The sequence below is a fragment of the Pannonibacter indicus genome, from assembly GCF_001418225.1.
GTDB classification, from domain to species: Bacteria; Pseudomonadota; Alphaproteobacteria; order Rhizobiales; family Stappiaceae; genus Pannonibacter; species Pannonibacter indicus.
In genome coordinates this window covers 113980-229322 of the sequence record NZ_LIPT01000004.1, presented here as the reverse complement: position 1 = coordinate 229322, position 115343 = coordinate 113980, and the positions used below count along the sequence as shown (strand labels likewise).

Sequence of the window (115343 nt, the reverse complement as noted above, 5' to 3'; positions counted from 1 at the left end):
TGGTGCCGACGGCAACCACCTTGTTGCCCCGCGCCCGCACGGCCTTCAGCGCCGCAGCGGTTTCACCGGAAATCTCGCCCCACTCGGCATGCATCTCGTGCTCGTCCGTGTCATCGGCCTTCACCGGCAGAAAGGTGCCTGCGCCCACATGCAGCGTCACCGTGTGGCGCTCGATGCCGCGCGCATCCAGCATCTCGAACAGGCGCGGGGTGAAATGCAGACCGGCGGTCGGCGCGGCAACGGCGCCTTCCTTTTCCGCATAGATGGTCTGATAGTCTTCCCGGTCCTGCGCATCCTCGCCGCGCTTGGCTGCGATATAGGGCGGCAGCGGAATGTGGCCGGTGGCGTGGATGGCAGCGTCCAGATCCGGCCCCGAAAGATCAAAGACGAGGAGCACCTCGCCCGTGTCCTTCTTCTCCGCCACCGCCGCGTCCAGCACACCTGCCATGCAGGCCATGCCTTCGCTTTGCGAGCCAAAGCGCACCCTGTCGCCCGGAACCAGCTTCTTGGCCGGGCGGACGAAGGCCCACCAGCGGTCGGCACCGGCACGCAGATGCAGCGTGGCGCCGATGGTGGCAATTGCATCGCCGCGCTGGCGCGTGCCTTCCAGCTGCGCCGGGATGACCTTGGTGTTGTTGAAGACAAGCGCGTCACCGGGCTGCAGCAGCGCAGGCAGATCGAGCACGCCCCGGTCCTCCAGCACAGGCCCGCCCTGCGGACGCACCAGCAGCATGCGCGCCGCATCACGCGGCCGCGCTGGCCTCAGGGCAATACGCTCGGGCGGCAGATCGAAGTCGAAATCGTCAACACGCATGGGGGCGGTTCTTCAGCAACGGTGTCGGAGCAAGGGCACAAGCAATCGGGCGCGGCAGATCTGATCCGCCACGCCCGCGCAACATGATGCCGGTTGCCCGGCTCATACGAAAATCAGGCGTCTGCCGCAACCTTCAGCGACACGATGCTGTCCGGGTCACGGACCGGCTCGCCGCGCTTGATCTGGTCGACGTTTTCCATGCCGGAGATCACCTCTCCCCAGACGGTGTACTGGCCGTCGAGCCAGGGCGCGTCGGTGAAGCAGATGAAGAACTGGCTGTCGCCGGAATTCGGGTCCATGGCGCGGGCCATGGAGCAGGTGCCGCGCTTGTGCTTCTCTCTGGAGAACTCAGCCTTCAGCTTCTTGCCCGAACCGCCGGTGCCGGAGCCGTGCGGGCAGCCGGTCTGAGCCATGAAGCCCTCGATTACGCGGTGGAAGACGATGCCGTTGTAAAAGCCCTCGCGGACCAGTTCCTTGATGCGGGCCACGTGGTTCGGCGCAAGGTCCGGACGCATTTCAATGACCACGGCTCCCTTGGTCGTTTCCATCAGGAGCGTGTTTTCGCTGTCCTTGTAGTCTGCCACTTGGATCTCCAGTTCGGCTCAAATGTATGGACGGGTTTTAGCCTGCACAGCGGCGCGGTCAACCCGCGTCCGCAGCAACCGTCATCTTGATGATCTTGTCGGGCTTGGCGGGCGGCTCACCCTTGGCGATCTTGTCGACAAACTCCATACCCTCGACAACCTCGCCCCAAACCGTGTACTTGCCGTTCAGCCAGTCGCCATCAGCAAACATGATGAAGAACTGCGAATTGGCGCTGTCGAGCGGTACAGCGCGGGCCATGCCGAGCGTGCCGCGCTTGAACGGGGCATCAGAGAATTCGGCAGCCAGATTCGGCTCTTCCGAACCACCCATGCCCGTGCCGGTGGGGTCGCCAGTCTGGGCCATGAAACCATCGATCACCCGGTGGAAGATCTGGCCATCATAGAAGCCTTCGCGGGTCAGCTTCTTGATTCGCTTCACATGTTCCGGCGCAAGGTCGGGACGCAGGCGGATGACGACGCGGCCATCCTTCAGGTCCAGATAAAGGGTGTTTTCCTTGTCAAGCGTCTGCGCCTGCGGCATCGCGGGGGCGAGGACGAGCGACATGATGACCGCAAGGCATGCAAAAATGCGTTTCACGCGATGCTCCTGATACAACAAAATGATTGAAGGGCTGACAGATCAGCCCTTTTCCGCAGCCCGGGCCGCAAGCGGGCCAGCGACCGGTGCCGGGACAAAGGGAGTGATATCACCGCCCATGCGCGCGATCTGACGCACAAGCGTGGCAGTGATGTGACGCACCCCCGGTGAGGCGGGAAGAAAAACGGTATGAACTTCGGGCACCATGGTACCGTTCATGCCGGCCATCTGCATCTCGTAGTCGAAATCCGTGCCGTCGCGCAGACCGCGAATGAGCAGGGAGGCACCTTCGGCCTTCGCCGTTTCCACCACAAGCCCGCTGAAGGACAGCACGGACACCCGCTCCCCCGCCCCTGCCCCGAGCCGGTCCGCCACACAGGCGCGGATCAGGTCAGCCCGTTCATCGAACGAGAACATCGGCGTCTTGCCGGGGTGGACACCGATGGCAACGATCACCTTGTCCGCAAGGCTGAGCGCCTGGGCAAGCACGTCGAGATGGCCGTTGGTGATGGGATCAAAGGATCCGGCGTAAAGGGCGGTACGTGTCATGGCAAAGTGATAGCGCCCTTGTTGCAGACCGGCAAGCCATCGCGGCACCGGCCCTGCGGCCTGCACAAGGATGGGCGCCTCTGAAACCTGCCCGCCGTTCACTGAACGCAGTTTCAACGTGTTCACATAACGTTGACAATTTGTTTAGCCAGCTTGGCTGGACACGCGGCCCGAACAGGCCCATATCCCGCTCATCATGAACACCACATTCCTCTCCTCCCTGAAAGACGTGCTCTCTTCGCGCGTCTCAACTCCTGTTGCTGTCTGGCTGGCGGCGCTGGCCGGACTTGTCCTCCTCATGGGCGCGGGCATTGCCCGTATCGACACGATCGCAGCCCCTCTGCCCCCTCATGCGCTGACACCCGGCAAGCCGGCCGTGAAGGATCCACATGGCTGCGCCGAACTGAGGTTCCTGAAGGAAGAGCCGGCCTGTTCCTACCGCGCCCGCGACGACAAGCCGCGCAACGGCGGCCCGGCGCTCTGATTCTGATGCTCTGATCCTGGCGCTCTCATCATGGCAGCAGGCCCCGATCCGGATCTGACCCAAGGTAAGTTCCGGCAGAATCGTGGCGGTCTGCAGCTTTTTCGTGACAACTTGTGACACCGGTCACGGAACCAAAGCCGTTTCTGAGGTGTTATGCTCTCACAACCTGACCAGATGGCAGGAGAGAGCCAGATGACGACGCAGCACAGCTTTACACCGCATGTTTCCAACACCGCCAGCTTCAACATTGCCAAGTTGAGCTTTGCAGGAGTTGCCGGACTTTTTGCGCTGGCCATCCTCGGCGTCTTCGCCTCCGTGGCGCTGGCCTTCGCCCAGTTCGAAACCAGCCAGACCGTTCAGGCCACCAAGGGCAACCGGATCGAAGCCAGCCTTCCTGCCGCCTGTGACGGCCAGAGCTGGGGCAACTGGTCCGCCGCCTGCCTCGCCAGCATCAATGGCGAGCGCACGGTGCGCACCATCTCCACCACCACCACGGTGGAACAGCGCCCCGGCGGCCCGGTTTCGGTCCTCGTGCGGACCCCGGCCGAAGGCTGATCCCCACACCTGACCTCTTCCCTCCCCCAAACTTCCACCCGTGACTGAAGAAAGCAAAAGGGCCGCCCACATGGGACGGCCCTTGTCGTTCCTGCGTCAGAACAGCGTGCGGCTTACTCTTCGCCGCCCGTGTCCTCACCGGCGTCTTCGCCAGCTTCCGGGCCAGCTCCCCCACCGGCAGTACCTTCACCGGCAGTACCTTCACCGGCGATACCGTCCACGGCCTCTTCGCTGTCGTCTTCCTCGCTGACGCGTTCCACGGCGACGACCTTTTCGTCCTCGGCCGTGTTGAAGACGATGACGCCCTGGGTGGCGCGGCCGGCAACGCGGATACCGTCCACCGGGCAGCGGATCAGCTGGCCGCCGTCGGTCACCAGCATGATCTGGTCGCGGTCCTCGACGGGGAAGGAGGCAATCAGCGGGCCGTTGCGCTTGTTGACCGCCATGGCCGTAATGCCCTTGCCGCCGCGTCCGGTGACCCGGTACTCGAAGGATGAGGTGCGCTTGCCGTAGCCGTTTTCGGAGACGGTGAGGATCACCTGTTCCGCCGCGCTCATTTCGGCATAGCGCTCCTGCGGCAGATCACCTGCTGCGGTTTCCTCGCCGTCTTCGGCCACAGCCTCGCTGCCCGCATCATCGGCCTCACCGCGCATCAGGCGGCGGAGCTTCAGATAGGCGGCACGCTCTTCCGAGGTGGCGTTGAAGTGGCGCAGGATCGTCATGGAGATCAGGCGGTCATCGCCGGCCAGGGTGATGCCGCGCACGCCGACCGAGTTGCGGCCCGCAAAGACGCGCACATCGGACACGGGGAAGCGGATGCACTGGCCGGCCGCCGTCGTCAGCATCACATCGTCATGCTCGGTGCAGGTGAAGACGCCGACAATGCCGTCGCCCTCTTCCAGCTTCATGGCGATCTTGCCGGAGCGGTTGATCTGGGTGAAGTCGGACAGCTTGTTCCGGCGCACGGTGCCGCGCGTCGTGGCGAACATCACGTCCAGATCGCCCCAGGTGTCCTCGTTCTCCGGCAGCGGCATCATCGAGGATATCTGCTCGCCGGGCTCCAGCGGCAGCATGTTGATCAGCGCCTTGCCACGCGACGCTGGCCCGCCCAGCGGCAGGCGCCAGACCTTCATCTTGTAGACGATGCCGCGTGAGGAGAAGAACAGCACCGGCGTGTGGGTGTTGGCTACGAACAGGCGGGTGACGAAATCCTCGTCCTTCGTCGCCATGCCCGAGCGGCCCTTGCCACCCCGGCGCTGGGCGCGGTAGGTCGCCAGCGGCACGCGCTTGATGTAGCCGCCATGGCTGACGGTGACCACCATGTCCTCGCGCTGGATGAGGTCTTCGTCCTCCAGATCCGCGCCGCCTTCAACCAGCTCCGTCTTGCGGGGCGTAGCGAATTCGTTGCGGATGGCCAGCAGCTCCTCGCGGATGATCTGCTGCACCCGGGCACGGGAGCGCAGGATTTCCAGATAGTCAGAAATCTCGTCGCCGAGCTTGTTCAGCTCATCGCCGATTTCATCACGGCCAAGGGCGGTCAGGCGCTGCAAGCGCAGGTCGAGGATGGCGCGGGCCTGTTCCTCGGAGAGCCGGTAGCTGCCGTCGGCATTGACGGTATGGCGCGGATCATCAATGAGGCGGACCAGCGGCTCCATGTCCTTGGCAGGCCAGTCGCGGCCCATCAGCAGGGCGCGGGCGGCTGCCGGGTCCGGCGCGGTGCGGATGAGGTGGATCACCTCGTCGATGTTGGCAACGGCGATGGCAAGGCCCACCAGCACATGGGCGCGGTCACGCGCCTTGGCCAGCAGGAAGCGGGTGCGCCGGCCGATGACTTCCTCGCGGAAGACAACGAAGGCCTTCAGCATGTCCATCAGCGTCATCAGCTCGGGGCGGCCGCCGTTCAGCGCTACCATATTGCAGCCGAAGCTCTGCTGCAGTGAGGAGAAGCGGTAGAGCTGGTTCAGGATCACATCGGCGACGGCATCCTTCTTCAGCTCGATCACCACGCGCATGCCGAGGCGGTCGCTTTCATCGCGGATGTCGGAGATGCCTTCGATGCGCTTTTCACGCACCAGTTCGGCGATCTTCTCAATCATCGTGGACTTGTTGACCTGATAGGGGATCTCGGTGACGATCAGCGCCTCGCGCCCGGCGCGCAGCTGCTCCACCTCGACCTTGCCGCGCATGACCAGCGAGCCGCGGCCCGTCTCATAGGCCGAACGGATGCCGGAGCGGCCAAGGATCGTGCCGCCGGTCGGGAAGTCCGGGCCGGGGATGATTTCCATCAGCTCGCCGAGGCTGATCGCCGGATTCTCCATCACGGCTATGGCACCATCGATCACTTCGCCGAGGTTGTGCGGCGGAATGTTGGTGGCCATGCCCACGGCGATGCCGCCTGCGCCGTTGACAAGCAGGTTCGGGAATTTCGCCGGAAGGACGACAGGCTCCGTCTCGGAGCTGTCGTAGTTCTCCTGGAAATTGACTGTATCCTTGTCGATGTCGTCCAGAAGCGTATGGGCAACCTTTTCCAGACGGCACTCGGTGTAGCGCATGGCCGCAGCCGGGTCGCCGTCCACCGAACCGAAATTACCCTGCCCGTCGATGAGCGGCAGGCGCAGCGAGAAGCCCTGCGCCATACGCACAAGGGCGTCATAGATCGCGCTGTCACCATGCGGGTGATATTTACCCATCACGTCACCGACCACGCGGGCCGACTTGCGGTAGGGCTTGTTCCATTCGTAGCCGTTCTCGTGCATCGAATAGAGGATGCGCCGGTGAACAGGCTTGAGCCCGTCCCTCACGTCGGGAAGCGCGCGGCTGACAATCACGCTCATGGCGTAATCGAGATAGCTGCGCTTCATCTCATCCGTGATGGAGACGGGGCGAATGTCGGACGGCAGGGATGCGCCCGGCGTACTTGAATCCTGATCGGCCAAGGAGTTGCTCGCCTTCTCTCTTTATGCTGTGCCGTTTATAGCCGATTCCACCCTGCTCTCCAAATCGCCCCGCCTTGGCAGGCTCAGATATTTTCTATGTTTCTCAATGATTTACAGCGACAATTCACAGCCCCCGGAAAAGAATGCGGCAGCATGCGGGCAAAATGGCCCGGTGCGCTGCTATAAAGAAGCACATGATCACCGGAATCCTTGGGGGAATGGTCTTGGTCGAGTTCATCCTGAACGCATTTGCGACACTCTTCGTCACCATCGATCCGGTGGGTCTGGCGCCCATGTTCCTGGCGCTGACCTCTGGCGTCTCAGCCGCCGACCGGCGCCGCGTGGCGGTGCGGGCGACGCTGACGGCAGGGGCCATTCTCTTCGTCTTCTTCTTCAGCGGCCAGACGGTGCTGAACCTTCTGGGCATCTCCATTTCCGCCTTCCGCGTTGCGGGCGGCCTGCTGCTGTTTGCCATCGCCTTTGAAATGGTGTTCGATCACCGCAACAAGCGCAAGTCGGAGACGGCAGAGAAGGCCGTGGAACACAGCCGGCAGGATCTGCATGCTCTGGCCGTTTTCCCGCTCTCCATCCCGCTGATAGCTGGCCCTGCGGCCATTTCCGCCGTCATCCTGCTGTCGAGCCAGGCACCGGATACGGCGACCTACGCCGGAGTCGGCGGCGTCATCCTCAGCATCCTTGCCTGCTGCATGGGCGCGTTCCTGCTGGCCGACAAGATCGAGCGGCTGATGGGCGACACGGTGCAGATGGTCGTCACCCGGCTTCTGGGCGTGCTTCTGGCCGCCCTCTCCATCCAGTTCATCGCCGACGGCGTCATTGCCTTTGCCAATGGCGCCATGGCGCAATGAGGAAAATCACGGCCTGAAAAGATACGGCCTGAGAAAAGAACATCTCCGGCCGTTGCCTCACACCCGGCCATCCTCCCTTAGCACCACATAGATCGCCGGGATCACCAGCACGGTGAGCAGCGTCGAGGATGCAAGACCGAAGAGCAGCGAAATCGCCAGCCCCTGGAAGATCGGATCGGTCAGGATCACCGCCGCGCCGGTCATCGCCGCCACAGCCGTCAGCAGGATCGGCTTGAAGCGGATGGAGCCTGCCTCCAGCAGCACATCGCGCAGGGAGCGTTCCGGCTTGCGGGCATGGCGGATGAAATCCACCAGCAGGATCGAGTTGCGCACGATGATGCCCGCCAGCGCGATGAAACCGATCATCGAGGTGGCGGAGAAAGGCGCCCCGAAGATCCAGTGCCCGAGCAGAATGCCGATGAGTGTCAGCGGCACCGGCGTCAGGATCACCAGCGGCACGGTGAAGGAGCGGAACTGCCCCACCACCAGCACATAGATGCCGATCAGCGCCACGGCAAAGGCCGCGCCCATGTCGCGGAAGGTGATGAAGGTCACCTCCCACTCCCCGTCCCACAGAAGGACGGTTTCGTCATCACTGACGGGCTGGCCGTGATAGCTGATCTTCGGCCTTGGCAGATCCGCCCAGTCTGCCGCATCAATGCCGTCCGCCACCGCCAGCATGCCGTAGATCGGCGCCTCGAACTCCCCGGCGAGTTCCGCCGTCACCAGTTCGGCCGGGCGGCCATTGTGACGGTAGATGAGGTGGGACGCCGGTTCGCGGGTGAGCCGCACCACATCGCCCAGTTCGACGACACCCCGGCTGCCCGGCATGGCATTGGCGGCCACGGGCGTCGAGAGAAGCCTTTGTCCGAGGCTCCGGTCCGCCTTCGGCAGCGCCAGAACAATGGCGAGCGGCGCCCGCCCCTCGCCCCGGTGCGAATAGCCAGCGGGCGTGACGCCAAGAAGCGTGCTGATGGTCTGGTAGACGTCAGCCTCCGAGACGCCATGGAACTCCAGATTCTCGCTGTCGATCTCGATGCGGATGCGCCCGGCAGGAAGCCCCTGGCTGAGATCGATATCGACGATGTAGGGCACGGCCTTGAAGACGTCCGCGACCCTTTGGGCCACGGCCCGGCGTGTGTCGGGGTCCGGCCCATAGATTTCCGCCTGCAACGTCGCCATCACCGGCGGTCCGGGCGGCACTTCCACCACCTTCACCGAAGAGCCGCGCGGCAGATCAAGCCCCGCCAGCCGCTGACGGATTTCAAGCGCAATGGCGTGGCTCTCGCGGGACCTCTCGCCCTTCGGCAGGAGATTGACCTGAAGGTCGCCCAGTTCCGGCCCGCTGCGCAGGAAGTAATGCCGCACAAGGCCGTTGAAGTTGAAAGGCGCAGCCGTCCCCGCGTGGGCCTGCACGGACAGGATCTCCGGCACACCTTCCAGCAGGCGCACTGCGTTGCCCAGCTGGCGGGCGGTCATTTCCAGCGCCGTGCCCTCCGGCATGTCCAGCACCACCTGCACCTCCGACTTGTTGTCGAAGGGCAGCAGCTTCACCGTCACATGCCGGGTGTAGATCAGCACCATACTGGCAAGCGTGGCCATGCCGGCCAGCAGCAGGAAGGCAAGCGCCCTGCCCCGGGTCTTCAGCACAGGCCGTGCAGCGGCGCGGAAGACCCGCCCCAGTTTGCCCCCGTCTGCCGCCTCGTGATGGCCTTCGCCCGCCTTGCGCCCGGCGATCTTCAGCATGGCCCAGGGTGTCAGCACCACGGCGACAAAGAAGGAGAACAGCATCGCCGCCGAGGCCACAGCCGGGATCGGGCTCATGTAGGGACCCATCATGCCGGAGACGAACATCATCGGCAGCAGGGCGGCCACCACCGTCAGCGTGGCGATGATCGTCGGATTGCCGACCTCCGCCACAGCGGCAATCGCTGCGGCGGCCCGGCTGCGGCCATCATTCATGGCCCAGTGGCGGGCGATATTCTCGATCACCACGATGGCATCATCCACCAGAATGCCGATGGCAAAGATCAGCGCAAACAGGCTCACCCGGTTGATGGTGTAGCCCATCATCTGGGCGGCAAAGAGCGTCAGCAGGATGGTCACGGGAATGACGATCGCCACCACCAGCCCCGCCTGCCAGCCGATGGCGACCACCACCAGAATGACGATGGACACGGTGGCGAGCGCCAGATGGAACAGCAGCTCATTGGCCTTTTCATTGGCCGTTTCGCCATAATCACGGGTGATGTGGACGGAGACACCCTCCGGGATCAGCGAGCCTTCAAGGCTCTCAAGATGCTCGCGGACCTCTTCGGCGATCAGCACCGCATTGGCCCCAGCCCGCTTGGCCACGGCAATGGACACGGCCGGCACCGGCGTCAGGCTGCCGGAGGTCGCGTCACGGCCGTAATGCCAGACCTGACGGTCTTCCGTTCCTGCGCCGACCGTGATGGTGGCCACGTCCTTGACATAGACCGGGCGGCCATCCCGGCTGGTGATCAACAGGTTGCCGATGGCCGGAATGGTGCCGAGCGTCTGCCCCGCCACAGCCTGCAGCGCCTCACCGTCCTGCCGCACGGTGCCGGCGAGGAACGAGCGGTTGGCGCTGGTGATCTTGCCCAGAAGCTGATCCAGCGTCACGTTGAGCCGCGACAGCCGTTCCGGGTCCGGTTCCACCCGGATCTCGTCCGGGCCCGTGCCCACCAGATAGGTCAGTCCCACGTCATCCAGCCGCGCCAGCGACGTGCGCACTTCCTGCGCCAGGCCGTAGAGCGCTGACGGGCTCCAGTTTTCTGCCGAGGCCGCATCCGGGGCGAGCGTTGCCACCACGATGGCCACATCATCCACCCCGCGCCCGACGACGAGCGGCTCGGGAATGCCGGACGGAATGCGGTCCATGTTGGCGCGGATTTTTTCATGCACCCGCAGGATGGCGCTGTCGGAGGGCGTACCAACCAGAAACCGGGCCGTCACCATGACCCGGTCATCCTGGGTCTGGCTGTAGACATGCTCCACGCCATTGATGGCCTTGACGATGGTCTCCAGCGGCTCGGTGACGAGCTTGACCGCATCGGGGGCCTTGAGGCCATCGGCGCTGACCAGAATATCCACCATGGGCACGGAAATCTGCGGCTCTTCCTCGCGCGGCAGCGTTGCCAGCGAGATGAACCCGACAATCAGCGAGGCAAGGAGCAGCAGCGGCGTCAGCGGCGAGGCGATGAAAGCGGCGGTCAGGCGGCCCGACAGGCCGAGGCCTGCCTGCGGGGGCATGCTGTTGGGTGTCTGGCTCATGGCAGAACCACCACATCACCGGCGGCAAGACCGCTCAGGATTTCCACCTGCGGGCCGTCCTGTGTTTCGAACAGCTGCCCGCGCTGTACGGTGATGGCCGCAATGCTGCCGTCCTTGCGGCGCAGCTGCACATAATCAAGCCCGTAACGGGTGGTCAGCGCCGCCTCCGGCACGGCCAGAACGCTTCGGGTGCCGGTGGCGATCTCGACCGGAATCCGTTCGCCAACGAAGAAATCGCCCATGTCCGGCGCCGAAGCATCGGCAATCACCCGCCCGCCGCGCAGCTCCGGATAGACCAGCGTGATCTCGCCGCTGCGCCGGGCAGCGCCCGCCTCTTGCAGCAGGTGCAGGGTGTCCCCGGCCTTCATCAGACCCGCATGGCGTTCGGGAAGCTCCAGCCGCAGGATGAAGCCTTCGCGTGCGATTTCGGCAATGGTTTCGCCCGGCATCACCAGCGCCCCAAGTGCAACGGGCACGGACAGGACACGGCCGCTGGCGGCCGCCAGGATTTCGCCTTCCCGCTCCTGCTGGTCCAGCACATCCCGCTCGGCCTCTGCGGCTCTCAGGCTGTTGCGCGCCACCTCCAGCTGGGTTTCCAGCTGATCGACACGGGCCTGCGAGATAGTGCCGCGCGCCAGCAGCTGCCGCGCCCGGCCGGCCTCCGTCTCCAGATTGGCCGCTTCGGACTGCGCCGCCGCAATCTGGGCGCTGAGCGCCTGCCGCCGCAGCGCCAGCTTCTCATCGACGATGCGGCCAATCCTCTGCCCCGCCTGCAGGGCGTCGCCCTCTTTCACGGCCAGTTCCGTCACCGTGCCTTGCGTGCGGGCCCGCACCGGCACCCGGACGGCCGGTTCGACGGTCGCATAGACCGCCTTCCAGTCGGTCACCTCCAGCGGCTGGACCGCCAGATCAGCCGCACCAGCCCCCGCGGGCAGCAGCAAGACGGCAATGACAGCAGCCGCGCAGATCAGGCGCTGAGGAACACAAAGACCGCGCCGCGGCGCGGAAGGAACGGGGCAAGTCGATGCGGGCATTGGGATTCCATATTTTCATTATCTTGAAAATATAAGGACAAACCTCAGCTCTGCCAATGTGTAATTCCCGGTATTCCCGCGCGCGCCTCAACGCCTCTTGGCGGCACATCTGACCCGGCCGCAGTGCTCGAACAGCACGAAGGCATAGGTCAGCTCCGGATTGTCGCCCCCAAACAGGCGCCACATCTGCGGCACCATATAGCTGTAGGCCGCCTCCGCCCCCGCCAGCTGTCCGGCAGCATGCATGGTCTGGGCAAGGCCGTCATAGGCATTGAAGCCCTCCTTGCTCTCCGGCCCTAAGATGCTGAAGAGCTCGTTCATTGCGGGCAGATGCAGCCGCAGCGCCTCATCATACGCCCCCTTATCACGCAGGAAGACGGCATAGTTGAACATAAGGAAGGCGCCCGGCCGGGGCTCGTGGTGCTGGCGAACAGCGGCGAAGTCATGCCACGCTGATAGATTTCGGCTGTCATCTCCGCAGAGGCGGGCGTCATGAGGGCATCACCGCTCTCGGACACGGTGTTGAAGAAGTGGCCATCCCCGCCGGAGGCCTCCAGCGTGGCCAGCGCCGCTGATATGGCGTCGAAGGCCTCGTCGTCCCGGTCCGTGGACAGAAGCGCATAGGCCTTGGTCACGAGCGCCCGGTGGTAACGGCGGGCGTCCTCCGCCTTGTTCTCCTGCGCCTCTTCAACCATCTGCCGCAGCAGGGCATCCTGTTCGGCGGGTTTTCCGGCATTGCCGGCAGCGACAGAGAAATCGAACAGGAAGGCGTCAAGCCCCCCCTCCAGCCGCTCCATCAGCGAGCCGCCTGTGCGGCGATGATGGCATGGGTTTCGGGCCAGCCGCCGGCGGTTGCCGTCCTGTTGACAGGCTTGACCAGCACTCAAGCGGTCAAGCCTGTTGAGTCCTGGTATCAGCCGAGCGCTGCAATCTTCTCACGGAACTGCGCCGTGCCCTGCTCGATCCGGTCGAGGATCACATCCAGCGCCCAGAACTTGTCGAAGATGTCATAGGTGATGGTGCGGCAGTGGTCATGCCGGAAGGTGCCGAGGCGCTGGTGATAGACCTTGGCAAGCTTCGGATAGCCCATCGGCTCGCACATGGCGGCAAGGGCGAGGAACACGGCCAGTTCTTCGGCCAGTTCCGGATGAGAGGTTCCGTGATCCTCCAGCCAGCGGTAGAGATCCGGATGCACGTTGTTCATGACACCGCAGAAGCCCTTGGAGCCTGCCTGCATCGCCGGATAGGCAATGGCCGCATTGGCATTGCTGATGGCAAGCGGCGAGCCCTTGGTCAGGGCGACGCGCCGCTTGACCACGTCCAGATTGCAGGAAACATCCTTCAGCATCAGGAAGCGGCCTGTGTCTGCACAGAATCTGATCTCGTCATCCGTCAGCAGGCGGCGGTACGGCGCAGGGCATTCGTAAAGGCCGAGCGGCACATCCTTCGGCAGAGCTGCCAGAAGATCATCGAGGCGGGCGCGGAACACATCCGTGCCCTCGTCCTTCTGCGCCAGGCGGTTGGTCACCAGCACCAGCCCGTCAACGCCCGTGGCGGCAATGGCGGTCATTTCCGCCTTCTGGTCTTCGGCGCTGTCCGAGATGTGGCCCGAGGCGACGACCGGCACGCGGCCCTTCACCTTGTCCATGGTGAAGCGGGCAAGGTCCACCCGCTCTTCAAGGCTCAGGAACTGCATTTCGGAAGACTGGCAGACGGCAAAGAGCGCCTCGCTGCCATGGGCCAGATACCACTCGATCAGGGCCTCGTAGCCCTCCCAGTCGATCCGGTTATCCGGGGTAAACGGGGTCAGGACAACGGGCACAATTCCGCCAATAGGAGCGAACACGTCAGGTTCCTTTCAGCATTAAGGACAGGTGAGGTCAGCCGGCGTAGCCGAACATGCGGGGCAGCCAGAGGACCAGATCAGGGAAGAGGATGAGCGCCAGCAGCGCCGCCAGAAGCGCCCCAAGGAAGGGCCAGATCTCGCGGATCATCTCGCGCAGGGAAATGCCGGTGACGGCGTTGATGACAAAGAGAACGATGCCATAGGGCGGCGTGATCAGGCCGATCATGCAGTTGACGATGGCCACGACACCGAAATGCACCAGGTCGATGCCAAGCTCGCGGCAGGCCGGCAGGAACAGCGGGATGATGACGAGGATCAGCGTCGAGGCATCCAGAAGACAGCCGAGCAGCAGCAGCAGCACGTTGATCATCAGCAGGAACATCAGCGGCGAAATGTCGAGCGACCCGGCAAAGGCCTGCATGTGTGCCGGAATGTTCTCCGAGGCGACGATGTAGTTGAAGATGAGCGCCCCGCCGATGACGACGCCCACCGAGGCCGACTGGCTAGCGCTGACGCGCATGATGTCCCAGAAGGCACGGAAGGACAGCGCCCGGTAGAACACCACCGACAGGAACAGGGCATAAAGCGCGGCCAGAGCGGCGGCTTCCGTCGGCGTGGTCATGCCGCCGTAAATGCCGGCCAGCAGGATCACCGGCATCATCAGCGCCGGGAAGGCATTGACCGTCAGGCGCGGGATCTGCCGGACCGGAACCGGCTCCTCCAGCTTGAAGCCGCGCCGCGCCGAAATGCGGGCGTTCATCAGCATCAGCACGGCCCCCATGATCAGGCCCGGCACGATGCCGCCGAGGAACAGGTAGCCGATCGACTGGTCCGACACGAGCGCATAAAGCACCATCGGGATCGAGGGGGGAATGATGGGGCCGATGGTCGAGGAGGCCGCCGTGATGGCTGCCGCATAACCGGCCGTATAGCGCCCGCCCTCGCGCATCATGTTGATGATCAGCTTGCCGATCCCGGCCGCATCGGCAACCGCCGAGCCGGACATACCGGCGAAGATGAGGCTTGCCACCACATTGACGTGACCCAACCCGCCCCGGAAGCGCCCGACAATGGCCACGACAAAGCCGAGCAGCCGTTCGGACACGGTTCCCGCATTCATGATGTTGGCGGCCACGATGAACAGCGGCACGGCGAGAATGACATAGCTGTCATAGATGCCCTGGATCAGCTGCTCTGCGGGCAGCGCCATGTCCTGACCGCGCATGGCCACATAGACGATCGAGGACACGATCATGGACAGGGCAATGGGCGCCCCGAGGGCGGCCAGCGCAAGCAGCACGCCCAGGCATATGACGAATGCAAGGGTCACAACCGCCCTCCCCCATTGGCCAGGATTTCAGCCGAGTTGTCCGTATCGTCTTCGCCGGGTGCTTCCCCTCGCACGATCCTGGCGGCCCGCCAGATGTAGCGCCCGATGATGGCCGCAGCGAACAGCGCATAGATGCCGAAGACATAGTCCAGACGCCACTTCAGGATGGCGCTCTTCTTGATCTTGTAGAAGGTGATGTAGTCCCAGGTGGCGGGAAGTGCGGCGGCAAAGGCTGCCGCGATCACCAGCGCGGCCACAAAGGCCATCACGCGGCGCGTGCGCCGGCCTGCTGCCTGATAGAACAGGTCGAAGCGGACATGGGAGGTTTCCGGGAGGCTGAACGCTGCCCCCCAGAGCACCACCCACAGCCACAGTGTCATGCTGAATTCCACCGTCCAGCCAATTTCGATCCCCGGATAAAACCGCAGAAAGACATAGCGGGACAGGACCTGAAAGATGAAAGTGGCGAACAGGGCGGCGAGCAAGCCCGCCGCCACATGATCCGCCCCGGCCTGCAAGCGGCGGGCGATTTCACGCATGAGCTCTATCTCCGGAACTCAGAGGGCGTTGATCTGATCGACCATGCCTTCCGGCCAGGACTTGGAGAAGTCCGATTCCAGATACTGCTTCTGCACATGGGTGCGGAACGCCTCGATATCAGGCGTGTAGACCTTGAGCCCCTGATCCTTGAAGAACTGCTCCAGCTCCGCCTCAAGCGCCAGCTGCCTCTGGCGGCCGCTTTCGGCAGCCTCATCAGCGGCCTTCTGCACCGCGGCCTGCTGTTCTGCGGTCAGGCTGTCCCAGACCTTCTTGGAGAAGGCAATGTAGTTGAGGTCCACCAGATGCGAGGTCAGAACGATCTGCTTGGTGACTTCATAGAACTTCATGTCGCGGTTCGTCGGCAGCGGGTTGTCCTGACCATCGATCGCGCCGGTCTGCAGTCCGGTGTAGACTTCCGTGAAAGCCATCGGCACCGGGCTCGCGCCAAGAGCCTTGCCGAGGAACTGCCAGGCGTCGGAACCGGGCATGCGCAGCTTGATCCCTGCCAGGTCTGCAGGGGTCTTGATTTCCTTGTCCGTGCGCAGGTTCAGCTGACGCCGGCCGAGATACATGACGGAGAGCAGCTTGACGCCAAGCTCGTCCTCAACCTTCTGCTTCAGCGGCTGCATGAATTCGGCGGCAAACACCTTTTTCTGGTGCTCGGCGTCCTTGTGCAGATAACCGGCGGTAAAGATGGAGAACTCGGGGAAAATGGCCGCCAGTTCCTGCGCCGAGGTGATGGCCATTTCGAGGTTGCCGCGGGCGATGGCCTCCAGTTCGGTGCCCTGCTTGAACAACGAAGCATTATAATGCGGCTGATACTCGGCAAATTCTGCAATCGCCGGAGCGAAGATGGTGGACAGCGCCACGGTGCGGCTGTCCGTCTCGGTTGCGGGCGTCGACATGCGCAGGGTGATCTTTTCAGCGGCGAGTGCCGGAATCGTGCACAGAACGGCTGCGCCCGCGGAGAAGGCAGCAACGGTGCTCAGAAACTTGCGGCGGGTCAGGCTCAGATCCATCATATCCTCCCAGATCGGTCTTGTTATGGCCCCGGTCTTGCTCCTCCAAGCCGGCTGGCCGCCCCGTTCCCAAACGGCGTGAATTCACCCCACTGGCAAACGGCGTGACAATGTCGTAACATGTCAGCATGAGGTTAGCAATCTGGGTTAAGCAGGAATGAACACGCAAACGATGTCCCGGAAGAAGGACCGGACGCCGGAGGCAGAAGGTTCGGCGGCAAAGCCGGTCTCCTTGCGTCAGGCTGCCTATGAGGGGATCGAGGAGCTGCTGAATTCCGGCCGCCTGCGGCCAGGCCAGCTCATCAGCCAGCGTGAACTCATGGACATGACCGGCGCAACCCTGGGCGCCGTGCGTGAAGCCATCCCGCGCTTCGAGGCGGAAGGCCTGCTGGTGACCGTGCCCAAACGCGGCCTGATGGTGCCGGGGCTCGACATTCACTTCGTCCGCGACGCCTATCAGATGCGCCGCCTGCTCGAAGTTGCGGCTTTACCGGAAATTGCCGCCAAGCTCGACCCTGCCTTGCTGAAAAGCTGGATTGCCCGGCACTTGGAAGGCCAGGCGCAGCTGTTGCAGGCAGATCCCGCAGGCCATGACGCCGCTGCCCACATGATCCAGCATCTCGACTGGGAAATGCATGAGGGCCTGATTGGGGCGCTGGGCAATGCGGTGATGAGCAACGTCTACCGGGTCAATGCCATCAAGGTGCGCATGGCGGTGCAATCGCAGATCAGGGTGACCCCGGCGAATGCGGTGCGCGTCATCCGCGAGCATCTGGCCTTTCTGGAGCCCATGGCGGAAGGCCGCTACGCAGAAGCGCAGCAGGCGCTGGCCCACCACATCACCAATTCCATGCGCATCGCGCTGGGCGAGCCGATCACCGGCGGCCCTTAACCCTGTCGTCAGACCTGATGTCAGGCGCTGGCCTGCTCCAGTGTGCGCATGGCAAATTCACCGCGCAATTCGCCGTAAACGGCCGTCTGTACCTGAATGTGGGAGCGCATCAGCCGCTCGGCCGCAGCCGTGTCCCCGGCCTCCAGAGCATTGAGGATGTCCCGGTGCTCCTGCATGGAGGCGCGCAGCCGGTCTGCGGCAGAAAGCTTTGCCTGCCGGAAAGGCCTGAGGCGCCGCGGTTGTGGATAAGTTCGACCAGGCCGGAGGCGGCCAGCGCCAGCGCATCGTCATGGCACTGGCCATGGAGCCGCGCCTGCGGATCGCCGACGAGCCGACGACGGCGCTGGACGTGACGACGCAGGCGCAGATCCTCAGCATGTTCAAGCAGCTGAAGGAAACCCACAAGGCTGGCATCCTCTTCGTCACCCACGACTTCGACGTGGTGGCGGCCGAGATTTCCGGCCATATCCTCGTGATGCAGAAGGGTGTTGCGGTGGAATATGGCACGGTGGACGAGGTTTTCGGCAACCCGCAGAACGGCTACACCCGCCAGCTTCTCGCCGCCATGCCCGGCCGCGGCCGGGAAGTGCCGGACATCGCCGCCCTTGGCCCCGCCATTCCGGCGGCGCAACCCATCCCAGCATGAACATCTCAGATATGACCACACGACAGGACCTCATCGCCGCCGCCTCCCGCTATGTCACGGAAGGCGGGCTGGAGACCGATCTCGCCCGGCTTGTGGCGCACAAGTCCGTCAGCCAGTCCGAAGGCACGCCGGAAGACCTGATGGCCTATCTCACCGGCGAAATGGAGCCGATTCTGACCGCCATGGGCTTTGACGTGGCCATCCATGCCAACCCGCGTCCGGGCGGCGCACCGCTGGCGCGAGGGCCTCTCCCCCTTCGTGCTGACCCGCGAGGAGGACAAGCTCTACGGGCGCAGCACCGCCTGCAACAACGTGCAGCATCTGATCAACCTGAAGGCCATGGAGCTGATCCTCAAGGAAAACGGCCGTCTCGGCTTCAATGCCAAGGTCATCATCGAGATGGCCGAAGAGACCGGCTCCTATGGGTTGAGGGATTTCTTCGAGGAAAAGAACGACCTGCTCGCCTCGGACATTCTCATCGCCTCGGACGGCCCGCGCCTTGCCGCTGACACACCGGCCATGTTCATGGGCTCACGCGGCGGCATGGGCATTGATCTCACCGTCGATCTGCGACCCTAGGACCATCACTCCGGCAACTTCGGCGGGCTGCTGGCCGATCCGGCGATCATCCTCGCCCATGCCATTGCCTCGATCACCGACAAGCGCGGCCAGATCCGCATGAAGGAATGGCTGCCCGGCAACCTGACGCCGGAACATCCGCGAAGCGCTGAAGGACCTGCCACCCCGCCGCCATGATGCGGACTGGGGACAGGAAGACCTCAAGCCTTCGGAGCGCGTCTTCGGCTGGAACTCCATGGCCGTGCTTGCCATGGCCAACGGCAACATCGATGCCCCGCAGAATGCCATGTCAGGCAAAGCGCGGGCGACGATCCAGCTGCGTTTTGTGGCCGGCACGGATGTGGCGGACGTCATCCCTGCCCCGCGCCGTCATCTGGACAGGCAAGGTTTCCCGCAGGTCGCCGTGAAGCCCTCACGCGGCGAAGCCTTCCGCGCCACCCGCTTCCCGCCGGATCACCCCTTGGTCAAGTTCGTGGAACAGTCGCTGGCGCAAACCGCCGGAAGGAAGCCGCATGTGCTGCCGAACCTCGCTGGCTCCCTGCCGAACGGCACCTTCACCGAAATCCTCGGCCTGCCCACCATCTGGGTACCCCATTCCCACGCCGAATGCGGCCGCACGGCCCCAACGGGCACGTGCTGCTGCCGGTGATGGAAGAAGGCATGCGCCTGATGACCGGGCCGTTCCTGGACATCGCGGAAAAAGGCCAATCCCTGCCGCGCCGGGGGTGAGAGGGAGCGAGGGGATGCGGAGGCGAAGTCATTATTCCCGATGCCATCCCATCCGCAGTGGCCGCCCCGGGCGGAGCGAAGTGAAAACCCGGGGACTACTCGCTCCCAGAGCAGTCATTGGAACTGCGGAAGGTGCGAGGTCTGAAGCTGATGTTTTCGCCGCACCCACTACCCGCCGCGCCGTCCCGGCCTCCCTGCCGGGACCTGTGATGGATGCACAGGCCAGAGAACCAAACCACCCACTTCCTCGAAGCCTCTCACCTTGTCATCTCCGCGCAGGCGGGGATCCAGTAACCCCGGTATCAGCCATCTCCCTCTCCGGGCGTACTGGATTCCGGTCTTGCCGCTGCGCGTCAAACCGGGATGACACTCCGGGCTCGCGCAGTCACGCTTGCGTGACCCTCCCGCCATTCCCGGCAGCCCCTGTTGGTTCTCACGATCCCCTGCCCCATATGCGGGATACGCTGCGGGCGGCCTTGCCGTCCGCTGGCACGTCTTGTTCAAGCTGCGGAGATCCTTGATGCCCCTGTCACGCCTCTTCCCCCTTGGTCTTGCCGCCCTCATGGCGGGCGCCGCACCTGCTGCCATTGCGCAGGAAACCGTCCGCTCCAAGGCCGCTGATTTCAGGATCGTGGAAGTCGCCACGGATCTGGAGCATCCCTGGGGTCTTGCCTTCCTGCCCGATGGGCGGATGCTCGTCACCGAGCGGCCGGGACGGCTGCGGATCGTGGGCACCGGTGGCAGCCTGAGCGAACCGCTGACCGGCCTGCCGGAGATCTACGACAGCGGCCAGGGCGGGTTGCTGGATGTGATCCTCGATCCGGATTTTGCTTCGAACAGCACCATCTACTTCTCCTATTCCACACCGGTGGAGCGGCGCGGCACCACGCGCATCGCCAAGGCAAAGCTGACGGATACAGGACTGGAGGACGTGACCGTCCTCTTCACCGCGGCGACGCCGGGCTCGAACGGACGCCATTTCGGCTCCCGGCTGGTCTTCGGGCCGGACGGCTATCTTTATGCCAGCATTGGCGACCATGGTGCAGACGATACGGCGCAGGATCTGTCGCTGCACTCGGGCAAGATCATCCGCATCACGACGGATGGCGCGCCAGCGCCGGGTAATCCCTTCCTCGGCACCGCAGGCGCGCTACCGGAGATCTACACCTATGGCAACCGCAATCCGCAGGGCATGACCCTGACGCCGGACGGGGAGATCTGGGCCAACGAGCACGGGCCGCGCGGCGGCGATGAAGTGAATGTCATCAAGGCCGGGCTCAACTTCGGCTGGCCGGAAACCACCCACGGCCGCGCCTATTCAGGTCTTCCCATGGGCGAAGGGCCGGAGAAGGAAGGCGTGACGCCGCCGATCCAGGTCTATGTGCCCTCCATCGCCCCGTCCGGTATGGCCTTCTATCAGGGCGATGCCTTCAAGGGCTGGCAGGGGGACCTGTTCATGGGCGCTCTCGCGCTGACCCATCTCAACCGGCTCGACATGGAAGACGGCAAGATCGTAGGCGAGGAGCGGCTGCTGGAAGACAAGGGCTGGCGCATCCGCGACGTGCGGACAGGCCCGGACGGCTTCCTCTATCTGCTGACGGATGCGCCCGATGGCAAGCTGGTGCGGCTGGAACCGGCAGGCTGAACTCAATAGCCGCCAGCCGAACGGCCATCGATGGTCACCCGGCTGGCGGTGACCCCATCGGGGCCCGTTGAAAGCCCCACGGCGCCGCCACGCACCTGTGTGCCATTTTCCGGGCTGGAGGTGATCACCGCGCCGCCAACGCCGACCGAGGCGCAACCTGCCGGAACAAGCGCGGCGGCCAGCACGGCCGCAAGGGCAAAGGCGCGGGAGGGATCAGGAACAAGGCGCATCATCAGGCTTCCTGCATCTGTAATGGCTCGATCTGCACGCTCACGGGCCGGATGCGGCCGGAGACGCACAGATCCTCTTCATTCCGCAGCATGCAGACGCGCATGGCAAAGATGCGGCAGGATGAAAGGCGTTCCGGGCGGCGGCACGGCGCCAACGCGCAAGGGGCAGGAGTAAACTTCAGAGAGCACCTCAGTCGTCAACGTTTCGGCCGTCGCGCCGCAGGCAATCACCTGCCCCGCTTTCAGGGCGAGTACGCGCGCCGCATACATGGCCGTCAGGTTGAGGTCATGCATCACGGCAACGACGCCACCTCCGGCCTTTGCATAATCTGCGGCCAGATCCATGATCATCAGCTGGTGGTGAATGTCGAGGCTGGCGACGGGCTCGTCCAGAAACAGCCAGCGCGGTCCTTCCAGGCCGACAGGCTCCCAGATCTGGCACAGCACGCGGGCAAGCTGCGCCCGCTGCTGCTCGCCGCCGGACAGCGACTGATACTGCCGCCCGCCGAAACCGTTCAGGCCCACCCGCGCCAGCGCCTCGCGCACGCGGGAATCCGGCGGCGGCATTCCCGCACCGCCGAGCCGCACCAGTTCGGTCACGGTCAGCGGAAAGGCGATGGCCGAGCTTTGCGGCAGAACGGCCCGGAAGCGGGCCAGGACATGGGCCGGGACGCGGCGCAGATCATGACCGTTCAGATGCACGCTGCCGCCGTGCCGGTGTTCACCGCAAATGGCCTTGAGCAGCGTGCTCTTGCCGGAACCGTTCGGCCCGGCAATCGCCGTCACCTCGCCTGCCCGCGCCTCGAAGGAAATCTGCCGAACAATGTCGCGCCCGGAGAGCGAAACGGTGAGGGTCTTCACTTCCAGCTTTGCCATGTCCGTCACCTCAGCGCAAAGCCCCGCCGTTTCAGCAGGATCCAGAGGAAGAAGGGAGCGCCGGCCAGCGCGGTGAGAATGCCGATGGGCAGTTCGGCTGGCGTCACGATGGTGCGTGCCACCGTGTCGGCAAGAAGCAGCAGGCTTGCCCCTAGCAGCGCCGAGGCGGGCAGAAGGTAACGGTGATCCGGGCCGATGGTCAGCCGCAGCAGATGCGGCACGACGATCCCGACAAAGCCGATGCTGCCGCTGACGGCCACACCGGCCCCGGTCGCCGCCGCCACGGCGACGATGCTCAGCCGCTTCAACCGCTGAACGGGAATGCCCAGATGCCCCGCCGCCGCCTCGCCCAGCACCAGCGCATTCAGCCCGCGCGCCATGAACGGCATGGACGCAAGCACAGCGGCGATCACCGGTACGCACATCAGGATCTTGTCCTTTGTCGCGCCCGCAAGCGATCCGAGCAACCAGAAATTGATGTCACGCAACTGCTTGTCATCTGCGGTGAAGATCAGCAGGCCGATGGCAGCCCCCGCCAGCGCTGCCACGGCAATGCCTGCCAGAAGCATGGTTGCCACATCGGTGTAGCCGCCGCGCGTGCCGATCCGGTAGAGCAGTGCCGTTGTGGCAAGACCGCCGAGAAAGGCCGCGAAAGGCAGCGCCAGAATGCCGAGCGAGGCCATCAGGCCTGCCGGCAGCCAGGACCCGGCGACGATCATCAGCGCGGCCCCAAGTCCTGCCCCTGAAGAAACGCCGACGATACCGGGGTCGGCCAGCGGATTGCGGAACAGCCCCTGCATCAGCACGCCGGAGACAGCCAGCCCCGCGCCGATGAAGACGCCCACCACCATGCGCGGAAAGCGGATGTCGGCGAGGATGATCCGGTCGCGCATGGCCATCAGCCCCTCGCTTTCCTGGCCCGTCAGAATGCCGAGAACTGCATCGAAGCTCGCAAGGCCGGTCGGGCCCGTCATCAGTGCCAGCAGGATGGCAAGGATCAGGAGGACGGAGAGCCCGGCAATCACCTGCCGCGCCCGCCCGCTGCGGTCCCCTTCGAGAGGCCCGTGATCTGCGGCCACTGTTTCAGCTGCTGTCATGGCCATCTGCCGGTCCCTCACTGGCTGGCAGCCGCGGCCTTGTCAAAGGCGGCGGAAAGCTCGCGCACGGCATCGGCGGTGCGCGGCCCGAAGCCGATCATGAACAGCCCGTCCATGCGCACGATGTGCCCGGCCTGAACAGCAGGCGTCAGCGACAGCGCCGCATGGCCACGCATTTCCTCCAGCGTTGCATCATGCTGGCCGCCGCGATCCATCATCAGAATGATGTCGGGCTTTGCCTCCGTGATCGCCTCATCGCTCAAGGGCTTGTAACCGTTGAAACCGGACACCGCGTTGACGCCGCCGGCAAGCTGAATGACCGCATCGGCAGCAGAACCTTCACCGGAAGCCATGATGCGCCCGCCCTGCAGGGACAGAATGAAGAGCACGCGCGGCTTGACCTCACGCTTGGCCGCAGCTTCCGCCACAGCCTTGAGATCGGCTTCCAGCTTCGCCGCCAGATCTTCCGCCTTGTCTTCCAGCCCCAGCGCCTTGCCCACCACGCGCACCTTTTCGGCAACGCCTTCTGCGGTGTAGCGGTCCGGCACCATGACGAGCGGCACTCCGGCCTTCTTCAGCACATCCAGCGCTTCCGCAGGGCCGCTGCCCTCAATGACCAGCAGGCCATCGGGAGCGGCCGCCAGCACGCCTTCCGGCGACAGGGCGCGCATGTAACCCGTGTCGGGCAGCGCCAGAGCCTCGGGCGGATAGGAGCTGGTGCTGTCCCGCGCCACCAGACGGTCTTGCGCGCCAAGGGCATAGACCACTTCCGTGACAGCCCCGCCAACGGAGACGATTCGCTGTGCCCCGGCCAGAGAGGCAGGCTCCTGCGCACGGGCTTCAGGTGCCGTGAAGCCCAGTCCAAGGCTCAACAGTGCGGCCGCCATGGGCGTGAGCGCCAGGCCGCACGGAAGGGAAAGAGAGGAAAGCAGACGCATCATCATATCCTTACAAGACGCTGGGCTTATTCGGCCGCAGACGGCAGCACCGCTGTCTGCGGAGCAAGGCGCGGCAGGTGTTCCACCAGTTCGCGCCAGTCGCTGCGCTCATGGTTGCCCTCACCGCGCACGCCGAAGAACTGGATGATCAGATTGCCATCGGCCCCATAGGCTTCCAGCGACGTCACATGCCCCACATCCGCGCCCTTGCGCACGGCCCAGATCTCGCTGATGTGGTCGAGCCGCAGATGCAGATGGAATGTGGGGTCCATGACATTGATCCAAGGCCCCATCTCCTTGATGTTCATCACCGGGCCGGAGTGAATCTGCACGCATCCCCGGTTGGCAACGAAACACATCAGCGGGATCGCATTGCCGGACACCAGCCGCAGCATGACGCGGATGCTGTCGCCATCCACCTGCCAGGCCTTGTCTTCACCCGCCAGCGCCAGTGCATTGATGCGCTCGATGTCGAGTTCGCGCAGGATGTTGAAGAACTGATGCGGATCGTTCATGGCCGACCAGCGGCTGCGCAAGTCGCCGGCCTTGCTGCTATCGAGCGGGCGGCGTGGCTCAGGCCGCGGGCGCTGCGGGACTGTGCCAAGGCCCGGCGTCTGGTCAGAGAGCGCAAGGCGCTCCACCAGCGCCTCGAAGGCTTCCACATTGGAAGCGGCGCGCAGATGCACCTTGAACACGGCTTCGCCATGAGCATCGAACACCTGCAGGCTACGGCGCGGCCCCTGATCAGAAGGCTTTTCCACCGCGAAAGCATGCACCCAATGCACCGGGAACATGCGGGTGTCGATCTGGCTGCCCAGCATCAGGCCGGTGCGGGTGCCATTCACGAACTTTTCAAACGGCCCGATCTTTTCATGGACGGCGCTTTCGTTGCGGGTCAGCGCCATCACCTCCCCCACAGCCTGCATGCCCTCGCAAATGCCGGCCATCGAAGCCTCGACACGGCGCACGCCATGGCCGCAGAACGCGGCCACAAGCTGCGCCTCGCTGATCCCCAGTTCCTGCGCCAGATCGCGCTCGCGGCGGTCCGGATTGGCGCTGACAGCGGCGCGGATCTCCTCCGGCGCCAGATCGCGATAGGCAGTCATGGTCATGTGTCTTCCCCGCTTTGTTGCGTGGCCGGCTCCCGAGGACCGGCAAGGGCCAGCACCTGCCAAAGGCAGAGCTTTGCAGGCGCATCTTTGAATGGCGCGTAACGGGTTCCGGCTGCCGGAAGCTGGGGTTTTGCCTGGCAGGCATGCCGTTTTGTTCAAACCCATCCGGCAGGTCCAACCGCGCAAGGGCCTGCAGAAAATGCTGACCTGCGACAGGATCGTCACCGCCGATAGTTGACTTCAATATTCATCTTTTGTATCGACCGCAATACCTGAATACGTTAATCAGGTTTTAGAGTTTCACAGTTCAGCGAGCGAGCCCTTTGCCAGCCAGCGGGATAGACCAGAAAGAGGCGTATGAAATGACTCGCGGACGGAGCACGGCAGGGTTTTGGCTGAACGGCGTGGCGCTGATTGCGCTCGCCTATGCAGGCAGTGCAAATGCGCAGCAGGCTACGGTAGCAGACAAGGTAACAGACAAAGCAGAAAACAAGCCGCAGGCCGTCACGGCCTTGCAGAAGATCGTTCTCGGCACCGGGCAGGAGAAGGTCGCCATCGATACACCGCAGGCCGTGACGGTGATCGATCAGGAGCAGATCGACAACGCCCAGGCGACGACCATCGGCGATATTTTCAAGCAGACGCCGGGTGTGACAATGACCGGCAGCGACCGTATCGCAGGGCAGTCATTCAACATCCGCGGCATCGGCGATCTGGGGTCGGCGGACGAATCCAAGATCATCATCACCGTGGATGGCGCCAACAAGTTCTTCGAAATGTACCGCATGGGCTCGTTCTTTTCCGACCCTGAACTCTACAAGCGTGTCGAGATTCTGCGCGGACCTGCCTCCTCGACCCTGTATGGCGCGGGCGCATTGGGTGGCGTGATCAATTTCGAGACCAAGGATGCTTCCGACTTTCTTGAAGACGGCGAAACGGTTGCCGTCCGGCTCAAGACCAGTTTCGACAGCAACAAGAGCGGCCTCATGACGTCAGCCATCGCAGCCATGAAGCTCGGGCCCGATACAGAAGCCCTGCTCAATGGCAATTTCCGCCGCTCGGATGACTACGAAACCGGCAATGGCACCCGCATCACCGGATCAGCCTTTGACAGCTTCTCCGGTCTTGCCAAGGTCACGCATTATTTCGGCGACGGCAAGGAGCAGTCCCTGCGCATCTCCTACGAGCGCTGGCAGAGCGACGCGGATAACACCGCTTACTCCCAGACAGGTACGCTGGATACCTTCGGCAGGATCGACCGTGACATCACCGATCAGACGGTGGTGGTGCGTTATGAAAACCCGGCCGCCGGCAATCCGTTCCTGAACATGAAGGTCAACCTCTCGCTCTCGGATACCAAGGTGGCCCAGAAAAATGCCAATGTGGCGGCCTCTATTGCTGCCCGCTCGCCGGATCTGTTCCGCGATGCCGATTATGGCTACCGCACCTGGCAGGCCAAGGCAGAGAACACCTTCGAGTTCAAAGGTGAAAGCTGGGAAAACTATCTGACCGCCGGCACTCAGCTCAGCTATCAGGAACGCATAGCCGGCACCAATGGCGGCTCCGGCTGGGTTGACTTCCACCCTGAGGGCACAGACACGAAGATCGGCGTCTTTGCGCAGAACGAATTCATCTGGAATGACCGGCTGACCATCACGCCGGGCATGCGCCTCGACTATGTGACCGTGCGTCCGGACAGCGTCATCCCGAATGCCTCCACCCAGACGGATTACGCCTTCTCGCCGAAGCTCGCCGCGCTCTACAAGTTCACGGACAGTTTCTCGGTCTTCGGCTCGGTTGCCCGCACCGAACGACTGCCGACACTGGACGAACTGTTCTCGACAGGCGCCCCCAGCTCGACCTATCCCGGCGGGCGCACCGTCAGTCTTGATCTGAAGAAGGAGGAATCCTTCAACTACGAGGCAGGCTTTGCCGTCAGCCGGCAGGACCTGTTCCTCGACAATGACAGCATCGCGCTGAAGACCACCGGCTTCTACAACGATCTGACGAACCTGATCACCACGGGCCCGCAGCGGCAAGCCTCGGCTGTCCCCTATTACGTGAACGCCCACAGCGCGCACATCTACGGCGTGGAACTCGAAGCCGCCTATGACTCACGCTACGTGTTTGCCAGCGCCGCCTACAGCTGGACGCGCGGCAAGAACGATACCACCAATGCGGCCCTGACGACCATTCCGGCAGAAACGGTGGCCGTCACCCTCGGCGGCCGCATCCCGGACTACAATGTCAATTTCGGCTGGCGCGCCGAGTTCACCGGCTCTGCCGATGCCGGCGCCACCACAGGCCCCTTCCCCGGCTATGCGCTGCACGATGCCTTCGTGAACTGGAAGCTCGATGAGGGCCAGTTCAAGGGGCTGGAGCTGCGCGCCGCCGTCGAAAACATCTTTGACAAGCGCTACCGCAACAATCTCTCCGGCGATGATGGCAAGGGGCGCACGTTCAAATTGTCCGTCAACAAGAAATTCGGATGGTGACATGACACTGGCACGCAAATTCGAAGTGATCGCAGCCGCCGCGCTGTTGGTCTCCACCCTTTCCGGCGCAGTTCTGGCCCAGACAAGCCCGGCAGCGGCGGACGGTGTCAAGCTGGAGCTGAACCGTGCGGCGGATGCCGGTAACGGCTGCCTCCTGACTTTCGTTGCCACCAATGGCACCGGGGCAGCGCTGGAGACGGCAGGCTTCGAATTTGTGCTTTTCAACAAGGAAGGACTGGTGGACCGCATGACCGTCTTCGACTTCGGCGCCCTGCCGGAAGGCAAGACCGTGGTCCGCCAGTTCCAGATCCCGAACCAGCCCTGCGCGGGCATCGGTTCCATTCTCGTCAACGGCGCATCCGGCTGCAAGGCTGCCGCTGCCAGCCCGCTGTGCAGCGCGCCGCTGACCACAACAAGCCGCACAGACATCGGCTTCACCCGGTAAGGACACGGATATGCTGGACTCTCCCTATCTCGCCCCGGTCTTCAGCCTGATCGAACTTGGCGGCACGGTCGTGGCCCTCATCGCCGTCATGTCGGTTGTGGCTGGCGCCATCGTCATCGCCAAATTTGTCCAGTTCGCCCGCTTCCGCACGGCCCGGCCGGGCCGGGCCCGGGAAGCAGCAGGCCTGTGGCGGGCCGGCCGGCGCAAGGAGGCACTGGTGCGCCTCGCCCGTCCCGTCAGCGCCGCAGAACATGCGGTCGTCACCGCCATGCGCCTGACGGCAGCCGGCCAGATGGACCGCAGCGCTATTGAAGACGAAATCGCCCGGGTGGCAGCCCAGCAGCTGCATTCGCTTCAGTCCGGCACCCGTGCGCTTGACAACATTGCCCAGCTTGCCCCGCTGCTGGGTCTGTTCGGCACGGTTCTGGGCATGATCGACGCCTTCCAGGCCCTGCAGAACGCGGGAGATGCGGTGGATCCGTCGATCCTTGCCGGCGGCATCTGGGTGGCTCTGCTGACCACCGCTGCGGGCCTTGCCGTCGCCATGCCGGTGGCCGCCCTGCTCGCCATGTTCGAATCCTGGATCGAAGCCGAGCGCATTGCCGTCGAGACCCTGAGCGCCCAGGTTCTGGTGGATGTTGCCCAACATGACCACGAGCGCCACGCCCCGGCCGCACAGGATGGCGCTGTCCTCGGGAAGGTTTCCCATGCGCATTAACATGCCGCAGCGGCGCAGGCGGCCGCTGTCGATGACCTCCCTCATCGACGTGATCTTCCTGCTGCTGCTGTTCTTCATGCTGTCCACCACCTTCACCCGGTTTGCGGGGGTGGATCTGGGCAAGCCCGGTCAGGCTGGCGGCGGCGCCTCCGGCACGCCGGGCATCCTCGTTTTTGTCGAGGCCGACGGCCTGCGCATCAACGGTGTGACCGTAATGCCCGAAGAGATGGCAGACCGGCTGGCAGACCTGCAGGACAAGGGGGCGACCTCTGCGCTCGTCGTTGCCCGCGAAGGGGCAAATGCCCAGGGCCTGATCGACGCCGTTCAGACCGTGCGCCGCCTTGCGCCGGCGCTTACCCTGCACGTCGCCCGCTAACGGGCGCGGAAGGCAAGGAGCTACAGACATGGCCGTGCGGATCCCGCTCGAAAAAACCAGGCGGAAGATGGAAAGCACCATCTCGCTGATCAACATCGTCTTCCTGATGCTGATTTTCTTTCTGGTCGCAGGCCAGCTTGCGCCCCCGGCCGACAAGCAGGTCGATCTGGTGGAGACCACCGATGCAGAAAGCCTGCCGCCGCCTGAGGCGCTTTATGTGCGCGCGGATGGCACGCTGGTGTTCCGCGGTCAGCCCACGGATGCAGCTTCCTATCTCGCCGCCAACCCGCTGCCCGCCGAAGGGCCGGACAGCCTGTTGAAACTCGGTGTGGACCGCAACCTTGATGCGGCACGTCTCGTGGAAATCGTTGACGAGCTCTATGCCGCCGGTGCGCCGGCAATCCGTGTCGTGACACGGAAGGCAGGCACGCAATGAAACTGAGACCATGGCACCTGGGTGCAGCCCTTCTGGCATCGGTGACACTGCATTTCGGCGCAATTGCCCTGACCGTCGACACCTCCGAGGAGCCGGCCCTGCTTCAAGGCGGCGGCGGGGCCGTCTCCATGCTGGGCGAGGCCTATACGGACATGCTGACCTCCGGCGATCCGGACACCGCCAACGCGGTTGCCGCCGAGTCCCCCGACACGCTGGCGCCGGTTGATCCGGACGCCGCCGAGCCGGAGACGCAGGAGCACATCACCGCGCAGGACATCCCGGTGCAGGAAGCCACCGAAACGCCCGTTCAAGAGCCGCTGCAGCAGATGGCGGAAGTCCAGCCGCAGGATATCAAGCCGCAGGAAATCGCGCCGGTGGAAGAGCTGGCCATCCAGCCGCTGACCAGCGCGGAGGCCATCGCGCCGATCAATGAGACGCCGGAAGAGACCGTCACCGCAATCGAGCCTGTTCCCGTGCCGGAAATGCGGCCGAAGGATCTGCCGGTCAAGGTGGCTGAGGCAGCAAAGCCCGTGCAGCCGGTCAAAAGGACCCAGACGAAGAAACCGGAAGCACAGCGCCAGCCAAGCACACAGAAGGGCAATAGCAGGGCCAATGCGGTTCAGGGCGCAGGCGGCGCCGCCGATCAGGTGGCCTCGCAGGGCAGTTCCGAAAATCAGGGCCAGTCAACGATCCTCGGCAATTCGGACCGCACCAACTACAAGGGCCAGGTTCAGCGGGCTCTGCAGCGCGCGATGCGCCGCGTCCGCTCCCGCGAGGCAGGCCTTGCCACCGTCTCCTTCGTCGTCAGCAAGGACGGCAGCGTTTCGGCCATTCGCATCTCCAGCAGCTCCGGCAATCCGGAGGTGGATGAAGTCGCGCTGGAACTCGTCCGCCGCGCCGCGCCCTTCCCGCCCATTCCGGCAGAAGAAGGCCGCTCGACGTGGAATTTCAACGTTCCCGTCGAGATCACGCGCCGCTAAGCTGAGTTGAACCGGCCTGGCAGCCCCATGATGGCTGGCAAGCAAACGGAGAGCGGAGAGCACAAATGCCTGCACCGGAAGATGCCACGATGATGACCGCCCGCGACGGGCTTGATCCGGCCCTGCGCGGCACAAGGTGGCAGCACCGCAAGACAGGCGGCATCTACCGGATCATTGGCAAGTGCCGGATCGAGGCCACGGGCGAAGAGGCCTTCCTCTATCAGGGGGCCGAAGGCACCATCTGGGCCCGCCCTTGCGGCGAATTCATGGACGGGCGGTTCAAGCCTCTGGACGCCAACTGAGCCTCAGGCCACAACGATCCGGTCTTCAAGACGGAAACGGAAGATGCGGGCGATCTGGGCCAGTGCGGTCTCAAATTCGGCCTGCGGGCTGTTGCCAAGCCGTGCCTCGAAAGCATCAAGGATCATGTGCTTCGTTGCGCCCTTCACCGCAAAAATGAACGGGAAGCCGAAGCGGGCGCGGTAGGCATCGTTGAGCCTGGTAAACCGGGAAAATTCCTCTGCCGTCAGCCGGTCAAGGCCAGCGCCCGCCTGTTCCTTCCGCGAATCCTCGGCAATGTCCCCGGCAATTGCGGCCCTGCCCGCCAGATCCGGATGGGCCCGGATCAGCGCCAGCTGCTGCTCGTGCGAAGCCGCGCGCATGGCTGCTTCAAACGCGGCAATCAGATCCTCCCGCCGGACAAAAGGCCCCGCCGCGAAAGCCTCCGCCGCCACCCAGGGGGAATGTTCGGCCACATCCGCGAAGGCGGCCATGAAAGCCTCATGGTCGAGCCCGGCCAACGCCGCTTCAGGAATGGGAAAGGCAATCTGCGTGGCGGACATGGAAGAGTGCTCCAGCTGTCTTGTATCCCGGTCCATTCACTTGTTCCGGGCAATCCAGCGCCCAAGTTCCTCACGCTGTTCCGGCGTCATGCCCGTCTCGTTGCCGAGCGGCATGGCATCGGAGAGCACGGACTGGGCCATCACCTGATCAGCATAACGCCGCAGCTCCGCCAGCGTTTCCAGATGAATGCCCTTGGGCGCATCCGTGAAGCCTTCATGAGTCGGGGTTGCCGCATGACACATGGCGCAATGGCTGCGGATCAGCGTCAGCGCCGTGGCATCGGAAACAGCCTCACCGCCGGAAAAATCACGTGGTGCAGTCATCACCAGCGCTGCGGCAAAGCCAAGCGCGGCGATGGGCAAGCTCCACCAGTAACGGTTCAGCGGGTCGCCCGCCTCATGCCGGTTGAGGAAATGCCGCACCATGCCACCCATCAGCAGCACGAGCCCGACGAGAAGCCAGGCCTGCGGATGGCCGGTGAGCATGGGATAGTGGTTCGACACCATCATCAGCAGCACGGGCAGCGTCAGATAGTTGTTGTGCACCGAGCGCTGCTTGCCCATCTGGCCGAGCCTCGGGTCCGGCGCCTCACCGCGCAGCAGGCTGGTCACGATCTTCTTCTGGTTCGGGATGATCAGGCCAAACACATTGACGGCCATGATCGTGCCGATGAAAGCGCCCACGTGGATCAGCGCCCCGCGCCCGGAGAACACCTGCGTGAACATGTAGGACGCAGCCATGATCAGCGCGAAGACACACAGCGCCAGCAGCGGCGTGCTGCGGCCGATGGGCGAGCGGCACAGCCCGTCATAGATGAACCAGCCGGCGGCAAGGCTCAGGACGGAAATCAGCACCGCCTCTGATGGCAGCATCTGAAGCTTATTCACATCAATGAGATAAGACGATGCATTGAAGTAATACTGCACCACCAGCAGGGCAAATCCGGTCACCCAGGTGAGATAGGCCTCCCACTTGTACCAGATGAGATCCTGCGGCAGGTAGGCAGGGGCAACCGTGAACTTCTCCACATGATAGAACCCGCCGCCATGCACCTCCCAGGCCGTGCCGTAGACGCCCTCGCGCATGCCCTCCCGCTTGCGCAGCGAAAGATCGAGGGCGATGAAGTAGAAGGACGTGCCGATCCAGCCGATGCCTACCACCAGATGGGCCCAGCGGAAAAGCAGATTCAGCCATTCAGCGGCAAAGGTCATGGTCATGGGCAGGCTCTGGATCGGGATTGTTATTATCTGAAAGACATGCGCAGCCACGCCGGAAGGCCCGGCCGCGCACGGTCATGGTGCAGAAGCAAACGGCCCGCAGGTTCGGCACATGCGGACCCAAGCTCCCCTTACTGCGGCAGCTTGTCGTCGATGCCCTTGACGTACCAGTTCATGCCGAGAATGGCGCCATCGTCGAGACGCACGCCGTCAGCGGCCGCTTCCGAACCGTCCTGCTTGGTGATCGGGCCGGTGAAAGGCTCCCAGCCGCCCTTGATCTTCTCTTCGGTTTCCTTCGCCATGGCGACGACATCGTCCGGCAGGTTGGTGTAGGGCGCCATCACCACATGGCCTTCCTTGAGGCCAGCCCAAGTCTGCTCGCTCTTCCAGGTGCCGTCGAGGACAGCCTGAACTCGCTCGATGTAATAGGGTGCCCAGTCATCGATGATGGCGGTCAGCTGCGACTTCGGTGCAAAGTTGATCATGTCGGAAGCCTGACCGAAACCAAGCACGCCGCGCTCCTCAGCCACCTGCAGCGGTGCGGTGGAATCGGTGTGCTGCGAGATGATGTCGGCGCCCTGATCGATCAGCGCCTTGGCCGCATCGGCTTCCTTGGCCGGATCGAACCAGGAATTGGCCCAGACGATCTTGACCTTGAAGTCCGGGTTCACGGACTGGGCGCCGAGCAGGAAGGCGTTGATGCCGGAGACCACTTCCGGGATCGGGAAGGAGCCGATGTAGCCGGCGGTGCCGGTCTTGGACATCTTGGCCGCGATCTGGCCGATGATGTAGCGGCCTTCGTGGAACTTGGAGTTATAGGTCGCAACGTTTTCGGCCGTCTTGTAGCCGGTGGCGTGCTCGAACTTCACATTCGGATACTTCTGCGCCACCTTGATGGTCGGGTTCATGTAGCCGAAGGAGGTGGTGAAGATAATGCCGCAGCCTTCACGGGCGAAGCGCTCGATGGCGCGCTCGCTGTCCGGGCCTTCCGGCACGTTCTCCAGATAGGCGGTTTCGACCTTGCCGCCGAAATGGGCTTCGACAGCCTGGCGGCCCTGGTCGTGCTGGTAGGTCCAGCCGAAGTCACCCACCGGGCCGATGTAGACGAAGCAGGCCTTGAGGTCGGCAGCCTGAGCAGTTGCGAGCGAGCCGGCCAGTGCGGCGGCGGCGACAGTGGCTTTCAGCAGAGTCTTCATGTTCACACTTCCCCTTCGGTTCTCGTTGGGACCGGGTATGCAGCGGGTCCAAAGATGGTGGCCGGGACCGGACCCCATTGAGGTCCCGGCTCGGACCGGACGTCAGCGATCCGGCACGAACGGCTTGCCGAGGCAGGCCGGCGTATTCACGAGCGTCAGGCGCCGGTTGGCGGAAATCAGCACCAGAACGATGATGGTGGCGAGATAGGGCAGGCTCGACAGAAGCTGCGAGGGAATGCCCATGCCCTTCGCCTGTGCATGGAAGGTCAGCACCGTGACCATGCCGAAGAGATAGGCACCGGCCACGACGCGCCAGGGCAGCCAGGAGGCGAAGACCACCAGCGCCAGCGCGATCCAGCCGCGCCCTGCCGTCATGTTCTCCACCCACTGCGGCGTATAGGCGAGCGACATGTAGGCGCCCGCAAGACCGGCGCAGCCGCCGCCGAACAGCACCGCCAGAAAGCGCACCTTCAGCACCGAATAGCCAAGCGCATGGGCCGAGGCATGGTTGTCACCCACAGCGCGCAGGATCAGCCCCATGCGTGTGCGGGTCAGCATGTAAGAGACACCGGCTACCAGGGCGAAGGCGAGATAGACGATGGCATCCTGCCGGAACAGCACGGGCCCCAGGAACGGCAGGTCGCTCAGAACCGGAATGTCGAGCTTCGGCAGCTTGAGGCCCGGAACGCCGATGAAGCGCTCGCCGGCAAGGCCGGACAGTCCGAGGCCAAAGAGCGTGAGCGCCAGTCCGGTGGCCACCTGATTGGTGACAAGGCCCAGCACCAGCGCGCCGAACAGGGCCGACATGGCCATGCCGGCCGCAATCGCCGCGAAAATACCGATCGTGCCGGAGCCGGTGAGGTTGGCGGCGGCAAAGCCGGTCACCGCTCCCATCACCATCATGCCTTCCACGCCCAGATTGAGAACGCCGGAACGCTCGACGACCAGTTCGCCGATGGCCGCCAGCAGCAGCGGCGTTGCGGCGGTGATGACGGTGAGAAGAATGGCTTCAAACATGGGCGCCCTCCCCGGCATTTTCAGAATGCACCTTCCGGTGCAGGCGGACGCGGTAGAAGATCAGGGTGTCGCAGGCCAGCACGAAGAACAGCAGCATGCCCTGCACCACGCTGGCAACCTTGTCGGAGATGCCAAGCGACGCCTGCACACTTTCCCCGCCGATGTAGCTGGAGGCCAGAACAACACCGGCAACGACAATCGCCAGCGGATTGAGGCGGCCAAGGAAGGCGACGATGATGGCGGTGAAACCGTAGCCCGGCGAGATGGTCGGCAGCAGCTGGTTCAGCGAGCCGGAAACCTCCATGATGCCCGCAAGGCCCGCCAGCGCCCCGGAAAGCGCAAAGGCGAAGACCGTCATCCGCTTGGCCGAGAACCCAGCGAATGCGCCGGCCCGGGGGCTCTCGCCCAGCACACGGATCTGATAACCGCGCAGCGAGCGCGACAGCACCACCCACAGGAGAAGCACAACGCCGAGGGCCACGAACACGGATACCGACAGACGGCCCAGGCCAAGGGACGGCAGCGTGGCAGAAGCCGAGAACAGGGCCGTCTCGGGAAAATTGAACCCCTGCGGATCACGCCAGGGGCCGCGCACCAGATAGTCCAGCAGCAGATTGGCCACATAGACCAGCATCAGGCTGGTGAGGATCTCGTTGGTGCTGAATCGGGTCTTCAGGACGGCCGGAATCATGGCATAGGCCGCCCCGCCAAGCGCCCCGCAGAGGAGCATCAAGGGCAGAGTGTAAAAGCCCTGCAGATGCGGGAAAATGACAGGCAGGATGGAACCGGCCAGCGCACCAGCCACAAACTGGCCTTCCGCGCCGATGTTCCAGTTGTTGGAGAGGTAGCAGACGCTGAGACCGCAGGCGATCAGAACCAGCGGCGTCGCCTTCACCAGCACTTCCTGCAGGGACCAGGCTTCCGTCAGCGGCTCGATGAAGAAGCGGAACAGCGCCTCCAGCGGGTCCGCACCGGACATGGCAAACAGGACGGCAGCGCAGATCATGGTCAGCATGACCGCGATCAGCGGGGAAACGGCGGTCATCAACCCGCTGTGTTCGGCGCGCTTGACGAGTTCGATACGCATCACGCGCCCTCCCCGGACAGACTTGAAGACGAAGGCTTTTCCGCACCGCCCGCCATCAACAGGCCGATCCGCTCCAGCGTCATGGACGAAGCAGGCTCTGCCTGCGACAGGTGCCCGCGCGAAATGACCGCGATGCGGTCGGCAATCTCGTAGATTTCATCAAGATCCTGGCTGATGACCAGCACCGCAGATCCCTTGCGGGCGAGATCGAGGAGGCACTGGCGGATGAGCGCTGCAGCTCCTGCATCCACGCCCCAGGTCGGCTGATTGACCACCAGAATGCCGGGATTGCGGCTCAACTCGCGGCCAACGACGAATTTCTGCAGATTGCCGCCCGAGAGCGATCGCGCCTCCGGATCGTCATGGGACATGCGGATGTCATAGGCCCGCGTGATGTGCTTTTCCATCTCACCGGCCCGGCCATAGGCGGCAAAGCCGGAGCGGACCAGATCATCGCCGGTGGAATGGCGCGTGAGGATGATGTTGTGCGACAGGCGCATCCCCGGCACTGCGCCGTGCCCCAGCCGCTCTTCCGGCACGAAGGCCGCCCCGCGCTGGCGGCGGCGGGTGACGCTTTCATGGCCGCAAGGCGTGCCGTCGATCTCCACCATGCCCGGCGCGCAGCGCCGCTCACCGCTGATGGCATCGAACAGCTCGCCCTGCCCGTTTCCGGCAACGCCCGCGATTGCCACGACCTCACCGGCACGCACGTCCAGATTGACCCCCGCCAGCGGCACGGAAAAAGGCGTCAGCGGACTTGTCGCAAGATTGCGCACGGCAAGGCGCACCGGTCCGCTGCCCGTCAGCGCGCCGGAACTGGTCACATGCGAGACCTCTGCCCCGACCATCATGCGGGCAATCGAGGCGGGGGTTTCCAGCGCCGGATCGCATTCGCGCACGAAGCGGCCGTGTCGCAGAATGGTGGCGTGGTGGCAGATGCGCCGCACCTCGTCCAGCCGGTGGCTGATGTAAAGCACCGCGCAGCCTTCGTCCGCCAGCCGCTTCAGCGTCACGAAAAGTTGGTCCGCCTCCTGCGGGGTCAGGACGGAGGTCGGCTCATCCATGATGATCAGCCGTGGCGCCTGCAGCAGGCAGCGGACAATTTCGATGCGCTGGCGGATGCCGACAGGCAGATCGGCCACAAGCGCATGCGGATCCAGCGGCAGGCCATAGTCGCGGGAGACCTTTTCGATCCGCACCGCCAGCTCGCGCATGGAACCGGGCTTCGGCAGCGCCAGCGCGATGTTCTCGACAACGCTCAGGGCCTCGAACAGGGAAAAATGCTGGAACACCATGCCGATGCCCAGCTGGCGGGCGGCGGCGGGGCTGTTGATGCGCACCTTGCGCCCGTCCCATTCGATCGTGCCGGCGTCGGGCTGCAGTGCGCCATAAAGGATTTTTACCAGCGTGGACTTGCCCGCGCCATTTTCGCCGAGGAGTGCGTGGATTTCACCCTTGTTGATGGTGAGATTGACCGCATTGTTGGCCGCGATGGCACCGAAATGCTTGCTGATGCCGCGCGCATTCAGCAGCGGCGCGCCTTGCGCCCGCCGCACCATGCCCCCAGCGGCCTGCTGCCCATCTGCGGTCTGATCGAGACTGCCCACTCCACACTGCCCCTTCTGCCGTCGGGTTCACCCCGCGTTATTGACCGGCTTCTGCCCCTGCGCAAGGGGCTGTTTGTATAGACCTTCCAGCTTTACTGCCTCATTTTTAATCAGGAGTTCAACAGCAACAGAGGCCGCGATGGCCGCCGGCAATTTCGACTTCACCCCACCCGCCCCGATGGGGCACACCAGCCCGCCAACCTGCCGTTCCGCAAGCCCCCGGCGGCGCAGGCGGCTCGTGAACCGCGCGCGCTTGGTCTCGCTGCCGATCACGCCGACATAGGCAAACCGCTCCGCCGCCAGCGCTGCGGCCACAATATCCTCATCCAGCGCATGGGAATGAGTCATGACGAGAATGAAGGCACGGTCCGGCGCTTCCTTGAGCAAGTCCGCCGGCCGGCTGACGCTGACGTAGCGCAGGTTTCCCGGCATCGCCGGTGGAAAAAAGTCCGGGCGGCTGTCTATCCAGGTGACTTCAAAGGGAAGCGGCGCCAGTGCCAGCACAACGGCCCGGCCCACATGCCCGGCCCCGAACAGCCACACGGGCTGAAGCTCCAGACCGAAGCGCTCTGTAATGACGCCGTCCTTCAGCAGGAAATCCGGTCCGGCGGGCAGATCCCCCAGCACCTGCCGCTGCAGGGGCACGCCTTCCTGCACGAAGCCCGCCTGCACAGCCAGCTGTCCGCCGCGCTCCTCCTGCACATGCACCAGCGCCCGCACGGGGTCGATATCCTCTGCCGTGAAATACTCCAGCGCCAGATCGACGCGTCCGCCACAGCACTGTCCGAGATCCGGCCCCAGCGACACACGGCGGAAGGCAAGCCCCCTTCGGCCTTCACGCATGCCGGCAAGCGCCCAGCGGATCGCCTCGAACTCCAGCGTTCCACCGCCGATGGTTCCGGAAATGCTGCCGTCCGCACGCACGGTCATGCGCGCACCCGCCTCACGCGGGACAGATCCGGCCGATGCTGCGACGGTAACAAGGCAACAGGCCCCACCTTCACGCAGCTCATCCAGAATCCGCCGCCAGAGGATCATCGCGCCCCTCCTGCCTGCCGCATGGCCTGCACCGCCTTCAGGATCGCCTCGGGCGTGGCGGGTGCATCCAGCTGCGGCACGATGCCGGGCCGCAGCGAGGCGAGCGCATCGGTGATGGCGCAGAAGACGGAATTGGCCAGCATCAACGGCGGCTCACCCACCGCCTTGGAGCGGTAGATCGTCTCCTCCGGATTGCCGGCGGAAGCATAGAGCGCCACGTTGAACTCGGCCGGTGTGTCCGATATGGCCGGGATCTTGTAGGTGGAGGGTGCATGAGTGCGCAGGCGCCCCTGCTCATCCCACACCAGTTCCTCCGTCGTCAGCCAGCCCATGCCCTGAATGAAGCCGCCCTCGATCTGGCCGATGTCGATGGCCGGGTTGAGCGAGCGGCCCACGTCATGGAGAATATCCACCCGGTCCACGGTCATCTCGCCGGTCATGGTGTCGATGGTGACTTCGGATGCCGCAGCACCATAGGCGAAATAAAGGAACGGACGGCCGCTGGCGCTGTCCCGGTCCCAGGTGATCTTGGGGCTGGCATAGAAGCCCGAATCCGACATGTGGATGCGGCCCATGTGAGCAAGTTTCGCCAGTTCCGCCAGGCTCACCACATCGCTTCCGGCACGCACCTGATTGTCCGCAAAGACAACGGATTCCGGCGAACAATGGAAGTGCCCGGCCGCAAAGGCGATGAGCCTGTCCTTGATGGCGCGTGCCGCATTACGTGCCGCCATTGCGTTGAGATCGGTGCCGGAGGAGGCTGCCGTCGGGCCGGTGTTCGGCACCTTGCCGGTGGAGGTGGCGGTGATGATCACCTTGTCGAGGGTGACGCCGAATTCCTCCGCCACCACCTGCGCCACCTTCTGATAGAGCCCCTGCCCCATCTCGGTGCCGCCATGGTTCAGCTGGATCGAGCCGTCGGTGTAAAGATGCACCAGCGCCCCGGCCTGATTGAGGTGCTTCAGCGTGAAGGAAATGCCGAATTTCACCGGCGTCAGAGCCAGCCCCTTGCGCAGCACATGATTGCGGGCGTTGAAAGCGCGTACCTCTTCCCGGCGCTGCCAGTAGGCGGAAGTGACTTCCAGCTGCTCCACGATTGTATGCAGCGTCTGCCACTCCTCGACCACCATGCCATAAGGCGTCTGGTTGCGGGCCCAGTCATAGAAATTGCGCTTGCGCACTTCCAAAGGATCGAGCCCCAGCGTGATGGCGATGGCATCGATCATCCGCTCTGCCGCCAGCATGCCCTGCGGTCCGCCGAAGCCCCGGAAGGCGGTGTTGGAACAGGTATCTGTGCGCAGGCGGCGGCTGCAGATCTGGGCATCGGGATAGAAATAGCTGCTGTCCGCATGGAACATGGTGCGGTCCACCACGCCCAGCGACAGGTCCGCCGAATAGCCGCAGCGGGCGAAGAAGCTCATGTCCACAGCGCGGATGCGGCCCGTGTTATCATGGCCAACCGTCCAGTCGACACGGAAGTCATGCCGCTTGCCGGTCATGATCATGTCGTCGTCCCGGTCGAGACGCAGCTTGCAGGGCCGGCCCGTGATGCGGGCGGCGAGCGCGGCAAGACAGGCCCACTGGTTCGCCTGCGATTCCTTGCCGCCAAAGCCGCCGCCCATGCGGCGCACATCGACTGTTACCAGCGCATCGGGTACGCCCAGAACCTTGGCCACCACATGCTGAACCTCGGTCGGATGCTGGGTGGAGGAATGGACCTGAACGGCCCGCTCCTCGCCGGGGATCGCCAGCGCAATCTGGCCTTCGAGGTAGAAATGCTCCTGCCCGCCGACATGGAACACACCGGAGAGCTTGTGCTCGGCGCTCGCCAGCCCCGCTTCCGGCGCACCGCGGCGGAACTGGTAGTCCGGCAGCACCGTCACATCGGCGGCAATGGCATCTTCAACGGAGATGACCGGCGTCTGCGGCCCGACATCAATCTGCGCAAGCCGCGCTGCGCGGCGCGCAGCATCCCGGCTGGTGGCAACAACGGCAAAGGCCACCTGACCGTAAAAGAGGATTTCCTTGTCAGCCAGAACGGGATCGCCGCCAAAAGAGGCCGAACAATCGTTGAGGCCCGGCACATCGGCAGCGGTCAGCACCGCCACCACACCCGGCGCATTACGCACGGCGTCGAGATCCATCGCCAGCAGCGGCCCGCGCACCGCATGGCGCGCCCAGCCCGGAACTACATGCAAGGTGCCCTGCGGCTCGGGCATGTCATCGATATAGACCGCAGTGCCGGTTACATGCCGTTCGGCGCTATCATGGGGCAGAGAGCGGTGCACATGGGTCAGCGCCTCAGCGCCTTTCGTCAGAGCGGTGTCATGCGGCGCGTTCATGGTCGCCTCCTTCCGGCTGAAGCACGGGCAGGCGCACGGGCTCGGCAGGCCCGGCAATCTCCATCAAGGCCTTGGCCAGCAGCGAGCGGGCGACTTCCATGCGGTACTCCGCACTCGCGCGCATGTCGCTGATCGGCTTGAAATCCTCCTGCAGCGCACGGATGGCCGCGCCCCAGGTGACGGGATCATCGATGCGCGCCCCCGTCAGCGCCGCCTCTGCGAGAAGCGCCCGGCGCGGGGTTGCCGCCATGCCGCCGAAGGCGATACGCGCAGCGGTGATATCGCCCTCCGAGACCGTCAGATTGAAGGCGGCCATGACGGCGGAAATGTCCTGATCGAAGCGCTTGGACACCTTGTAGCAGCGGAAATGCTGGTTGGCGGCCGGACGTGGCACGAAGATGCCTGCCACGAATTCGCCCGGCAGCCGGTCCTGCTTGCCATAGTCGATGAAGAAGCTTTCGAGCGGCAGATCGCGCAGATTGTCGCCCTGCTGCAGCTCGATGCTGGCGCCAAGGGCAATGAGAGCTGGCGGCATGTCGCCGATGGGCGAGCCATTGGCAATGTTGCCGCCGATGGTGCCGGACGCACGGACCTGCTTGGAGCCGATGCGCCTCAGCAGCACGCCAAGATCCGGAGCCAGAGCGCGCAGCGCCGGTTCCGCCGCCGCATAGGTGGCGGCAGCGCCGAGGATGATGCCCTCTCCCGTCACCTCCACCCGGTCCATGCCGGCCACATGGCCCAGCCAGATAATGCGTGGCAGCGTCTTCAGGCTCTTGGTGATCCACAGGCCCACATCCGTGGCGCCGGCCACAAGCGTGGCATCGGGAAACTGGCTGTAGAGTGCGGCGAGGCCCTCAACCGTCGCCGGAGCGGCAAAGAAGCTATCGGTAGAACCGATGAAGACATCACGGGAATCAGCCAGCCGCCGCAGGGCCTCACGGGTTTCGGCTGCACGCCAGGAGAAGGCATCGTCCGCAGCCTCAAAGCAGCTTGCCAGCGCCGCGTCGATGATCGGCCGGTAGCCGGTGCAGCGGCACAGGTTCCCCGCCAGCCATTCGGTCACCGCCTTGCGGCTCTTTGCCATGCCTTCCGCGTGATAGAGCGTGAAGAGGCTCATGATGAAGCCAGGTGTGCAGAAGCCGCATTGTGAGCCGTGCAGGTCGCGCATGGCCACCTGAACCGGGTGCAGGCGGCCATCGGCAGCGAGGTCCTCAACCGTCACCAGCTCCGCGCCATCGATCATGCCCAGAAGCTGGATGCAGGCATTGACAGGCTGATAGGTCAGCTTGCCGCCAATCACCCGGCCAAGCGCCACCGTGCAGGCGCCGCAGTCTCCCTCACCGCAGCCTTCCTTGGTGCCGGTCGCCCTTTCGGTGAGGCGCAGATAGTCGAGCACCGTATCCATCGGTCCGGTATCCGCCAGCTCGACAACCTTTCCGGCACGCAGAAAACGGATCGTGTCCCGCATGGCTCAGCTCCCCCTGTAGGTCGAATAGCCGTAGGGCGAGAGCAGCAGCGGCACGTGATAATGCTCGCGCGCATTGGAAATGCCGAAACGGATCGGGATCATGTCGAGGAAGGCAGGCTCTGTGACCGGAGCGCCACTGGCCTTGAGGTAATCTCCGGCAAAGAACCGCAGCTCATAGATGCCGGGGCCGAACTCCGATCCTTCCAGGATCGCCCCATCAACCCGGCCATCGGCATTGGTTTCCACCCGGCGCAGGCGCGAAGGCTTTGGCTCCACCGCCCAAAGCTCGATCACAATCCCTGCCGCAGGCCTGCCCAAGGCGGTATCAAGGACATGCGTGGTCAGACGGCCCATTCTGCTCTCCCTCTCGTCCGGTCCCGGGGCTGCCGCGCGTCCGCAAGCCCGGGCAGACTGGCGTCCCGCGCCAGCCGCAATTTCTCAACCCTGAGGTTGCCTTACTTTCCGGGGAAACAATAGAACCGATTAGGGGGCGGAGCGATGCCTAAATGGCATCAATCAACGGCAAGTGTTCTTTGATGACGAGCATGGCATGATCGTAGAACATGCCCGGCGCCAGCCCCAATGCCCTGAGCGAGGATGTGACCACCGCCAGCCTGTCCGCCTGAAGCGGCGCATCGCTCAAGGGCCTGAACACCAGCAGCCCGCCGGCGAGATCTGCCTCAAGCCCGATCTTGGTCTGGAAGCTGACCACCGTCCCTCGCCTTGTCAGCGCCCGCATGAAGCTGAGGGAATTGGCTTCCACATAGGTGCGGATGGTGCCCGGCAGACGCGACAGCGCCGCATCGATGCGGGTGCGCAGCGACAGGCCTTTTGCCGGCAGCGCCAGCGGATAGCGCAGGCAATCGGCAAGCGTCAGCCCCCCGGCATGGCTGGCCAACGGATGATCCGGAGTCATCACGGCACCGATCACCAGTTCATGGGCAAAGGCGGTTGTCAGCGCCGAGGTGCGCGGTGGATCGAAGGTGAAGCCGATGTCCGCCTCCGCGCGCTCCACCATGCCGGTCGCCTGCAGGGCGCTGGTCACGGTCACCGAAACGTGGATGCCCGGATAGGATTTGCGGAAGGAGCCGATGATCTGCGGCAGGATCGAATCGGCAACGCTTTCGACCGTTGCCACCGACACGGTGCCGCGCCGCAGGCCCTTCAGCGCGTCCAGTTCCGCCACCGTGCCTTCAAAGTCGGAATAGGTGCGCCGCACATGGGCAAGCAGCACCTCGCCTGCGGGCGACAGGCGCAGGCCCCGGCCCAGCCGCTCGAACAGCGCCAGATCCAGCGCCTCTTCCAGCCACAGGATCTGCCGGTTCACCGCCGACGAAGCGACATTGAGCTGGCGGGCCGCAGCGCGGATCGACCCGGCTTCGGCCACAGCCGCAAAGTAGCGCATGGCGGGCGCATAGAGACTGCGCGACCGGTCAGGTTCGGCTGTCTTGCGCCCGGTTTCCATGCCCCCTCACCTCTTCAGCCCGAAATGCCGCCAGCCTTAATCGGGCAGCATCACCGATGTGCCGGTGGTCCTGCGCTCCTCCAGATCCCGGTGCGCGGTGGCAGCATCGGACAGCTTGTAGCGCTGGTTGATCTGGATCGAGACGGCGCCCTGCTCCACCACGTCGAACAATTCACCAGCCGTTTCCTCAAGGTCGGAGCGGGCGGCAATGTGGTTGAACAGGGTCTGGCGGGTGGCAAACAGCGAGCCCTTCTGCGCCAGCATGCCGATGTTGAAATCGGTGATCGGGCCGGAGGACTGACCGAAGGACGCAAAGAGGCCCATGAACTTCAGGCAATCGAGCGAGCCGGGGAAGGTGTCGCGGCCAACGGAATCATAGACCACATCGCAGCCCTTGCCGCCGGTGATCTCCTTCACCCGCTCGACGAAATTCTCCTTGCGGTAATTGATGACATGGGTGTAGCCGTTCGCCTTGGCGAGTTCCGCCTTTTCGTCCGAGCCAACCGTGCCGATAACCGTCGCGCCCAGATGCGCGGCCCACTGTCCGGCAATGAGGCCAACGCCGCCTGCCGCCGCATGGAACAGGATGGTGGAACCGGGACCAACCTTGAAGGTGCGGCGCAGCAGGTAGCGCGCCGTCATGCCCTTCAACATCATGGAAGCGGCAACGTCACTGGCAATCGTCTCCGGCAGCTTCACCAGACGGTCTGCCGGAACAAGCCGCTCCTGCGCATAGGAGCCGAGCGGGCCGACATAGGCGACCCGGTCGCCCGGCGCCACATGCGACACGCCATCGCCCACCTCGGTCACCACGCCCGCGCCCTCGTTGCCGGGAATGAAGGGCAGGCCGTCCGGCGCCGGATAAAGCCCCGTGCGGTAATAGACATCGATGAAGTTCAGCCCTATCGCCTCATGGTGCACCCGCGCCTCACCCGGCCCCGGCTTGCCCGGCTCGAAGACTTCCCAGGTCAGAACCTCTGGACCACCGGTCTGATGAATGCGGATGGCGTGAACCATGATATCTCCTCCAGATCATTTGCGCCGTTACGGCAAAATCAGGCCCCGCCTGCGGGCCGCAGAAAGCCACGCCCGCGCAGGGCATTTCCGCGCGCAGGATAAAGGCAATACCGTTCAACGGGAAAGCCGCTTTCTGATGCGAAAGCGGCCCATGTGACGTTCCGGTCAGGCGTAGCGTTCCAGCGCCTGATGCACGGCAGAAACCGTCAGCAGGTAAAGGCTGGAGATGCCGAAGACCCAGGCCATCGGCTCGCTCAGGGTCATTTCGTTCCACAGGCCGATGCCGGCGGCCGCAAGCCAGGCGGCGGTCATGACCAGCGTCAGCGGACGCCAGCGCTTGACGCGCACCGGATGGACGAAGCGCACCGGCATGAAGGTAAAGAGGCAGCAGGCCAGGACAACGGCGATGGTGAAGCCCTGCGAGGGCGACAGCAGCATCAGGCCGAAGACGACCATGTTCCAGCAGGCCGGGAAGCCCTTGAACGCCTTGTCATGGGTCTTCATGCCGTTGTCGGCGAAATAGAGCGCACCGGTGAAGACGACGAGGCCGCCGCAGATCCAGTTCCACGGCCGGTCCAGCATGGGCCCGGCGGCCAGGGCGAAGGCGGGAAGGAAAACGTAAGTGGCATAGTCGATGACGAAATCCAGCGAGGCGCCGGACCACCGCGGCAGCCGTTCGGCGATGTTGTACTTGCGGGCCAAGGGCCCGTCGATGCCATCGACCACCAGCGCAAGGCCGAGCCAGACGAACATTTCCTGCCAGTTGCCGCGTGCGCCAGCCAGGAGCGCAGCAAGGGCAATCGGCGCGCCGGAGGCCGTCAGCACATGGATCAGGAACAGTGCCGGCTCATGAGACCGCTTTTCAGGGGTAATGTCAGTCACGGCGCTTACTTTCCCTTCGCCCGGCCTGCCTTTCCGGCGGGCCGTGTGCCGGTGCCTTCAACGGCACATCTGTCCATGCTTTCACGCTTCTTGCGCGCGGCAGGCATAGATCCTGCCAGAACCGGTTCCTTGAACCGGATGCCGGCACGCCCCTGCCCGCATCCGTGACATAACACACGGCCGGCGCGTTGGTTCCCACCACGCCCGGCTCACAACTGCGCAAGCAAGATCAATGCACCTGTTTGGGCAATATTTCAATATCAAGACAGGCAGCAAAGCAGGATTTTCAGGAAATCCGGCGGATTTCTGCGAATCTGAGCTCAAATTTTCCCGCTGAGAAACAGCGTTGCCCCCATCAGCGAAGCCCCCCACAGCAGCAGGAAAACGCCGACAGCCTTGTAGAACCAGCGGCTCGGCAGGTTCTTCTCCAGCGCCATCACCGCCCCGAGCAGCCCCACCCAGATGATGTTCATGATGCCGACCGCGAACATGACGGTCATCAGCGCCCAGCAGCAGCCAAGGCAGGCCAGCCCCTGGATCAGGCCTTCCCGGTAGAATGCCGCCGCCGCACCGCCCGAAACAGGGCTGGACCAGCGCGGATGCCAGCAGCGCAGGAGACAGGCCTGCTTGGCCGGGGTGAACTGGTACAGCCCGGCGGCAATCAGCGTGGTGGCCGAGAATACCAGTGACACCGGGGCCATCATGGACGACAGCAGGCCGTAATCCGTCAGCAGCCATTGCACCAGCGTCGCGGCGAGCGCATAGGCCGTCCAGATGGTGAGATAGCCGAGCGCCAGCAGGCTGACCGTGACCGCAGCAGAAGGACCGGATACGGCACCGGCACGGCGCTTCGCATGGGCCAGAAACACAGGCATCGCCGTGGGCAGCATCATGGCCAGCGTCATCATCATCCACATGAGGAAGACAAGCCCCGCTCCGCCCATACCCCAGTCCCCGGCCGGCATGCCGAAAGTGGTGGTGCCCGCTGGCAGGCACAGCACCGCCAGCGCAGCGCGCACGTCCTTCGGCAACCCGTCGAAAATATTGAAGGCGTTGAAGAGACCCATGCCCGGCCCGGCCTCGGTCATATCCATGACCGGAACCATCGCCGCGACCACGGCGGCAAGGTAAAGCCATCCGGCCACCGCCAGCAGGCTGCACAGAAGGATGACGAGACGGCGTCCGCCGGATGCATCGCTGCTCCCGGGTTTTTCCCCCGCTTCGTCAGCCTTGACGTTCTCAGGCATTGGCGCACTGCTGCTCATGAGCATCTTTCCTGCCGTCCACAGGTCAAGTGTTCCGGCCCCTGCAGCGAAAGCACTTGCCTGTCAGTGTCATACGCCTTACCCCGGCGCGGGGCACGGCGCTTTGCGCAAGGTCAAGGCCTTGCCTTTCCCTCATGGGGCACCATCCTGTCCTCAACAGGTCAAAAGATCAGGCCACAGATCGGGCAAGAGACATGAACACAGCTTCCGCAGCAGGCACGATGGACAAGGCACAGGGCCAGAACCGCGCCACGGATTTTGACGCTGCCGTCATTGGTGCGGGGCCTTCCGGGATGGCCGCCGCCCTGCTGCTTGCCCGCAGGGGCTTGCGCACCGTTCTCGTCGCGCCGGAGGTCAACACGAAAGACGCCCGCACCACGGCGCTGCTGCAGGCCTCAGTTGCCCTGCTGGACGAAATTGGCGTCTGGGACAAGCTTGCTTCCCGATCCGCTCCCCTTGCGCGCATGCGCCTCATCGACGACACCCGCCGCCTGATCCGCGCCCCCGAAACCACCTTCGATGCCTCGGAACTGGGGCTGGAGGCCTTCGGCTACAATGTGCTGAACCGGGAGCTGAACGCGGAACTGGAAGCCGCCGTCCTGAAGGCTGACGGCCTCACATGGATCAGGACCCGCCTTGCGAAGCTGGAGCCTGCCGAGACAGAGGTGCGTCTGACGCTTGAAGACGGTACCACGCTGACGGCTGCCCTTGCCGTGGGCGCCGATGGCCGCACGTCCATGGTGCGGAAGGCCGCCGGGATTGATATCCGGGAATGGTCCTACCCGCAGATGGCGCTGGTAATGAACCTGGAGCATGACCGGCCGCATGGCTCGGTTTCCACCGAGTTCCACACGCCCACCGGCCCCTTCACGCTGGTGCCGCTGCCGGGGCGCATGTCATCGCTCGTCTGCGTCGTCACGCCGGAAACAGCCACGCATCTCAAGGCTTACGAAGATGGCGCACTGGCGCTGGAACTGGAACGGCGCGCCCATTCGGTGCTTGGCGCCTTCCGCATCGCCAGCCCCCGTCAGGTCTATCCGCTCAGCGGCATGATCGCGAAGAAAGCCGCCGCCAACCGCTGCGCCCTCATCGGCGAGGCGGCGCATGTGTTCCCGCCCATCGGCGCGCAGGGGCTCAATCTGGGCCTGCGCGATGTGGCCGATCTCGCCCGTATCGCAGGCGAGGCCAAGGCCCGTGGCGAGGATGTGGGCAGCGCTCTGACGCTCGCCCGCTATGACAGCGCCCGCAAGCCGGACATCACCAGCCGCACCACGGCCGTGGATCTCCTCAACCGCTCGCTGATGACGGACATGCTCCCCGTCCAGGCCCTGCGCTCCCTCGGCCTCTATGCCGCCGGCCGCTTTCCCCCCTTGCGCAAATTCCTCATGCGCGAGGGGATCACCCCCAAGGCGACGCGGCTGCTGCCGTTCTGAGGGGGGCCTGTTACGGCCACTTTCCCCCTCCCCGTTCGGTCATGCCACGGCATGACGGAGCGGGTGGCGAGACGTTGCCCATTCGTTACGTGCAACGGCCATGGCCGGCTTGCCGCTTGTATACCCAGCCAGACCCCCAAATACAAATCAGGCCCCCGGTTTCCCGGAGGCCTGAGAAGATCTTGCGGTGCAGTCCGGGTCAGGCCGTGAAGGGCCGGATGCCGGAGGCGTCCTTGATTTCGGTCGGCAGGCCGATGCGGTTGAGGATGGTCAGGAAGGGCTTGGGGTCAAGCTCTTCGACATTCTTCATGGTGCCCACGTCCCAGGTGCCATCGGCGATCAGCATGGCGGCTGCGACCGGCGGCACGCCGGCGGTGTAGCTGATGCCCTGCGAGCCGACCTCATTGTAGGCTTCCTTGTGGTCGGCCACGTTGAAGATGAGCACTTCGGCCGGCTTGCCGTCCTTCTTGCCCTTCACCAGCGTGCCGATGCAGGTCTTGCCGGTGTAGTCGGGCGCAAGCGAGGACGGATCCGGCAGCACGGCCTTGACCACCTTCAGCGGAACAACCTCAAGACCTTCCGCCGTCTTGACCGGCTGCTCGGACAGGAGACCGAGGTTCTTCAGCACGGTGAAGACGTTGATATAGTGATCGGAGAAGCCCATCCAGAAGCGCACGTCCGCCTGCGGATAGTTGGCCGAGAGCGAATGCACCTCGTCATGGCCGGTCATGTAGGTCTGCTGTTCGCCAACGACCGGCATGTCCCACACCTTGCCGACCTCGAACATCTTGTTCGACTGCCAGGCGCCCTGCTGCCAGGAATAGACCGTGCCGGTGAACTCGCGGAAATTGATCTCCGGATCGAAGTTCGTGGAGAACCAGCGGCCGTGCGAACCGGCGTTGATGTCGATGATGTCGATCGACTCGGGCTCGGTCACATATTCGTCGATGGCAAGACGCGCATAGGCATTGACGACGCCCGGGTCGAAGCCGACGCCCAGAATGGCGGTGACGCCCTTCTCGGCGCAGCGCTCGCGGCGCTTCCACTCGTAATTGCCGTACCAGGGCGGCGTCTCGCAGATCTTCTTCGGGTCTTCGTGGATGGCCGTGTCCATATAAGCGGCACCGGTCTCGATGCAGGCTTCAAGCACGGTCATGTTGACGAAGGCAGAACCGACGTTGATGACGATCTGCGCGCCGGTCTTGCGGATCAGGTCCGCAACAGCGGCGCTGTCCATCGCATTGAGGGTATGGGCTTGAAGAACACCCTCAACCTTCAGGCTGCCTTTTTCGCGGACGCTGTCCAGAATCCGCTCACACTTCGCAACGGTGCGCGAAGCAATATGAATGTCGCCGAGCAGGTCGTTGTTCTGCGCACATTTATGCGCGACAACCTGCGCTACGCCACCGGCGCCGATGATGAGTACGTTGCGCTTCATTTCGCCCATAGTCCTCCTTGGGTCTCTAAGGGTTGTACAGCCTCAAGCTGAGGCTGAAATCACGACAGGGCCGCCGTGAAATCGTCATAGGTGAAATCGCGGGCAAGGCGCACGGAGCCATCCAGCTCCTTCACGGCAATCGCCGGCATCTTCACGCCATTGAACCAGTTCTTTTTGACCATCGTGTAGCCCGCCGCATCCTGAATGGAGAGCCGGTCACCGGCAGCCAGCGGCTTTTCAAAGCGGAACTCGCCGAAAATATCACCCGCAAGGCAGGACTTGCCGCAGACCATCCACTCGTGATCACCCGCATCCGGCTCAACCTTGGCGCTCTGCCGGTAGATCAGCAGATCCAGCATATGCGCCTCGATGGAGCTGTCGACGATGGCAAGGTTCTTGCCGTTGTGCAACGTGTCCAGCACGGTCACTTCCAGCGTGGCAGACTTGGTGATCGCCGCCTCGCCGGGCTCCAGATAGACCTGCACTTCGTTTTCGCCCGCAAAGCGCTTCAGCCGCTCGGCAAACTTCTCCAGCGGATAGCCCTCGCCGGTGAAATGAATGCCGCCGCCGAGACTGATCCATTCCATCTTGCGGATGAGGAAGCCGAAGCGCTGTTCGATATGGCCAAGCATTCCGTCGAAACGGTCGAAATCGGCGTTCTCACAGTTGTTGTGGAACATGAAGCCGGTGATCTTGTCCGCGACCTTTGCGATCGTCTCCGGGTCATGCTCGCCAAGGCGCGAGAACGGGCGGGCCGGGTCAGCCAGATCAAAGTCCGAGGTGGAGACACCCGGATTGACACGCAGGCCGCGCACATGGTTCGCCGACTGGCTCTCGAAACGCTCCAGCTGGCCGATGGTGTTGAAGATGATCTTGTCGGACGAGGCAATCACCTCGTCGATCTCATCCGGCGCATAGGCCACCGAATAGGCATGCGTCTCGCCGGGGAATTTCTCCCGGCCGAGCTTCACCTCATAGAGCGACGACGAGGTGGTGCCGTCCATGTAGTTCGACATGAAATCGAACACCGACCAGGACGCAAAGCACTTGAGCGCCAGCAGCGACTTTGCGCCGGAGGCCTCACGCAGCCACGCGATCTTCTCCATGTTCGGCAGAAGCTTCGACTTGTCGATCAGATAATAGGGGGTGGAAATCATCTCGTGCCCTTTGCGGATCCGGTCCTGAGGACAGGGACAAAACCTGTTGGGGGGCTGTTACCCCCTTTGGGCGCAACACTCAATGAAAATCGGTACCCGGCGATGAATTAGACGTCTTTTCCGTGCCAAGGGCCAAATAGGAAAAGCCTCGCTGCAAGGCCTCACACCGGATGACCCTGTAAAAAACAGAAAGCCACAGATGCTGCAACGCAAGAAAAATTCAAATCTGATTTTCAACACATGCCGGAGTGTGCCGCTGCTGCAAGAGGTGGCGCAGCAAAACGAAAGGGACGGCAGAGGTTACGAATGCACACAGAGTGTTTTTCTTGAGCCGGCCAATCAAACAGCCGCGAACCTTCCGGTAGAGGAAGATGACAATACGCCGGGATTGCAGGCAGCCTCAGGCCTTGCGCTCCCATCCGCCGCCATCGCGCTGCTGCCAGTAGGTGACCTCGGCCCCCTGCCCCTTGAACAGCTTCCAGTGCTGGCGCGCCTCCGCCAGAGCCTCGTGATCGTTGCCATCGAACAGGACGACGACACGGCCATAGCCCTCAATGGGCGGCGGCACGGCCCGGTCCACCAGAAAGCGGACCTCAGCCCCATTGGGATTGTCCGGCCCTGTAGTCAGGAACACCGGCTGATGCTCGGGGAAGCCGTCGGCGATGGTACCGTGGGGCAGAAACTCATGATCGGAGAAGCTCCACAGATGCGCATCCAGCGCCGCGCAGCGTTCATCCGAGCCGCACTGCACGACCACCTTCCAGTCCCGCTCCAGGCACTTCATCAAAAGGCCCGGCAGCACATCTTCCAGCGGCTGGCGGGTCAGATGGTAAAACAGGACTTCCGTGCTCACTGATGAGTCCTCATGTGTTTCTCGAAGTTCATCCGGGCGGCAGGGTGCCATGCCTTCGCCCCGATTGCATCCGGCACAGCGCTCTATGTCACGGCATCGCCACAATGGTGATGCTGCCGCGCAACATGAAGGGCCAATCCGGCAGAGTGTGACGTAACCGGATAGACAAGCCAACCGGCATACAGCATTAACCGCTCGCAAATGCGCGGCTGGTACGGTGAAAAAACCGGAAAACATTCAGTTCGATTCTGAATGAACCGGCGCAGAGGTTTCAGGGCCTGTCACGGCCGCTTTTCCGGGGGTTTGAATGCTCGTTCGCGTTGCGTTGTTCTTCACGATGGTGATGGGTCTGGCCGGAGCGACCGCCGCACTCGGCCTCGTGGTGACCGAAAACACCACGCAGTGCCAGTCCTACAAGGCTTGCTGAGATCTGCGGCCCTTGCGCCGCACGCCCTGCTGGCATCCTGTAGACAAGCATATGGAAAACCGCTGGATAAACCGGCGGTTTTTTGTTGAAAACTTGTGGATAGACTGAAGCGCCCCGGTCCGGCGCGAAATATGCCAAGTCCAGGGCGGCAGCAGATTGGCCGCCGCCCTGGACCTGTGTCAGCCTTCGTAGTGGTCGCGCACGAGCTGGTCGAGCAGGCGCACGCCGAAGCCCGACGCCCAGCCCTGGCTGATCTCGTCCTTGACGGAGCCCATCGCCGTTCCCGCCACATCCAGATGCGCCCAGGGCACATCATTGACGAAGCGCTGCAGGAACTGCGCTGCCGTGATGGAGCCAGCGGTGCGCCCGCCGGTGTTCTTCACATCGGCATTGGGGGTGTCGATCAGCTTGTCATAGGCCTTGGACAGCGGCAGGCGCCAGACGCTTTCGCCGGTCGTCTCGCCAGCGGCAAACAGGCGCTGCGCCAGTTCGTCGTTGTTTGAGAAGAGGCCTGCATTCTGGTTGCCGAGGGCGATGATGACGGCGCCGGTCAGGGTGGCCAGATCAATCATGAACTTCGGCTTGAAACGCTCCTGCGTGTACCAGAGCGCATCGGCCAGCACGAGACGGCCTTCGGCATCCGTGTTGAGGATCTCGATGGTGGTGCCGGACATGGCACGCACTATGTCACCGGGACGCTGGGCGTTGCCGTCCGGCATGTTCTCGACGAGACCGATGACGCCGATGGCGTTGACCTTGGCCTTGCGGGCCGCAAGAGCATGCATCAGGCCGGTAACCGCAGCCGCGCCGCCCATGTCACCCTTCATGTCTTCCATGCCGGCCGCCGGCTTGATGGAAATGCCGCCTGTGTCGAACACGACGCCCTTGCCGACGAAGGCGGCCGGGGCTTCATCCTTCTTGCCGCCGTTCCAGCGCATGATGACAAGGCGCGGCGGGCGGACGGAGCCCTGGGCCACGCCAAGAAGCGCGGCCATCTTCAGCTTCTTCATTTCCTTTTCGGTGAGGATCTCGATCTCCACACCCAGCTTTTCAAGCTTTGCGGCGCGGTCCGCGAATTCCACTGGGCCGAGCACATTGGCCGGCTCATTGACCAGATCGCGCGCTAGCAGAACACCCTCACCGACAGCTTCCGCATCGGCAAAGGCTTTCTTGGCGGCTCTGGACTCCGGGCCAATGATGTTGAGCGTCAGATCGACCGGCTGGCCATCCTCATCCTTCTTTGTCTTGTAGGCATCGAAGCTGTACGAGCGCAGCTTTGCTCCAAGCGCGAACTGGGCGGCGGCCCTGGCGCTCACCTCGCCGCCGCCGGGCAGCTCCAGATAGACGATGGCATCGGCAGCACGTGCACCGGCCAGCGCCGCCTGCACGGAACCGCCCAGCTTCAGCCAGTCGGTGTCCTGCATGTCTTCCGCCTTGCCAAGGCCGAAGACGAAAAGACGGTCGAGATCAAGCCCGCCGGGCGCCACGAGATCCAGCTTCGAGCCACGCTTGCCCTTGAATCCGCCGGCACTGGCCGCGCGGGCAAGACCACCCGGCAGCGCATCCAGCAGGCCTGCGGCCAGCGGACCGGCGGCCAGAGAATCGTCAGCCAGAACGACAGCGGCAGGGGCCGGCGCAGCGGAGGCCTTGCCGAATTGGATTTTCGTAAGCTTGTTCATTTTTCCATCTTGGGTTCACCCGCCCGTAAAAGACGGGTCAGGATGCTGCAAATTCCAGCAATGTGGCCTGATATGCCTTGTGCAGCAAGCCTTTGCCGAATAAATCTGCAGGCGGGCAGTCTGCTGCAGTCCGGCATCCGGCGGCTTTGAAAGGCCAAGATCGGGTGGAACAGGTCTGCGGTTGAACCGCGTTGCAGTCCGGCAGAGAGCATGAAGACACTCGAACGTTACATCATCCGCCGGTGCATTTTCGTCTTTACGATGACCCTCGCGGCCATGACCGGCGTGGTGTGGGCGACGCAGGCCCTGCGCCAGCTCGATCTGGTCACGTCCAAGGGCCAGACCATTGTCCAGTTCATCTCCATCACGATGCTGGCGATGCCGTTTCTGGTCGTCATCGTTGCGCCTTTCGCGCTGATGATTGCCCTGATCCTCGTTCTCAACGCCCTGTCGAGTGACAGCGAGCTGATCGTCATCAATGCCACTGGAGGCTCCCGTTTTCTGGTGCTCCGGCCAGTCCTGATCTTTGCGCTCGGCATCGCCCTCCTGACGGGCGCCATGTCGCTTTACGTGGCGCCGGAGGGGCTGGCGCGGCTGCGCGATGAAATCACCCGCGTGCGGGTCGATCTTGTGGCGAATATCGTCAAGCCCGGCCGCTTCATTTCCATGGCCGATGGCCTGACATTCCATATCCGCAACCGCTCCGGTGATGGTGCGCTGGATGGGCTGCTGCTGCATGACACACGCGATCCGGCCACGATCTTCACCTATGAGTCCGAGGTCGGGCACATTGTCGAAGTGCAGGGGCTGACGCTGCTGGTGATGCAGAACGGCACGATCCAGCGCCGTCCGAAGACGAGCGGCGACATCTCGATCGTCCGCTTCCAGTCCTATGCCTTCGACCTGTCGAGCCTTGTTCCGGAAGCGGTTGAGCCTGTCTACAAGGCCAGCGAGCGCTCCACATGGGCGCTCATCAGCAATCCGGCTCCTGACGACTTTTCGCAGCGGTATCCGGAGCGGATTGCAGCGGAACTTCACAACCGTTTCAGCCAGCCGCTTTATGCTATTGCCTTTGGCCTGATCGTCTTTGTCTTCCTTGGCCAGGCCCGCACCACGCGTCAGGACCGCGGGCTTGCGCTGCTGGGAGCGCTTGGCTGCTGCATCCTGCTGCGCACGGCAGGCTTCGGCGCGACATCGCTCGCAAGCGGCTCGGCTGCGATCATCGCGGCCTATTACACTGTGCCGGTGCTCGGCATCGTGCTGCCGGCCTGGTTCATTCTCCAGTCCGATACAGGGGCGCCCCCCCGCTGGCTTGCAAAGCTGGTTGAACGCATGACCGACTTCAGCGAGCGCCTGCAGAACCGTCTCAACCGCCGCCTGTCGAAGGGAGCCTGACCGGAATGCTTGGGCCGACCCTCTCCCTTTATTTCTCCCGCCGGTTCCTGAGGTCCATCTTCGGACTGTTCCTGCTGGCTGCGATCCTGATTTTCCTGTTCGATGTGCTGGAACTGCTGCGCCGTGCCGGTGAGCAGGGTAATATTTCCGTGCTGCGTGTCAGCATCATTTCGCTTCTGCGCGTGCCGCTGCTGCTGGAACAGGTCATCCCCTTTGCCGTCCTGTTCGGCTCGATCTCCGCCTTTGTCACCCTGAGCCGCGGCCTGGAGCTGGTCGTCACACGGGCGGCAGGCATTTCGGTCTGGCAGTTCGGCGCACCGGCCGCTCTGGTGGCTCTCGTGCTCGGCGGCCTGTCGGTCGTGCTCTACAATCCGGTCGCCGTATGGATGCAGCAGCAGTCCGACAGGGTTGCCGCGGGTCTTTTCGGCGGTGAGGACAGTTTCCTGCTGCAGACGACCAACGCTGTGTGGATGAGGCAGGATGGTCTTGACGGCGAATCAGTGCTCAATGCGGAGCAGCTGCTGGCGCAGGGCACGACGCTGCGCGGCGTCACCGTCTTCACATTCAACCGGCAGGGGCGCTTCGATGAGCGGATCGAAGCCCGTGAAGCGGAGCTGAATGACGGCTATTGGGTGCTCAAGGACGCGGTTGTCTACCGCACCAATGCCGATCCGCAGCACCACAACACCTATCGGGTAAGCACGTTCCTGACGCCGACGGAAGTGCGCGAGAGCATTGGCTCTCCCGAATCAATTTCATTCTGGAACCTGCCGCGCTTCATTGAACTGGCCAGCCGTGCCGGTCTCCCGGCCTATCGGTATACGCTGCAATATCAAACGCTTCTGGCTCGTCCCCTGCTTTTATTGGCCATGGTTCTCATTGCAGCAGCAGTTTCTTTAAAGGTTTCGCGCTTTGGTGGGCTCGGAAAGATGATTCTGGGTGGAATCGCCGCCGGGTTCGTGCTTTACGTTCTCTCTGAGCTCGCACGCGATCTCGGAGGGGCCGGTATCGTCCCCCCAGTGATCGCTGCTTGGGCCCCGGGAGTGTTTGGAGTTCTCATGGGTTTGACGATCCTGCTCAATCAGGAAGACGGCTAGATGGCGAACAAGATGCGTCTCAAGCCGGGCCTCCTGGATTCGGGTGCCTGTGCCCCGGTTCGCGGACTTTTCATCCGCGGCCTTGGCACCGTTATTGCCTGCTCACTGATCACCGCTCCCTGGGCCGCGCCTGTGGTTCTGGCACAGTCGCCCGCGTCTGCGTCCGTCTCTGCCAACGTGAATCCCAACGCGGAGATGCTGCTGGAAGCGGATGATCTCACCTATGACTACGACCGGGACAAGATCCTGGCGCGCGGCAAGGTGCAGATCTTCTATGACGGCTATACGCTGGAAGCGGACGAAGTCATCTTCGACCGCGGATCCGGGCGTATGTTTGCCAAGGGCAACGTCAAGATGGCGGAGCCGGATGGCAACATCGTCACGACGCAGGAAATGGAACTGACGGACAACTTAGCCGAAGGTTTCGCCCGCTCATTGCAGGTGGATTCGCCCCAGCGCACACGGTTCATCGCGGAAAGCGCGAACCGTGAAGGCGGCAACGTGACCACCTTCAACAACGGGCTCTACACCGTCTACACCCGCCAGCCGGTTGAAAAACCGCCGCTTTGGCGCCTGCGTGCCCAGAAGATCGTCCACAATCAGGAAGAAAAGGTTATCCGGTTCGAGGATACCCAACTGGAGTTCTTCGGCACCCCGATCGCCTATGTTCCCTACCTGTCGATGCCGGATCCTTCGGTCAAGCGGAAGTCCGGCTTTCTGACGCCCTCGGGTTCGGTCTCGTCCAACCTGGGTTACGGCCTGACCGTTCCCTACTACTGGGCGCTTGATCCCCATTACGACCTGACCGTCTCAGCGACCGGCTTCACCAAGCAGGGGGCGCTTGGAACTGCCGTCTGGCGGCAGGAGCTTGAGGCAGGCAAGTACCTTATTTCAGGTGCGCTGATTTCGCAGCAGGATCCTTCGGCCTTTACGACATCCAGCGGCAACCGGCGCTGGCGCGGCGCCTTGCACACCGAGGGCAACTATGTGCTCTTTGACAGCTGGTCGCTGGGGTGGAACCTCACCTACAAGTCCGACCGGGCTTTCCTGTCGGACTATTCGCGTGCAGAGCTTGGCAGCACCAGCGACGTTTCGCAGGTCTCCATCAGCCGGTACAAGGACCGGAACGCTGCCAGCATCTATGCCTACGCCTTCTCGATTTCGCAGGAAGATTACAACACCACGGCAAACGCACCGATTGGTCAGTTTGCGAAGGTGGGGTCGAAGCTGCAGGACAAGCAGCCGTTCGTCTTCCCGGTGGCTGATGTCAATTACGTGTTCGACCAGCCGATTGCGGGCGGCGAACTGTCTTTCGACAGCAACTTCACAAGCCTGACCCGGGCTGAGACTGACGCCTATTCCGTCAACGGCGTGAACCGCTACCGCGGTGTGGACGGCACATTCTCGCGCTGGAGCGTGAACACCCAATGGCGGCGGACCCTGATCGATCCGATCGGTCAGATGTTCACGCCCTTTGCCTATGTGCGCGGCGACCTGTTCTTCCTCGGCTCGCAGGACAAGAACGTGACCTCGCTGACGGATGAAGCCTTTGTGGGCCGCGTCCTGCCTGCCGTCGGCATGGAGTACCGCTATCCGTTCATTGCCAGCTTCAACGGCGGCAACCAGATCTTCGAACCGATCGCGCAGATTATCGTGCGGCCGGATGAGCAGAGAATCGGAGAGCTGCCGAACGAAGATGCCCAGAGCCTTGTCTTCGATACGACCACCCTGTTCGAATATGACAAGTTCTCGGGCTATGACCGTGCGGAAGGCGGCACCCGTGCGAACCTTGGCTTCAGCTACAAGCTGCAACTGGACAGTGGCGAGTATCTGAGCACCCTGTTCGGCCGGTCCTTCCATCTATCGGGCCGGAACTCCTTTGCCAAGGCAGATCTGTTCGGCTCTTCGCTGGATTCCGGTCTTGATACACGCCAGTCGGATTATGTGGCCGGCTTTGCTCTGGACACACGGCGCGGTGTCACGCTTGGATCACAAGCACGCTTTGACAGCGATGATTTGTCCTTGCGGCGCCTTCAGATGCAGGCAACGGGATCCTATGGCCCGGTTGTCAGCACTCTGGCCTATGCCTTCCTCGACAAGCAGCCCAATCTCGGCATCGACAAGAAACGGGAAGAGATCCTGGCCTCCAGCAGTCTGCGGATTGCAGAGAACTGGCGGCTGTTCGGCGGCGTGCGCTATGACCTGAAGAATGAGAACATTGTTCAGGACTCCGGTGGCCTTGGCTATGATGATGAAGGCTTCTCCATGTCGCTTTCCTATCAGCAGGACCGCAGCCGCAACAATGGCGAGACGGTGAACCGGACATTCTTCTTCCGGTTCGGCCTGCGCACGATTGGTGACACGCAGGTCTCCAGCAGCGGCGGCCTGTAAGCCAATCAGGGCAGCAGGTTTCTGCTGCCCTGCAAGCTTGTCCGTAACGTGGCATTTTTCGTCTTGATGCGTTCACGAAATGGTGGCCAGCACTTGCGTAAACGGCTCAATTTGGCCATTGTTTCAGGGCATTGCGTAGATAAAAGCATTGACCGTGACTGACCAGGCCTTGTTACGGGTCAAATTCATGTCCACGACGTCATAAGGGAGACGCCGGGAGCACGTGCCGGCTGGGATGAGATGAAAAAATCACTGATGATCGCCTGCGCCGCCCTTTGCCTTGTGGCGGCAACTCCTGTCGGCGTGTACGCCCAGTCTGCCATCAAGGTGGTTGTGGATGATCAGGCCATCACGTCGTTCCAGATCGGGCAGCGGGCCCGCCTTATTTCCCTTACCGAACGCAAGAGCGGCGCTGCAGCCACCAAGGCGGCTCAGGATGAGCTCATTGACGAGGTGCTGAAACTCAAGGAAGCCAAGCGCTATGGCATCTCGGTTTCCAAGAAGCAGGTCGACGATGCCTTTGCAACGATTGCGTCACGCGTCAAGCTGACCCCTGCCAACTTGTCCGCAGCCTTGCGCCAGAGCGGTGTTGATCCTCAGACGCTGCGCGATCGCCTGCGCGCGGAAATCGCCTGGTCACAGATACTTCGTCAGCGCTTCCAGGGCCGGGTCTCGGTCAGCGAATCCGATATCGCAGCCCAGTTGCAGAAGCTGAGGAACGAGAAGGACCAGCCTCTCAAGAGCATCGAATACAGGCTTGAGCAGGTGATCTTTGTCGTGCCCGAAAAGGCTTCGGGCAACTTCAAGGCGCAGCGCAAGAGAGAGGCCGACCAGTTCCGCCAGAGCTTCACCAGCTGCGAACAGGCCGCTGAGAAGGCACGGGCCTTCAATGAAGTCGTCGTCAAGACTGTTGGCTTCCGTCTGGAGACCGAGCTTCCCGGTGACATGAAGGACGTGATTGCCAAGACGGAAGTTGGCCGCCTGACCCCGGCCCAGGTCACCCCGCGCGGGCTTGAAATGATCGCCGTTTGCGGCAAGCGTGAGCTGGCGTCCGATGTGGCGGCCCGCACCGAGATCGAGGACGAGCTGCGCCAGAAGGAAGGCGAGCAGCTGACCCGGCGCTACATCCAGGATCTGCGCCGCCAGTCGGTGATTTCCTACAGGTAACAAACCGGGCAAGGCTCCGCCGATGGCTGACATCCGTCTTCCGCTTGCCGTGACAAGCGGCGAACCTGCAGGCATCGGACCGGATGTCACCTTGCAATGCTGGGCAGAGCGGAGCCTTATGGCGCTGCCGCCCTTCTATGTCCGGACAGATCCCGAACTTTTGCGCAGCCGAGCCGCGCGGCTCGGCCTTGACGTGCCCATCATCGAAGTTGCGCCGGAAGATGCCTGCGAAGCCTTTTCCAGCGCGCTTCCTGTGGTTGCGGACGGTCACACCATGGCTGATCTGCCGGGAACACCGGATCCAGCCACCGCCGCCGCCGTCATCGCCTCGATTGACGCCTGTGTGGCCGATGTGCGCGAAGGCCGGGCTGCGGCCATCGTCACCAATCCCATCGCCAAGAAGACGCTTTATGACGCCGGCTTCCGCCATCCCGGCCATACCGAATATCTTGGAGAGCTGGCCGGACAGTTTGGGGCCGGTCCCCATACGCCCGTGATGCTGCTGGCGGGGCCTGAACTGATGGTGGTGCCCGTCACCGTCCATATCCCGCTCAGTGCCGTTCCGGCCACGCTGAAGGCTGACCTCATCCTCGAGACCGCGCGTATTGTGGAAAGGGACTTCCGCAAGCGCTTTGGCCTTGCAAGGCCACGCATCGCCGTTGCCGGGCTTAACCCCCATGCTGGCGAAGGCGGCAGCATGGGACGGGAAGATATCGATATCATTGCCCCTGCCCTTGAGCAGCTGCGGAATGAGGGCATGGATGTCAGCGGTCCCTGCCCGGCCGATACGCTCTTCCATCCGGAGGCCCGCAAGACCTATGACTGCGTGCTCGGCATGTATCACGACCAGGTTCTGATCCCGGTCAAGACCATCGCCTTTGACGACACGGTGAACGTGACCCTCGGCCTGCCCTTCGTGCGCACCTCGCCCGACCATGGCACGGCTTTCGATATCGCAGGCACAGGCAAGGCAAGGCCTCAGAGCCTTGCAGCCGCCTTGCGCATGGCTGCCATACTGGCTGAGCCGGAGCACCTGGCCGGAGAATCTTGAATGAGCCAGATCGACGATCTGCCACCCCTGCGTGAGGTCATCCGCACCCATGGTCTCGACGCGAAGAAGTCGCTCGGCCAGAATTTCCTGCTCGACCTCAACCTCACATCCCGCATCGCGCGCTCGGCCGGTGACCTGTCCGCCTGCACGGTGATCGAGGTCGGTCCCGGCCCCGGTGGCCTGACCCGGGCGCTGCTCGCCAATGGCGCACGCAAGGTGGTGGCCATTGAAAAGGACAGCCGCTGCCTTCCGGCCCTTGCGGAAATCTCGGCGCATTATCCGGGCCGCCTGGAGGTGCTCGAAGCCGACGCGCTGACGATTGATCCGGCCGCCTTGAGCGAAGGCTATCCGGTCAAGATCGTCGCCAACCTGCCCTATAATGTTGGCACCCAGCTCCTGCTCAACTGGATCACCTCCCCCACATGGCCGCCATTCTGGGAATCGCTGACGCTGATGTTCCAGAAGGAAGTGGCCGAGCGCATCGTGGCGACGGTTGAGGATGATGCCTATGGCCGGCTGGGCGTGCTGGCGGGCTGGCGGACGCGGGCGAAGATCCTGTTTGACCTCAATCCGCAAGCCTTCACACCGCCGCCGAAAGTCACCTCGTCGGTGGTGCATCTCACGCCCAATCCCGCGCCCCTGCCCTGTGATCTGAAGGATCTGGAGCGGGTGACGGCAGCGGCCTTCGGTCAGCGCCGCAAGATGCTGCGTGCATCGTTGAAGGGGCTGAAGGCGGATGCGGAAACGCGCATCAGTGATTGCGGCCTTGCACCGACGGCACGGGCGGAAGAAATTGATATCGCCGGTTTCGTGGCGCTGGCCCGGCGCTTTGCCGGGGCCTGAGCGACACGCCTGATCAAAAGTTGAGCGGTCAGCCGAGCAGGCGCCAGGCACCGCGCCAGATGAGCCACTGGCGCCGCAGCTGGGACAGGGAGACCTCGGAGCGCAGCGGATCATACCCCTTCTGCTCCATCTTCCCCAGAAACGCCTCGACGAGCACAACCGGCAGGAAGGCGGGCACGATACCAGGCGTGCAGACCGTTTTGAGGCTCTTCACGCGGCCGAGATGGTGGCGGATATGCTCGCGCATTTCAGCCAGAGCTGCTCCCAGTTCCGGCGTCGCCTCGCCCCGGAACAGGGTTTCCCGGTCCACCCCATGCCGGTCCAGCACATCAGCGGGCAGATAAAGCTGCCGGCGGGAGGCATGCCAGGGCAGAGCCCGCAGCAGCCCCGTAAGGCCGTAGGCAACACCGGCGTGTCCCGCAAGGTCACAGGTGCCGGCCTCATCCCCGCCCGCCAGAATGATCGAGGCCAGCTGCATCAGCGCCGAGGACGTCTCTCCGGTATAGCCCTCCAGATCATGCAGGGTTGGCATGGGATCGTCGTAAAGATCAAAGACCCGCGCATCGATCAGCCCCTGCAAGGCCTCGACAGGCAGCCGGTAGCGCTCGATTGTGCTGGCAAGGGCAGCGGCCACCGGATTGGCATTGGCATCACCATGCGCACTGCCTGCAAGAAAATCCCGCCACCACTGCAGACGGACCTCGCCGGGCAGAGGATCGCGCACCAGTTCACGCACCCGCGCCACTTCCATGTTGAAGGCATAAAGGGCCATCAAGCCGCCACGGTGCTCTTCCGGAGCGAGCAATGCCGTCAGATAGCGGTCCGGATCGTACTGGCGCACCAATGCCTGTGCGTGGCTAAAATTCGTCTGCATTCTTGCCTAAATAGGCCTCTTTCCAGCGTGGACCAGAGCGGTGAACTGCGGATGCCTCAAGGGCTCAGTGTCAGGGACTGGCCTGGCCTTCGGGTCAGTCCACCGCAATCAGCGCTGCTGCGGCGGCACGGTCTTCGGAGAGAAGAACATTAAACGTCCGGACGGCAGCGCCGGTGGACATGGGCTCGGCCTTGATCCCGGCCTCGCGGAACAGGGCGCGCAACTCGCTGCCGAGAGGCTTGAGCTCCACGCCGGTGCCAATCAGCAGAACTTCGATGTCCTCAGCCTGCTCCAGTACCCTGGAAAACACGTCTGGCGAGAGATCCACCATGCCCGTCACATCCCAGCCGTGGATCCCGCTCGGCAAGCACAGGATCGAACCGTGATGGGACATGCCTGCAAAGCGGAACCCGCCGCCACCATAGGAGTCGACGGGTGCACGTCCGGGAAAATGCGCCTTGCGGATTTCCATGAGACCGCCTTCAGGCCGTCTTGGCCGCTGACTTGCCGTCCTTGGCGCCATCCTCTTCCTCACCGCCACCGGTACCGCGCAGGTTGAACAGGATGAGCAAGGGAGCCGCCAGGAAGATCGACGAGTAGGTGCCGATCACCACGCCGATGATCATGGCCAGCGTGAAGGACTGGATGACCTCACCGCCGAAGGTGTAAAGCGCCAGCAGGGCGATCAGCGTCGTCAGCGAGGTCATGGTCGTACGCGCCAGGGTCTCGTTGATCGACAGATCCAGAAGTTCGGCCAGCGGCATCTTCTTGTAGCGGCGCAGGTTCTCACGGATGCGGTCATAGACCACCACCGTGTCGTTCAGCGAATAACCGATGATGGTCAGGATGGCCGCGATGCTCGACAGGGTAAAGTCGAGCTGCAGAACCACGAAAAGGCCGATGGTGACGATCACATCGTTGAGCGTCGTCAGGATGGCGCCCACGGCAAACTGCCATTCAAAGCGGAACCAGACATAGAACAGGATACAGATCAGCGCCACGGTCACGCCAATGGTGCCGGCTCTCGCCAGTTCACCGGAGACGCGCGGACCGACGATCTCGACGCGGCGGAACTCCACCTGCCCCTCGAAGGTCTCGCGGATGTTGTTGATGGCCGCCTGCTGGGACAGCTCTCCCCCATCCTGCTGCTCGATACGGATCAGCACCTCGTCGGGATCGCCGAACTGCTGAACCTGTACGTCGCCGAGATTGAGAGCCGAAAGCTCACCGCGGATGGCGGCAAGGTCTGCTGGCCCTTGCGTCTTCAGCTCGATCAGGCTGCCGCCCTTGAAGTCGATGCCGTAATTGAGCCCCACGGAAAAGAACAGGCCGAAGGATACGATGGCGATGACGATGGACAGCGGATAGCTGACCGTCCTGAACCACATGAAGCGGTATTTGGTGTTGTCCGGAAAGAGACGGAGCAAAGCCATGACGTTTTTCTCCCGGATCAGAGCGCAAGCTTCGCCGGCCGGGCCCTGCGGACCCAGATCGCGACAAGAAGCCGAGTGAAGGTGAAGGCGGTGAACACCGTTGTCAGGATGCCGATGGCCAGCGTCACGGCAAAGCCGCGCACCGGGCCGGAGCCGAGCTGGAACAGCACGAGGGCCGCAATCAGCGTCGTCACGTTGGCGTCCACAATGGTGCTGAACGCGCGGGAGAAACCTGCGTCAATCGCCGAAATGGCCGAGCGTCCGTTGCGGTATTCCTCGCGTATGCGCTCATAGATCAGCACGTTGGCATCCACCGCCATACCGATGGTGAGCACGATACCGGCGATACCGGGCAGCGTCAGCGTTGCTTGCAAGAGCGTCAGCATGGCGAAGATCAGCGTCACGTTCACCGCCAGGGCTATGTCCGCGAACAGACCGAAACGGCCATAGGCGAGCAGCATGAAAATGACCACCGCAGCGGCACCGATCATCGAGGCAAGCCGGCCGGCATCGATGGAATCCTGACCAAGGCCGGGGCCGATGGCCCGCTCCTCGATCACGGTGAGCTTCGCCGGAAGCGCACCGGCGCGCAGCAGCACGGCCAGATCATTGGCGGTCTGGACGGTGAAATTGCCCGAGATCTGCCCCGCCCCTTGCGTGATCGGCTCATTGATGCGCGGGGCGGAAATCACTTCGTTGTCGAGCACGATGGCAAAGGGCCGGCCGACGTTCTGCGTGGTGACGGTCGCAAACTTGCGCGCGCCCGCCGTATTCAGGCGGAAACTCACGACAGGCTCGTTGGTCTGCTGATTGATCGAGACCTGCGCGTCGGACAGATCCTCGCCGGTCATCAGCGGCACTTCCTCGACAAGATACGGCACCGGAGGATCATCCACCGAGCTGATCACCACGGTACCTGCCGGCGGGCGGCCCTGCATGGCCTGTTCGGCGGACATGGTGGTGTCGACGAGGTGGAAGGTCAGCTGCGCCGTCTGGCCGATCAGCGCCTTCAGGCGCTCCGGGTTCCGCTCGCCCGGCGCTTCCACGAGAATGCGGTCGGTGCCCTGGCGCTGAATGTTGGGCTCAGTCGTGCCCAGTTCATCCACGCGGCGGCGGATGACCTCGATCGACTGCTGCACGATTGAAGCCATGCGCTGGTTGAGGCCGTCTTCGGTGAAGGTAAAGCGGACGAGGCCGTCGTTATCTACCGACAGGGCGAATTCATTGACCGAGCCGCCGCCGAACAGGGAGTTCACCAGCGGATTGACCAGCGGCTGCAGGCGCTCGCGCACATCGTTCAGGCGGTCCATATCGCGGATGCGCAGCTGCACGCTCTCACCCTGGATGCCAAGACCGGTGTAGCCGATGCGCGGCTCCTTGCGCAGTTCGCTGCGGATCTCACCTGTCAGCGTCGTCAGGCTCTTCTGGATATAGTCGTGCCGGTCGATCTCATAGAGCAGATAGGCACCGCCCTGAAGATCGAGACCAAGCACAATCTGGCGCTGGGGAAGCCACTTGGGCCAGGATGCAAGTGCCGATGCCGGCAGAAAGTTCGGCAAGACGGACACAATGCCCGCAAGAATCACACCAATGATCAGTGCGATCTTCCAGCGTGCGAAATAGAGCATGTCGAAACGCCTGTATTAAGGCCCGGCACAAGGGGCCGGGCCAATGGGATCCGCAGGGATGGGATTATTCGCCGTCCTTGACCGGCTCGGACTTGGAACGCACTTCCTGCACCATGGAGCGCACCAGACGCACGCGCACGCCTTCAGACAGTTCAACCTGCACTTCCGAATCGTCAACCACCTTGACCACCTTGGCGATCAGACCGCCAGCCGTGATCACCGTATCACCGCGTCGCAGGTTGGCGACCATTTCCTGGTGCTTCTTCACCCGCTGACGCTGCGGGCGGATGATGAGGAAATACATGATGGCAAAGATGGCCACGAAGGGCAGCATCTGGATCAGGAAGTCGGGGCCACCGGCGCCGGTCTGGGCATAGGCAGGGGTAATCAACATCAAGCTCTCCTCGCAGAAGGGCGATTTTCACCATTGGCGGATGGCACCACCAGTTTATTTCTGGTTTCGCCTTCATCAGATTGCGCGGACTATACCGAGGGAGCCCCGCAATTCAAGCCATGCTGCAATATCGAGCGTACCGATCCAGCCAAAACCGGCATTTCGGTCCCCTTTCCCACATGCTAAGCCTGACTAAGACGCGTTTCCTCGCGCCATATAGGCACTCAGACCGCGAGTTACACCTGCACGATGACCCAAGGCGCCAAAGATTTTTCACAAATCAACCCGGACTTCCAGTTGCTGTCGGCAAAGCTCGACACACTGATCAGCCTCATCGCCCGGGCTGTTCCCGCTGAGCCGTCTGCCCCGGACTTTGCCGCTGCAGACGCTTTTGTCTGGCAGCCTCACCCTGGCGAACTATCGCCCGTGCCGAAGGTCAACCGGGTGGACCTGGACCTTCTGTGCGCCGTTTCCCGCGTGCGGAATCTCCTCTTTGAAAACACCATGCGCTTTGCCAGGGGGCTTCCGGCCAACAACGCCCTGCTGTGGGGCGCCAGAGGCATGGGCAAATCGTCGCTGGTGAAGGCCGTTCACGGGGCGATCAATTCTGACGGCGGCGTGCCCGCGCTGAAACTGATCGAGATCCACCGCGAGGATATCAGCACCCTGCCCGCCCTGATGAAGATCATCAAGAGCGCTCCGCACCGCTTCATCATCTTCTGCGACGACCTGAGCTTCGATCACGATGATACGTCCTACAAGTCGCTGAAGGCAGTTCTGGAGGGAGGCATCGAGGGACGGCCCGAGAATGTCATCTTCTACGCCACCTCCAACCGACGCCACCTGCTGCCGCGCGACATGATCGAGAACGAGCGCTCGACCGCGATCAATCCGGCCGAAGCGGTGGAGGAAAAGGTCTCCCTGTCCGACCGTTTCGGCCTGTGGCTCGGCTTCCACAACTGCAGCCAGGACGACTATCTGGAGATGGTCGGCGGCTATGTGCGCCATTTCGGGCTGGAGATCGATGCCGCAACGCTGCGGGCAGAGGCTCTCGAATGGTCCACCACCCGCGGCGGACGTTCGGGCCGCGTTGCCTTCCAGTATATCCAGGATCTGGCAGGCCGCCTCGGCAAACCATTGTCCTGAGGCAACTGCGGCACAGAATCAGCAAGGCCCGGGGAGCACATGCTTTCCGGGCCTTGTTCTTCAGTGAGCTAATCCGAAGCGCCGGTCAACCCTTGGGCAGATAGCGCGTCGGATCGACCGGACGGTTGCCCTGACGCAGCTCGAAATGCACCTGCGGCTGGGTCACGTTGCCGGTGGCACCCGCCTTGCTGATCACCTGACCGCGCTGCACCTCGTCACCGCGCTTGACCAGGATTTCGCTGTTGTGGGCATAGGCCGAAACCCAGCCATCCGCGTGGCGGATCAGAACCAGATTGCCAAAACCCTGCAGCTCATTTCCGGCATAGATGACCGAACCATCACCGGCGGCTTTCACCGGCGTGCCTTCCGGCACCGCCAGATTGATGCCGTCATTGCGCGCGCCGCCCGGCTTGGAGCCAAATTCGGAAATGATGCGGCCACGCACCGGCCAGCGGAACATCGGCCCGCCTAAGGCCTCATCCGGGTCGATGGACGCGGTCTGCACCGGCTTACCTTCAGCAGCGGCGGAATTCAGAGCCTCTATGGCCGGCTTGTCATTGGCAGGCAGGCTGGACGGCTGCGCCTCACGCAGGGCGGCGATCGGGGCAGCCGGTTTCGGCTCGTTCGTGCGGGTCACCGGCTTGGCCGGAGCCGGAGCATTTGCGGCCTGACGGACACCCGCCGGCTTGCGGTCCGGCGCTGAGACGGCAGCGAGCTGCTGCGGAGCAGGCGCAATGGACCCGGTTGTTGCAGGAGCCCGGCCGGCGGGCGGCAGCGTTGCCTGCGGAGCCGAAACGCCTGCGGTGGAATAGGTGGGAATCAGCACGGCCTGCCCGGCCTGCAGCGGGGCGTTCCTGTCGATCCCGTTGACGGCCGCGATGGCATCGGCAGGAACGCCGAAGCGCTGGCCCATGGATGCCACAGTTTCGTTCTGGCGTGCGGTCACGCGGGTCCCGCCCGCACTTGACCAGCCGCGCCAGGACCGCTCGCCCTGTGCCTGCGAAAGAGCAGCCACGGGCTGGGCAGGCGCCGGAGCAGCAGCAACCGGCTGCGGCGCCGGAGAAACGGAAGATTGCGCCAGCGGCGGTAGCGGCGAACCGGAGACCGAACCCGTCGTGCGGGGCGAACCGCCGGAAGCAGGCAAGCCCCCATTATTGCCGCCACGCCCGGCCACCACGTCCTGATAGGTCGGCTGGCCACCGCCGGAACTTGCAAGGATCGAACGCTGATTAGGCGTGCTGCCGGTGTAAATGGGGCCGTCAGCGAAGCGCTCGATGCTGCCGCTGCACCCGGCGCCTACAGAAGCCAGTACACAGATTGCTGCGACCCGCAAACGCAGGGAGCTGCGATACTCACGCATCGGATTTGCCATCGCCCTACTCTGATCCACAGTTGAAAACCACTGGCAATCATTAGAAGTGAGTAAGGTTGACAAAGCCTAAACGCCGCATCAACAAAAGGCAAACCCCTTGATTTGCGGGCGTTTAGAGTACCTGCGCAATCCCATCACGCAAGGAGACCAGCCGGACTTCGCCAACTTTCGTGCTGTGGTACTCGCCATCCGTCTTGCGCATGCGCATGAGATCCTGCTTCTGCCCGGCCGGGCCGACAGGGGCAAGCAGAATACCATCCGGAGCAAGCTGAAGGCGCACAGAATCGGGGATGGCCGGAACTGAACCTGTCAGAATGATCCGGTCATAGGGGGCTCTCTCGCGCAAACCCGTCAGCCCATCGGCATGATGAAACTCGACATTCTGGATCTTCAGCGCAGCAATGCGCTGGCGGGCAAGATTGATCAGCGTCTGGTAGCGGTCTGCGGTGAAGACCTGTTGGCTCAGGTGGGAGAGAATTGCCGTCTGATAGCCCGATCCGGTGCCGATCTCCAGCACCCGGTGGTTTGGCGCAATCTCCAGAAGCTGCACCATCCTGGCCACCATCGACGGCGCACTGACCACCTGACCGCATTCGATCGGCAGCAGCGAATCCTCATAGGCAAAGCGGTGATGGCGGGCAGAGAGAAACAGCCGGCGCGGCACCCGCTCGATGGCGGAGAGCACACGCCTGTCATTCAGCCCGCGGCGGCGCAGGGACAGAACCAGCGCCGCACGAGCCTCCGACTCATCCTGTGTGACCGATTCCGGACCGGTGTCGAACAGCTGCGGCATGCCCCACCCCTTTTATGCCCCTCGTTGCATCCCGCAATCAGGCCAGATGCTCCGCCACCAGCCCGACAAGATCATGCGCAGTCAGATCCAGGCGCAGCGGCGTCACGGAGATGCAATTGGCATTGAGTGCGTTGAGATCGCTGTTGCCGACAGGATCATGCGTGCGGGCGGTGAAGCCAAGCCAGAAATACGGGAAGCCGCGCGCATCAACGCGTTCATCCACCATCAGACCCGTCTGCTCGTGATGCCCCTGCACGGTCACCCGCACGCCCGCCACCTGATCCACCGGACAGGCGGGAAAGTTGACGTTCAAAAGCGTGTAACGCGGAAGCCTGAAGTCCAGCAGCTTGCGGAACAGCGCCGGGCCATGCGTTTCCGCCGTGGAATAGTCCGGGTTGCGCCCCTGCCCGTAGCCATAGGCCTGCGAGACGGCGATCGAGGGAATGCCGAGGATGGCCCCTTCCATGGCGCCTGCAACGGTGCCCGAATAGGTCACGTCATCGGCGACATTCTCACCCCGGTTGATACCGGAGAGAATGAGATCCGGCATACCTGGCAGCACCTTGCGGGCCCCCATGATGACACAGTCTGTCGGCGTGCCGCGCAGGGCAAAGTGGCGGTCGTTCACCTGGCGCAGGCGTAGCGGCTCGGACAGCGTCAGCGAATGGGCAACGCCGCTCTGGTCGGTTTCCGGCGCGACGATCCAGACATCATCGGACAGGGTCTTCGCAATCCGCTCCAGGGCATAGAGCCCCGGAGAATGGATGCCGTCATCATTGGTGATGAGAATGCGCATCGCTCACCCGATCTTTTCGAGGCCGCCCATATAGGGGCGCAGAACCTCCGGCACCGTGATGCTGCCATCGGCGTTCTGGTAGTTCTCCATCACCGCAATCATCGTGCGGCCGACAGCAAGACCCGAGCCGTTGAGCGTATGCACGTAGCGCAGGCCCTTGGCCGCCGGATCCGACGGACGCAGGCGCGCACTCATGCGGCGGGCCTGGAAGTCGCCGCAGACAGAGCAGGACGAGATTTCGCGGTAGGTGTTCTGTCCCGGCAGCCAGACCTCGATGTCATAGGTCTTCTGCGAGCCGAAGCCCATGTCGCCGGTGCACAGGGTCATGACGCGGTAATGCAGGCCAAGCTTCTGCAGCACCATTTCGGCGCAGGAAAGCATGCGCTCCAGCTCGTCCAGCGAGGTTTCGGGCGTTGTCACCGACACCAGCTCGCATTTCTGGAACTGGTGCTGGCGCAGCATGCCGCGCGTATCGCGGCCGGCAGAACCGGCTTCCGAACGGAAGCAATAGGTCAGCGCCGTGACGCGCAGCGGCAGCATGTCTTCCGTCAGGATTTCGCCCGCCACCAGATTGGTCAGCGGCACCTCTGCGGTGGGCACGAGATAGTGGTTGTCACCGGCCTTGAAGAGGTCTTCCTCGAACTTCGGCAACTGGCCGGTGCCAAAGAGGGCTTCGGAATTGACGAGCAGCGGCGGCGACACTTCGGTGTAGCCGTTCTGGGTCGTGTGCAGGTCGATCATGAACTGGCCGAGCGCCCGTTCAAGCCGCGCCAGCTGGCCCTTGAGGACAACGAAGCGCGCGCCCGACAGCTTGGCCGCAACGGCAAAGTCCATGCCGCCGTTGGCCTCGCCCAGTTCGTAATGCTCCTTCGGCGCAAAGCCAAGACTCAGCTCCGGCTTCTGACCCCAGGTGCGGTAGACAACGTTGCCGCTTTCATCCTCGCCATAAGGCACATCGTCCAGCGGCAGGTTGGGGATGACGCAGAGCGCCTTGTCGAGCGCCTCGTTCAGACGGCGCTCTTCTTCCTCGCCCTCCTGAATGAAGGTCTTGATCTTGGCAACTTCATCGATCAGCGCCTGAGCCGCTGCCTCATCCTTCGTGGCCTTGGCCTTGCCGATTTCCTTGGAAGCCGCGTTGCGGCGCTCCTGGGCTTCCTGCAGGCGGGCGATGTGGCTGCGGCGCGCATCGTCGAGGGCGATGAGACGGGCGGATGCCTTGTCGAGGCCACGGCGTGCGAGGGCTGCGTCGAAGGCGTCGGGATTCTCCCGGATCCACTTGATGTCGAACATGTCAGGCTTCCGCTGAAAGACAGGAAATGCGGCCCGGACAGACCGGCGGAAGGGGCAAAGGCAAGGAAGGCTGGAGGCGGTTCACGCCTCCGCGTCTTCCTTTTCCTTTTCGGCCCGCTTGCGCTCGATCATCCGCACCGAAAGAATGGACACTTCGTAGAGAAGCAAGGTCGGGACCGCAAGGCCGATCTGACTGATGGGATCGGGCGGGGTCAAAACGGCGGCCGCGATGAAACTCACCACGATCGCATATTTCCGCTTTTCCTTGAGCGCCTGCGAGGTCAGGAAGCCGGAGCGGCCCAGCAGCGTCAGAACCACCGGCAGCTGGAACACGAGGCCGAAGGCGAAGATCAGGGTCATGATGAGACCGAGATATTCACTCACCTTGGCCAGATGCTGGATGGCCACCTTGCCCTCGCCGCCCGTCTGCTCCATCGACAGGAAGAAGCCCATCGCCATCGGCATGACGAAAAAATAGACGAGGCACGCACCCATCAGGAACAGGACGGGCGTTGCCGCCAGGAACGGCAGGAAGGCCTGCCGCTCGTTCTTGTAGAGCCCCGGCGCCACGAACATGTAGACCTGCGAGGCAATCACCGGAAACGCCAGGAACAGCGCGCCGAACAGCGCCAGCTTCATCTGGGTGAAGAACCACTCCTGCGGCGCCGTGAAGATCATCTCCACAGGCTTGGCCGATCCCACTGCCTTCAGATAGGGCACCGTCAGGATGTTGTAGATGTCCGTCGCGAAGTAGAAGCACACGACAAACATGATGATGAAGGCGATAACCGACTTCAGCAGGCGGGAGCGCAGCTCGATCAGGTGCTCGATGAGCGGCGCCTTGGAGGCGTCGATGTCGTCCTGGCTCATGCTGTCTTGTCCTGGGAAGCGGGTGCAGCCTGTGCTTCTGCGGGGGGGGCCGGCGCGGCTGGAGCAGGCTCAGATTTGAGCTCAACCACGGGTTCAGGCGGTTGAGGCCCTGTCACAGGAACCGCCAGCGGCTGTTCTTCCGTCGAGCTGGCAGCGGAAACGGGCACCGGCCGCGAAACGGGTGCCGCTGCATCCGCCGCTGGAGCCTGAGAGGCGGCTTCCTTGCCGGCCGCACGGTCCCCTTCAATCGCCTTCTTCAGGTCCCCCAGAGGATTGAAGTTGGCAGCAGCGTCGGCCGCCTTGCGCATGTCGTCGATGTCGGCCTGACGCTCAGCCTCGCGGATGGCATCATTGAAGGTCGACTGGAACTCGTTGGCCATCCGCCGCGCCTTGCCGACGATCTGACCGAAGGTCCGCAGCATCCGCGGCAGGTCTTTCGGGCCAACGACAATGATCGCCACGCAGGCAATCACCATAAGTTCAGCCCATCCGATATCGAACATGAATAACCGCCATCCCTAGCGACAAAGCGACTGACGGATCAGCCAGCCTTGGACTGGTCCTGTACCTTGTCGGCAGCAACCGGATCGGCCGGCTTGTGTTCGATGGTCTTGGACGCTTCGGGAGCCTTCCCGGGCGTGTCGTCCTCAGCCATGCCCTTCTTGAAGCTCTTGATGCCCTTGGCAACGTCGCCCATCAGGTCGGAGATCTTGCCACGCCCGAAGAGCAGGATGACGATCACTGCGATGATCAGCAGCTGCCAGATACCAATACTCATTCCCTGAACTCCCAATATGGGTCAGATACGCAATGCCCTGCCCTCGTGCACCCTTGCCCATGGCGCAGGACGCTTTTCCAGGAAGCGCCGCGCCCGGTAGATGTGGGACCCGGAACACGGCCCCGCAAGCTCCTTCTAGTCGGTTACGGCCTCTTTGGCAAAGGCAAGTACATCCCGTGGATCAAGCTCCACACTCACATCAGCACCTGCAGTAAGGCCCTCATCACCGCGCAACCGCGCCTTCAGGGGCTGGGACAGTCCTTCCACGTCCACAAGCACCAGATCTGCCATGCCGATGAAGCGGCGGCTGAGAATGCGCCCCTTGCAGCCTTTGCCCTCTGCGCCGGAAAGAATCACACCTTCCGGGCGCACGCAGATGTCCAGTTTCGTGCCGGCAGGCAAGCAGCGCTCCGGCTCCAGCGCCAGCCGCCCCAGGGCGCATTCCAGCCCGTCTGCCGTGGCCACGCCCTCCAGTTCATTGACCTCGGAGAAGAAACGGGCGGCAAACCGGCTTGCGGGCTGGAGATAAAGCTCCCGCGCCGTGCCGAACTGCACCAGCCGTCCGCGCCGCATGAGGGCGATCCGGTCGCCCATGCGCATCGCCTCTTCCGGGTCGTGGGTCACCATGATGCAGGTCGCCCGCGTCTCCCGCAGGATCATCAGGGTTTCCTCCCGCACATCGTCGCGCAGGCGCCGGTCAAGGCCCGAAAAGGGCTCATCCATCAGCAGGATGCCGGGGCGCGGTGCAATCGCGCGGGCCAGCGCCACGCGCTGCTGCTCGCCGCCGGACAAAGAATGGGGATAATCATCCGCGTAGCCCGCCAGCCCCACCCGCGCCAGCATCTGCCCGGCGACCGAGCGGGCCGCATCCCGGCTCAACTGCGTCAGGCCGAACATCACGTTCTCACGGTTGGTGAGATGCGGAAACAGCGCATAGTCCTGGAACATCAGGCCCACACCGCGTTTCTCGGGCGGCAGGAAGCGGGCCGGCCCGGCAACTTCCTCGCCATTGATCAGCACGCGGCCGGACGTCTGCGGCTCGACACCGGCCGCAATGCGCATCAGCGTTGTCTTGCCGCAGCCCGAATGGCCCAGAAGGCAGAGAATTTCGCCCGGCTCGATGCTGAGGCTGACACCATGCAGCGTCGGCACCCCATCATAGGAATGAAAGACATTCTCAAAGGCCAGACCAGCTGCGAAAGCCGCCCCCGCCGTGCCGCGAGCCCCCCAGCCGGGGGTATCGCCGCTTTCGGGCCGTTCCTTCAGGGCGGTTGCGCTCATTGCTGCGGTTCCTCTTCTTCAAGCTCCTCGAAATCGAACAGTTCCCCTGTCTCCAGCGGATCTTCATCCGGTGCAAGGGCGTCCGAATCGTCAGGCATCGGCACATGGAAGCTGGCGGGGATGGCACTGTCGAGCAGCCCTGCCCCCTTCAGTTCCTCAAGGCCCGGCAGATCGCCGATGACCTCCAGCCCGAAATGGTCGAGAAAGGCATCCGTGGTGCCGTAGGTGACCGGGCGGCCCGGTGTCCTGCGGCGGCCGCGCATGCGGATCCAGCCGGTTTCCATCAGCACGTCCAGTGTGCCCTTGTTGGTCGAAACGCCGCGGATTTCTTCCACCTCGGCGCGGGTCACCGGCTGGTGATAGGCGATAATGGCAAGGGTTTCCAGCGCCGCCCGTGACAGCTTGCGCTGTTCCACCGCCTCCCGCTGCAGCAGATAGGCCAGATCCTCGGCGGTGCGGAAGGCCCATTTTCCGGCCACCCGCACCAGATTGACGCCGCGCATCGCATAATGGCGTTTCAGCTCGGACAGGAGCCCATCCACATCCATGCCCTGCGGCAGGCGGGCGGCAATATCGTCCCGCGCCAGCGGCTCGGCAGAGGCAAAGAGCAGCGCCTCCACCATGCGCAGGCCATCCCGGTCGATTTCATCCGCCATCGCGGGAACCCTCCTGCCGTTTTCTGATATAGACCGGCTCGAACGGGCCGGACTGGCGCAGCTCGATATGTCCCTCACGGACCATTTCGAGGCTCGCGGAGAACGTGCTTGCGAGTACGGTCGCCCGTTCCTGATCGTCCATCAGATAATCCATCAGATAGGAATTGATCGGCGCCCAGTCCGCCATGGTGCCGACAAGGCGCGTGAGGATTTCGCGCGCTTCCTGCAGTGACCACACGGTCCTGAGCCGCACCCGCACGTGGGTGACCGACTGGCGCTGACGCTGCGCCGCATAGGCAGTCAGAAGCTCGTAGATGGTCGCCGTCCAGACGCTCTTGCGCTGCACGGCCAGCTGCTGCGGCGCGCCGCGGGCAAACACATCCCGGCCCAGCCGGTTGCGGGCCATCAGCGCAGCAGCGGCATTGCGCATCGCCTCAAGGCGCTGCAGGCGGAAGGCAAGAGCTGCGGCCAGTTCCTCGCCCGTCGGCTCATCCTCGCTCTTCTGCTCGGGGATCAGCAGGCGCGACTTCAGATAGGCGAGCCAGGCCGCCATCACCAGATAGTCGGCCGCCAGCTCCAGCCGCATCTTGTGGGCTTCCGAGACGAACGCAAGATACTGCTCCACCAGCGCCAGAATGGAAATGCGCGTGAGATCCACCTTCTGGCCGCGCGCCAGCGTCAGCAGCAGGTCGAGCGGGCCTTCAAAGCCGTCCACGTCCACGACAAGCTGCGGATCGGACACCGCCCGCTCGCTGTCGATGGGCGGGCCTTCCAGAAAGTCCGGCTGTGTCACCATCTGCCGTTTCCTTCACGCGCTGGTTCCGGGCCGCACAAATTCAGGCAAGCCCCGCACCGCCCAGCAATTCGTCCATTTCCGCCCGCGCCGCAAGCCTATCAAAGCCCGTTTCCGGCATCCGGCGCGCGGTGAGGGCCCGCGCGCAGCGGTCAAGGCTGCCGCCTTGCAGCACCGGCGCAACTGCCGCCACCTGCCGCATCTCTTTGAGATCCCCGTTGCAGTGAAGCGCAAGATCGCAGCCCGCAGCAAAGGATTTCGCAGCCCGGCTGCCAATATCGCCGCCCAGAGCCTCCATGGAAAGATCGTCACTCATCAACACGCCGTCAAAGCCGATCTGACGGCGGATAACCTCTTCAATGATGATCTTCGACTGGGTGGCCGGATGAACCGGATCGATATCCTCGAACAGCAGATGACAGGTCATGCCCAGCGGCAGATCCGCCAGCTTGCGGAACGGCAGCAGGTCCACCGCTTCCAGATCAGTGCGCGGTGCCCGCACGCGCGGCAGCTCCAGATGGCTGTCGACTTCTGCCCGCCCATGCCCGGGCAGATGCTTGATCACCGGCAGCACTCCGCCTGCCAGCAGGCCGTCACAGGCTGCGCGGGCAAGTGCCGCCACCGTCTCCGGCTCATCCGCATAGGCCCGGTCGCCGATGGCATCCACGGTCTGCGGGAACAGCACGTCCAGCACGGGCATGCAGTCCACTGTAATGCCGAGTTCAGCCAGGTCATGGGCGATCAGCCGGGCGCCGAGAAAAGCGGCGCGCAGGCCCTTCTCCCCGTCCTGCTCATAGAGCGCACCGAAGCGGCGCGCAGGCGGATAGGACGGGGCAAGCGGCGGGCGCAGGCGCTGCACCCGCCCGCCTTCCTGGTCGATCAGCACGGGCGCATCGCTGCGGCCAACTGCCTCACGGAAGGCGGCCGTCAGCGCCCCGATCTGCTCGCGGCTCTCGCAGTTGCGTCGGAAGAGAATGAGCCCCCACGGGTCTTCGGCAGCCAGAAAGGCGCGCTCATCCTCAGAAAGTTCCAGCCCCGCACAGCCCGTGATGAATGCCTTCGTCATCAAACACCTTTGCGGGCGTCCGTCCACAGGAACCGCCCGGATCTGTCAGGCCGCACAAAGGGCTGATTTGCACCCTCTGTGCGCCTGGCTCATAAACATGCCCTGAGACCCATGTGCCAATCACAGGATGCCATCATGCGCAAGCGCCACGACACACCCAAGGGAAGTCTTCACAGCCTCACGGTCGCAAGCTCCCTGCTGGCAGCCAATCTCCTGGGCGATCCGGCAGAGCGCGAAGTCATCGTCTACGTGCCCCATGGCCATGATGGCAAGGGGCTTCCGCTGCTGGTGGACCTCGCAGGTTTCACCGGATCGGGCCCCGGCCATGCCGCCTGGAAGAACTTCGGCGAGAACCTGCCCGAGCGGCTGGACCGGATGATCGAAGATGGCACCCTGCCCCCGGTTGTCATTGCCATGCCCGACTGCTTCACCCGGCTGGGCGGCAACCAGTATGTCGATTCGGCCGCCATGGGCCTGTGGGCGCAATATCTCACCGGCCCGATGCTGGAGGCGGTCGAGAGCCGCTTCGGCTGCGGCGGAAAGGGCAAGCGCGGGCTTTTCGGCAAGTCTTCCGGCGGCTATGGCGCCATCATGCATGCCATGCGGCACGCGGATGTGTGGTCGGCGGCCGCCTGCCATTCCGGCGACATGGGTTTCGAGCTGTGCTACCTGCCCGACATGCCCAACGTGCTGCGCACGCTGGCACGCAAGGGCGGCTCGGTGGAGCGTTTCATCACCGACTTCGAGGCAGGACCGAAATTCTCTGGTTCCGACATGCATGTGCTGATGTCCCTCGCCATGGCCGCCAGCTATGATCCGGACCCGGACAGTTTCTGCGGCATCCGCCTGCCGGTCACCTCCGGCACATGCGAGCTCATCCCCGAACGCTGGGCCAACTGGCTGGCACATGACCCGGCGCAGATCGTCACCCGGCACCTGGACGCGTTGTCCAGCCTCAAGGCGCTGTGGATCGATTGCGGTGACGTCGACCAGTACAATCTTCTCTACGGCGCCCGCCGCCTGCACCAGACGCTGACCGCAAGGGGTGTGGCGCATGTCTATGAGGAGTTCCCGGACAACCATTCCTCCATCGACTACCGGCTGGAGCGCAGTCTGCCGCATCTTGTAAAGGCATTGATGTAAGGTATTGCCTTTAAAAAGAAAAACGCCGGTCACGTGACCGGCGTTTTCCTTCTCTGGCTGTCCGTCTCAGTTGCGGCGGACGAAGCAATCGCCGCCTGCGGACTGCAAGCTGCCGCAGAGCGCGTCGGCTGCATCCTTGGACCCGGCCGGAATGCGCACGCGGTAGAACGTGCCGCGGCCTTCGATCTCGATCGGCTCGATCACCGGCGTCTGTCCGCCCAGAACCGACGGGTAGCGGCGCTGAAGGGCGGCGTAAGCGGTCTGCGCCTGTTCCTGGCTGCGCTGGGACGTCACCTGCACCACATAGACACCCGGTGCAATCGAGGACGCGGCAGGGGCGGAAGCCTGCGCCTGCTGCGCGGGCTGAGCCGCAACGGGCTGGGGTGCCACCGGCTGAGTCAGGTTGAGCGGTCCGGAATTGACAGGCTGCGGCGTGGAAGGCTGGGCCGGAACCCGCTGCGCCTGAACCGCAGCAACATGCGCACCTGGAACCGGCTTCACCCGCGGTGTTGCACCGTTGAAAATCGCATCCGCGGCCCGCTGTTCTTCCGGCGTTACCGGCGTCAGAGGCCCTGCGGCCTCCTCGGCGCCCGGCGCCGGCGTCAGGGCCGCAACCGGAGCCAGTGCACCGGCTGCGCCGGGCATGCCCGGTGTTTCAAGTGCCGGTGCCTGCGCAACCGGCGCGGGCGAAACGGTCCGTACTGTCCCTGTCCCGGCCGTATCAGCGCTCGAAGCGCCGTTGATAATCGTGCCGTCGGGCCGCACCACGAGCGTGCGCACCCGCTTCGGTGCCCCCGGCGTCAGATCCGATGCAGAACCATCCACCGGTGCGGGGGGAAGTTCGGCCGGCTCCGGGCTGTCCTGCACAACCATGCGCTCACCATCGGCCGGCTCTCCGCCAACACGGTCATAGATGAGCTTGGCGGGCTGGCTGGGGCCGCTTGCGGCCGGTTCGGGATAGGTTTTCAGCGGCTCTTCAAGCCCTGCAATCACCTGCGGCGGGCCATCCGGCACAGACGAGCCGCCGGATCCGAGCAGCGCAAAGGCAGCCCCTCCGGCAACGGCAACGCCAAGCACGGCGGCGGCAATCTTCAGCCCGCGGCGGCTGTTGCCCGAATGCGGAGCTGCCTGCTCTTCATAGGCGGAATGGGGCGGAAGGATACCGGCGCCCGCAAGCGTCGGATCACTCTCCTGCATGGCACGGGCCACCGCATCAAGGTCATAGCCTCCGGGAGGGGGCGGTGCCTCGTCCTCGTCATACAGCAGCGGCAGCTGCTGAGCCTGCGGACGGCTCCGGGCGAAGATATCGGCAATCTCGCCCTCAGACAGATCATCCTCGGCAGGACCGGCCTCGCGCGGAAGATTGCGCAAGGCCTCCGGCCAGGCCATGTCATCGATATCGGCAGGATCAAGGCCGGAGGACTTGCGCTCCGGCTCATTGCCCCGCTGCAGTCTTTCATCCTTGAACAGGGACCCGACCAGATCATCAAGCTCGGCAAAGCTGGCCGAAGCCTCCTTTGCGCTGCGCACAGCTGCATCGGACGCCAGCGATGGCCAGGGCTGCGTGGCATCCGGCACAAAGGGAACGGCAGCGGCCGCCGCCTTGCTCGGCTGGGGCGCCGCGGCCAGGGCCTCGGGGTCATAGCCTCCGTAAGACGGCGCACTGGCGGCTTTGTTCGAAGGCTCGGCCTTGGCCTGAGGCATCTGGGGTGTTGCGCGCGGCTTGAAGGTCCGTTCCCCAGATTTTGCCCCGGCCGCAGAAACCTCTTCGCTCAGCGCAGACACCAGCGATCCGGCAAGAGCGGCCGAAAGACTTGCCGCCATGGATCCCGTCTCCGGGCCATGAGCGGAAGGAGCAGGCCTCTCCTCGCCATATCCGGCGAAGGAAGAGGCCGGTTGAACGCGGCCCTGTTCCTGAAGCCCTGCCTCGAAGGCGCCCTGCAGCTCATCCTCCAGCCCCTGCTCCAGGCTGGCTGCAAAATCAAAGCCGCTTCCCCGATCCAGCGACCCGCGCAACGCGCCCTTATCCCCGGCGTCATACCGGCTGCCACCCGCCGTCAGATTGCCAGCGGAGTCCCCGGAGAAGTAAGCCTGTTCCGTATAGGCTTCTTCTGCCGGGTAAGTGCCATCGTCTGCGTAGCCCTCGTCAGCATAGGCCGATGCGCCATAAGACTGACTTGCGTCCCCCCCGGCGCCGGTCATGGCGGCATCATCTTCCGGGTAGCCCGCGAGCTCTTCCGGATCGAGAGACAGGTTCAGGGCCGGGCGCAGGCCAGCAGCAGCCTCGTCCTCAGCGCTCTCGCCAGCGTAATAGTCCCCCTCACCGGCGGCCAGTGAAGAGGCGAAGGCTTCTTCGTCGAGCTGAAGGCCGGAGGAGCCGCGCAAGCCATAGCTCTCCACCGACGGGGCATACTGCGCCGGCTCTGACTCTTCATAGCGCAAGGGATCACCGCCGCCGCGCAGATCCGGTGTCACGAAAGGCTGCGACACGGCCTCAGGGTAGCCGCTCTCTTCGCTGCGGGGAGTGCCATAGGGGTCTTCCAGATGGAAGTCTTCAGGCAGGGCCACGGCCGGAGCGCCATAATCCGGCTGGTCCGGATAGGCTTCGTACGGCTCATCCGCATAGGATCCGGCGCCGGCATAAGCCTCTTGGCCAGCATAGCTTTCCGGCTGGCCGTGAGCGCCATGGCTCTCGTCACGGCCGTAGCCGGCAGGCTGGGAAAACGGGAGCTGCCCCGCCGGCTCCCGCAGCAGATCATCCTGATCCAGTGCTGCGAAGTAATCGCTGCCAGATTCTGAAGACGCGGGACGGTTGCGGTTGACGATGCGCGCCAGCTGAACCAGCGGATCCTCAGCGCCCAGCTGATCGTCCGTATGCCGTGCGGCAGCATCTGCCTCACGGAAAGAATCGGATCTGGGAAAGTCAGAGCGTTGAGACATATTCGTGTTGCGTTCCACCGATGGCATCCGGCCAGGCCAACTGGCTATCCGGGATCACCCGGCCGGACACGCTCTCCTGCCTCAGCGCATTTCCTGGGGGGCGTCGACTCCAAGAATTGCAAGCCCAGAAGCAAGAACCAAAGATACTGCCCTCACAAGAGCAAGACGCGCAAGAGTCAACTCTGTATTTTCAGGGTTAATAAAACGTAATTGCGGCATTTCCTTGCCACGGTTCCAGTGCGCATGCAAGGAACTTGCCAGATCGTGCAGGAAAAACGCGATTCTGTGCGGCTCATGCGCCTCGGCGGCGGCGTCGACCATCTTCGGCCACATCGCAAGCTTGCCGATCAGCTCCAGTTCGCCGGAATCACTCAGGCCTTCGTAGCTCACCGCGGCCAGCGCAGCGTCCGACAGATCCTGCCCCTTCAGCTCCTCAGCTGCCTGACGCAGCACAGAGCAGCAGCGGGCATGGCCATACTGAACATAGAAGACGGGATTGTCCTTCGACTGTTCCGTCACCTTCTGGAAATCGAAGTCGAGCGGCGCATCATTCTTGCGGAACAGCATCATGAAGCGCACGGGATCGCGGCCCACTTCCTCCACCACATCGCGCAGGGTGACGAAATCGCCGGCACGCTTGGACATGCGCACGGGCTCACCCGCCCGGAACAGCTTCACCAGCTGGCACAGGCGAACGATCACCTCGGACGAACCGCCGGAGATGGCCTTGCCGACCGCCTCCAGACGCTTGACATAGCCGCCATGGTCGGCACCCAGCACATAGACCATCTCTTTGAAGCCGCGCTCGTATTTCGACAGGAAATAGGCAACGTCGGCGGCGAAATAGGTGTAGGAGCCGTCGGACTTCTTCAGCGGGCGGTCGATGTCATCGCCAAAGCCGGTGGCGCGGAACAGGGTCTGCTCGCGGTCTTCCCAGTCTTCCGGCAGCTGGCCCTTCGGCGGCGGCAGGGTTCCCTCATAGACGAGATCACGGCCGCGCAGCACGTCCAGCATCCGGTCGATGGGCGATTCTCCGCCTTCGCTGCGCTCATGCAGGGTGCGCTCGGAGAAAAACACATCGTGATGCACGTTGAGGAGCTTTAGATCTCCCCTGATCAGCTCCATCATGCCCGAAATCGCCGCTTCCTTGACGATGGGCAGAGCGGCGTCCTCGCCCATCTCCAGCAGCGCCTTGCCGTGGGCCTTGGCCAGTTCCTCGCCCACCGGCTTCAGATAGTCGCCCGGATAGAGGCCTGCCGGGATTTCGCCGATCTCCTCACCCAGAGCCTCGCGGTAGCGCAGGAAGGCGCTGCGGGCGAGCGTGTCGATCTGCGAGCCTGCGTCGTTGATGTAGTATTCGCGGGTTACTTCATAACCGGCATAGGCCAGCAGGTTGGCCAGCGCATCGCCGAAGACCGCGCCGCGCGTGTGGCCCACATGCATCGGGCCCGTCGGATTGGCCGAAACATATTCGACATTGACCTTGGCGCCGCCACCCAGTGCGGAGCGGCCGAAGTCAAGGCCGCTGCTGACGACAGCGCCCAGAATCCGCTGCCACACCACGGGCTTGACGCGCAGGTTGATGAAGCCGGGCCCGGCAACGCTGACCTCCGCAACCTCGGCATCCTTGGCAAGAGCTGCTGAGATCTGGCCGGCCAGATCGCGCGGCTTCATGCCGAGCGGTTTCGACAGAACCATGGCCGCATTGGTGGCAAGGTCGCCATGGGCCGGATCGCGCGGGCTTTCCACGGTGATGCGGGCAAGATCCTGACCGCTCAAAGGGCTGGGAAGATCGAGTGCCTTGACGGCAGCCTGCACCCGGGCGGTGAATTCAGCGAAGATGTTCATCGTATGGCCAATCTGGCTTGTCTTGAAAAGGAATGGCTTGAGCGCCCCGGTTTCACCCTGGGGCATGTCTGGCGGCGGGCCTAGCCCAAATCCGGTGTATCGTCAAACAGACGGCGGTGTTCCTCGATGGCATAGCGGTCTGTCATGCCGGCGATGAAGTCGCACACGCGCCGCGCCCGCGCTTCCGGTGCAAGGCCGGCAGCACCGGCCGCCCATTCACGCGGCATGTCGGCCGGCGTAGCCATGTAATGGGCAAAGAGCTCGCGCGTGATCCGCGCGACCAGCTTGCGCACCGACAGCACATCCGGGTGCCGGTACATGCGGGCAAAGAGGAAGCGCTTCACTTCCTTCTCGGCCTTGCTCATCTCTGCGGAGAAGTCCACCACCGCATGCCCTGCCCTGCGGATGTCCTCGGCGCTTTTCGGCTGCAGCTCGCGCAGGCGGCGGATTCCCTCGCGGATCACGTCTTCCACCATGCGTGTGATCTGGCGGCGGACGATCTCATGGATACGCCGCGGCTCGTCCAGCCCCGGATAGCGGCTATCGACTTCCTGCAGGATATCCGCCAGGAACGGCACTTCGGCGATGTCCTGAATGTTGAACAGCCGCGCCCGCAGCCCGTCATCCAGATCGTGGGCGTCATAGGCAATGTCATCGGCAATGGCGGCGGCCTGCGCCTCTGCGCTTGGCCAGCTGTCGAGGCGCAGATCCTGCTTGTCCGAATAGGTGCGGATGGCGAAGGGCAGCACGCTGTCCTTGAACTTGCCGAGCGGCGCGCCGGAGGCATCCACCAGCGGGCCGTTGTGCTTCACAAGGCCTTCCAGCGTTTCCCAGCTGAGGTTCAGCCCGTCCCATTCGGCGTAGCGGTGTTCCAGCGAGGTGACCACGCGCAGGGACTGGGCATTGTGGTCAAAGCCGCCGTATGGGGCCATGCACTCATGCATCACATCCTCGCCCTCGTGGCCAAAGGGCGTGTGGCCAAGGTCATGGGCGAGCGCCAGGCATTCGGCCAGATCCTCATCGAGCCGCAGGGCGCGGGCGAGCGCGCGGGCGATCTGCGACACCTCGATCGTATGGGTCAGGCGCGTGCGGTAGTGATCGCCCTCGTGATAGACGAAGACCTGCGTCTTGTGCTTCAGGCGGCGGAAGGCGGTGGAATGAATGATGCGGTCCCGGTCGCGCTGGAAGGGTGTGCGCGTCGGGCTCTCCGGCTCGGGGTGAAGACGGCCGCGTGTCAGCGCAGGATCCTGCGCATAAATTGCGCGCGCCTGCGCCCCATACCCAAGGCTCGCTACTGTCATTCAAATCACCCCACCTGCAAGCTGACCGTACCGGACGGCATTCCTGACCTTGCGCTTGTGCAATTGACGCAGGCCCAATGCGTACATACCTATTAGTCAAGACAAGGCGCAACTGTGATGACACCCTGTGAATGGCTGGATATGGCCATTTTCCTGCAGAAATCCAGCGCCGCACCCTAAGGGAAGCCGATTTCATGAGCACAGACACCCTGGAAGCCGCCACTCCGGTCACCCTGAGCGCCCGCGCCGCCCGCCGTGTTGCAAAGATTCTCGCCGGCGAAACGCCCGGCTCCATGCTGCGCGTCAGCGTCGAAGGCGGCGGCTGCTCGGGTCTTCAGTACAAGTATGACGTGGTCACCGCCCGCGAGGAGGATGATCTGGTCATTGAGCGCGACGGCGCCACTGTTCTGGTCGATTCGGTGTCCCTCCAGTACATGGAAGGCTCGGAAATCGACTTCATCGACGATCTGATGGGCCAGTCCTTCCAGATCCGCAATCCCAACGCCGTCGCCGGCTGCGGCTGCGGCACGAGTTTTACGATCTGAAGCACTGTCTGGCGCAGTTCGCGCTGGATGCGCCAACGGTTTACGATACCTCTCCATCGTCATCCGGACGCGCGCCGCGCGATCCGGGACCGGTGAGCCGTGGCAGTTGTTGTTTGTGCGGCGAACCATATCCGCCAGGCCTTGGCTCACCGGTCCCGGCTCTCCGCTTCGCTTCGGCCGGATGACGATGGAAGAGCTGGAGCAAGGCAAATTGCCCGCTTGCACCAGCATTTCCTTGCAATCCACCTGCTGCCAGCCCCCCCTCTCTCTGGCCATCCCCCCACGTGCCTGCTAACACTGTCAGCCGGAGAACATGAGATTGGCAGAAGGACGGGCTGCGGGAATGAAGATCGCCACCTGGAACATCAACGGGGTCAAGGCCCGCATCGGCACGGCGCTGCAATGGCTTTCCGAGGCAAAGCCGGACATTGCCTGCTTCCAGGAAATCAAGTCGGTGGACGAGGCCTTCCCTTCCGCGCCTTTCGAGGAATTGGGCTATCACGCCGCTACTCACGGGCAGAAAGGGTTCAACGGTGTTGCGATCCTCTCCCGCCAGCCGCTCGAGGATATCCAGCGCGGCCTGCCGGGCGATGACAGCGACGAGCAGGCCCGCTACATCGAGGCAACCGTTTCGACAGACGGCGGGGCGCTGCGCGTCGGCTGCCTCTACCTTCCCAACGGCAACCCGCTGGGCACGGAAAAATTCCCCTACAAGCTGCGCTGGATGGACAGGCTGATCGCCCATGCCCGTACGCGCCTTGCCGAGGAAATGCCCTTCCTGCTGCTGGGCGATTACAACGTCATCCCCGAGCCGAAGGATGCGCGCAATCCGCAGGACTGGCTGGGCGACGCCCTTTTCCAGCCCGAAAGCCGCAACCGCTTCCGCAGCCTTGTCAATCTCGGCTTCACCGAAGCCGTGCGCGCCTCGACGGATGCCGCCGAAACCTACACTTTCTGGGATTATCAGGCCGGTGCCTGGCAGCGGAACAACGGCATCCGCATCGACCACATCCTGCTGTCGCCGCAGGCGAGCGACCTGATGCGCGGCTGCGGCATCGACGCCCATGTGCGCGGCTGGGAAAAGCCCTCCGACCATGTGCCGGTCTGGGTGGATCTTGCCGCCTGAGCGGCACCGCTCTCATGTCTCATAGCAAGGCTCTGAGACGCTGATGGATCACGCCTTGAAAAGGCTCAAGCGCCGCGCAGGCTTAACCGGCACTCGATGCGTCAAGCTCATCATGCGGCGGCATCGTGCCCTCGGGCGAAGCTGAATGCCCGCCCCTGAATAGCAAAACACCTGCGGCACGAGCCGCAGGCGGCGGTGTCCGTTTCATACGGATGGGTGGTGTTTACCGCAGCGCCGATGCGCTGAGAGCTTCGGCAGAAGGCGCGCGCATCGGCTCATGCTTGGCCATCCAGGCGTCGGCACGGCGGGCGGCGGAGCGGCGGATATCCTCACTTGCCAGCGAGAAATACCGCTCCTGCATGTCGACAACCCAGCCAAGATCGCCCACGCCTTCTTCAGCTGCATGGGCACGGGCAATGGTCATCCACATCAGCCCGCGTTCGCGGTTTTCCAGCGAGTCGGCCAGGTTGAACAGGGTCTCGCCCAGCAGCGCCTGCGCCCCGATATGGCCCTTGAGGGCCGCAAGGTTGAACCAGCGCACGGCCATCAGGTCGTTGTTCTCGCGGTAGATCTGCCCCAGTTCATACTGGGCCTCCGCATCGCCGAAATACGAGGCGGCGTGGGTGAAGATCTGGCGGGCACGGGCCGGATTGGCCTTGACCTGCGTGTTCTTGATGCCGGTCATGTAGTATTTGCCAAGCGCCACGAAGGCACTGGAGACGAAAGGTGCCTGCGGAGAGGTGGGGCTTTCGTCGCCATAGAGGCTGACGACCTGATTGTAATATTCGAAAGCCTTGTAGTCGTCCTCGGCGACGCCGTCACCGGCCGCATACATCTGGCCCAGCTTCCAGGCAGCCATCGGCTGGCCGTTCTCGGCCGCGTAGCGCAGGGAATCAAGCGCTGCCTGCTTGTCGCCGGAATAGTATTTCCTGGCGCCAAGGCGCAGCGCCTCGCTCGCAGTCATGCGATCCGGCGTGATCTGCTCGTTGCTGGCCGGTGTTCCGTCGAAGGCATGAGCAGGCACCAGCAGCATGAGCTGCAGACCAGCTATCTGGACGAGATTCCGCAACATACGCATGACTCTGGATCTCGCCTTGGTGCGGACTGGCGCACCTTTTCCGGCCAAAGCCGCAGCGCGGCCGGCAGCCAGCCTGACCGCCATGCCCGTGGCGCCATGCGGCGCTGGCCCTTTGTGAATTCGATGGAGAGAAAAATACTGCTGCATTCCGGCAGCATTTGGGCCAGCACCATTGAGGCTGTCAGTATTTGCGCTGGCAGCTGTGGCACCATGCGAAAAAAATCTGCGGGAGATGGAACCAAGGAAAGAGGAATGCGTTCCACCGCTGTAAAGACAGACTCGGGATGTCGCCCCGCCATTCCCTGTCCTGTTCAACGCAAAGATAACGCGCACACCAAACCCCTGATCCAAATTGCATACACAGTGATGCATATGCCTGCCTGACTGCCTCGCTCTTCATGCCTGCCACTCATTCCCCAAGGGGGCGGCGGCAATTTGCTGAAGATCACTCTGCCCTTCCATGCCAGAAAGGGTTGAAGCCCAATCGTGGCTGAACGGCGGCAACACCGGCGCCACAAGTCATAGCGCATCACATCGCGTCTGACTGTTGCGGCGGCGCCACAGACTCGCGTCTGTTTTTATTCAATCCCGCCACCCTGAGCGCCGCAAAGCTCAAGGTTTCGGCCGCGTCCTGCCGCCAGAACACCTTCCCAAAAGCAAGCCGGGCAACCATTCACGGCTTCACTGCTCCTCTTGCTGCTTCATGGCAGGGACTGGCGCAGGGCCGGGCGGCCCTTGCACACACCCTGGACGAAAGCGGTTGACATTCGGTTGTCCAGACCGTTCAAAAGCGCCGTTTCGTTGGAAATCCGCGCGGTTCCGGGGCTTTCCCCTTTCGCCGCAGGCTGGCGGCTGAGACAATCGCGCCGAATCGGGCAGCAGCGAATCGGGCTCCGGCAACGGGAACCGGACACACGGCACGGCCATTTGCGTCACACGCAAGGGCCTGCCCCACAGACTATGGAACATGGAAACGGCATGAGCGCAGACGAGGATCTCTTCGCAGGATCGGCAGCAGCGGCAGGGAGTGCGCCCGCAAAGGCAGCCCCCAAGGCGGCCAGCAAAGCAGCCCCTGCGCCCGCGCCCGCCGTGCCTGTGCCCGCAACAGCACCGGTTGAAGCGGCGAGCCCGGCACCGCAGCGCAGTTCCGCAGCCGGTGAGGACTATACGGCAGCCGACATCGAGGTGCTGGAAGGCCTTGAGCCGGTGCGGCGCCGTCCGGGCATGTATATCGGCGGCACCGATGAAAAGGCGCTGCATCACCTCTTTGCCGAAATCATCGACAACTCGATGGATGAGGCCGTCGCAGGCTACGCCACCTGGATCGACGTTGCCGTTGGCGCCGATGGCTATATCACCATCACGGACAATGGCCGCGGCATTCCGGTCGATCCGCATCCCAAGTTCAAGGACAAGTCCGCGCTCGAAATCATCATGACGACGCTGCATGCGGGCGGCAAGTTCGACAGCAAGGTCTACGAGGCCTCGGGCGGCCTGCACGGCGTGGGATCTTCGGTGGTGAACGCCCTGTCGGAGGAAATGGTGGTCGAGGTGGCGCGGGCGCGCAAGCTCTACCGTCAGGTCTTCCAGCGCGGCAAGCCCGTGGGGCCTCTGGAACTCGTCGGCGACGTGCAGAACCGGCGCGGCACGATGGTGCGTTTCAAGCCCGACTGGCAGATCTTCGGTAAGGAAGCAAAGTTCGAACCTGCGCGTCTTTTGCGCATGGCCCGCTCCAAGGCCTATCTGTTCGGCGGCGTCGAGATCCGCTGGCACTGTGACCCGGCGCTTCTGGACGAGAAAGACAAGACACCGGCCGAAGCCGTGTTCCACTTCCCCGGCGGCCTGAAGGACTTCCTTTCCGAGAAGCTCGGCAAGGAGCGCAAGGTCATCGACGACATCTTCGCCGGCAAGCTGGGCCAGCCCGGCAAGCACGGCGCGGTGGAATGGGCCGTCACCTGGTTTGCGGGCGACGGGTTCCTGTCTTCCTACTGCAACACGGTGACGACGCCGGAAGGCGGCACGCATGAGGCGGGCCTGCGCTATGCACTGCTGCGCGGCCTCAAGGCCTATGCGGATCTCGTCGGCAACAAGAAGGCCGCAATCCTCACCTCGGAAGACATCATGACCTCGGCCGCCGGCATGCTGTCGGTCTTCATCCGCGAGCCGGAGTTTGTCGGCCAGACCAAGGACAAGCTGGCCACCAACGAGGCAACGCGCATCACCGAGAACGCCCTGCGCGATGCCTTCGACCACTGGCTGACCGCCTCCCCCACCCAGGCCAACAAGCTGCTGGAATGGGTGATCGACCGGGCGGAAGAACGCCTGCGCCGCCGCCAGGAAAAGGACGTGGCCCGCAAGACCGCCGTGCGCAAGCTGCGTCTGCCGGGCAAGCTGGCGGATTGTTCGGCCAACCAGTCGGAAGGCACGGAGCTGTTCATCGTCGAGGGTGACTCGGCCGGTGGTTCCGCAAAACAGGCCCGCAACCGCAACAATCAGGCCGTACTGCCCCTGCGCGGCAAGATCCTGAACGTTGCCAATGCCGGGCGGGACAAACTGGTCGCCAACCAGCAGCTGGCGGACCTGATCCAGGCGCTCGGCTGCGGCACCCGCACCCACTACAAGGATGCGGATCTGCGCTATGAGAAGGTCATCATCATGACCGACGCCGACGTGGACGGCGCGCATATCGCCTCGCTGCTGATCACCTTCTTCTACCGCGAGATGCCGGAGCTGATCCACAACGGCCACCTCTATCTCGCTGTTCCGCCGCTCTACCGCCTGACACAGGGCGGCAAGACCATCTATGCCCGCACGGATGAGCATAAGGACGAGCTGTTGGCCACCGTCTTCAAGGGCAAGAGCAAGGTCGAGATCGGCCGCTTCAAGGGCCTTGGCGAAATGCTGCCGGGTCAGCTGAAGGAAACCACCATGGATCCGTCCAAGCGCACCCTGTTGAAGGTGCAGGTGGTGGCAGGCGACGAGGCCAGCACCAGCGACACCGTCGAACAGCTGATGGGCAACAAGCCGGAAGCCCGCTTCCGCTTCATCCAGGACCGCGCCGAATTCGCGCAAGACCTCGATATCTGAGCGTGAAGCTCCCGCTTCAAGCTGACGGCGAAGTCAAGCTGCTGCATTTGCGATGAGAGGCAGGCACCCGCGTGCCTGCTGATTTGCTCCCAACTGCCGCCCTGTTAGCATTAACAGGGCCGTTTCAGGGTCAAAACCTCAGGAAAACATTGACAAGAGGGCCTTTAACTGTAGGGTGGCGCCAATTCCGGACCTGAGCAGAACTTGGGTCCGTCCAGCTACAGCGACCCAGAATCGGACCTCGTTCTCAATGTCATTTGACACTCTCGGCCTCAGCGAGAAAGTACTTCAGGCAGTTAAGGCTGCCGGTTACAACGAACCGACCGCCATCCAGAAGGGCGCCATTCCTCACGTGCTGGAACGGCGCGATGTTCTGGGCATCGCCCAGACCGGCACCGGCAAGACGGCCTCTTTCACGCTGCCGATGCTCACCCTTCTTGAAAAGGGCCGCGCCCGCGCACGTATGCCCCGCACGCTGATCCTTGAGCCGACGCGCGAACTCGCGGCGCAGGTTCAGGAGAATTTCGAGCGGTACGGCGTCAACCACAAGCTGAATGTCGCCCTGCTGATCGGTGGTGTTTCCTTCGGCGAGCAGGACAAGAAGATTGACCGCGGTGCCGACGTTCTGATCGCCACTCCGGGCCGTCTGCTGGATCACGTCGAGCGTGGCAAGCTGCTGCTGCAGGGCGTTGAGATCCTTGTGATCGACGAAGCCGACCGCATGCTCGACATGGGCTTCATCCCGGACATCGAGCGGATCTGCAAGCTGATCCCCTTCACCCGCCAGACCCTGTTCTTCTCGGCCACCATGCCGCCGGAAATCCAGCGCCTGACGGAGACCTTCCTGCAGAACCCGGCCAAGGTTGAAGTTTCAACACGCTCCTCCACGTCCTCGACCATCACCCAGCATCTGGTGGCGACCGGCGGAGAAGACTATGAGAAGCGCCAGACCCTGCGCAATCTTCTCGCCCAGGCCGAAGATCTGCAGAACGCCATCGTCTTCTGCAACCGCAAGGTTGACGTGGCCACCCTGTTCCGCTCGCTGGAGCGGCATGGCTTCAATGTCGGCGCGCTGCATGGCGACATGGACCAGCGCACCCGCATGACCATGCTGGACAATTTCCGCAAGGGGAACCTGAAGCTGCTCGTCGCCAGCGACGTGGCTGCCCGTGGTCTCGACATTCCGGATGTGAGCCACGTGTTCAATTTCGACGTGCCTATCCATGCGGAAGACTATGTCCACCGCATTGGCCGCACGGGCCGCGCCGGACGCCTTGGCGTTGCCTACACGCTGGTTGCCGCCGACGACCAGAAGTATCTGGGCGCCATCGAGAAGGTGATCGGCAAGAGCATCGACTGGCTGGGCGAGCCGCTGGACTTTGAAGCTGCCAATGCCGAGCGCAAGGAACGCCGCAAGGCCGCCCGCTCCGGCGGTGGTGCCAAGGCCGAGCGCCCTGCACGCCGCCCCCGCGGCGGCAGCCGCACCCAGGAAGCCATTCCAGAAGAGGCCACACACGAGGACACTGCACCGGCACCCGCCCGCAGCCGGACGCGCCGTCCGCGCAAGAGCGAGACCGCCGAGGTTCAGGATGCAGCAACGGCAGTCATGCCGGAAGATGCACCGCAGCCACGGATTGCTCCGCAGCACTCGCAGCCGCAGGAGCCCATGCGCGAGCGCAATGACCGGCCCCCCCGCGACGGCAACCGCAATCATCCGCAGCAGCGCGACCGCAACGGCGGCAACAACCGGCGCGGCCGCCATCAGGATGACGACCAGCCGGTTATCGGCCTCGGCGATCACATTCCCGCTTTCCTTCTGCGCGATCCGCGCGCCAAGAAGGCTTCCTGAAGGTTTGCCACGCTGCGATCGCTGGAGCTCAGTGCGTTTCACGCAAGGCCGCTGTTCTTATAAAGAACAGCGGCCTTGGCTTTTCTGGCAGGAACATCGTAACGTGGTGAGAATTCGCCGGCTGAACCGAATTCGCGCCATCCCTTTTTGTCAAAAGTGCCCTCAGGTCCTCCGGATTTTTGCTCAGGTTAACCCAGCGTTAAATTGGAGACTTCTATTTTAGGCAATGTCAGAGCGCCGTTCATCGGAATGGTGCTTTTGTTCATATGGTGGGGGCCAGAATGGCGGATGCGGAGGATTTCAAGAGAACCATCACTTATGGTGAAGCGGCGCTCTCATATATCCGGCGCAATGTCATTCCCGCCCATCCGCGCAACTACGAAACCTGGTATACATATGCGGCCGGTTTCAACCAGGCGCTCAACCGCGCGATCAACGATCTGATCGCGACGAAGGGCTCGATCTCAGCCGATGATCTGCAGCGGATCTATTCGCGCTTCCTGTCTCCCAACCGGCTTGGCGACCGGGTTGACGAGGTGGGCACGCGCGTTGCCGAAGAGGTGCAGGACCTGGTCGATGCAATCCGCATCAGCACCGATGCCACGTCTGACTTCGGGAGAACACTCGACAATGTTCTGGGCAAGCTGCATGAAGCGCTGAATGATGAAGGGCTGAGGGTTTTGACCTCGGCGATGGTCAAGGCGACCCATGCCGCCATTGCGGCCAACCGCAATCTCGAAAGTCAGCTGCTGGAATCGAACCGGCAGATCCGTTCGCTGAAGGAGAGCCTTGAGGCGATCCGCTACGAATCCCTCACCGATGAACTGACCACGCTCAGCAACCGGCGGCATTTTGACCTTGCCATTGACCGGGCGATCGAGCTGGCTTCACGCACCGGCGAAGGCTTTGCCCTGCTGCTGACGGATATCGATCACTTCAAGAGCTTCAACGACCGGTTTGGCCATCAGACCGGCGATCAGGTGCTGCGGCTCGTGGCCCTGGCCGTGAAGCAGAGCATCAAGGGTCAGGACATTGCCTGCCGCTACGGTGGCGAGGAATTCGCCATTATCCTGCCCGAGGCGCAGATCGGCGATGCCATGGAGGTGGCAGAGCAGATCCGAAAGGCCGTCATGGGCAAGGAACTGGTGAAACGCTCGACGGGTGAAAATCTCGGCCGCCTGACCCTGTCGATCGGCGTCAGTCTGTATGAAAGCGGTGATACGAGCCAGATGATCATCGGCCGCGCCGACGCTGCACTTTATGCCGCCAAGCACAGCGGCCGCAATGCCGTCCGCAGCTTGCAGAGCAACGAGTTCTCGGCCCATCAGAACGGCAGCCGCGTCGCCTGACATCCCTCAAGTGGACCGCGCCCTGTTCGGGCACTGTTCAGGCCCCGTCCAGCCCCATCTGCCAGAAATCAGCCTCTAGAACGCTGGCCTGCCGGAACAGATGCTCCAGCCGGGCCTTGCGTGCCGGCGCCTCATAGTCTGCCGCCAGACGGTCCATCCAGGCGGCAAAGCCGCCTGCGACGTCCTGATAGGCTTCACTGGCGTATTCGCTTATCCAGCGGGCATAAGGGTTCTGCGGGTCCGATCCGGACGGCGTCTTTGCGAGCCTGGCGCCGATCTCGGCATAGCCCAGAACACAAGGGGCCAGCGCGACGAGAAGATCCAGCAGGTCCCCCTGCCCGCCTGCGTCCAGCACAAAGCGGGTGTAGGCCATGGTCTGGCGCTCTTCCCGCGCCTTTTCCAGATCCCCGCGCGAAAGCCCCCAGCCGGCGCACAGCTCGACATGAAGATCCATCTCCATGTCGAGAATGGCCTTCACCCCGGCAAGCGCGTGGCGCATGTCGCCGAGCGTCGGGCTCTTGTAGATGGCCAGCGCATAGGCCCGGGCAAACTGGATGAGGAACAGATAATCCTGCACCAGATAGTGCCGGAAAGCGGCTTGCGGCAGCGTGCCGTCCTGCATCTGGCGGACAAAGGAATGCTCGACATAGGCCGTCCAGTCCGGACCGGCGGCCTCACGCAGGCGGGCAAAGAAACTCATGGATCTGCCTTCTGAAGATTCGGGCGGAGGTATCAGGCGAAAGACGTGTCAGGCGGAAAGTGCAGCTGGATCCGCCGCCTTGAGCGATACGGATTCACCGCAGCCGCAGGAGGACACTTCATTGGGATTGCGGAAGACGAAGCCGGAGCGGAATTTCGTCGTCTCAAAATCCATCTCGCTGCCGATCAGATAGAGCACCGCCGCCGGATCGATGAAGACCTTTGCGCCATACGCCTCGATCACATCATCGCCCGGCTGAACGCCGTCAACGAGCGCCATGGCATATTCCATGCCCGCGCAGCCGCCCTTCTTGATGCTGATGCGCAGGCCGGCCTTTGGCTCATCGGCGCCATCCACCAGTTCGCGCACGCGCTCTGCGGCGGCCGGGCTCACCTTCATGATCTGCATCTTGCGGGCCAGTGCCATGTGCTTGTTCCTTTGCGGGGGAGATGCCCCCTTCAAATAAACCAATGGATATTATATTGGGATTCCGCTCAGCTTTCCAACCGGCTTGCCTCCCCAGCCCGCGCTCAATACCAGTTGAGCGCGACGCGGGCTTCCTCGGACATGCGGTCCGGCGTCCACGGCGGGTCGAACACCATGCTGACGTCCACGGCGCCGATCCCAGGCACCGCGCTGAGGGCATTTTCCACCCAACCCGGCATTTCCCCGGCCACCGGGCAGCCCGGCGCGGTCAGCGTCATGTCCACCTTCACCGAGCGGTCATCCTCGATATCGACCTTGTAGATGAGGCCAAGCTCGTAGATGTCGCAGGGGATTTCCGGATCATAGACGGTCTTCAGCGCCGCGATGATGTCATCGGTCATCCGCGCCAGTTCCTCGGCCGGAATGGCGGAAGAGCTGGCGTCTGCGGCGGTTTCCGGCTCAGCGGAAACGTGAGCGGGACTGTCGTTCATGGGTCGATCCTCAGGCAAAGAAGTCCTGCGCCTTCTGCAGGGCGGCCGCCAGGGCGTCCACTTCCTCGAAGGTGTTATAAAGGCCGAAGCTGGCACGGCAAGTGGAGGTGACGCCATAGCGCGCCAGCAGCGGCTGGGCGCAATGGGTGCCGGCCCGTACCGCGACGCCTGCACGGTCCAGCACGGTCGCCACGTCATGCGCATGGGCACCCTTCATCTCGAAGGAGATGATCGCGCCCTTGCCCGGCGCCGAGCCGAAGATGCGCAAGGAGTTGAAACCGGCAAGCTTCTCAGTAGCATAGGCTAGCAGCGAGGCCTCATGCCGGGCGATGTTCTCGCGGCCGAGGCCGTCCATGTAGTCGAGCGCCGCCGCAAGGCCAATCGCCTGCACGATGGGCGGCGTACCCGCCTCAAACCGGTGCGGCGGCTTGGCATAGGTGACGATATCCTCGGTCACATCGGCGATCATCTCGCCGCCGCCGCAGAAGGGACGCAGACGGTCCAGCGCCTCCGGCTTGCCGTAAAGCACGCCAATACCGGTCGGGCCATAGACCTTGTGGCCGGTCATCACATAGTAGTCGCAGTCAATGTCACGCACGTCGACCGGCAGATGCACCGCCGCCTGGCTGCCATCCACCAGCACCTTGATGCCGCGCGCATGGGCGATGCGGCAGACGTCCTTCACCGGCACCACGGTGCCCAGCACATTGGACATCTGGGTGATGGCGACGAGCTTGGTGCGCTCGCTCAAAGCCGCCTCGAAGGCCTCCAGATCGAAGGAGCCATCCTCGCGCACATAGACCCATTTCAGCACCGCGCCGTTGCGCTCGCGGTGGAAGTGCCAGGGCACGATGTTGGAGTGGTGCTCCATGATTGACAGCACGATCTCATCGCCCGGGCCGAACGTATCAGGGCCAAGGCCGTAGGACACGAGATTGATGGCCTCGGTCGTGGAGCGGGTGAAGACGATCTCGTCCACGGATCCGGCATTGAGGAAGCGGCGCACGGTCTCGCGCGCGGCTTCGTAATTCTCCGTCGCCGTGTTGGAAAGAAAATGCAGGCCCCGGTGCACATTGGCATATTCCTGCGAATAGGCCTTCACCATGGCATCGATGACCGCCTGCGGCTTTTGCGCTGAGGCGCCATTGTCCAGATAGACGAGCGGCTTGCCGTAGACTTGCCGCGACAGGATCGGGAAATCACGGCGCACGGCGGCAACGTCATAGCCGTTGGCAGGGGCAGCAGCAGTCTGGCTGGCGGTCATCATTCTCTCCAATCAACAGCAGCGAGGGATCAGCCGGCGATAGCCAGCCACTCCCGCACGCGGGTCTCCAGCAGCTCGGTCACGCTCTCGCTGCCGAATTCCTCGATGGCTTCCGACAGGAATGCGAGGACCAGCAGGGTGCGGGCTTCCGCTTCCGGAATGCCGCGGGCGCGCAGGTAGAACAGCAGGTCTTCATCGATCTGGCCACTCGTTGCGCCGTGGGCGCACTGCACGTCGTCGGCGAAGATTTCCAGTTCCGGCTTGTTGGCCATCTCGGCATCTTCGGACAGGAGCAGCGCCTGCGTCATCATCCGGCCGTCCGTCTTCTGGGCATGCGGCCGCACGATGATCTTGCCCTGATAGACGCCCTTCGCACCGGCGCCGATCACCGTCTTGAAGAATTCCCGGCTCTCGCAGTTCGGCACCCCATGGTCCACCACAAGCGTCTGGTCGCCCAGCTGCTGGCCGCGCACCATGGTCACGCCATAGAGCTTGGCCGTGGAATGCTCACCGGCAAAGGTGACGTAGGACTGGTTGCGGGCAAAATCGGGCCCGGCGATGAAGCCGAGCGTCTTCAGCTCTGCCTTTGCGCCAAGATGCGACACGGCGGTGGAGATATGCGGCGCACGGCCCGAGCCCACGATCAGGCGGGTTGCGGTCAGTGCAGCTTCATCGTCCAGCACCTGATCGGAGACGGCGTTGACAACGGCATCCTCACCGGCGGTGACGAAGCTCTCCAGCAGGGTCAGGCTCGCGCCCTTGGCCAGTTCGGTCCGCACGCGGGAATAGACCGCGCCGCCAAGCGCCAGATGCACGATCTCGACCGGCAGATCCACGGCCGTGCCCGCCTTGACCTTCAGCACCACACCGCCCTGCAGCAGCGCCGTGTTGAGTTCAAGTACCGGATTAACTCCGGCAATTTCCGGATTAGAAAGAAGGTCTTGGGATGAATTTTTCACATACTTGTTGAAGTCGAAAACTTCAACGCCAGCGGCTTCCAGCTTCGCCAGATCGGATATTTCGGCCACAAGGCGCCCGTTGGCGAGCACGATGCGCAGGCGCTCCAGCTCCGCATAGGTTTCAGCGCCCGCAAGGGCAGCCTTGACCGCATCGAGAGAAGCTGCGGCTGCCGGGGCAGCGTAGCTCTTCAGGAAGGCGCGCAGGTCCGTGTACTTCCACTCCTCGATCCGCCGGTGCGGCAGGCCGGTCGCCCGGAACCGGGCGAAGGCGGCTTCCCGCAGGCTGATCAGATCGGCGCCACCGTCCTTGAGCGCCGCAAAATGCGCCTCAAGATCGGTTTCGGCCTGTGTCGAGACGACACGCAGGTTCGCAGTCATGGTCACTCCCCGTGGCTCAGGCCGCCGCGCCGGCGTAATCGGCGTAGCCGTTCTTCTCCAGCTCAAGCGCCAGTTCCTTGCCGCCGGTCTTGACGATCTTGCCCTTGGACAGAACGTGGACGACATCCGGCACGATATGATCGAGCAGGCGCTGGTAGTGGGTGATGACGATCATCGAACGCTCCGGCGAGCGCAGCTTGTTGACGCCTTCCGAGACGATGCGCAGGGCGTCGATGTCGAGGCCGGAGTCCGTCTCGTCCAGCACGCAGAGCTTGGGCTCCAAGAGCGCCATCTGCAGGATCTCCGAACGCTTCTTCTCGCCGCCGGAGAAGCCGACGTTGAGCGGACGCTTCAGCATGTCCATGGTGACGTTGAGGTCGGCCGCCTTGGCCTTGACCAGCTTCAGGAAGTCCGGAACCGGCAGCTCGGCCTCGCCGCGCGCCTTGCGCTGTGCGTTGAGGGCGGTCTTCAGGAACTCCATCGTGGCAACGCCGGGGATCTCGATCGGATACTGGAAGGCAAGGAACACACCGGCAGCTGCACGCTCGTCGGCTTCCATTTCCAGGAGGTTCTCGCCGTTGAACAGGATCTCGCCCTCGGTGACCTCATAGTCTTCCTTGCCCGCCAGAATGTAGGACAGGGTCGATTTGCCGGAGCCGTTCGGGCCCATGATGGCGTGAATTTCGCCTGCCTTCACGGTCAGGTCGATGCCGCGCAGGATCTCTGTGCCGTCTTCGGCGATGCGGGCGTGCAGGTTCTTGATCTCAAGCATTGAGATGGTCCTCATTTCAATCCGGATTCAAGGTCCGGTGTGTGTCATCAGTGTCCGGAGCCGGATGCCGGGCATTCGCCCGCCCCCGGCGTTCAATTGCGTTTGGCCAAGGCCTTGCTTCCATCATCCCCGGGCTTGTACCGAAGATGACGGGGCGAGACGTTCTTACCCCACGCTGCCTTCCAAACTGATCGAGATCAGCTTCTGGGCTTCGACGGCAAATTCCATCGGCAGCTGCTGGATCACGTCCTTGACGAAGCCGTTGACGATCAGCGCCACCGCCTCTTCTTCCGAAAGGCCGCGGGCAAGGCAGTAGAACATCTGATCGTCGGAGATCTTCGAGGTGGTGGCTTCGTGCTCGAAGACGGCCGATGCGTTCTTGCTCTCGATGTAGGGCACTGTATGCGCGCCGCAGTCCTGGCCGATCAGCAGGCTGTCGCACTGGGTGAAGTTGCGGGCGTTCGAGGCCTTGCGGTGCGCGGAGACGAGGCCGCGGTAGGTGTTCTGCGACTTTCCGGCAGAAATGCCCTTGGAGATGATGCGGCTCGACGTGTTCTTGCCGAGATGGATCATCTTGGTGCCGCTGTCGACCTGCTGATAACCATTGGACACGGCGATCGAGTAGAACTCGCCACGCGAATTGTCACCGCGCAGGATGCAGGACGGGTACTTCCAGGTGATGGCAGAGCCGGTTTCCACCTGCGTCCAGGAGATCTTGGAGTTCTTTCCACGGCAGTCGCCACGCTTGGTGACGAAGTTGTAGATGCCGCCCTTGCCGTCCTTGTCGCCGGGGAACCAGTTCTGGACGGTGGAATACTTGATCTCGGCGTCATCCAGCGCGATCAGCTCGACGACAGCTGCATGCAGCTGGTTCTCGTCGCGCTGCGGCGCGGTGCAGCCTTCCAGATAGGACACATAGGCGCCCTTGTCGGCGATGATCAGCGTGCGCTCGAACTGGCCGGTGTTCTTCTCGTTGATACGGAAGTAGGTGGACAGTTCCATCGGGCAGCGGACGCCCTCCGGCACATAGACGAAGGAGCCGTCGGAGAAGACCGCCGAGTTCAGCGTCGCATAGTAGTTGTCCGTCACCGGCACCACGGAGCCGAGATACTTGCGGACGAGGTCCGGGTACTCGCGCAGGGCTTCGGAGATGGAACAGAAGATGACGCCGGCCTTCTTCAGCTCGTCCTTGAAAGTGGTGACCACGGACACGCTGTCGAAGACGGCGTCCACGGCGACGCGGTTCTGCGGCTCAACACCGGCGAGGATCTCCTGTTCGCGCAGCGGAATGCCCAGCTTCTCGTAGGTCCGCAGCAGTTCCGGGTCCACCTCGTCGAGGCTCTTCGGCCTTTCGACGGACTTGGGCGCGGACCAGTAGTACAGCTCCTGCAGGTCGATCGGCGGATAGCTGACGCGGGCCCAGGTGGGCTCTTCCATGGTCTGGAAGCGGCGCAGCGCATCAAGGCGCCACTCGGTCATCCACTCCGGCTCGTTCTTCTTGGCCGAAAGGAAGCGCACGGTTTCCTCGGAAAGGCCCTTTGCCGCCGTTTCCGACTCGATGTCGGTGACGAAGCCGTATTTGTACTGGTCGACGTCAATCGCTTTGACCCGGTCGATCGTTTCCTGCACAGCGGGCATGTCTTTGTCTCCATTCCGCCGCCCTCAGATCCGGGGCGGTCCATCTTCCCTGCCCCCGTTCTACGGCGGCAGGGTCATCTCAGGTTAAGCCCGCCGGCACGAAAAAGCTGGAGGGCGGTTTCAGGCCCCGTCCGGGGCAATTTCAAAGCCGTATCTTCAGGCTGCCTTGCCGGTTGCCGAAGGATTGAGCGTGGCTGCCACCCTGCCCCAGACCTCCAGGAAGCGGGTGATATCCGCTTCCTGCGTCGTCCAGCCAAGGCTGACCCGCAGCGCACAGCGTCCCAGATCCTCCGCAACGCCCATGGCGGTGAGCACATGCGACGCGCCGACCTTGCCCGAGGAGCAAGCCGAGCCGGAGGAAAGGGCGATGCCGTTGAGGTCCAGAGCCATAAGCGCCATTTCGGACGGAACGCCCGGAACGGCAAAACACGTCGTGTTCGCAAGGCGGGGCGCATCCGCGCCAAACACCACCGTTGATGCAGATATAAGGCGCAAACCCTCTTCGAGAAGCCCCCGAAGCCTTGCGAGGCTTGCAAATTCCTCAAGCATTGTGGAGCCATCGCGCGCAATGGCACCGAAAGCGGCAATGGCGGCGGCATTTTCCGTGCCCGCACGCCGGTGCTGCTCCTGCCCGCCACCAGCCAGAAGCGGTGCAGGTGCCAATGCGGACGTGCGCAGCACAAGCGCGCCAATGCCCTGCGGGCCGCCCATCTTGTGGGCAGAAAGGCTCACAGCATCCGCCTGCCATCCAGCAATATCCACCGGCAGGCGGCCGCCGAACTGCACGCCATCCACATGGAAGATTCCGCCAGCGGCTTTCACCCGGGCACCGATTTCGGCCAGAGGCTGGATGACGCCCGTTTCATTGTTCGCCGCCATCACCGACACAAGCGCCGGACCACCAGCGGCGAGCAACTCGTCCAGATGATCAAGCCGCAGCACGCCGTTTTCACCGGTGGCGATATGGGAAATCTCGCGCGCTGCAAAGCGGCCGCCAGCGCGCACGCTCGGATGCTCAACGGCGGACATCAGCAGCCGGTCCAGATAGACCGGACCGTCATTGCCCTGCCAGCGCGGGCTGAGGGCCAGAACATTGGCTTCCGTTGCGCCACTGGTGAAGATGACCGAACGGGCCTTGACGCCGCACATGGCAGCAAGCGTTTCGCGGGCATCTTCCACGATGCCGCGCAGCTTGCGCCCTTCCCCATGCACCGAGGACGGATTGCCCGTGACGCCCAGCACCTCGACCATGCGTGCGAGCGCCTGCGGGCGCAACGGCGCGCTCGCGTTGTGATCCAGATAAAGACGCTCGGTTCCGCCGTTCATGGCCCGGTTCCAACTCCATTCAGCCTGGTTTGCCCTCTTCGCCGCTAGCGTTCGGACAAGGCCGGTAGCGCCTCTTTTTCAAGTCAAGTCAACGGAAAACTTGAAATTCCCCGCCCACATGATGATAAGTGCGCCAAGCGCCCGAATTCGAACCGGCACGCTTCACGCGGCTGCATTCGAATTTGAAGCATTCTAAAGAAGCTTTTAGAAACTCGGAACCTCAGAGTCAAGTTTCCTGCTCAGGGATTCCACGTACAAAATCCTCATTTTTTCCGGACCAGAAGGCCCGGAAAGCGAGAAAAGGACATCGCGCTTCATGCCCGAGGTGATTTTCAACGGCCCTGCCGGACGTCTGGAAGGCCGTTTCCATCCCGCCAAAAAGCGGAACGCGCCCATCGCACTGGTGCTGCATCCGCATCCGCAGTTCGGCGGGACGATGAACAATCAGGTCGTCTACCAGCTGTATTACATGTTCGCCCAGCGTGGTTTTGCCGTGCTGCGCTTCAACTTCCGTGGCGTCGGCCGGTCGCAGGGGTCCTTCGACCACGGCCAGGGCGAGCTGTCGGATGCTGCCGCGGCCCTCGACTGGGTGCAGACGGTTCATCCCGACGCACGCGGCTGCTGGATCGCCGGCTTCTCCTTCGGCGCCTGGATCGGCATGCAGCTTCTGATGCGCCGTCCGGAAGTGGAAGGCTTCATCTCGGTTGCCCCTCCGGCGAACCTGTTCGACTTTTCCTTCCTCGCCCCCTGCCCGTCGTCCGGCCTGCTCATCCATGGCGATAACGACAAGGTCGTGCCGCAGAAGGACGTGCAGAACCTCGTCGACAAGCTGAAGACGCAGAAGGGCATCGTCATCGATCACGAGACGATCCCCGGCGCGAACCACTTCTTCGAAAACAGCGTCGAGGAGCTGATGCTGCGTTGCGGCACCTATCTCGACAAGCGCCTCGGTGTTGACGCCCTCCCCGTCCTGCCGCCGCCCCCGGCGGACACGGGCGAGGATTTCGCCGAGGATCTGGACGAAGACGAGGAGTGATCCCCGTCATTTGTCCAGCAAATGCCGTTCACGGCGTATCGAAACCCGTCAGAGCAATCTGGCGGGTTTTTTGTTGTGCGGGGGGCGCTCTGCAGAGGGGGGTGTAAGGGGCTCTGTGCCTTCCATCCCGCCTGGGCCACCGCCCCGGCCAAGCGGAGGCAAGGGCATCCCCCCCGCACAACAAGAAAACCCGCCGGATCACACCAGCGGGCTCTTGAAACTCAGGCAGCACTGCGCGGCTTACTTGCCCAGTTACTGGCCCAATTACTGGCCCAATTACTGGCCAGGCGTCCAGGCCTGATAGTCGCCGGTCACTTCCGGGCGCTTTTCCGGGGTCAGGATCGAGCCCTTGGGACGGTAAGCCTCCGGCGTGCCCGTGCGGTTGCCATGATGCGGAGCCTGCCAGGACTTGGCGTGATAGTTCTCTTCCGTCGGCGGCGTATCGACGCGATGGTGCATCCAGCCATGCCAGCCCGGAGGGATCATCGAAGCTTCGGCGAGGCCATTATAGATGACCCAGCGCTTCTTGCCGCCCCGCTCCTTGTAATAGGTATTGCCGAACTCGTCCTGACCGACAAGCTCGCCCTTGCGCCAGGTGAAGAACCGGGTGCCCATGGTCTGGCCGTTCCACCAAGTGAAGATTTGCAGGAGAAGGGTCTTCATCCGCTGTCTGCTCCGAATCGGGCGGATCAACTGCCGCCCCCGAAAAGAACTGGCTGCCAATGCAGCCCGATGTTGCGGCAACATGTAGCCGGAATTCTCCGGCCCGTCCACATGGCTGCGGCATTTTGCGCCGCTTCGCCGCAGCGCCAGAACAGGAAACCGGCCGCCTGGCGTGGCAGCTATCTCAGAGCCTTGCGCAGCGCAGCGAATCGCGGTCCCGGCACTGGCGGTTTCGGCTCGTCCGTCTTCGGCTTCTGCACCGGCTTTGTGGTGCTCCGGGCAACGGCCGCCATGCGTCCGGCCTGCGAATCAAGCGCCGCTGCGGCGTTCGAGCCATCCTCGTTGAAGACGTGCTCCACCGTCTCCTTCACTTCCTGATAGCGGCGGGTCGCCCGCTGGTGATAGGCGCGCGCGCCATCCAGCGTCTTCATCTTGCCTGCCTGCTGCTGCAACAAAAGTCCAATACCCTCAATGGAATAGAAGCCGTTCTTGTCAGGGATCATTTCCCTTGCATCATTGAGCAGCCAGTTCAGCCGGGCGTGGATCATCGAGGGCGAAACGGGCTTGGCCAACAGATGATGCGCCCCCGCCCGGAACGCCTTCTCGACAAAGGCCCGCGTGCCATGGGCGGTGACGAACAGCAGCGGCACAAAACAAAGCGGCGCCATGTTCTTGTGCCGGATCAGCCGCAACATCTGGTAGCCCGTCGCCGGTTCCATACGCCAGTCGGAAAGAATGAGATTGGGCGGCTCGGTGAGCATGGATTCCAGCGCCGCATCCACCGTATCGAACACCCGCACCCGCTCGACCTTGAAGCTTAGAAGTATCGAGCGAAGAATGGTCTGCATCTGCCTTGAATCCTCGACGACAACCACGTCGAGTTCCTCGAAGGTCAGGCCATAGGCCGCATGATGGTTGGACATGAAATCAGGCCCCCTGCCGGAGATGAACCGCCCTTCTTCTCGCATGCCGCGCTTAAACCCGCTTGAAATGCGGTGGCGGCCTTTTCGTCAAATTGTCATCATCAATCAGCAACATGGCAGGCATTGCTGGCATCATCCCCGCGTGGGCCCTCGCGCGCTTCAACTTGATGCAAGATTGCAATGACCTGCATCAAATCACGGCTTTCCCCCGCTCTCCCCGATTTCCACAAGAGCTACTAGATTTAGATTGCCGGCCAATTTTTACACACAAGCGATAGTTCCACAAACTTGACGGTAACCGATGATTCACACTAATGTCCGGAACGTCACGATGAGTGTTCCGGCGGGCAGGCAGGCGTCTGTTTCCGCCCAGTAGAACCGGTTTCCGGCAGCATAATGAACCCGCGGCAGCGGCCTCCCGCGCGCCGCCTTCCGTTGCGCTGGCAGCCTGGACATCGCGGCACCCTGCCTCTGGCTGTCCGCATGCGGAAACACCAGTGGCAGGCCACCAGGGTGGCAGGATCAGGGAATTCCTCACTGTAAAGAGTGAGCCGGCTCTGAACCGGGCCTCGATTGACAGGGTAGCGGTACTATTGAACGTCCGGGATGCGGCTGCGCCCGGGCAACGGATTTTTGCGGCCTGACGCAAGGCGGATCGCCTGCCGGGCCGGCACGTTGAAGGGGGCATGGGAATGCGGATTGAACGGCGTTACACCAAGGATGGACAGTCCCCTTACGCTGAGATCGACTTCACCACGACCACGAGCGAGATCCGCAATCCGGATGGCTCCATCGTGTTCCGTCTCGCGGACATTCAGGTTCCGGCCCAGTTCTCGCAGGTCGCCTCCGACATTCTCGCCCAGAAATATTTCCGCAAGGCCGGCGTTCCGGCCCGCCTGAAGCCGGTGGAAGAGAACACCGTTCCCTCCTGGCTGTGGCGCCGCGAGGCCGACATGGCCGCCCTCGAAGCCCTGCCCGAGGGCGAGCGCTTCGGCTCCGAGACCGACGCACGCCAGGTCTTCGACCGTCTGGCCGGCACCTGGACCTACTGGGGCTGGAAGGGCGGCTATTTCGACGGCGAGGCCGATGCCCAGGCCTTCTACGACGAGCTGCGTTTCATGCTGGCGACCCAGAAGGTGGCACCAAACAGCCCGCAGTGGTTCAACACCGGCCTGCACTGGGCCTATGGCATCGACGGCCCCAGCCAGGGCCACTTCTATGTCGATTTCCAGACCGGCGAGCTGGTGAAGTCAGCCACCGCCTATGAGCATCCGCAGCCGCACGCATGCTTCATTCAGTCCGTGGAAGACGATCTCGTTAACGAGAACGGCATCATGGACCTGTGGGTGCGCGAGGCGCGCCTGTTCAAATACGGCTCGGGCACCGGCTCCAACTTCTCGCGCCTGCGCGGTGAAGGCGAGAAGCTGTCCGGCGGCGGCCGCTCCTCCGGCCTGATGAGCTTCCTGAAGATCGGTGACCGGGCTGCGGGCGCCATCAAGTCCGGCGGCACCACCCGGCGCGCCGCCAAGATGGTGGTCGTGGATGTGGACCATCCGGACATCGAGGACTACATCAACTGGAAGGTCAAGGAAGAGCAGAAGGTGGCCGCCCTCGTCACCGGCTCGAAGATCTGCCAGAAGCACCTGACCGCCATCATGAAGGCCTGCGTCAATTGCGAGGCGGACAATGGCGACTGCTTCGACCCGGCCAGGAACCCGGCCCTGAAGCGCGAAATCCGCGCCGCCAAGAAGATGATGGTGCCGGAAAACTACATCCGCCGCGTCATCCAGTTCGCCCGTCAAGGCTACACCAACATCGAGTTCCCCTCCTACAACACCGACTGGGATTCGGAAGCCTATCTGACCGTTTCCGGCCAGAACTCCAACAACTCCGTGCGCGTCACCGACGGCTTCCTCAAGGCCGTGACAGATGACAGCACCTGGGACCTGACCGCCCGCAAAGACGGCAAGGTGATGAAGACGCTGAAGGCGCGCGAGCTGTGGGAGCAGATCGGCTATGCCGCCTGGGCCTCCGCCGATCCCGGCATCCAGTATCACACCACCATCAACGACTGGCACACCTGCCCGGCCTCGGGCGAGATCCGCGCCTCCAACCCCTGCTCGGAATACATGTTCCTGGACGACACGGCCTGCAATCTGGCGTCCCTGAACCTGATGCAGTTCCGCCGCGCGGACCGCTCCTTTGACGTGGACGCCTATGAGCATGCGGTGCGCCTGTGGACCGTGGTGCTGGAAATCTCCGTGCTCATGGCGCAGTTCCCCTCGAAGGAAATCGCCGAGCTGTCCTACCGCTTCCGCACCCTCGGCCTTGGCTATGCCAACATCGGCGGCCTGCTGATGACCTCCGGCATCCCCTATGACAGCGATGCGGGCCGCGCCCTTTGCGGTGCCCTGTCGGCCATCATGACCGGCGTGTCCTATGCCACCTCCGCCGAAATGGCCGGTGAGCTGGGGGCCTTCCCCGGCTATGGCGACAACGCCGCCCACATGCTGCGCGTCATCCGCAACCACCGCCGCGCCGCCCATGGCGAGGCAGCGGGCTACGAGGCGCTGTCCACCAATCCGGTGCCGCTGGACCATGCCTCCTGCCCCGACAAGGTGCTGATCGAGCGGTCGAAGCTGGCCTGGGACCGGGCGCTGGAGCTGGGCGAAAAGTACGGCTACCGCAATGCGCAGGTCTCCGTCATCGCCCCCACCGGCACCATCGGCCTGGTGATGGACTGCGACACCACCGGCATCGAGCCCGACTTCGCGCTGGTGAAGTTCAAGAAGCTGGCCGGCGGCGGCTATTTCAAGATCATCAACCGCGCCGTGCCCGAAGCCCTCGAAGTGCTGGGCTATAAGCCGAACGAGATCGCCGAGATCGAGGCCTATGCCGTCGGCCATGGCTCGCTGGATCAGGCACCGGGCGTCAACCCGTCCAGCCTCAAGGCCAAAGGCTTCACCGAGGACAGCCTTGCCAAGCTCAAGGGTTCGCTGAAGTCGGCCTTCGACATCAAGTTCGTCTTCAACCGCTGGACGCTGGGCGATGAACAGCTGACCGCCCTTGGCGTCACGGCGGAGCAGATGAACGACCCGGCCTTCGAGCTGCTGCCGTTCCTCGGCTTCTCCAAGGCCGAGATCGAGGCTGCCAACATCCACGTCTGCGGCGCCATGACGCTGGAAGGCGCGCCCTTCCTGAAGAAGGAGCATTACCCGGTCTTCGACTGCGCCAACCCCTGCGGCAAGACCGGCAAGCGCTACCTTTCGGTCGAAAGCCACATTCGCATGATGGCCGCCGCCCAGCCCTTCATCTCCGGCGCCATTTCCAAGACGATCAACATGCCGAACGAGGCGACCGTTGACGACTGCAAGGAAGCCTACATGCTGTCCTGGCGGCTGGCGCTGAAGGCCAACGCGCTCTACCGCGACGGCTCCAAGCTGTCCCAGCCGCTGAACTCGCAGCTCATCGCCGATGAGGACGAGGACGCGGAAGAGGCTGCCGAGGCGATTGCCGCCAAGCCTGCCGCTGCCAAGGCCGAAGTCATCGCCGAGCGCATCGTCGAGCGGATCATCGAGCGCACCGTCCGTGCCCGCGAGAAGATGCCGGACCGGCGCAAGGGCTACACCCAGAAGGCCCGCGTCGGCGGCCACAAGGTGTATCTCACCACAGGCGAATATCAGGATGGCCGCCTCGGCGAGATCTTCATCGACATGCACAAGGAAGGCGCCGCCTTCCGCTCCCTGATGAACAACTTCGCCATCGCCATCTCGCTCGGCCTGCAATATGGCGTGCCGCTGGAGGAATATGTCGACGCCTTCACCTTCACCCGCTTTGAACCGGCGGGCATGGTGCAGGGCAACGAGGCGATCAAGAACGCCACGTCGATCCTCGACTACATCTTCCGCGAGCTCGCCGTCTCTTACCTCGGCCGTCATGACCTTGCGCACGTGCCGCCGGAAGCCATCGGCAACACCGGCATCAGCGCGGGCGCCAGCGAAGGGCGCGGCGAACAGGGCGTCGTCTCCCACGGCCTCGTGCGCGGCCAGACCGAGCGCTTCCGCCTCGTCTCCGCCAGCGGCGAACCGGCCGGCTCGCTCGCGGGTCAAAGCGCAGCGCATGGTACAGCAGCAGGGGGCATCGCTCCGGCCGTAAAGGGCACCGCAACCGCCCCCATCGCCCAGACTGTGGCCCAGACCTCCGCCGTCGCCACCGCCTTTGCCCGCTCGGGCAACACGGAACTGGCCATCAAACTCGAAACAGCCCCAGCCCCGGTAGCAGCCCCCTCCTCCGCCGCCGAGCGCATCGCCCAGGCGCGGATGAAAGGCTACGAAGGCGAAAGCTGCTCCGAATGCGGCAACTTCACCATGGTCCGCAACGGCACCTGCCTGAAATGCGACACCTGCGGCTCAACGAGCGGGTGCAGCTGAGAGGGAGTGAGTGAACCCGAACCGCCCCGGCTGATTGAGCCAGCGGGCAGTTTGGGGGAGCCATGAAAACGGAAAAACCCGCTTGCCGGAGACGGCGGGCGGGTTTTTATTTGTCATTTGGAGCAAGGAAGCCAAGCTGAGAGGTAAGAGGGTGTCAGGCGAAGGCGTCCCCTCCAGAGTAATTGTAGTCCCAAGATAGCCTGTATGTCCTGAGACGGTAATTACCTGACAGTTGGCTCACCCTTAAGGGTGTGGCCATGCCGCGTTGGAGCGAGTTTGATGGTGTCGCCAAACATCACAAATCCGAGGACAACGAACATGACCACGAAGGACAAGATAGCACGGCGGAAGCTGTCTCTGCTGGACCTTGCGAGCGAACTTTTGAACGTCAGCCGTGCCTGCAAGGTGATGGGCTATTCGCGCCAGCAGTTCTATGAGATCCGGCGCAATTTCCAGACCTGCGGCGCTGAAGGCCTGATCGACCGGCTGCCCGGCGCGAAGGGCCCGCACCCCAACCGCATGCCTGCGGAGATCGAGGCGGCGGTTCTGGCAGGGCTCATATGGGCGCAGCACGCCGCCGGTCCGGCTGAACAAATGCCCCCACACTGGATATTTCCGGGAAAGAGCTCTATATTTGAGGCTGCGAGGCAGACATGAAGATTGAGACAAGCCACTATCCGCAGCTCAGGCTGCTCTGCTGGAGCCGTCCCGGAAATCCGGTGCTGGACGGACAGGAGGCTTTTGATCTTTACGAGCGCAACTGGCGTTTTGTCGATACGGAAGCTCTTGAGGACGGCGAACGCAGCCTGATTGCCCTGCTGACGGCACGCTATGGCAACGGCATCATGCTGGCTGCCTGAGGCTGGCATGGCAAGGTTCTTCAAGCGCCCGCACCATCAGGCCATTCTGACTGCCCTGCATGGGCTGAACGGCGAGTTGATGCACCGTGCGCAGTGCTTTTTTGGCGGCGGCACCGCAATCGTGCTGCAACTCGGCGAATACAGAGAAAGCGTTGACATCGATTTTCTCTGCGCCTCGCAGGAAGGTTACCGCCTGATCCGGCAAACCGTCTTTGGCGCAGGGCTTGCGGGTCTGATCCGGCCGGAGGCTGAGATTACCCCCCTGCGGGAGGTGAAGACGGATCAATATGGCATCCGCACAGCATTTGAATGCGGCGGCGCGCAGATAAAGTTCGAGATCATCCGGGAAGCGCGTGTCACCCTGAACGGTGCTTTCGATCCGGACCTGAGAGTGCCGGTTCTTGCCCGCCCCGACCTGTATCTGGAGAAACTGCTGGCCAATGCCGACCGCTGGGCAGACAGGGCCGTACTCAGCCGGGACATCATTGACCTTTCGATGATGATATCCAGCTGGGGCGATATTCCGGCTGCGGCATGGACACGCGCCCGCGAGGCCTACGGCGACACGGCCGGGCAAGCCTATGCGCAGGCCGTCGAATTGATCCGTGACCCTGAATACTTGCGGCATTGCATGGAAAGAATGGCTATGAGTGCCACCCTTGCGGACACCATTCTCGCACAGCACGGCGGACCTCTGCCCAAGGCCCGCTAAGCCAGCGGCTCAAACGCTCCCGGATACGGCACGTGCGGGTCGCATGGACGCTGTCCATCAGGCAAATTGCCGCCCCTTCCCTGCCCCGCAAGAAAAAAGGCGGCACCGGTTGGGCCGCCTTCATGAGGTTTATGCGTTCAGACCTCAGCTTTCCGCCGTTCCCCGCGCCTTGCGGGTGGCTTCGAGGGCTTTTTGCAGGTAGGCGTCGCGGTCGTAGACATCGCCGAAATAGCCGATGCTGCCATCCGTCTGCGGCCAGGCGGTGAAATAGGCGATATAGACCGGGATGTTCCCGGCAACATCTTCCGAGTTGTTCTTGCCCGTGGCAATGCGGCTGGCCACATGCGCCTCGGTCTTGCCCAGCACGGCAGCGGCCATGGCGCGCGGGTCGGCGAGGCGCACGCAGCCGTGGCTGAAGGCGCGCATGTCCTTCTTGAACAGTGAGCGCGACGGCGTGTCATGCATGTAGATGGCGTGCTTGTTGGGGAAGAGGATCTTCAGCTCGCCAAGCGCATTGTCATCGCCCGGGCGCTGGCGCACGTTGACCCGCATCTTGCCGGTCGCCACCGCATGCCAGTCGACACTGGCCGAGGAAACCGGCTTGCCCGCCGCCGTCGTCACCTCGTATCCGGCCTTGTCGAGCCATGCCGGATCCTGCTGCAGCTTCGACAACTTCTCATTGACAATGATCGAATAGGGCACGCCCCAATAGGGGTTGTATTCCACCGTCTCGATGGTGTCGTAGAAGAAGTTGGTCTGGTTCGACTTCTTGCCGATGACCGCGCGCATTTCCAGCGGCGCCCTGCCCGGCTCGAAATAGGCAACCGTGAAGGCCGGCTGGTTGATGAAGACGCGGCGCTCGCCCAGGTTTTCCGGCAGCCAGCGCATCCGCTCCAGCGCCAGTTCCACCTTGGCGATCTTCGAGGCATTGCTTTCGCCCGTCAGCGCCTGGATGGTGCCCGCCCCCACAACGCCATCGGCATCGAGCCCGGCTTCGGCCTGATATGCCTTGACCAGATCCGCGATGGCATCGCTGTAAAGCTCCTCCCCCATATAGGTGTCGAGCAGATCCTTGTGCGCCTCCAGCAGCGCCGCAGAGCCGCGCAGGCGGATGGCAGCAACTACGTTCTTCACCTCGGGGCTGGACTTGCCGACTTTAAGCAGCGTGCCCGGCGCGATCACGACCTGCGGGGTATCGGAGGTCTCGCGCTTCAGCCGCGCCAGCTCTTCCACCAGCGCAGTGAACTGGGGCGACGCCAGCTGGCGCGAGCGCAGGTACTGCCCGGCATCGGCTGCAGCCGCCAGCCCTTTCGCCTCTGCCGTCAGGTCCACCTTGTGGCGCGGCAGGTCGTGATAGCCGGAGATGCGGTTCGGATCGACCCGGCCACGGCGCGCGTCCAGCACATAGGTCAGCGCCGCGATGGAGGCCTTCACCTCAAAATCCACCAGGGCGGCATCGCGGGCCGCCGGCTCAAGGCCGGTGAGCGCAGGGGCCTCGACCCGGTAATCGGCCGGATCCAGCCCGAAATCCCCTGCCCGCTCCAGCTCGGACTTCAGCGCGGCGAACCGGGCACTGGGCGCACCATTCTCGACCCAGATGAAACGCGGCTCCTGCGCATAGAACGTTTCGACCGCTTTTGCCACTTCCGGCAAGGCCTTGAAGCTGAGCGCGGCAAAGGCCGGGCGTGCCGCGTCGAAGGCCAGAGCCGCCTTATCCGCGGCGGGCGCCGGCTGAACGGCCGGCGAAGCGATGCTGCCGGTCTGGTCAGCCACAGAGCGAGGTGCAACGCCCTGAGGTGCAACGGGCCGAGCGGACACGGTCAGCGCTGTGCCAGTCCCACTGGACATGGCACCCCCGGCCGTTTGAGCTGTGGCGGGCTGGGGGCTTACGGCCAGCGCCTTCAGAGAGAAGGCCGCCAGCTGATCGGCCTTGTATGTGTAATATTTCGGAGCGGAGACCTTGTTGGCGGCGATCACGGCCTTGTCCAGCACCGGCGCCGGTGCCGGCTGAACAGGCTGGGGCTCTTCCACGGGGCGCCCGCCGAAAATCCGGTCCAGAAACGCATCGGCAGGCTGAACGCTGGCGGTCAGCGTGAGGGAAGCAATAGCAGCGCTTGCCAGAAGTGTGGAGAGGAAACGTGCGGGCTGCAGCGTATGACGCATGGTCTCAAAAGGCCTCAAGCTCGAAATCAGATGAGGACCGGCCACTCGCCCCCGGGGCCAGTCCGCTCAATGATGCCGGGGCAGTCCACAAAGCCTCGCAGGTATAAGATCTTGCCGCTGTGACCGGTGTCACAGGAACGCCGGACCGGCAGATGGAGCACGGTTTCCGAACGTTCAGCCCCTGCAGACTGTTCCGCTGGCAGAGCGCAAAGCTACCCTGCCAGCAGCAACCAGACGGTTAATGAAACCCAACCCTCACAGTTTGAAACGCATGCCCGGCCCGGCGCGCCCCTGCCTCTCTCTGCAAGGGCGGCCATCAGGCCCGGCCATCCACAGGCTTGCGCAACACTCCGTCAGAACGGGATCTCGTCGTCCATGCCGCCGCCATAGCCGCCGCCTGCACCACCGGAGCCGCCGGAGCCACTCCCATAACCGCCGCCACCGTAACCGCCGCCGCCCGAACCACCGCCATAGCCGCCGCCACCGCTGGAGCCACCATCATAGCCGCCCGAGCCGTAATCCGGCAGTGCGCCGCCACCGCCACCACCGCCGCCTCCGCCGCGCCCGTCCAGCATGGTCAGTGCCGAGTTGAAGCCCTGCAGCACCACTTCGGTGGAGAAGCGCTCCTGGCCGCTCTGATCCTGCCATTTGCGGGTCTGCAGCTGGCCCTCGATGTAAACCTTCGCGCCCTTGCGCAGGTACTGCTCGGCAATCTTGCAAAGGCCTTCATTGAAGATCACCACCCGGTGCCATTCGGTGCGCTCGCGCCGCTCCCCCGACCCGCGGTCCCGCCACGTCTCGGATGTGGCAATGCGCAAATTGGCGATGGCACGGCCATCCTGCGTGCGGCGGATCTCGGGATCCGCCCCCAGATTGCCAACCAGAATGACCTTGTTCACGCTACCCGCCATACCAGTGGCTCCTGCTTTTGTCTGTCCTTTGTCGTCCAAGCCCGGCACGGGCACAGCCCAAGGCCGGCGCCGCCCTGCGCCTGTCCGCTGCTCACAAGAACAGCCTGGAAACACGCCCCCTCCGGCCCGGAAGCCAGATCAGGCGCCCTTCTGGACGGCAGCAGAAACCGGTTGACCGGGCGACCCTACCGCCTCTTCGCCCCTCATGCGAACCATTCTGCCCGGCTGCGCCGCGTTGTCCACAAAGCTGGCCGCTTTCAAGCCGATGCAGGCATAGATTGTTCCTTTTTTGTTCCTGCCGTCAAGAGCCATTTTCCTGCCTTTGCGTCAAAAACCCGGCCCCGCCGGAAAAGAGGCAAGACAGCAGTTTTTCACGGAGATGCGGCTTGCTTCAGATTTTTGTTCCTGTTACGTTCCTTATGGAGTGTGATCCGGCAGACCCGCAAAATGCAGGCCAAGCCGCAGATTGTCAGAGACCTGCCCTTGAAGATGCGAAAGAAGGACCGCAGATGAGACAGACGGAACATTCCGGACAGATGGGTCCGTCCTTGCCGGTCAAGCACGAACCATCGCCGCAGCTCAGGCTTTTCTCAGGCTGATTTTTTCACGAGCCTTCCACCGCGCCTGACCGGAACAGGTCAGGACATTCTCATCCGCACAGCATTTTGCCAGTTGAGGCCTGTTGTGCGGCGCTTATAACTGCTGCCAGTTTTCATGCCCGCGCCGGGCAAGTTCAGGACGATACCGATGGCCAAGGATGCCGCCGCCGAACCGCAGAGCAAGGAACAGGGATCTGCCCTGACGGGCTTCAGCCGTGACAAGATGATTTCCATCCGCGGCGCGCGCGAGCACAATCTCAAGAACGTCGATCTGGACCTGCCGCGCGACAAGCTGATCGTGATGACGGGCCTGTCTGGTTCGGGCAAGTCGTCTCTCGCCTTCGACACGATCTATGCGGAAGGCCAGCGCCGCTATGTCGAAAGCCTCTCGGCCTATGCCCGCCAGTTTCTGGAGATGATGCAGAAGCCGGATGTGGATCAGATCGATGGCCTGTCTCCCGCCATCTCGATCGAACAGAAAACCACCTCGCGCAATCCGCGCTCGACTGTGGGCACGGTCACCGAGATCTATGACTACATGCGCCTTCTGTTTGCGCGCGTGGGCACCCCCTACTCGCCGGCGACGGGTTTGCCGATCGAGAGCCAGACCGTCAGCCAGATGGTCGACAGGGTCATGTCGCTGGAGGAAGGCACGCGGCTTTACCTGCTGGCTCCGGTGGTGCGCGGGCGCAAGGGTGAATACCGCAAGGAACTGGCCGAGCTGATGAGAAAGGGCTTCCAGCGGGTCAAGATCAACGGCGAGTTTCATGAGATTTCCGAGGCCACGGCCCTCGACAAGAAGTTCAAGCATGACATCGATGTGGTGGTGGACCGCATTGTCGTGCGCGAGGACATTGCAGGCCGTCTTGCAGACTCCTTCGAAACGGCGTTGAAGCTGGCCGATGGCATTGCCATTGCCGAATTTGCGGACAAGCCGCTGGAGATCGCCACGGGCAAGGATGCGGTGCTGCAGAACCGCAATGAAACCCATGAGCGGATCATCTTCTCGGAGAAATTCGCCTGCCCGGTGTCCGGCTTCACCATCCCCGAGATCGAGCCCCGCCTCTTCTCCTTCAACAATCCCTTCGGCGCTTGCCCGTCCTGTGACGGCCTCGGCACGACGCTGGCCTTCGAGGCGGACCTGGTGGTGCCCGATCAGAGCCTGTCGCTGCGCGAGGGCGCGGTGCTGCCGTGGGCCAAGACCGGTTCGACCTCGCCCTATTATGCCCAGACGCTGGAAGCCATCTGCCGGCATTTCAAGGTGTCCATGGCAACGCCCTGGCGCGAGCTGCCAGATGACGTGCGCCATGCGGTGCTCTACGGCACCGGCAAGACCGAGCTTGAATTCGTCTATGACGACGGTGTGCGCAGCTACCGCGCAAAGAAGACCTTCGAAGGCGTTCTGGGCAATATCGAGCGGCGCTGGCGCGAAACGGATTCGGCCTGGGTCCGTGAAGAGCTGGAGCGTTTCCAGTCAAACCACCCCTGCCCGGCCTGTAACGGTTACCGCCTGAAGCCCGAGGCGCTCGCCGTCAAGATTGGCGGCAAGCACATCGGCCACGCGGCGGACATGTCGATCCGCGATGCCGGGGCCTGGTTCAACGGGCTGGATGACGCGCTGAACGGCAAGCAGCAGGA

Annotated in this window: 100 protein-coding genes and 3 pseudogenes (2 of these 103 only partly in view); 34 read left to right on the top strand and 69 right to left on the bottom strand. The window is 63.4% G+C overall.

Going from position 1 to position 115343, the window contains the following annotated elements:
• The 4 genes from queA to coaD form a co-directional block, all read right to left on the bottom strand.
• A protein-coding gene (queA, locus tag ASC48_RS09330) for a tRNA preQ1(34) S-adenosylmethionine ribosyltransferase-isomerase QueA (RefSeq protein ID WP_055455469.1) crosses the window boundary here: on the bottom strand, positions 1 to 814 show its 5' portion. The gene continues 305 nt to the left of window position 1, outside the view; only the first 814 of its 1119 coding nucleotides appear in the window; its start codon is at positions 812 to 814; its stop codon lies off the left edge, out of view.
• A 113-nt stretch (positions 815 to 927) separates the two neighbouring features.
• Positions 928 to 1362, bottom strand: coding sequence for a peptidylprolyl isomerase (locus ASC48_RS09325; protein ID WP_055455532.1), 435 nt, complete (start codon positions 1360 to 1362; stop codon positions 928 to 930).
• A gap of 94 nt (positions 1363 to 1456) precedes the next feature.
• Positions 1457 to 1939 (bottom strand): peptidylprolyl isomerase, encoded by a 483-nt coding sequence (locus tag ASC48_RS09320; RefSeq protein WP_055455531.1) that lies wholly within the window; start codon positions 1937 to 1939, stop codon positions 1457 to 1459.
• Between the two features lie 99 nt (positions 1940 to 2038).
• On the bottom strand, positions 2039 to 2545 hold the full coding sequence (gene coaD, locus ASC48_RS09315) for a pantetheine-phosphate adenylyltransferase (protein WP_055455530.1): 507 nt from the start codon (positions 2543 to 2545) through the stop codon (positions 2039 to 2041).
• 196 nt (positions 2546 to 2741) lie between these two features.
• On the opposite strand from coaD, the gene ASC48_RS09310 reads away from it, so the two are divergent.
• Both ASC48_RS09310 and ASC48_RS09305 read left to right on the top strand, forming a co-directional pair.
• A complete protein-coding gene (locus tag ASC48_RS09310) occupies positions 2742 to 3029 on the top strand; it encodes a hypothetical protein (RefSeq protein ID WP_055455468.1) in 288 nt (95 codons plus the stop codon).
• 192 nt (positions 3030 to 3221) lie between these two features.
• On the top strand, positions 3222 to 3584 hold the full coding sequence (locus ASC48_RS09305; RefSeq protein WP_055455467.1) for a hypothetical protein: 363 nt from the start codon (positions 3222 to 3224) through the stop codon (positions 3582 to 3584).
• Positions 3585 to 3697: 113 nt separating this feature from the next.
• Here the strand turns inward: ASC48_RS09305 and gyrA are convergent, their stop codons facing one another.
• Complete coding sequence (gene gyrA / locus ASC48_RS09300; RefSeq protein ID WP_055455466.1) at positions 3698 to 6520, bottom strand: DNA gyrase subunit A; 2823 nt, start codon at positions 6518 to 6520, stop codon at positions 3698 to 3700.
• A gap of 194 nt (positions 6521 to 6714) precedes the next feature.
• Between gyrA and ASC48_RS09295 the strand changes: the two genes are divergently transcribed.
• Complete coding sequence (locus ASC48_RS09295; protein WP_244270033.1) at positions 6715 to 7386, top strand: MarC family protein; 672 nt, start codon at positions 6715 to 6717, stop codon at positions 7384 to 7386.
• 57 nt (positions 7387 to 7443) lie between these two features.
• Here ASC48_RS09295 and ASC48_RS09290 read toward each other — a convergent pair whose 3' ends face one another.
• The 8 genes from ASC48_RS09290 to ASC48_RS09255 all read right to left on the bottom strand — a co-directional run bounded on the left by ASC48_RS09290 (position 7444) and on the right by ASC48_RS09255 (position 16449).
• The gene (locus tag ASC48_RS09290) at positions 7444 to 10680 is read right to left on the bottom strand and encodes an efflux RND transporter permease subunit (RefSeq protein WP_082440056.1); all 3237 of its coding nucleotides are present in this window, start codon (positions 10678 to 10680) and stop codon (positions 7444 to 7446) included.
• On the bottom strand, positions 10677 to 11714 hold the full coding sequence (locus tag ASC48_RS09285) for an efflux RND transporter periplasmic adaptor subunit (RefSeq protein ID WP_208975630.1): 1038 nt from the start codon (positions 11712 to 11714) through the stop codon (positions 10677 to 10679). Before ASC48_RS09285 ends, ASC48_RS09290 begins: the two co-directional genes overlap by 4 nt.
• 87 nt (positions 11715 to 11801) lie before the next feature.
• Positions 11802 to 12035, bottom strand: a complete 234-nt coding sequence (locus ASC48_RS09280; protein ID WP_055455464.1) for a hypothetical protein — start codon at positions 12033 to 12035, stop codon at positions 11802 to 11804.
• A complete protein-coding gene (locus tag ASC48_RS09275; protein WP_055455463.1) occupies positions 12032 to 12511 on the bottom strand; it encodes a hypothetical protein in 480 nt (159 codons plus the stop codon). The genes ASC48_RS09280 and ASC48_RS09275 overlap by 4 nt, the downstream gene beginning before the upstream one ends.
• 116 nt (positions 12512 to 12627) lie before the next feature.
• Positions 12628 to 13560, bottom strand: a complete 933-nt coding sequence (locus ASC48_RS09270; RefSeq protein ID WP_055455462.1) for a dihydrodipicolinate synthase family protein — start codon at positions 13558 to 13560, stop codon at positions 12628 to 12630.
• A gap of 34 nt (positions 13561 to 13594) precedes the next feature.
• The gene (locus tag ASC48_RS09265; protein WP_055455461.1) at positions 13595 to 14890 is read right to left on the bottom strand and encodes a TRAP transporter large permease; all 1296 of its coding nucleotides are present in this window, start codon (positions 14888 to 14890) and stop codon (positions 13595 to 13597) included.
• Positions 14887 to 15429 carry a TRAP transporter small permease gene (locus tag ASC48_RS09260; protein ID WP_055455460.1) on the bottom strand — a complete coding sequence of 181 codons (543 nt, stop codon included), beginning with the start codon at positions 15427 to 15429 and terminating at the stop codon, positions 14887 to 14889. The genes ASC48_RS09265 and ASC48_RS09260 overlap by 4 nt, the downstream gene beginning before the upstream one ends.
• An 18-nt stretch (positions 15430 to 15447) precedes the next feature.
• Positions 15448 to 16449, bottom strand: coding sequence for a sialic acid TRAP transporter substrate-binding protein SiaP (locus tag ASC48_RS09255; RefSeq protein WP_141658913.1), 1002 nt, complete (start codon positions 16447 to 16449; stop codon positions 15448 to 15450).
• A gap of 172 nt (positions 16450 to 16621) precedes the next feature.
• On the opposite strand from ASC48_RS09255, the gene ASC48_RS09250 reads away from it, so the two are divergent.
• A complete protein-coding gene (locus ASC48_RS09250) occupies positions 16622 to 17341 on the top strand; it encodes a GntR family transcriptional regulator (protein ID WP_072242576.1) in 720 nt (239 codons plus the stop codon).
• 20 nt (positions 17342 to 17361) lie between these two features.
• Here ASC48_RS09250 and ASC48_RS19305 read toward each other — a convergent pair.
• Positions 17362 to 17565: pseudogene (locus ASC48_RS19305) on the bottom strand (FCD domain-containing protein); the annotation flags it as partial.
• A gap of 17 nt (positions 17566 to 17582) precedes the next feature.
• On the opposite strand from ASC48_RS19305, the gene ASC48_RS09245 reads away from it, so the two are divergent.
• From ASC48_RS09245 to ASC48_RS09235, 3 genes and pseudogenes are all read left to right on the top strand, one after another.
• Positions 17583 to 17987, top strand: coding sequence for an ABC transporter ATP-binding protein (locus tag ASC48_RS09245; RefSeq protein WP_055455457.1), 405 nt, complete (start codon positions 17583 to 17585; stop codon positions 17985 to 17987).
• A pseudogene (locus tag ASC48_RS20260) lies at positions 17984 to 19295 on the top strand (M20/M25/M40 family metallo-hydrolase). The gene ASC48_RS09245 and the pseudogene ASC48_RS20260 overlap by 4 nt, the downstream one beginning before the upstream one ends.
• A 520-nt stretch (positions 19296 to 19815) precedes the next feature.
• A complete protein-coding gene (locus ASC48_RS09235) occupies positions 19816 to 20940 on the top strand; it encodes a PQQ-dependent sugar dehydrogenase (RefSeq protein WP_055455456.1) in 1125 nt (374 codons plus the stop codon).
• 2 nt (positions 20941 to 20942) lie between these two features.
• Here the strand turns inward: ASC48_RS09235 and ASC48_RS09230 are convergent, their stop codons facing one another.
• The 5 genes from ASC48_RS09230 to ASC48_RS09210 form a co-directional block, all read right to left on the bottom strand.
• Complete coding sequence (locus ASC48_RS09230; protein WP_141658912.1) at positions 20943 to 21170, bottom strand: hypothetical protein; 228 nt, start codon at positions 21168 to 21170, stop codon at positions 20943 to 20945.
• 78 nt (positions 21171 to 21248) lie between these two features.
• Complete coding sequence (locus ASC48_RS09225; RefSeq protein ID WP_055455454.1) at positions 21249 to 22046, bottom strand: heme ABC transporter ATP-binding protein; 798 nt, start codon at positions 22044 to 22046, stop codon at positions 21249 to 21251.
• 5 nt (positions 22047 to 22051) lie between these two features.
• On the bottom strand, positions 22052 to 23143 hold the full coding sequence (locus ASC48_RS09220; protein ID WP_055455527.1) for a FecCD family ABC transporter permease: 1092 nt from the start codon (positions 23141 to 23143) through the stop codon (positions 22052 to 22054).
• 17 nt (positions 23144 to 23160) lie between these two features.
• Entirely contained in the window at positions 23161 to 24030 is an 870-nt protein-coding gene (locus tag ASC48_RS09215) for a heme/hemin ABC transporter substrate-binding protein (RefSeq protein ID WP_055455526.1), read from the bottom strand.
• Between the two features lie 77 nt (positions 24031 to 24107).
• Positions 24108 to 25193, bottom strand: coding sequence for a hemin-degrading factor (locus tag ASC48_RS09210; RefSeq protein WP_082440055.1), 1086 nt, complete (start codon positions 25191 to 25193; stop codon positions 24108 to 24110).
• A gap of 362 nt (positions 25194 to 25555) precedes the next feature.
• On the opposite strand from ASC48_RS09210, the gene ASC48_RS09205 reads away from it, so the two are divergent.
• The 7 genes from ASC48_RS09205 to ASC48_RS09175 all read left to right on the top strand — a co-directional run bounded on the left by ASC48_RS09205 (position 25556) and on the right by ASC48_RS09175 (position 30945).
• The gene (locus tag ASC48_RS09205) at positions 25556 to 27688 is read left to right on the top strand and encodes a TonB-dependent hemoglobin/transferrin/lactoferrin family receptor (protein ID WP_072242575.1); all 2133 of its coding nucleotides are present in this window, start codon (positions 25556 to 25558) and stop codon (positions 27686 to 27688) included.
• A 1-nt stretch (position 27689) separates the two neighbouring features.
• On the top strand, positions 27690 to 28133 hold the full coding sequence (locus ASC48_RS09200; RefSeq protein ID WP_055455452.1) for a hypothetical protein: 444 nt from the start codon (positions 27690 to 27692) through the stop codon (positions 28131 to 28133).
• A 10-nt stretch (positions 28134 to 28143) separates the two neighbouring features.
• Complete coding sequence (locus tag ASC48_RS09195) at positions 28144 to 28851, top strand: MotA/TolQ/ExbB proton channel family protein (protein ID WP_055455451.1); 708 nt, start codon at positions 28144 to 28146, stop codon at positions 28849 to 28851.
• The gene (locus ASC48_RS09190; protein ID WP_055455450.1) at positions 28841 to 29227 is read left to right on the top strand and encodes a biopolymer transporter ExbD; all 387 of its coding nucleotides are present in this window, start codon (positions 28841 to 28843) and stop codon (positions 29225 to 29227) included. Before ASC48_RS09195 ends, ASC48_RS09190 begins: the two co-directional genes overlap by 11 nt.
• Before the next feature lie 28 nt (positions 29228 to 29255).
• Complete coding sequence (locus ASC48_RS09185) at positions 29256 to 29663, top strand: ExbD/TolR family protein (protein ID WP_055455449.1); 408 nt, start codon at positions 29256 to 29258, stop codon at positions 29661 to 29663.
• Positions 29660 to 30643 (top strand): energy transducer TonB family protein, encoded by a 984-nt coding sequence (locus ASC48_RS09180; protein ID WP_055455448.1) that lies wholly within the window; start codon positions 29660 to 29662, stop codon positions 30641 to 30643. Before ASC48_RS09185 ends, ASC48_RS09180 begins: the two co-directional genes overlap by 4 nt.
• A 65-nt stretch (positions 30644 to 30708) precedes the next feature.
• Positions 30709 to 30945 (top strand): DUF1653 domain-containing protein, encoded by a 237-nt coding sequence (locus ASC48_RS09175; RefSeq protein WP_055455447.1) that lies wholly within the window; start codon positions 30709 to 30711, stop codon positions 30943 to 30945.
• A 3-nt stretch (positions 30946 to 30948) separates the two neighbouring features.
• Here ASC48_RS09175 and uraD read toward each other — a convergent pair whose 3' ends face one another.
• The 14 genes from uraD to ASC48_RS09105 all read right to left on the bottom strand — a co-directional run bounded on the left by uraD (position 30949) and on the right by ASC48_RS09105 (position 47087).
• Complete coding sequence (uraD, locus tag ASC48_RS09170; RefSeq protein WP_055455524.1) at positions 30949 to 31485, bottom strand: 2-oxo-4-hydroxy-4-carboxy-5-ureidoimidazoline decarboxylase; 537 nt, start codon at positions 31483 to 31485, stop codon at positions 30949 to 30951.
• Positions 31486 to 31521: 36 nt separating this feature from the next.
• Positions 31522 to 32703 (bottom strand): urate hydroxylase PuuD, encoded by a 1182-nt coding sequence (locus tag ASC48_RS09165; protein ID WP_055455446.1) that lies wholly within the window; start codon positions 32701 to 32703, stop codon positions 31522 to 31524.
• A 131-nt stretch (positions 32704 to 32834) separates the two neighbouring features.
• Positions 32835 to 33899 (bottom strand): BMP family ABC transporter substrate-binding protein, encoded by a 1065-nt coding sequence (locus ASC48_RS09160; protein WP_055455445.1) that lies wholly within the window; start codon positions 33897 to 33899, stop codon positions 32835 to 32837.
• A 102-nt stretch (positions 33900 to 34001) separates the two neighbouring features.
• The gene (locus ASC48_RS09155) at positions 34002 to 34916 is read right to left on the bottom strand and encodes an ABC transporter permease (protein ID WP_055455444.1); all 915 of its coding nucleotides are present in this window, start codon (positions 34914 to 34916) and stop codon (positions 34002 to 34004) included.
• Positions 34909 to 36003, bottom strand: a complete 1095-nt coding sequence (locus ASC48_RS09150) for an ABC transporter permease (protein ID WP_055455443.1) — start codon at positions 36001 to 36003, stop codon at positions 34909 to 34911. Before ASC48_RS09150 ends, ASC48_RS09155 begins: the two co-directional genes overlap by 8 nt.
• Positions 36003 to 37562 carry an ABC transporter ATP-binding protein gene (locus tag ASC48_RS09145; RefSeq protein WP_055455523.1) on the bottom strand — a complete coding sequence of 520 codons (1560 nt, stop codon included), beginning with the start codon at positions 37560 to 37562 and terminating at the stop codon, positions 36003 to 36005. Before ASC48_RS09145 ends, ASC48_RS09150 begins: the two co-directional genes overlap by 1 nt.
• A 75-nt stretch (positions 37563 to 37637) precedes the next feature.
• Positions 37638 to 38648, bottom strand: a complete 1011-nt coding sequence (gene xdhC / locus ASC48_RS09140; protein ID WP_055455442.1) for a xanthine dehydrogenase accessory protein XdhC — start codon at positions 38646 to 38648, stop codon at positions 37638 to 37640.
• The gene (xdhB, locus tag ASC48_RS09135; protein ID WP_055455441.1) at positions 38645 to 40990 is read right to left on the bottom strand and encodes a xanthine dehydrogenase molybdopterin binding subunit; all 2346 of its coding nucleotides are present in this window, start codon (positions 40988 to 40990) and stop codon (positions 38645 to 38647) included. The genes xdhC and xdhB overlap by 4 nt, the downstream gene beginning before the upstream one ends.
• Entirely contained in the window at positions 40974 to 42458 is a 1485-nt protein-coding gene (xdhA, locus tag ASC48_RS09130; RefSeq protein ID WP_055455440.1) for a xanthine dehydrogenase small subunit, read from the bottom strand. The genes xdhB and xdhA overlap by 17 nt, the downstream gene beginning before the upstream one ends.
• A gap of 3 nt (positions 42459 to 42461) precedes the next feature.
• Positions 42462 to 42812, bottom strand: coding sequence for a hydroxyisourate hydrolase (uraH, locus tag ASC48_RS09125; RefSeq protein WP_055455439.1), 351 nt, complete (start codon positions 42810 to 42812; stop codon positions 42462 to 42464).
• Positions 42813 to 42960: 148 nt separating this feature from the next.
• Entirely contained in the window at positions 42961 to 43923 is a 963-nt protein-coding gene (locus ASC48_RS09120) for a LysR family transcriptional regulator (RefSeq protein WP_055455438.1), read from the bottom strand.
• 36 nt (positions 43924 to 43959) lie between these two features.
• Complete coding sequence (locus ASC48_RS09115; RefSeq protein WP_055455437.1) at positions 43960 to 44940, bottom strand: quinone oxidoreductase family protein; 981 nt, start codon at positions 44938 to 44940, stop codon at positions 43960 to 43962.
• A 165-nt stretch (positions 44941 to 45105) separates the two neighbouring features.
• A complete protein-coding gene (locus ASC48_RS09110; RefSeq protein ID WP_055455436.1) occupies positions 45106 to 45822 on the bottom strand; it encodes a CDP-alcohol phosphatidyltransferase family protein in 717 nt (238 codons plus the stop codon).
• 320 nt (positions 45823 to 46142) lie between these two features.
• Complete coding sequence (locus tag ASC48_RS09105) at positions 46143 to 47087, bottom strand: DUF2182 domain-containing protein (protein WP_055455435.1); 945 nt, start codon at positions 47085 to 47087, stop codon at positions 46143 to 46145.
• A 194-nt stretch (positions 47088 to 47281) separates the two neighbouring features.
• Between ASC48_RS09105 and ASC48_RS09100 the strand changes: the two genes are divergently transcribed.
• A complete protein-coding gene (locus tag ASC48_RS09100; protein ID WP_055455434.1) occupies positions 47282 to 48520 on the top strand; it encodes a UbiH/UbiF family hydroxylase in 1239 nt (412 codons plus the stop codon).
• Between the two features lie 199 nt (positions 48521 to 48719).
• On the opposite strand, the gene ASC48_RS09095 is transcribed toward ASC48_RS09100, so the two are convergent.
• From ASC48_RS09095 to ASC48_RS09080, 4 genes are all read right to left on the bottom strand, one after another.
• Complete coding sequence (locus ASC48_RS09095) at positions 48720 to 49958, bottom strand: saccharopine dehydrogenase family protein (RefSeq protein ID WP_055455522.1); 1239 nt, start codon at positions 49956 to 49958, stop codon at positions 48720 to 48722.
• A gap of 59 nt (positions 49959 to 50017) precedes the next feature.
• Positions 50018 to 51115 (bottom strand): carboxynorspermidine decarboxylase, encoded by a 1098-nt coding sequence (locus ASC48_RS09090; RefSeq protein ID WP_208975629.1) that lies wholly within the window; start codon positions 51113 to 51115, stop codon positions 50018 to 50020.
• 400 nt (positions 51116 to 51515) lie between these two features.
• The gene (locus ASC48_RS09085; RefSeq protein WP_072242574.1) at positions 51516 to 51968 is read right to left on the bottom strand and encodes a DNA polymerase III subunit chi; all 453 of its coding nucleotides are present in this window, start codon (positions 51966 to 51968) and stop codon (positions 51516 to 51518) included.
• A 606-nt stretch (positions 51969 to 52574) separates the two neighbouring features.
• Entirely contained in the window at positions 52575 to 54074 is a 1500-nt protein-coding gene (locus ASC48_RS09080) for a leucyl aminopeptidase (RefSeq protein ID WP_055455432.1), read from the bottom strand.
• A gap of 210 nt (positions 54075 to 54284) precedes the next feature.
• Between ASC48_RS09080 and lptF the strand changes: the two genes are divergently transcribed.
• The 6 genes from lptF (at position 54285) to rsmA (ending at position 62018) form a co-directional block, all read left to right on the top strand.
• Complete coding sequence (gene lptF, locus ASC48_RS09075) at positions 54285 to 55469, top strand: LPS export ABC transporter permease LptF (RefSeq protein ID WP_055455431.1); 1185 nt, start codon at positions 54285 to 54287, stop codon at positions 55467 to 55469.
• 5 nt (positions 55470 to 55474) lie between these two features.
• The gene (gene lptG / locus ASC48_RS09070; RefSeq protein WP_055455430.1) at positions 55475 to 56566 is read left to right on the top strand and encodes an LPS export ABC transporter permease LptG; all 1092 of its coding nucleotides are present in this window, start codon (positions 55475 to 55477) and stop codon (positions 56564 to 56566) included.
• Entirely contained in the window at positions 56567 to 58957 is a 2391-nt protein-coding gene (locus tag ASC48_RS09065; protein ID WP_055455429.1) for an LPS-assembly protein LptD, read from the top strand.
• A 240-nt stretch (positions 58958 to 59197) separates the two neighbouring features.
• On the top strand, positions 59198 to 60124 hold the full coding sequence (locus tag ASC48_RS09060) for a SurA N-terminal domain-containing protein (RefSeq protein WP_208975628.1): 927 nt from the start codon (positions 59198 to 59200) through the stop codon (positions 60122 to 60124).
• A 22-nt stretch (positions 60125 to 60146) separates the two neighbouring features.
• The gene (pdxA, locus tag ASC48_RS09055) at positions 60147 to 61175 is read left to right on the top strand and encodes a 4-hydroxythreonine-4-phosphate dehydrogenase PdxA (RefSeq protein WP_055455427.1); all 1029 of its coding nucleotides are present in this window, start codon (positions 60147 to 60149) and stop codon (positions 61173 to 61175) included.
• Positions 61176 to 62018 (top strand): 16S rRNA (adenine(1518)-N(6)/adenine(1519)-N(6))-dimethyltransferase RsmA, encoded by an 843-nt coding sequence (gene rsmA / locus ASC48_RS09050; RefSeq protein ID WP_055455426.1) that lies wholly within the window; start codon positions 61176 to 61178, stop codon positions 62016 to 62018.
• Positions 62019 to 62046: 28 nt separating this feature from the next.
• Here the strand turns inward: rsmA and ASC48_RS09045 are convergent, their stop codons facing one another.
• The 5 genes from ASC48_RS09045 to yajC form a co-directional block, all read right to left on the bottom strand.
• On the bottom strand, positions 62047 to 62892 hold the full coding sequence (locus ASC48_RS09045) for a phytoene/squalene synthase family protein (RefSeq protein ID WP_055455425.1): 846 nt from the start codon (positions 62890 to 62892) through the stop codon (positions 62047 to 62049).
• Between the two features lie 94 nt (positions 62893 to 62986).
• The gene (locus tag ASC48_RS09040; protein WP_425270013.1) at positions 62987 to 63364 is read right to left on the bottom strand and encodes an Mth938-like domain-containing protein; all 378 of its coding nucleotides are present in this window, start codon (positions 63362 to 63364) and stop codon (positions 62987 to 62989) included.
• A gap of 10 nt (positions 63365 to 63374) precedes the next feature.
• Positions 63375 to 64325, bottom strand: coding sequence for a protein translocase subunit SecF (secF, locus tag ASC48_RS19945; protein WP_055455423.1), 951 nt, complete (start codon positions 64323 to 64325; stop codon positions 63375 to 63377).
• A 17-nt stretch (positions 64326 to 64342) separates the two neighbouring features.
• Complete coding sequence (secD, locus tag ASC48_RS19940; RefSeq protein WP_055455422.1) at positions 64343 to 65953, bottom strand: protein translocase subunit SecD; 1611 nt, start codon at positions 65951 to 65953, stop codon at positions 64343 to 64345.
• Positions 65954 to 66017: 64 nt separating this feature from the next.
• Positions 66018 to 66347 carry a preprotein translocase subunit YajC gene (gene yajC / locus ASC48_RS09025; RefSeq protein ID WP_050475177.1) on the bottom strand — a complete coding sequence of 110 codons (330 nt, stop codon included), beginning with the start codon at positions 66345 to 66347 and terminating at the stop codon, positions 66018 to 66020.
• Between the two features lie 249 nt (positions 66348 to 66596).
• Here yajC and ASC48_RS09020 point away from each other — a divergent pair, with 249 nt between their 5' ends.
• Entirely contained in the window at positions 66597 to 67493 is an 897-nt protein-coding gene (locus tag ASC48_RS09020) for an ATP-binding protein (protein ID WP_055455421.1), read from the top strand.
• An 85-nt stretch (positions 67494 to 67578) separates the two neighbouring features.
• Here ASC48_RS09020 and ASC48_RS09015 read toward each other — a convergent pair whose 3' ends face one another.
• The 11 genes from ASC48_RS09015 to nagZ form a co-directional block, all read right to left on the bottom strand.
• On the bottom strand, positions 67579 to 68865 hold the full coding sequence (locus ASC48_RS09015) for a murein hydrolase activator EnvC family protein (RefSeq protein ID WP_055455420.1): 1287 nt from the start codon (positions 68863 to 68865) through the stop codon (positions 67579 to 67581).
• 112 nt (positions 68866 to 68977) lie between these two features.
• The gene (locus ASC48_RS09010) at positions 68978 to 69658 is read right to left on the bottom strand and encodes a protein-L-isoaspartate(D-aspartate) O-methyltransferase (RefSeq protein WP_055455419.1); all 681 of its coding nucleotides are present in this window, start codon (positions 69656 to 69658) and stop codon (positions 68978 to 68980) included.
• Between the two features lie 37 nt (positions 69659 to 69695).
• Positions 69696 to 70454, bottom strand: a complete 759-nt coding sequence (gene surE / locus ASC48_RS09005) for a 5'/3'-nucleotidase SurE (RefSeq protein WP_055455418.1) — start codon at positions 70452 to 70454, stop codon at positions 69696 to 69698.
• 3 nt (positions 70455 to 70457) lie between these two features.
• On the bottom strand, positions 70458 to 71744 hold the full coding sequence (serS, locus tag ASC48_RS09000; RefSeq protein WP_055455417.1) for a serine--tRNA ligase: 1287 nt from the start codon (positions 71742 to 71744) through the stop codon (positions 70458 to 70460).
• A gap of 81 nt (positions 71745 to 71825) precedes the next feature.
• Positions 71826 to 72614 (bottom strand): twin-arginine translocase subunit TatC, encoded by a 789-nt coding sequence (gene tatC, locus ASC48_RS08995; protein WP_055455416.1) that lies wholly within the window; start codon positions 72612 to 72614, stop codon positions 71826 to 71828.
• The gene (tatB, locus tag ASC48_RS08990; RefSeq protein WP_055455415.1) at positions 72611 to 73117 is read right to left on the bottom strand and encodes a Sec-independent protein translocase protein TatB; all 507 of its coding nucleotides are present in this window, start codon (positions 73115 to 73117) and stop codon (positions 72611 to 72613) included. The genes tatC and tatB overlap by 4 nt, the downstream gene beginning before the upstream one ends.
• 38 nt (positions 73118 to 73155) lie before the next feature.
• Positions 73156 to 73392, bottom strand: coding sequence for a twin-arginine translocase TatA/TatE family subunit (locus ASC48_RS08985; RefSeq protein WP_055455414.1), 237 nt, complete (start codon positions 73390 to 73392; stop codon positions 73156 to 73158).
• Between the two features lie 135 nt (positions 73393 to 73527).
• The gene (locus tag ASC48_RS08980; protein ID WP_055455413.1) at positions 73528 to 74673 is read right to left on the bottom strand and encodes an ABC transporter ATP-binding protein; all 1146 of its coding nucleotides are present in this window, start codon (positions 74671 to 74673) and stop codon (positions 73528 to 73530) included.
• A complete protein-coding gene (gene scpB / locus ASC48_RS08975) occupies positions 74670 to 75329 on the bottom strand; it encodes an SMC-Scp complex subunit ScpB (protein ID WP_050475187.1) in 660 nt (219 codons plus the stop codon). Before scpB ends, ASC48_RS08980 begins: the two co-directional genes overlap by 4 nt.
• The gene (locus ASC48_RS08970) at positions 75319 to 76125 is read right to left on the bottom strand and encodes a segregation and condensation protein A (protein ID WP_055455412.1); all 807 of its coding nucleotides are present in this window, start codon (positions 76123 to 76125) and stop codon (positions 75319 to 75321) included. The genes scpB and ASC48_RS08970 overlap by 11 nt, the downstream gene beginning before the upstream one ends.
• Before the next feature lie 40 nt (positions 76126 to 76165).
• Positions 76166 to 77188, bottom strand: coding sequence for a beta-N-acetylhexosaminidase (nagZ, locus tag ASC48_RS08965; protein ID WP_055455411.1), 1023 nt, complete (start codon positions 77186 to 77188; stop codon positions 76166 to 76168).
• A gap of 135 nt (positions 77189 to 77323) precedes the next feature.
• On the opposite strand from nagZ, the gene ASC48_RS08960 reads away from it, so the two are divergent.
• Positions 77324 to 78331: an alpha/beta hydrolase gene (locus ASC48_RS08960; RefSeq protein ID WP_055455410.1), complete on the top strand. Its 1008-nt coding sequence runs from the start codon at positions 77324 to 77326 to the stop codon at positions 78329 to 78331.
• A 66-nt stretch (positions 78332 to 78397) separates the two neighbouring features.
• On the opposite strand, the gene ASC48_RS08955 is transcribed toward ASC48_RS08960, so the two are convergent.
• The 3 genes from ASC48_RS08955 to ASC48_RS08945 form a co-directional block, all read right to left on the bottom strand.
• A complete protein-coding gene (locus ASC48_RS08955; protein ID WP_055455409.1) occupies positions 78398 to 81271 on the bottom strand; it encodes an SPOR domain-containing protein in 2874 nt (957 codons plus the stop codon).
• Between the two features lie 81 nt (positions 81272 to 81352).
• On the bottom strand, positions 81353 to 83119 hold the full coding sequence (argS, locus tag ASC48_RS08950; protein ID WP_055455520.1) for an arginine--tRNA ligase: 1767 nt from the start codon (positions 83117 to 83119) through the stop codon (positions 81353 to 81355).
• A gap of 80 nt (positions 83120 to 83199) precedes the next feature.
• A complete protein-coding gene (locus ASC48_RS08945; protein ID WP_055455408.1) occupies positions 83200 to 84420 on the bottom strand; it encodes a deoxyguanosinetriphosphate triphosphohydrolase in 1221 nt (406 codons plus the stop codon).
• Between the two features lie 194 nt (positions 84421 to 84614).
• On the opposite strand from ASC48_RS08945, the gene erpA reads away from it, so the two are divergent.
• Entirely contained in the window at positions 84615 to 84965 is a 351-nt protein-coding gene (erpA, locus tag ASC48_RS08940) for an iron-sulfur cluster insertion protein ErpA (protein WP_055455519.1), read from the top strand.
• A 343-nt stretch (positions 84966 to 85308) separates the two neighbouring features.
• A complete protein-coding gene (gene xth / locus ASC48_RS08935) occupies positions 85309 to 86091 on the top strand; it encodes an exodeoxyribonuclease III (RefSeq protein ID WP_055455407.1) in 783 nt (260 codons plus the stop codon).
• Positions 86092 to 86314: 223 nt separating this feature from the next.
• On the opposite strand, the gene ASC48_RS08930 is transcribed toward xth, so the two are convergent.
• Positions 86315 to 87169, bottom strand: coding sequence for a tetratricopeptide repeat protein (locus tag ASC48_RS08930; protein ID WP_141658909.1), 855 nt, complete (start codon positions 87167 to 87169; stop codon positions 86315 to 86317).
• A 978-nt stretch (positions 87170 to 88147) separates the two neighbouring features.
• On the opposite strand from ASC48_RS08930, the gene parE reads away from it, so the two are divergent.
• The 3 genes from parE (at position 88148) to ASC48_RS08915 (ending at position 93454) form a co-directional block, all read left to right on the top strand.
• Positions 88148 to 90256 (top strand): DNA topoisomerase IV subunit B, encoded by a 2109-nt coding sequence (parE, locus tag ASC48_RS08925; protein WP_055455517.1) that lies wholly within the window; start codon positions 88148 to 88150, stop codon positions 90254 to 90256.
• Between the two features lie 250 nt (positions 90257 to 90506).
• Positions 90507 to 92105, top strand: a complete 1599-nt coding sequence (locus ASC48_RS08920) for a DEAD/DEAH box helicase (protein ID WP_055455406.1) — start codon at positions 90507 to 90509, stop codon at positions 92103 to 92105.
• 281 nt (positions 92106 to 92386) lie between these two features.
• Positions 92387 to 93454: a GGDEF domain-containing protein gene (locus ASC48_RS08915; protein ID WP_082440052.1), complete on the top strand. Its 1068-nt coding sequence runs from the start codon at positions 92387 to 92389 to the stop codon at positions 93452 to 93454.
• A gap of 37 nt (positions 93455 to 93491) precedes the next feature.
• On the opposite strand, the gene tenA is transcribed toward ASC48_RS08915, so the two are convergent.
• The 8 genes from tenA to ASC48_RS08875 form a co-directional block, all read right to left on the bottom strand.
• The gene (tenA, locus tag ASC48_RS08910) at positions 93492 to 94154 is read right to left on the bottom strand and encodes a thiaminase II (protein WP_055455404.1); all 663 of its coding nucleotides are present in this window, start codon (positions 94152 to 94154) and stop codon (positions 93492 to 93494) included.
• 48 nt (positions 94155 to 94202) lie between these two features.
• Entirely contained in the window at positions 94203 to 94580 is a 378-nt protein-coding gene (locus ASC48_RS08905) for a HesB/IscA family protein (protein WP_208975627.1), read from the bottom strand.
• A gap of 104 nt (positions 94581 to 94684) precedes the next feature.
• On the bottom strand, positions 94685 to 95071 hold the full coding sequence (locus ASC48_RS08900) for an SUF system Fe-S cluster assembly protein (protein WP_055455403.1): 387 nt from the start codon (positions 95069 to 95071) through the stop codon (positions 94685 to 94687).
• Positions 95072 to 95081: 10 nt separating this feature from the next.
• Positions 95082 to 96338 carry a cysteine desulfurase gene (locus ASC48_RS08895; protein ID WP_082440051.1) on the bottom strand — a complete coding sequence of 419 codons (1257 nt, stop codon included), beginning with the start codon at positions 96336 to 96338 and terminating at the stop codon, positions 95082 to 95084.
• A gap of 26 nt (positions 96339 to 96364) precedes the next feature.
• Positions 96365 to 97672: a Fe-S cluster assembly protein SufD gene (gene sufD / locus ASC48_RS08890; RefSeq protein ID WP_055455402.1), complete on the bottom strand. Its 1308-nt coding sequence runs from the start codon at positions 97670 to 97672 to the stop codon at positions 96365 to 96367.
• A gap of 16 nt (positions 97673 to 97688) precedes the next feature.
• On the bottom strand, positions 97689 to 98444 hold the full coding sequence (gene sufC, locus ASC48_RS08885) for a Fe-S cluster assembly ATPase SufC (protein WP_055455401.1): 756 nt from the start codon (positions 98442 to 98444) through the stop codon (positions 97689 to 97691).
• Positions 98445 to 98609: 165 nt separating this feature from the next.
• The gene (gene sufB / locus ASC48_RS08880; RefSeq protein WP_055455400.1) at positions 98610 to 100082 is read right to left on the bottom strand and encodes a Fe-S cluster assembly protein SufB; all 1473 of its coding nucleotides are present in this window, start codon (positions 100080 to 100082) and stop codon (positions 98610 to 98612) included.
• Positions 100083 to 100238: 156 nt separating this feature from the next.
• Positions 100239 to 101408 carry a cysteine desulfurase family protein gene (locus ASC48_RS08875; protein ID WP_055455399.1) on the bottom strand — a complete coding sequence of 390 codons (1170 nt, stop codon included), beginning with the start codon at positions 101406 to 101408 and terminating at the stop codon, positions 100239 to 100241.
• Positions 101409 to 101724: 316 nt separating this feature from the next.
• On the opposite strand from ASC48_RS08875, the gene ASC48_RS08870 reads away from it, so the two are divergent.
• Complete coding sequence (locus tag ASC48_RS08870) at positions 101725 to 102444, top strand: alpha/beta hydrolase (protein WP_055455398.1); 720 nt, start codon at positions 101725 to 101727, stop codon at positions 102442 to 102444.
• A gap of 276 nt (positions 102445 to 102720) precedes the next feature.
• On the opposite strand, the gene ASC48_RS08865 is transcribed toward ASC48_RS08870, so the two are convergent.
• Complete coding sequence (locus ASC48_RS08865) at positions 102721 to 103107, bottom strand: NADH:ubiquinone oxidoreductase subunit NDUFA12 (RefSeq protein WP_050475204.1); 387 nt, start codon at positions 103105 to 103107, stop codon at positions 102721 to 102723.
• 179 nt (positions 103108 to 103286) lie between these two features.
• The gene (locus ASC48_RS08860; RefSeq protein WP_208975626.1) at positions 103287 to 104030 is read right to left on the bottom strand and encodes a response regulator; all 744 of its coding nucleotides are present in this window, start codon (positions 104028 to 104030) and stop codon (positions 103287 to 103289) included.
• Positions 104031 to 104722: 692 nt separating this feature from the next.
• Here ASC48_RS08860 and ASC48_RS08855 point away from each other — a divergent pair.
• The 4 genes and pseudogenes from ASC48_RS08855 (at position 104723) to ASC48_RS08840 (ending at position 110032) form a co-directional block, all read left to right on the top strand.
• Complete coding sequence (locus ASC48_RS08855; protein WP_055455514.1) at positions 104723 to 108460, top strand: vitamin B12-dependent ribonucleotide reductase; 3738 nt, start codon at positions 104723 to 104725, stop codon at positions 108458 to 108460.
• 318 nt (positions 108461 to 108778) lie between these two features.
• A pseudogene (locus ASC48_RS08850) lies at positions 108779 to 109009 on the top strand (helix-turn-helix domain-containing protein); the annotation flags it as partial.
• Positions 109010 to 109113: 104 nt separating this feature from the next.
• Positions 109114 to 109320 (top strand): hypothetical protein, encoded by a 207-nt coding sequence (locus ASC48_RS08845; RefSeq protein WP_055455395.1) that lies wholly within the window; start codon positions 109114 to 109116, stop codon positions 109318 to 109320.
• A 7-nt stretch (positions 109321 to 109327) separates the two neighbouring features.
• Positions 109328 to 110032 carry a nucleotidyl transferase AbiEii/AbiGii toxin family protein gene (locus ASC48_RS08840; RefSeq protein WP_055455394.1) on the top strand — a complete coding sequence of 235 codons (705 nt, stop codon included), beginning with the start codon at positions 109328 to 109330 and terminating at the stop codon, positions 110030 to 110032.
• Between the two features lie 144 nt (positions 110033 to 110176).
• Here the strand turns inward: ASC48_RS08840 and ASC48_RS08835 are convergent, their stop codons facing one another.
• Both ASC48_RS08835 and ASC48_RS08830 read right to left on the bottom strand, forming a co-directional pair.
• Positions 110177 to 112195 (bottom strand): L,D-transpeptidase family protein, encoded by a 2019-nt coding sequence (locus ASC48_RS08835; protein ID WP_055455393.1) that lies wholly within the window; start codon positions 112193 to 112195, stop codon positions 110177 to 110179.
• 353 nt (positions 112196 to 112548) lie between these two features.
• Positions 112549 to 113106 carry a single-stranded DNA-binding protein gene (locus ASC48_RS08830; protein WP_055455392.1) on the bottom strand — a complete coding sequence of 186 codons (558 nt, stop codon included), beginning with the start codon at positions 113104 to 113106 and terminating at the stop codon, positions 112549 to 112551.
• Positions 113107 to 113928: 822 nt separating this feature from the next.
• Between ASC48_RS08830 and uvrA the strand changes: the two genes are divergently transcribed.
• A protein-coding gene (gene uvrA / locus ASC48_RS08825) for an excinuclease ABC subunit UvrA (RefSeq protein WP_055455513.1) crosses the window boundary here: on the top strand, positions 113929 to 115343 show its 5' end (the start). The gene runs 1495 nt beyond the window's last position; 1415 of the gene's 2910 nt are visible here — the first part of the coding sequence; it begins with the start codon at positions 113929 to 113931; the stop codon falls past the right edge of the window.

Coding starts and splice junctions, on each gene's coding strand:
- ASC48_RS09325 (WP_055455532.1), bottom strand. CDS start 1,362: ATGGAAACGACCAAGGGAGCCGTGGTCATTGAAATGCGTCCGGACCTT.
- ASC48_RS09320 (WP_055455531.1), bottom strand. CDS start 1,939: ATGCCGCAGGCGCAGACGCTTGACAAGGAAAACACCCTTTATCTGGAC.
- coaD (WP_055455530.1), bottom strand. CDS start 2,545: ATGACACGTACCGCCCTTTACGCCGGATCCTTTGATCCCATCACCAAC.
- ASC48_RS09310 (WP_055455468.1), top strand. CDS start 2,742: ATGAACACCACATTCCTCTCCTCCCTGAAAGACGTGCTCTCTTCGCGC.
- ASC48_RS09305 (WP_055455467.1), top strand. CDS start 3,222: ATGACGACGCAGCACAGCTTTACACCGCATGTTTCCAACACCGCCAGC.
- ASC48_RS09295 (WP_244270033.1), top strand. CDS start 6,715: ATGATCACCGGAATCCTTGGGGGAATGGTCTTGGTCGAGTTCATCCTG.
- ASC48_RS09290 (WP_082440056.1), bottom strand. CDS start 10,680: ATGAGCCAGACACCCAACAGCATGCCCCCGCAGGCAGGCCTCGGCCTG.
- ASC48_RS09285 (WP_208975630.1), bottom strand. CDS start 11,714: ATGCCCGCATCGACTTGCCCCGTTCCTTCCGCGCCGCGGCGCGGTCTT.
- ASC48_RS09280 (WP_055455464.1), bottom strand. CDS start 12,035: ATGAACGAGCTCTTCAGCATCTTAGGGCCGGAGAGCAAGGAGGGCTTC.
- ASC48_RS09275 (WP_055455463.1), bottom strand. CDS start 12,511: ATGGAGCGGCTGGAGGGGGGGCTTGACGCCTTCCTGTTCGATTTCTCT.
- ASC48_RS09260 (WP_055455460.1), bottom strand. CDS start 15,429: ATGCGTGAAATCGCCCGCCGCTTGCAGGCCGGGGCGGATCATGTGGCG.
- ASC48_RS09255 (WP_141658913.1), bottom strand. CDS start 16,449: ATGGATCTGAGCCTGACCCGCCGCAAGTTTCTGAGCACCGTTGCTGCC.
- ASC48_RS09250 (WP_072242576.1), top strand. CDS start 16,622: ATGTCCCGGAAGAAGGACCGGACGCCGGAGGCAGAAGGTTCGGCGGCA.
- ASC48_RS09235 (WP_055455456.1), top strand. CDS start 19,816: ATGCCCCTGTCACGCCTCTTCCCCCTTGGTCTTGCCGCCCTCATGGCG.
- ASC48_RS09230 (WP_141658912.1), bottom strand. CDS start 21,170: ATGCGCCTTGTTCCTGATCCCTCCCGCGCCTTTGCCCTTGCGGCCGTG.
- ASC48_RS09225 (WP_055455454.1), bottom strand. CDS start 22,046: ATGGCAAAGCTGGAAGTGAAGACCCTCACCGTTTCGCTCTCCGGGCGC.
- ASC48_RS09220 (WP_055455527.1), bottom strand. CDS start 23,143: ATGACAGCAGCTGAAACAGTGGCCGCAGATCACGGGCCTCTCGAAGGG.
- ASC48_RS09215 (WP_055455526.1), bottom strand. CDS start 24,030: ATGGCGGCCGCACTGTTGAGCCTTGGACTGGGCTTCACGGCACCTGAA.
- ASC48_RS09210 (WP_082440055.1), bottom strand. CDS start 25,193: ATGACCATGACTGCCTATCGCGATCTGGCGCCGGAGGAGATCCGCGCC.
- ASC48_RS09205 (WP_072242575.1), top strand. CDS start 25,556: ATGACTCGCGGACGGAGCACGGCAGGGTTTTGGCTGAACGGCGTGGCG.
- ASC48_RS09200 (WP_055455452.1), top strand. CDS start 27,690: ATGACACTGGCACGCAAATTCGAAGTGATCGCAGCCGCCGCGCTGTTG.
- ASC48_RS09195 (WP_055455451.1), top strand. CDS start 28,144: ATGCTGGACTCTCCCTATCTCGCCCCGGTCTTCAGCCTGATCGAACTT.
- ASC48_RS09190 (WP_055455450.1), top strand. CDS start 28,841: ATGCGCATTAACATGCCGCAGCGGCGCAGGCGGCCGCTGTCGATGACC.
- ASC48_RS09185 (WP_055455449.1), top strand. CDS start 29,256: ATGGCCGTGCGGATCCCGCTCGAAAAAACCAGGCGGAAGATGGAAAGC.
- ASC48_RS09180 (WP_055455448.1), top strand. CDS start 29,660: ATGAAACTGAGACCATGGCACCTGGGTGCAGCCCTTCTGGCATCGGTG.
- ASC48_RS09175 (WP_055455447.1), top strand. CDS start 30,709: ATGCCTGCACCGGAAGATGCCACGATGATGACCGCCCGCGACGGGCTT.
- uraD (WP_055455524.1), bottom strand. CDS start 31,485: ATGTCCGCCACGCAGATTGCCTTTCCCATTCCTGAAGCGGCGTTGGCC.
- ASC48_RS09165 (WP_055455446.1), bottom strand. CDS start 32,703: ATGACCATGACCTTTGCCGCTGAATGGCTGAATCTGCTTTTCCGCTGG.
- ASC48_RS09160 (WP_055455445.1), bottom strand. CDS start 33,899: ATGAAGACTCTGCTGAAAGCCACTGTCGCCGCCGCCGCACTGGCCGGC.
- ASC48_RS09155 (WP_055455444.1), bottom strand. CDS start 34,916: ATGTTTGAAGCCATTCTTCTCACCGTCATCACCGCCGCAACGCCGCTG.
- ASC48_RS09150 (WP_055455443.1), bottom strand. CDS start 36,003: ATGCGTATCGAACTCGTCAAGCGCGCCGAACACAGCGGGTTGATGACC.
- ASC48_RS09145 (WP_055455523.1), bottom strand. CDS start 37,562: ATGGTGCGGCGGGCGCAAGGCGCGCCGCTGCTGAATGCGCGCGGCATC.
- xdhC (WP_055455442.1), bottom strand. CDS start 38,648: ATGATCCTCTGGCGGCGGATTCTGGATGAGCTGCGTGAAGGTGGGGCC.
- xdhB (WP_055455441.1), bottom strand. CDS start 40,990: ATGAACGCGCCGCATGACACCGCTCTGACGAAAGGCGCTGAGGCGCTG.
- xdhA (WP_055455440.1), bottom strand. CDS start 42,458: ATGCGGGACACGATCCGTTTTCTGCGTGCCGGAAAGGTTGTCGAGCTG.
- uraH (WP_055455439.1), bottom strand. CDS start 42,812: ATGGGCCGTCTGACCACGCATGTCCTTGATACCGCCTTGGGCAGGCCT.
- ASC48_RS09120 (WP_055455438.1), bottom strand. CDS start 43,923: ATGGAAACCGGGCGCAAGACAGCCGAACCTGACCGGTCGCGCAGTCTC.
- ASC48_RS09115 (WP_055455437.1), bottom strand. CDS start 44,940: ATGGTTCACGCCATCCGCATTCATCAGACCGGTGGTCCAGAGGTTCTG.
- ASC48_RS09105 (WP_055455435.1), bottom strand. CDS start 47,087: ATGAGCAGCAGTGCGCCAATGCCTGAGAACGTCAAGGCTGACGAAGCG.
- ASC48_RS09100 (WP_055455434.1), top strand. CDS start 47,282: ATGAACACAGCTTCCGCAGCAGGCACGATGGACAAGGCACAGGGCCAG.
- ASC48_RS09095 (WP_055455522.1), bottom strand. CDS start 49,958: ATGAAGCGCAACGTACTCATCATCGGCGCCGGTGGCGTAGCGCAGGTT.
- ASC48_RS09090 (WP_208975629.1), bottom strand. CDS start 51,115: ATGATTTCCACCCCCTATTATCTGATCGACAAGTCGAAGCTTCTGCCG.
- ASC48_RS09080 (WP_055455432.1), bottom strand. CDS start 54,074: ATGAACAAGCTTACGAAAATCCAATTCGGCAAGGCCTCCGCTGCGCCG.
- lptF (WP_055455431.1), top strand. CDS start 54,285: ATGAAGACACTCGAACGTTACATCATCCGCCGGTGCATTTTCGTCTTT.
- lptG (WP_055455430.1), top strand. CDS start 55,475: ATGCTTGGGCCGACCCTCTCCCTTTATTTCTCCCGCCGGTTCCTGAGG.
- ASC48_RS09065 (WP_055455429.1), top strand. CDS start 56,567: ATGGCGAACAAGATGCGTCTCAAGCCGGGCCTCCTGGATTCGGGTGCC.
- ASC48_RS09060 (WP_208975628.1), top strand. CDS start 59,198: ATGAAAAAATCACTGATGATCGCCTGCGCCGCCCTTTGCCTTGTGGCG.
- pdxA (WP_055455427.1), top strand. CDS start 60,147: ATGGCTGACATCCGTCTTCCGCTTGCCGTGACAAGCGGCGAACCTGCA.
- rsmA (WP_055455426.1), top strand. CDS start 61,176: ATGAGCCAGATCGACGATCTGCCACCCCTGCGTGAGGTCATCCGCACC.
- ASC48_RS09045 (WP_055455425.1), bottom strand. CDS start 62,892: ATGCAGACGAATTTTAGCCACGCACAGGCATTGGTGCGCCAGTACGAT.
- ASC48_RS09040 (WP_425270013.1), bottom strand. CDS start 63,364: ATGGAAATCCGCAAGGCGCATTTTCCCGGACGTGCACCCGTCGACTCC.
- secF (WP_055455423.1), bottom strand. CDS start 64,325: ATGGCTTTGCTCCGTCTCTTTCCGGACAACACCAAATACCGCTTCATG.
- secD (WP_055455422.1), bottom strand. CDS start 65,953: ATGCTCTATTTCGCACGCTGGAAGATCGCACTGATCATTGGTGTGATT.
- yajC (WP_050475177.1), bottom strand. CDS start 66,347: ATGTTGATTACCCCTGCCTATGCCCAGACCGGCGCCGGTGGCCCCGAC.
- ASC48_RS09020 (WP_055455421.1), top strand. CDS start 66,597: ATGACCCAAGGCGCCAAAGATTTTTCACAAATCAACCCGGACTTCCAG.
- ASC48_RS09015 (WP_055455420.1), bottom strand. CDS start 68,865: ATGGCAAATCCGATGCGTGAGTATCGCAGCTCCCTGCGTTTGCGGGTC.
- ASC48_RS09010 (WP_055455419.1), bottom strand. CDS start 69,658: ATGCCGCAGCTGTTCGACACCGGTCCGGAATCGGTCACACAGGATGAG.
- surE (WP_055455418.1), bottom strand. CDS start 70,454: ATGCGCATTCTCATCACCAATGATGACGGCATCCATTCTCCGGGGCTC.
- serS (WP_055455417.1), bottom strand. CDS start 71,744: ATGTTCGACATCAAGTGGATCCGGGAGAATCCCGACGCCTTCGACGCA.
- tatC (WP_055455416.1), bottom strand. CDS start 72,614: ATGAGCCAGGACGACATCGACGCCTCCAAGGCGCCGCTCATCGAGCAC.
- tatB (WP_055455415.1), bottom strand. CDS start 73,117: ATGTTCGATATCGGATGGGCTGAACTTATGGTGATTGCCTGCGTGGCG.
- ASC48_RS08985 (WP_055455414.1), bottom strand. CDS start 73,392: ATGAGTATTGGTATCTGGCAGCTGCTGATCATCGCAGTGATCGTCATC.
- ASC48_RS08980 (WP_055455413.1), bottom strand. CDS start 74,673: ATGAGCGCAACCGCCCTGAAGGAACGGCCCGAAAGCGGCGATACCCCC.
- scpB (WP_050475187.1), bottom strand. CDS start 75,329: ATGGCGGATGAAATCGACCGGGATGGCCTGCGCATGGTGGAGGCGCTG.
- ASC48_RS08970 (WP_055455412.1), bottom strand. CDS start 76,125: ATGGTGACACAGCCGGACTTTCTGGAAGGCCCGCCCATCGACAGCGAG.
- nagZ (WP_055455411.1), bottom strand. CDS start 77,188: ATGACGAAGGCATTCATCACGGGCTGTGCGGGGCTGGAACTTTCTGAG.
- ASC48_RS08960 (WP_055455410.1), top strand. CDS start 77,324: ATGCGCAAGCGCCACGACACACCCAAGGGAAGTCTTCACAGCCTCACG.
- ASC48_RS08955 (WP_055455409.1), bottom strand. CDS start 81,271: ATGTCTCAACGCTCTGACTTTCCCAGATCCGATTCTTTCCGTGAGGCA.
- argS (WP_055455520.1), bottom strand. CDS start 83,119: ATGAACATCTTCGCTGAATTCACCGCCCGGGTGCAGGCTGCCGTCAAG.
- ASC48_RS08945 (WP_055455408.1), bottom strand. CDS start 84,420: ATGACAGTAGCGAGCCTTGGGTATGGGGCGCAGGCGCGCGCAATTTAT.
- erpA (WP_055455519.1), top strand. CDS start 84,615: ATGAGCACAGACACCCTGGAAGCCGCCACTCCGGTCACCCTGAGCGCC.
- xth (WP_055455407.1), top strand. CDS start 85,309: ATGAAGATCGCCACCTGGAACATCAACGGGGTCAAGGCCCGCATCGGC.
- ASC48_RS08930 (WP_141658909.1), bottom strand. CDS start 87,169: ATGCGTATGTTGCGGAATCTCGTCCAGATAGCTGGTCTGCAGCTCATG.
- parE (WP_055455517.1), top strand. CDS start 88,148: ATGAGCGCAGACGAGGATCTCTTCGCAGGATCGGCAGCAGCGGCAGGG.
- ASC48_RS08920 (WP_055455406.1), top strand. CDS start 90,507: ATGTCATTTGACACTCTCGGCCTCAGCGAGAAAGTACTTCAGGCAGTT.
- ASC48_RS08915 (WP_082440052.1), top strand. CDS start 92,387: ATGGCGGATGCGGAGGATTTCAAGAGAACCATCACTTATGGTGAAGCG.
- tenA (WP_055455404.1), bottom strand. CDS start 94,154: ATGAGTTTCTTTGCCCGCCTGCGTGAGGCCGCCGGTCCGGACTGGACG.
- ASC48_RS08905 (WP_208975627.1), bottom strand. CDS start 94,580: ATGGCACTGGCCCGCAAGATGCAGATCATGAAGGTGAGCCCGGCCGCC.
- ASC48_RS08900 (WP_055455403.1), bottom strand. CDS start 95,071: ATGAACGACAGTCCCGCTCACGTTTCCGCTGAGCCGGAAACCGCCGCA.
- ASC48_RS08895 (WP_082440051.1), bottom strand. CDS start 96,338: ATGATGACCGCCAGCCAGACTGCTGCTGCCCCTGCCAACGGCTATGAC.
- sufD (WP_055455402.1), bottom strand. CDS start 97,672: ATGACTGCGAACCTGCGTGTCGTCTCGACACAGGCCGAAACCGATCTT.
- sufC (WP_055455401.1), bottom strand. CDS start 98,444: ATGCTTGAGATCAAGAACCTGCACGCCCGCATCGCCGAAGACGGCACA.
- sufB (WP_055455400.1), bottom strand. CDS start 100,082: ATGCCCGCTGTGCAGGAAACGATCGACCGGGTCAAAGCGATTGACGTC.
- ASC48_RS08875 (WP_055455399.1), bottom strand. CDS start 101,408: ATGAACGGCGGAACCGAGCGTCTTTATCTGGATCACAACGCGAGCGCG.
- ASC48_RS08870 (WP_055455398.1), top strand. CDS start 101,725: ATGCCCGAGGTGATTTTCAACGGCCCTGCCGGACGTCTGGAAGGCCGT.
- ASC48_RS08865 (WP_050475204.1), bottom strand. CDS start 103,107: ATGAAGACCCTTCTCCTGCAAATCTTCACTTGGTGGAACGGCCAGACC.
- ASC48_RS08860 (WP_208975626.1), bottom strand. CDS start 104,030: ATGTCCAACCATCATGCGGCCTATGGCCTGACCTTCGAGGAACTCGAC.
- ASC48_RS08855 (WP_055455514.1), top strand. CDS start 104,723: ATGCGGATTGAACGGCGTTACACCAAGGATGGACAGTCCCCTTACGCT.
- ASC48_RS08845 (WP_055455395.1), top strand. CDS start 109,114: ATGAAGATTGAGACAAGCCACTATCCGCAGCTCAGGCTGCTCTGCTGG.
- ASC48_RS08840 (WP_055455394.1), top strand. CDS start 109,328: ATGGCAAGGTTCTTCAAGCGCCCGCACCATCAGGCCATTCTGACTGCC.
- ASC48_RS08835 (WP_055455393.1), bottom strand. CDS start 112,195: ATGCGTCATACGCTGCAGCCCGCACGTTTCCTCTCCACACTTCTGGCA.
- ASC48_RS08830 (WP_055455392.1), bottom strand. CDS start 113,106: ATGGCGGGTAGCGTGAACAAGGTCATTCTGGTTGGCAATCTGGGGGCG.